Below are 115,343 nucleotides of genomic sequence, written 5' to 3' on the forward strand. Positions count from 1 at the left end.
TTTATTCCTCTTAGAATCGCTCCTTAAGGTTTTCCTTCCCGTTTGACCGGGGTGCAAAGATGTAACTTATTTTTGTTACTTCCTAATCTTTTTTTGCTTTTTATTTCAAGTCGAAAATTATCTTTTTTCCTATCCTTATTAAGCTTCTCTCTCTTTTCAATCCCCCGCCTTCCTTGCGATTGCGGAGTGCAAAGGTGTAACTTTTTTATTTATCTCGCAACTATTATTATCTCCTTTTTATTACTCCTTACATAACTCCCTGTCAATCTGATTGAAAAAGTTTACTTTTCCTGATTTTTGTGCTAAAAAGTACATAGAAACTGATGGTTAATGTGTGATTTATGCAATCGCTCTAATTATTGATAACTATTGATTTACTGTTTTATTATTGTTCTACTTTATAAGAAAGCTAATTTTTACACCTAATTGGCTATATAATTTAGTATTACGTTATATAGGGGAGACATTAATAGTAGTACAGGCCTTGAAGATTAAACTGGATAGCAGTGAAAAACCCGCATACCGCTTTTGGGCGGGAGAGGATTTGTAACGAATAGCCAGACTGTACTTATATATGTACTGTATTTGCTTTCTAAAAAATCTTCTCTCAATATTGATTGGTCGATAATAAAACTAAAGTACAAGCTTCTTGAACTTCAATTCCATTTTGTACTGCAAGGGATTCAAGCTCGGCATTTTCTGTACCTGGATTGAATATGATTCTTTTGGGATTGGTTTGTAAAATGTAATTGTAGTATTCTTTTTGATTTTGAGGGCCGAGATATAATGTAATTGTATCTATATGCTTATATATATGTATAGGCTTTTCTATAGGTTGACCTGCGACCTCTCCGGATTTTATGCCTACATTTATAATTTGATGACCATAAGTTACTAAACGGTTTGCTGCCAAATAGGCATATCTTGTTGGATTTGTGGTTGCGCCTAAGATTAATGTCTTTTTCATTCTGTTAATTTTTGAATTGAAACTTATACGATTAGTTTGTAAACAGCATTTGCACAGGACTGACCATCTATGGCAGCCGATATGATGCCTCCGGCGTAGCCTGCCCCTTCTGCACATGGAAATAGCCCTTTTACTTGTGGATGTTGCAATGTTTCTTTATCACGAGGGATTCTGATTGGGGATGAAGTCCTAGATTCTACACCAACCAAAACAGCTTCGTTTGTGTAATAACCATTATTACCAAATCTTGAAGGCATTTTCTTCCCAAAATTAGGTAAAGCGAGTTGCAATCTTTTTGAAATGAAAGGAGGTAATACCTCATAAAGGTTTGTTGAGGTTAAGCCTGGTAAGTAAGAATTCTCAGGCAAATCAAATGATATCTTTTGATTTACAAAATCGACCATTCTTTGTGCCGGAGCTTTTAATGCTCCTCCACCTGCTAGATAAGCTTTCTTTTCTATCTCGGCCTGAAAGTTTAATAATGCAAATGGATCAGCATTATAATTACCTGAAACATCATTTAAATTGACTTGGACCACTGTACCCGAATTAGCATAAGGATTATTCCTCTTAGAAGGACTCCATCCGTTAACAACAATTTCTTCTTGATTTGTTGAACATGGCGCAATTATCCCGCCTGGACACATACAAAATGAAAAAACGCCACGATCTTGAACTTGTTCTACCAAGCTATAATATGATGGTGGTAAATTTGGATGTCGAGTTGGACAATGGTATTGGGCTTGGTCTATAATATATTGTGGGTGTTCTATTCTTACGCCCAAAGCAAATGGCTTGGCTTCTAATAAAATATTTTTTTTATTTAAAAGCTCATAAATATCTCGGGCAGAATGACCAGTTGCTAAAATTAATGCTGATGCTTCTAAAACGCCGCTGTTTGTTACTATTGATTGAAATTTTTGATCGTTGATATTTATATCAATAAGTTTGGTATTGAAATGAACTTCGCCACCGGCATTTAAAATAGTTTCTCTTATTGAGGTAATAATTTGAGGTAATTTATTGGTGCCAATATGAGGGCGGGCATCAACTAAAATATCTTGAGTTGCTCCATGATCAACAAATATTTGAAGCATTTTATTGACATCGCCTCTTTTATCTGACCGAGTATAAAGCTTTCCATCAGAGTAAGTTCCTGCACCGCCTTCGCCAAAGCAATAATTAGATTCGGTATTAAGTATCCCTTCTTTATTTATAGCCGCTAAATCTCTTCTTCTTTCCTTTACTGCTTTACCACGTTCTATAATAATCGGCTTTAAGCCTAATTCTATTAATCTTAATGCAGCAAATAACCCAGCTGGACCAGCTCCCACTATTATTACTGGCTTTGCTTTGCTAACATCAGGATATTTTATGCTGTGAATTTCTATCAATGGATTTTCTCCTATATATAGGACTGCCTTTAAACGATAAACCGGGTTTTTCCCTCTGGCGTCAATAGATCTTTTTCTGATGATGAAATGATTTAGTTGAACTGACGTTATTTTTTCTGCTAAAAGAATTGTGGTTCTGATCTTTTCCAGATCTGTAATATCATCAGGACTGATGACAATTTCTATTTCTTTGACCATGCTAATTTGTCGGGTATTTATCCCAAATTGTAACAAAGGTATGAAAATTGAACTCTAAGTCTTATATTCAAAAAAAATAGAAAATGAAAATGAAAAAATTATTATTTGGCATGATTGCCTTTTTTGCGGTAGCTTCTTTAAGCTCATGTGGATACAATAGTTCAATCAAATTAGATGAAAAAGTAAAAGCCCAGTGGGGAGAAGTAGAAAATCAATATCAAAGAAGAGCAGATTTGATTGATAATTTAGTTGCAACTGTAAAAGGTGCTGCAAATTTTGAAAAAGAAACTTTAACTCAGGTTATTGAAGCCAGAGCAAAAGCAACATCCATACAGGTTGACCCTAATAAACTTACGCCAGAAACTCTTCAAAAATTTCAGTCTTCACAAGGTGAGTTAAGTCAGGCTTTAGGTAGATTAATGATTGTTTCTGAAAGATACCCTGAATTAAAGGCCAACCAAAACTTTTTAGAATTACAAGCGCAAATAGAAGGAACTGAAAACAGAATTGCTGTTGCCAGAAGAGATTTTAACATGGCAGTGCAAGAATATAACACCAATATTAGAACTTTCCCTAATAATTTATTTGCTGGAATGTTTGGATTTGCTCAAAAAGGAAGCTTTGCTGCTGAAGCTGGAGCTAACAAGGCGCCTAAGGTAGAATTCTAAGCATTGATTTTCAGTGGATTATTTTTGACACGGATTACACAGATTAAGAGGATTTCACAGATTGATTTAGATTGAGGTTTGAATGCTGATTTTTTGGATTTGACAGGGATTTCACGAATAGCCTTAATGTGTTTATAATAAAATGGTTAATAAATTCCTTGAGCTTTAAATAGTTCAAGGAATTAACATTAATAAAATATGAGTTTATTAAGCGATAAAGAACAAGAAAAGATTAAGCATTCTATTGAATGGGCAGAAAAAGCTACTTCTGGTGAGGTGCGGGTTTGCATAGAAAAAAAATGCAGTAAAGATGCTTACGAAAGAGCTATTGAATGTTTTTTTGATTTAAAAATGCAAGAAACCAAGCAAAGAAACGGAGTGCTTGTTTATGTGGCTTTAGAAGATCATAAGTTTGCTATTATTGGAGACAGCGGAATTAATGAAGTAATACCTGATGGATTTTGGGATACCACTAAAAATTTGATGTTAGAAAAGTTTAAACACCAAGAAGTTGCTGAAGGAATTAGTTTAGGAATTATTGAAGCTGGAAAACAGCTTAAAAAATATTTCCCTTATAACAGCGATGACATCAATGAATTACCAGATGATATCACTTTTTTACACTGATGCTAGCTAAATAAATACATGAAGAATACTTTTTTAATTATAGTAATAAGCCTTTTTAGTTTTTTTGGCTATTCCCAAAACTTTCCAGCAAAACCCAATCAATTAGTAAACGATTATACCAAAACTTTAAGTGCCGATCAAGTTGCTAGTTTAGAACAAAAATTGGTTGCTTTTAGCGACTCTACTTCTATACAGGTTGCTGTTGTAATGATCCAATCTTTAGATGGATATGATATTAATGATTACGGATACCAATTAGGTAGAGCTTGGGGAATTGGCGGCAAAGAAAAAAACACAGGCGTTTTAGTGCTTGCTTCTATTGGTGATAGAAAAGTAACCATTCAAACTGGTTACGGAATGGAAGGCGTTTTACCGGATGCCATTACCAAAAGAATTATAGAAAACGAAATTAAGCCAAATTTTAAAGCCGGTGATTATTACGCCGGAATGGATGCCGCAACTAATGCCATTATTAGTTACACAAAAGGCGAATATAAAAACGACAGTCCGCGAAAAAGTGGCAAAAAAGGTTTCCCAGCAGGTTTAATTGTTTTAATTGTTGTTGGTGTTTTATTATTGATTAGCCGAGGTGGTAAAGGTGGCGGTGGTAGAAGTGTGATTGGTAGCCGAGGCGGTGCTGATATTGTTTGGTGGTCTTTACTATCCGGACTGGGCGGAAGAGGATCTGGCGGTGGCGGAGGTTTTGGAGGCGGCTCATCTGGTGGTGGAGGTTTTGGCGGCTTTGGCGGCGGAAGCTTTGGCGGTGGCGGATCTAGCGGAAGTTGGTAACCCCTAAATCCCCTGAAAGGGGACTTGCATTATTACCTATATAAATTAAAGAATTTTATTAAAAAATCCTGCTTCTAATTGAGGTAGGATTTTTTACTTTTAAGGCATGAGCATTTTAAAATGGAGAACCGTTTCTTCTGAATACCTTGTTAAAAAACCTTGGGCTACCTTACGTGTAGACGAATGTGAATTACCTGATGGCCGCTTAGCCAAAGAATATTATGTTTTAGAATACCCAAATTGGGTAAACGTGGTAGCCATCACCAAGGATGAAAAAGTGATTATGGTAAAACAGTATCGCCATAGCGGAGGTTTTGTTTCTATTGAAATTCCGGGTGGCGTAATTGATGGGGACGAATACCCAATTGATGCCGCTAAAAGAGAATTACTAGAAGAAACCGGTTATTTGTTTGAAGATTTTGAACTGGTTTCTACCATTTACCCCAATCCTGCCACTTCAAATAATGTTACTTATTGCTATTTGGCAAAAGGTGGCATTAAAGTTCAAGAGCAAAATTTAGATGAACATGAAGATATTGATGTAGAGTTTTATTCTATTGAAGAGGTAAAACACATGCTGCTAAAAAACGAAATTCCGCAAGCTTTACATGTAACGGGTTTGCTTTATGCTTTTTTAAAAATGGGAGTTTTGAGGTAAGCTAAAAGAGTCTGAAGACCGCGGACCGCAGTTTGGGTGGAAAGCTTAGAGTGGGTAAAAGCTTAGCGTTAAATATTTGTAAAGCAAGTTTCTGTTTTCATAGCTTCCGATAGTCTGGTTTTACGCTGTATTTTTTTGGGCTCTAACCCTTTCGACTCCGCTCAGGATGACCAAAAAAGATGCCGCTTCAACCCAGTTTATTTTACGTGGGCTTTTGCAAAGAATTTAAAGCTCTACTGAAAGACATGTAGGGATAATCCTCGGATTATCCGTTTGTGAAAAGATGATGATAAAGGACAACCCGAGGGTTATCCCTACGTATCTCAAAAAAATTGTAGGTCTTAAGATTGAATTAAATATGAAAGAGGTTGAGATACCCTCTTAACTACAGACAAAAATGTAGGGATAATCCTCGGATTATCCGTTTGTGAAAAGGTTAATTTATGATTATACAGGATAACCCGAGGGTTATCCCTACGTATTCCAAAAATAAATTAACGAACATGTTTAGTTGGGAAATAGCAGCACAAGCCCAAGTAAAATAAACGGGATGGCAGCAAATACCGTAGCGCAGCGGAGTATTGCGAACAGCCCGACTGGCTTTGCCGAAGAACTACTACAGTACCTTTTCAAAAAATCATCACACAAAAAAATCCCGTTAAGTTAGACCTAACGGGATTTTTGCTCAGAAAATTTATGTTAGCTCATTTTAAGCTTTTTCTGAATATCGTGAACGTAAGCCTTAAACTTTTTGTCGGTGTCAATTAAATCTTCTACGGTTTGGCAAGCGTAAATAACGGTGGAGTGATCTCTGCCGCCAAAGAAAGCGCCAATTGATTTAAGAGACGTTTTAGTATGGCTTTTTGCCAAGTACATAGAAATTTGACGAGCTTGAACAATTTCTCTTTTACGAGTTTTAGATTTTACCATTTCTACTGGCACTTCAAAATACTCGCAAACTAATTTCTGGATGTATTCCATAGAAATCTCTTTGCTTGTGTTTTTGATAAAGTTCTTTAACATTTGCTTAGCTAACGCTAAATCTATCTCTTTCTTATTTAAAGTAGATTGTGCCAATAAAGAAACCATTGCACCTTCTAACTCTCTTACGTTATTATCAATATTGTTGGCAACGTATTCTATTACATCATTTGGTAATTCTATACCGTCTTGATACATTTTCTTTTTCAAAATTGCCATTCTGGTTTCAATATCCGGAACAGAAAGATCAGCAGAAAGTCCCCATTTAAATCTAGACAACAATCTTTCTTCTAAACCGGCCAAATCTTTTGGTGGTTTATCTGAAGTGATGATTAATTGCTTACCTGATTGGTGCAGGTGATTAAAAATATGGAAGAAAATATCTTGAGTTTTGTCTTTTCCGGCAAAGTTGTGTACATCATCCATAATGATGATATCCATGGCTTGGTAGAAATTCACAAAATCATTAATGGTATTGTTTTTTAAAGAATCTACAAACTGTTGGCAAAACTTTTCGCAAGAAACATAGATGACCAATTTATCTGGCATGTTTCTTTTTACTTCGTTTCCAATGGCTTGTGCCAAGTGGGTTTTACCTAAACCAACACCTCCGTAAATCATCAATGGATTAAAAGAAGTTCCACCTGGTTTTGCGGCAACGGCATAACCTGCAGAGCGAGCTAAACGGTTACAATCTCCTTCAATGAAGTTTTCGAAAGTGTAATTTGGATTGAGCTGTGGATCTACTTGTAATTTTTTAAGACCTGGTATTACAAACGGATTTTTGATGTCCTTATTGAGTGCAACTGGCATTGGGATAGACTGTGTCTTTCCTTCGGCACCGTTACCGCTTGATGGTAAATTTGTAGTGTAAGGCTTTTGAGAGGAAGATTTTTCTACAACAATATTGTATTCTAACCTTGCCGAATCTCCTAATTGTTTCTTGATGGTTTTTCTTAAAAGACCGACGTAATGTTCTTCAAGCCACTCATAAAAGAATAAACTTGGCACTTGTATGGTTAAAATGCTTTCCTCAAGCCTTAGTGGAATAATAGGTTCAAACCAAGTTTTAAAACTTTGGGTTGGTATATTATCCTTTATGATTTGAAGACAGTTCTCCCAAACATTGTTGCAAGTTTTTTCCATATAATTTTCTAATCTGTTGTATTCTAATGCGATGGAAGATGTCTAGGGGCGACTACTTCCGAGCATCGAAGATTCAAAAAAAAAACGGTTAAAAAAACTAAAATTTGAAATTATTTTCAATCACCTCTATTGAAGAGTTATAGGTTATTTTTTTACTGCTATTTCTTGAAAAAGCAAAGTCGATGCGGCCTAAATTTAATCCCGCAAAACCTACCTGATTGACTAAAGTTTCCCTTCCTGCCTTATTTTTTACAATTTCTGGTGAATTTAAGAAGGTATGTGTATGCCCGCCAATAATTAAATCTGTATGATAAGTGCTTTGCGCCAGAACCAAATCAGAAACTTTATCCTCTTTGTATTTGAAGCCTAAATGCGAAAGACAAATTACTAAATCACACTTCTGATCTAGCTTTAAAAATTTCTCCATTTCTAAAGCTTTTTTAATAGGATCGAGATATTTTGTGTTGCCATATTGTTGAGGATTTACTAAACCTGTTAACTCTATTCCTAAACCATAAACTCCAATTTTGAGTCCCTCCTTTTTAAAAATTTGGTACGATTTAGATTTCCCTTCCATAGCAGTATCGGTAAAATCATAATTGGCATTTAAAATTGGAAACTTTGCATGTGGCAATTGCTTTACAAAACCTTCTACTCCGTTATCAAAATCATGATTTCCCATAATTGAGGCATCATAACCCATCATACTCATCATCTTAATTTCTAATTCGCCGCCATAGAAGTTAAAATATGGTGTTCCTTGAAAAATATCTCCAGCATCTAAAAGCAAAACATTTCTTTCTTCGGCTCTTATTTTACTAATTAAGGCCGCTCTTGATGCTATGCCGCCTTTACCAGCATTTCTAGATCCATCCATCGGGAAAGGATCAATTCTGCTGTGCACATCATTGGTATGCAAAATGGTAAGGTTAACAAAATCATCTTTTGCAAAAACACTATCGGCTTTAAAGCCTAAACCTAATAATGCGGCACCGGTAAGGGTGTTTCTTAAGAAGTTTCTTCTACTATTTGATTTTAATTCTTCCATCGTTCACAGGGTTTAAGGTTTTTCCAGCTTTTTTTAATTTCTCTAAGTATTGAAGAATGGCATCTCGCAATTTAAAATCTAAATTTTCTCGCTCAATTAATCGGGTAAAAATGGCGCCACCGTCTCCTCCGTTCGCCATATAATCTGATGTAAGTACGGTATATGTTTTACTAGCATCAAAGGGAATTCCGTTTATAGTAATATCAATAGCTTTTTTATTGCTGATGGTAAATCTTGCTCCCGAAATTGGATCTCCTCCACCTTCGGCGATATAATCAAAGAAACGTTGAATGTCTTCTCCTTTAAATTTTACAGTTACCAAAGCATTCTCAAAAGGCATTAATTCAAAAATTTTATACCTGTAGATTTCTCCTTTTGGCAAGGGAATTCTTAAACCGCCGTAATTGGTGTAAGCAAAATCAAAAGCTATTCCTTTGTCTTTGGCGCTATCATACATGGCATCGGCAAAGAAATTATTTAAAGGCCCTTCTGGCTGTGCTTTTTGAATTTCCATTTCAGAAATGGCCACTACATCATTCATTAAAGAATCTAATTTGATTCTGTAAGGCTTGTAGAAGGCTAACATTGCCGAATCTTTTGGCAAGTTTTCTGTAATTGGAATGAGTTTTTTCTCGGTTTTTACGAGTTGTAGTTTGGGGCTACAAGCACCTAAAGCAACTAGGCCTAAAAAGGCTAAATTGCGTAAACTATTTTTTATCATATTGTTTGAATGAATTCCACTTATTATAACGTTATTTTTTTTTCACGAATGAACACGAATCTTAAATATCAGCTTAATCGCTTTTAAATACAAACGCAATTGAAACTAATACTCTGCAAAACGCTTTTTACTGTAACTCTATTTTTTTGCCACGAATACACGAATTAACACGAATGCTTATTTGGCTTTGAACATTTTTAATATTCTCCAAAAACACTTCTAAGTGTATCGGCAATTTCTCCTAAAGTTGCGTATTCTTCAACAGCTGCTAAAATAAAAGGCATTAAGTTTTCATTACCTTTTGCGGCTTCTTTAAGCTGGGCTAACTTTAAACTTACTGCATCGTTATTTCTCTCGGCTTTAAGCTGATTAATTTTATCTATTTGAGTTTGTCTGATGCTATCATCTACTCTAAATACATCAGGATTTACTTTTTCTTCTGATTGATATTTATTTACACCCACAATAATTTGTCGGCCCGCTTCAATATCCATTTGATATTGATAAGCAGCATCGGCAATTTCTTGCTGAATATATCCTTGCTCAATTGCATTTACAGAGCCTCCCATCAAATCTATTTTATCAATGTATTGGTATGCTGCGGCTTCCATTTCGTCTGTTAAAGACTCTACAAAAAATGAACCTGCCAAAGGATCTACCGTTTGGGTCACACCGCTTTCAAAAGCAATGAGTTGTTGCGTTCTTAAAGCAATTGATGCCGCTTCTTCTGTTGGTAAAGAAAGTGCTTCGTCAAAACCATTGGTGTGCAAAGATTGCGTTCCGCCTAGTACAGCAGCCATTGCCTGGTTGGTTACTCTTACAATATTATTAATAGGCTGCTGAGCTGTTAAAGTAGAACCACCTGTTTGCGTATGAAACCTTAATTGTTGTGCTCTTTCATCTGTTGCACCCAAATCTTTAGTGATGTTTGCCCACATTCTTCGGGCTGCTCTAAACTTGGCAATCTCTTCAAAGAAATTGTTATGGCAGTTGAAGAAAAAAGATAATCGCTTTGCAAAAACATTAATATCTAAGCCTTTCTCTAAAGCGGCTTTTAAATAAGTTTTTCCGTTGGCTAGTGTAAAAGCTAATTCTTGTACCGCTGTTGAGCCGGCTTCTCTAATATGATAACCAGAAATAGAAATGGTATTCCATTTTGGAACTTCTTTACTACAATATTCAAAAACATCGGTAATTAACCGCATGGATGGTTTTGGAGGGTAAATATAGGTTCCTCTTGCTGCGTATTCTTTTAAAATATCATTTTGGATAGTTCCTGAAATCTTTTTTAAATCTGCTCCTTGCTTTTTTGCTAACGCAATGTACATGGCCAAAAGCGTTGATGCGGTGGCGTTAATAGTCATAGAAGTTGTGATTTTTTCTAATTCTATTCCGCTAAAAAGCATTTCCATGTCTTTTAAAGAATCTATGGCCACACCTACTTTTCCTACTTCCCCTTCAGACATGGCATGAGTACTATCATAGCCAATTTGTGTAGGTAAATCAAAAGCTACTGATAGCCCGGTTGTACCTTGTTGTAATAAATAATGGTAACGTTTGTTAGATTCTTGGGCAGTTGAAAAACCTGCGTACTGGCGCATTGTCCACAATCTCCCTCTATACATGTCCTTTTGAATTCCACGAGTGAACGGAAATTCGGCAGGCAACTCTTGCATAGGATTACAAGTGCTGTAAACTTCTTTAATTTCTATACCCGATGAGGTGAATACTTTTTGTGTTGACATGTATAATTTTATAATTCCTGAATATCTCTTTTTAGGACCAACAACGCTAAATCGAAAGGGTTTTCTTCTACCTCACTCAATCGGTTAAAAATAACTTTACTCAAATCAACCGCCGAAGCTTCGGGATGTAAATTGGCAATAGATTGATTTACTAAATTAATGGTATCTTCTTTTACTCTTTTAATGATGTTCCAAGCATCATTACTGATGTACAATTGCTGAGAAATATTGTGCTGATATTCGGCTCTTATTTCTGTTAAAATCAGATTTTGCATTTCTCTTGCATCCATACCAGATACATGCAGCCTTACCAATAAATTAGCAGGGTTAATACGTTCTACAAAAAGGGTCATCCTTTCATAAGCCTGTAATTTTAATGGCAATATATCTTTTACCACTATGGTTTTATATTCTAACTCTTTAAGGTTGTAATAAGTATCAAACTGATTCTTTATTAAAAAGTAAGCGGCAAAGAAAACGAACAAACCTGATAGTGTGTATTTTAAAACATCAAAAAAGAAAATACTAATGTCCATGTTGCTATTGTAAGTTATTGGTAAAAAAGGTGAATAAAAAACAAAAATCTACATTTTGCCTTATATTTGTGTAATTAATTTATTGATTTATGAGCACAGCAGTAGAAACAGCAGCACCCGTAAGTTTAACCGAAGGTGCAAAAAAAGAAGTTAAAAAATTAATGTCGCAGCAAGAACTGGGAAGTGAGTTTGGTTTACGTTTAGGTGTAGAAGGAGGTGGTTGCTCTGGAATGAGTTATGTTTTAGGTTTTGACCAGATCAAAGAAGGCGACAGCGAGTATGAAATTGAGGGCATTCGTGTTTTTATGAACAAAGCACATGGATTATATTTGGTGGGAATGCAAGTAGATTACCAACAAGGTTTAAACGCTAGAGGTTTTATTTTTAATAACCCTAATGCCGAAAAAACTTGTGGTTGCGGAACCAGTTTTTCAGTTTAATTCTTTTTAGTTTTTTATTAATATAAATGCCAGCTTTGAGAGAAGGCTGGCATTTTTTATTTATAAGCTTATTTCCAGAAATATTCTACGTAACCCTTGCTCCCACATAAAGAAAATCAATACCATTTATTTAATTAATGTTTTGGGCGTTCCCCTGAAAAAGGGTCGGGCTTTTTCGCTAAATCTTTTGGCAAAAAGGCCAAAAGGATGCCGCTTCAATCCCTTACGCAGAACTTATATGAGTTTGTAACTCATTTAGTTTTGGATTAATTGCAATGACCAAAATTAAATAAACCCAATTGAAGCGGAAGCTCCCCGCTCTTTTTGCTGGGACTACAACGGAAAGTGGATAAGCGAAACCTAAGAACACAGGAATTTGCTTTTCAAATTATTTTCATCTGTAACAATGCTTATGAATGTGCTGTCTAAACACTAATAATTTGTATTTTTAGCTAAAGCTGTTAAATAAATGGATAACATAGAAAATGTAAAAGTTGCGCTTCAATCTATTAAAAGTAATAAGTTGAGGACTTTTTTAACAGCCCTAATTATTGCTATTGGCTTGATGGCTTTGGTGGGGATTTTAACTTCTATTGATGCCATTAAAGGATCGTTAAACAACACTTTTGCGAGTATGGGCGCCAATTCTTTTACCATTAGAAACCGGGGTACCGGAATTAGAATTGGTGGAAATGGCAGCAGACCTAAGCGCTGGCCTGTAATTACTTACCGTGAGGCGATGGATTTTAAAGAACGTTTTACGGTTCCTTCCACCATTTCTGTAAATACTTTTGCCTCATTTGCAGCAACTGTAAAATTTAAAAATGAAAAAACTAACCCAAATATTTCTGTTTTAGGTGCTGATGCTGGTTATGTTTTTACCGGAGGATATAAAATTACTGAGGGCAGGAATTTCTCGGCTAGTGAAGAGGAGTTTGGGGCAAGCGTAGTTATTATTGGCGATGAACTTAAACAGAAGTTTTTTAAAAATGAAAGTGCTTTAGATAAAACGATTACCATTGGAAGTAATAAATTTAGAGTAATTGGGGTGTTTGCTCCCAAAGGATCGAGTGTTGGTTTTGGAGGTGATAAAGTATGCGTGATTCCGGTTTTTAAAGGCCGACAAATTATGACGAATCCGAACCCAACTTATACCATTTCTGTAATGGTGAATGACCCTACAAAAATGGATTATGCTGTAGGTGAGGCAACTGCCTTGATGAGAAATATCAGAACATTAAGCATTCAGCAAGAAAGTAACTTTGAAACTACAAAAAGTGATGCCATTGCCGAAACACTAATTAGCAATTTAAAATTTGTACAAATTGCGGGTATTGCTATTGGTTTAATTACTTTAATTGGAGCTGCCATTGCGTTAATGAATATCATGATGGTTTCTGTAACGGAAAGAACCAGAGAAATTGGCATCAGAAAAGCGATTGGCGCCAACCCAACTTTAATTAGAAAACAGTTTTTATATGAGGCCATTGTAATTTGCTTAATTGGCGGTGGTTTTGGAATATTTTTAGGCATTGTAATGGGTAATTTATTAGCCATTGCTATGGGCGCTTCATTCTTAATTCCGTGGGGTTGGATATTGCTAGGCTTGTTGGCTTGTGTAACTACAGGTTTAGCTTCGGGAATTATACCGGCTTCTAAAGCTTCAAAATTAGACCCTGTTGAAGCTTTGAGGTATGAGTAGAAGCCTCATCCTAAGTCCTTCTCCAAAGGAGAAGGACTTTGACTTGCGTATTTTTTTTTTCAAACTGGCAACTTATAAACTGACACATCAGAGCTGATCAAAACTGGTAAAGAAAATACTCATTTCATGACTGGCAACTGATAACTGGTAACCGAGAAACTACTTCAACATTTCGTTTTGCAAACTCGATTCTTCTAACAAAATTTTGGTGTGGGGTAAAAATAAAGATTGGTGCAAAGCATCAGCATGTTTGGGGTGATGCATATCTGAGCCTATAAAATCAACCATCATATTATCTACCAATTCTTCTGCTACTTTTTGTGTTTGTTTACCGTAGTAGCCACTTAAAGAAATAGTGTTGAGTTGAAAAAAGCATCCATACTCTCTTATTTTGTAGAAATTTTCTATTGAACCGTATAAATAGGGATAGCGTTCTGGGTGGGCTAAAATTGGTTTGTATCCTTTATCATTTAGTTTTTGAATAACTTCTTTAAGATTATTAGGAAAGTTGATGTACGAAAGCTCAAAAAGCAAATAGTTATTCCCCATGGTAAGGAGATTTCCTTTTTCGATTTTACTTTCAAAAGTTTCATCAAAATAATATTCGGCGGCAGCTTCAATAGGAATTTCAATTCCCTGCTTTTGCAACTCTAGCTGTAATTCTCCTAATGCTTTGTTAATAGTTTCTGGCGTATTGCGGTAATAATCTGCCATGATATGAGGTGTGGCAATTAATTTATTAAACCCTAAATCAATTAATCTTTTCACCAACATTACAGATTCTCTAACCGTTGGTGCGCCATCATCAATACCGGGAAGGATATGCGAGTGCATATCTATCCCAATACTTTTAAAATCAAATTCTGGTTTTTTACTCTTCTTTTTGAATAGATTAAACATTACCTGTTTTGATATTGCTCTTCATAATAATGCTGATAATTACCAGAAGTTACATTATTTAGCCATTTTTCGTTTTCTAAATACCAATCAACTGTTTTTTCTAAGCCTTCTTCAAATTGCAAGCTTGGCTCCCAACCTAAATCGGTTTTTAATTTAGTAGCGTCTATGGCGTAACGTAAATCATGTCCGGCTCTATCAGTTACGTAGGTAATTAATTTTTCAGATTCTCCTTCTGCCCTACCTAATTTTTTATCCATTACCTTACATAACGTTCTAATGAGATCAATATTAGTCCATTCATTATGGCCGCCAATATTATAAGTTGTACCGGTTTTAGCTTTATGAAAAATTACATCAATTGCTCTGGCATGATCTTCTACCCAAAGCCAATCTCTAATATTTTCGCCTTTACCATAAATTGGGATGGCTTTATTTTGCTTGATGTTATGGATAGAAAGCGGAATCAATTTTTCGGGAAAGTGATATGATCCATAATTGTTTGAGCAATTAGAAATCACACAGTCCATTCCGTAAGTATCAAAATAAGCTCTAACAAAATGATCTGAACTTGCTTTTGAAGCCGAATATGGCGAGTGAGGATCGTAAGCTGTGGTTTCGGTAAACATTTCTGATCCTTCACCTAAACTTCCGTAAACTTCATCAGTAGAAACATGATAAAAGCGTTTTTTATCATAACTGCCTTTCCAAGAAGTTTTAGCAGCATTCAATAAATTCACAGTCCCAACAACGTTGGTCATCACAAATTCTATAGGATTAGAAATTGATCTGTCTACATGAGATTCTGCTGCCAAATGTATCACTGCTTCAAATTGTTCTGCTTCAAATAAATCATGTATAAAAGCAGCATCAACTATATCTCCTTTTACAAACTTGTAATTAGGTGCTTGCTCAACATCTAATAAATTTTCTAAGTTACCTGCATAAGTCAACTTGTCTAAATTTACAATTTGGTAGTTTGGATAAGTAGATACAAATCTTCTTACCACATGTGACCCTATAAATCCGGCTCCACCGGTGATGAGTATTTTCATTGTTTTGAGTATCGAGTAGAAAGTATCAAGAATCAAGATTGCATATCTCTTGATTCTTGATACTCAAATCTTGTATCTTTCTAAAAAGGATTATTTTTAATGTATTTTTCCCACTCCCAAGCAGATTTCATCATGTCATCTACATTTAACTCGGCTTTCCAACCTAATTCTTCTGTTGATTTGGTTACATCGCCATAAACTTTCTCCACGTCGCCTCCTCTCCTTGGGCCAATGCTATAATTTAGTTTTTCGCCGGTTGATTTTTCAAAAGCATTAATTACTTCTAAAACTGTTGTTCCTTTACCGGTACCAATATTAAAAACTTCAAAATTAGCTTTAGATTTCCCTTGCTCCATTCTTTTGATTGCAGCAACGTGGGCTTTAGCTAAATCTACCACATGAATGTAATCTCTTACACAGCTTCCGTCTGTGGTATCATAATCATCACCAAAAACAGTGATTTTTTCTCTTTTACCTATAGCCGTTTGTGTAATAAATGGTACTAAGTTTTGAGGAACTCCAATTGGTAATTCGCCAATTAAAGCAGTTTCATGTGCGCCAACTGGATTAAAATATCTTAGAGCAACTATGTTATAATTTTTATTTATAGCTGCAGTTTCACTCAAAATCTCTTCGGCAATTTGCTTGGTATTTCCGTAAGGAGATTCTGCTTTTTTGATTGGAGCTTGCTCTGTGACAGGCAAAACATCTGGCTGACCATAAACTGTACAACTTGAAGAAAAAACAAAATTTATAGGCTTCTCTTTGTATGCAAATAATAGATTTATTAGAGAATAAAAGTTGTTTCTATAATATTCTAAGGGTTTTTGTACCGATTCGCCAACAGCTTTAAATGCTGCAAAATGAATAATTCCTGATATATCTGGTTGAGATTGAATGAAAGCCTTAGTTTTAGCTTCATCGCATAAATCAAACTCATAAAATTCTGGTCGGTAATTGATTATTTTTTCAATTTGATCTAGAATTTTTACTGATGAATTAGAAAGATCATCAACAATTACAGGAATATAACCTGCTTTATATAATTCAACAACTGTATGTGAACCTATAAAACCGGTACCACCCGTAACTAAAATTTTGTTTGCCATTATTTATCTATTGTAGTTGGTAAAGTCTTTGTGATCTATTTTTTCTAATGCTTCTTTAGATAAAGTTTTAAAATAATCATAAGTGATTTTTAAACCTTCGGCTCTATTTACTTTAGGCTCCCATTTTAAAATCTCTCTTGCTTTAGTAATTTCCGGACGTCTTTGTTTTGGATCATCCTGAGGAAGTGGCTTGTAAATCACTTTTTGATTAGTGCCCGTTAATTTGATAATTTCTTCTGCAAACTGACTGATAGTGATTTCATCTGGATTACCCACATTTACTGGTGATGAATAATCAGACAATAATAATCTGTAAATTCCTTCTACTAAATCATCTACATAGCAAAAAGAACGAGTTTGAGAACCATCACCAAAAACAGTTAAATCTTCTCCACGTAATGCCTGACCAATAAATGCTGGCAAAACTCTACCATCATTTAATCTCATTCTTGGACCATAAGTATTAAAAATTCTTACAATTCTTGTTTCTACTCCGTGGAAAGTATGATAAGCCATGGTGATGGCTTCTTGGAAACGTTTGGCTTCATCATAAACACCTCTTGGACCAACCGGATTTACATTTCCCCAGTATTCTTCTGGTTGAGGATTAACTGCTGGATCGCCATAAACTTCTGAAGTAGATGCGATGATAATTCTAGCGCTTTTCACTCGGGCTAAACCCAAAAGATTATGAATACCCAATGACCCTACTTTTAAAGTTTGGATGGGAATTTTTAAATAATCTATAGGGCTTGCTGGTGAAGCAAAATGTAATATATAATCTAATTTACCGGGTACATGAACAAATTTAGATACATCATGATGATAAAATTCGAAATTTTCTAGCTTAAAAAGATGTTCTATGTTGGTAAGATCTCCGGTAATCAAGTTGTCCATACCAATTACATGGTATCCTTCTTTAATAAATCTATCACAAAGATGTGAACCTAAAAATCCTGCAGCTCCTGTAATTAATACTCTTTTCTTCATTATTTATTTTCTCTTTTAAGATTCAACTGTAGCTCTACCAATACTGTTGTAATAGTAACCCAAATCAATCATTTTATGTAAATCGTATAGATTTCTACCATCAAAAATCACTTTAGATTTTAGGTTTTTCTCCATCAAATCAAAATCTGGATTTCTGAATAATTGCCATTCTGTAGCAATAATTAATGCGTCAGCATCTTTTAAAGCATCATAAGGATTTTCAACAAAAGATAATACATCACCTTTCATTTTCTTCACATTCTCCATAGCCTCTGGGTCATAAGCAACAACCTCAGCTCCTGCTTTAGTTAACTCATCAATAATATACAAAGCTGGCGCTTCTCTAATATCATCAGTTTCTGGTTTAAATGCTAAACCCCATAAAGCAAATTTCTTTCCAGATAGATCACCATTATAATATTTGATCATCTTCTCTACGATTTTTAATTTTTGGGTTTGATTTACATCCATTACGGCATCCAAAATCTTAAAGCTATAATCATATTCTTTTGATGACATAGCTAAAGCCTGCACATCTTTAGGAAAACAACTTCCGCCGTAACCAATACCTGGGAATAAAAATCTTTTTCCGATACGGGCATCAGAACCAATTCCTTTTCTTACCATATCAACATCTGCACCCACCAATTCGCAAAGGTTAGCTACTTCATTCATAAAGGTTATTTTTGTTGCTAAAAAAGAATTTGCGGCATATTTGGTTAACTCTGAAGAACGCTCATCCATAAAAATAACAGGATTTCCTGATCTTACATAAGGACCGTATAATTCTTCCATCAATTTCCTTGCTTTTTCACTGCTTGACCCTACCACCACTCTATCTGGCTTCATAAAATCTTCTACGGCAACGCCTTCTCTTAAAAACTCTGGATTAGAAACAACATCCACATCTATAAGCGTGTTTTCTTTAAAAACGGCTTTTACTTTATCAGCAGTACCAACAGGAACTGTAGATTTAGTAACAATCACTTTGTAATCTGTAATAAGATTCGCAATATCTTTTGCGGCACCTAAAACATAGCTTAAATCTGCTTTTCCATCGCCTCCGGGAGGAGTTGGCAAAGCTAAAAATATAATAACAGCATCTTTTATGGCATCAGCAAGGTTTGTTGTAAAATTTAACCTTCCTTGCTCTATATTTCTATGAAATAAAATATCTAAACCTGGTTCATAAATGGGTAAAATCCCACTTTTCATTTTATTAATCTTATCTTCAACAATATCCACACAGATGACATTGTTTCCAGTTTCTGCTAAACATGTGCCGGTTACTAAGCCTACGTAACCAGTTCCTATAACTGCTATCTTCATATTTTTTATTAGTCGATGTTATCTATTTTATTTAAACTTGACGAAGTTAATCATTCAATTTTTTAAATGTGTTTACAATTTACTTCTTTGGAATAAAATTTTATAACTTTTTAGTGTGGATTTTTTCTTTTTTCAACAAAAAAGCTGAAAAATGGATTTCTGGGCGTAAAAATTGGAAAAATAAATTTAATCCCGACCTCACTAAAAAAAGAATTTGGTTTCATTTTGCTTCTTTGGGAGAGTTTGAACAAGGCAAACCATTATTGCAAGCTATTAAAAATCAATTCCCTGAGAAAGAAGTTTTGATTACTTTCTTTTCTCCTTCTGGTTATGAAGTGAGAAAGAATTCTCCTTTAGGGGATATGATTTTGTACCTACCATTAGACACTCCAAAAAATGCGAAAGATTTTATAGAAATATTTAGACCTGAAATGGCCATTTTTAATAAATATGAATACTGGTATTGTTTCTTTAAAGCTTTAAATCATCATCAAATTCCGCTTTACATTACCTCGTCAATATTTAGACCCCATCAAATTTTCTTTAAATGGTATGGAGGCTTTAATAGAAAGATACTAAGCTATGTCACTTATTTTTATGTTCAAAATGAAGAATCAGGAAAATTATTAGAAGGCATTGGATTAAAAAATTATACCCTTAGCGGAGACACCAGATTTGATAGCGTTCTAGATCTAGCAAAAAACAGAAAAGATTTTCCTTTGATCGAGAAATTTAAAGGCTCAAACAAATTATTAATAGCTGGAAGCACTTGGCCTCAGGATGAAGAATTATTGGTTAAATACATTAAAGCATCTCATCACAATTGGAAATTTGTATTTGCACCACATGAAATTTCTGAAGCAAAATTAATAGACCTAGAAAAAATGATAGGAGGAGATTCTATTCGTTATTCGGTACTTAAAGAAAGAGATCCTTTAATCAAAATATCAGAAAAAGTTTTAATTATTAATAATATAGGAATGCTTTCTTCTTTATACCATTATGGTGAAATAGCTTATATAGGGGGTGGATTTGGGTCAGGAATTCACAACACTTTAGAAGCAGCAGCTTGGGGTTTACCTATAATATTTGGCCCTAAATACCATAAATTTCAAGAAGCGAAAGATTTGATAAAAAAAAATGCCGGCTTTAGTATTACTGATTTTGAACAGTTAAGTTCTGTTTTAGAGCAATTAGTTAATGATACAGTTTACTTAACCCAATGTGGAAATAGTGCTAAAAATTATGTAGAGAGAAATACTGGAGCCACAGCAACTATTATGAACTCCATTTTTAATCCCTAAATTTTAATCCGCTCATCAAATACAAAGGGATCAATACTGTTGATACTTATTTTATTAAAATCTTTGTGAGCAGGATTAATGAGGTAATTGTATTCTTGCTGAATAATAGACGAAGGAACTTTTAATACCGCAGATTTTTCTGATTGAATCCATTTATCTCCTAAACTTTGTGTTAAAGGCATTTGATGAAATAATTTCCAATCAAAAGGTAATTCATCTAAATTAAATTCACTTATAGAAACCTCCTTTGGAATTTGAATGGTCAATACTCGAAAAGATTGATTTAAGCCTAATAAATTACGGTGAACCACATTCTCTAAACAAGCTAAAGATTGAGAAGAAGAAGTATAAATCATCTCTACTTCATTAGAATTCCACCTAGATGCTCTTCCTGATGCCCTTAAACTGTCTGCGTATTTTGCGATGGTAATTCTAAAAACAAACATTTTTTAGGCTAAATCACCGTATTCTATTCGAATGAGTTCTTCTTCAATGAGTGAAATACCCGTAATGGTATCCATTAAAGAAAAAGGGATTTGATTACCCAAACCATACGCAGAAGTATTTAACCAAGCATGAAAAGCTTGAGCTGAACCAAAAATTTCCATCCCTTTCTCATATAAAGCAAAAGATTTTAGCAATTTTTCACTTAGAGAAGCATCTAGGGTTAAATCTTGAGTAAAATAATTTTGTATTGTTTTTACAGTTGTTTTAAATGTGTCTTGAAACTCTTGGTAGGAAAAACCTGAAACATTAATAAAATCTAAAGCAGCCTTTGCATTTAAACCAGTTTTAGAGCTTGATAATAGCGCTATTGGATTAGCATACATTTTGTGATATGGCGCAATAATATCTGAAACTATTTGACTAGTAGATTCATTTATTGGATAAGCTTTATTTTTCATAGCTTAAAATTTATCAGATTAATTAATAATCAAATATAGAAAATTTTCTCTTATACAAAGAAAATTTTCTTAAATTAATTTTACGCTTATTTATTTAAAATAATATCTTCTAAAGCGTCTATCCAAGCAGGGTCATCATTTAAGCTCTCTACTAATTGCACTCTTTCTCCTCCAAGCGCCTCAAATTCTTCTGCATATTCTTCAGAAACTTCAATGGTGGTTTCTAAACAATCAGAAACAAAAGCTGGGCAAAAAACTAATAACTTCTTCACACCTTTTGCAGCTAAGTCTTTTAAAACCTCACTGGTATAGGGCTGCACCCAAGGATCGTTTCCTAATCTAGATTGATAGCAAATGGTATATTTATCTTCTGTAAGTTGAAGCTCTTCTGCAATCAATTGTGCTGTGCGGTTACATTGGGCGGTGTAACAAAATTTATTATTTTCTGTAATGGTTTTACAGCAATCTTTCACCTGCAAACAATGAACACCAGAAACATCTACTTTTCTCATTTGTCTTTGTGGCAAACCATGAAAACTAAAAAGAATATGATCCCAACCTTCGTTTAAATATTTTTGTCCGTGAGCTGCAAAAACTTTAATCATCCCAGGATGATCGTAAAAACTATTGATGAAACTAATATCAGGAATAGCCTGCCAAGTTCTTACAATTTCCATCACTCTATCATGAACAGAACCTGTTGATGCTGAAGCATATTGAGGAAACAATGGAACTACTTTAATGCTATCAACTTTAGCCTGTTTTAATCTTTCTAAAGCATCAGGAATTGATGGCGATTGATAACGCATAGCCAGCTCCACATGATAATCATCACCTAATTTTTCTTTAATTAATTGATGTACTCGTTTACCGTAGATTAATAACGGAGAGCCTTCTGGTGTCCATAATTTTTTATAGATTTTAGCTGATTTTGGACCACGAAAAGGAACAATTATTCCTTTTACTAAAATAGTACGGAGAATAGGGTTGATATCTATCACCCTACCATCCATTAAAAATTCATCTAAATATTTTCTTACATCGGCAGTTGAAGGACTGTCTGGTGTGCCTAAGTTTACTATTAAAATACCTTTTTTACCCATTTTATATTTCTAAATTCTTTTCTTTTTGTTGCCAAAGTTTCCACCAAGGAGTAACAGGAGAGTCATGATGCTCATAGTGATAACCAAAAAAATAACAACTAAAGAATGCCCAAATATGATTTTTTGATTGTGATTTTGATTGATGCTTATTCTGGTGTTCGCCTTTATGAGGCAAATAAGTCCCAAAATAAAACAACTGTAATGTGCTTAATAGTGAGGGAATCACCCAAAACATCAGTAAATTTTGTTCGATAATCCAAATCTTTAACACGTTATAAATAATGGCCATTGCAACAATTTGCCACCAAGTAATATATTGCTTGATAAAGCTAAAATACCATATAAAAAAGTTCCCTTGATGATAATCTGGATCTTCTTTAGTATGTACAAATTGATGGTGCTTGTGATGTTTTGTATTCAAATTACCAAATGGAAACAAGGCATATAAAGCGGTGGAAACTTGTCCAATTAATGAATTTAATTTTTGATTATGAGGCGCTACTGTTCCATGCATCGCATCATGAGCTGTGATAAACAACCCTGTATATAGGTGCATTTGAATCAGCGTAAGCAAATAAATTAATGGATTTGAAAAACTAAGATGAGTTGACATAAACAAGACAATGCATCCTAACCATAAAAAAATGATTATAAAAGCCATGTATATGCCTGTAGCTGATTTCAATTTAAAGAATTAATAAGTTTCTAATACTCCTTTTACTTGCTCCATCAACCACATTGGTGTTGAAGTAGCGCCACAAATTCCTATCTTATCTTCTGGATTAAACATTATTTTCTCTAAATCATCTGGCTTACTGATGAAATAGGTGGCTGGATTATTTTTGCGACAAACTTCGTAAAGTACTTTTCCGTTGGAAGATTTTTTACCTGAAACAAATACAATTTTATCAAAATGCTTCACAAAAGCTGGCAAATCTTTATCTCTGTTGGAGACTTGGCGACAAATGGTATCATTTGCTTTCACATCATATCCTCTTTCAATCAATTGATTTTTGATCTCGTAAAATTTATCAGTTGATTTTGTGGTTTGGCTATATAAAGTGAATGAAGAAGGTAAATCTACATTATCTAACTCGGCAATGTCTTGAAAAACCAAAGCCTCATTATTGGTTTGCCCTTGTAAACCTATCACCTCTGCATGCCCATGTTTACCAAAAATAAGCACCTTTTCTTTGGCATCATGCGTTGTCTTAATTCTGTTTTGAAGCTTTAAAACCACAGGACATGAAGCGTCTATCAACATGATGTTGTTTTCTAAAGCTGTTCTATAGGTTTCAGGAGCTTCCCCATGAGCTCTGATTAAGACTTTTTCATTGTGAAGATTTTTTAAATCCTCGTTTTCAATAATTCTTAGTCCTTTAAGTTTTAAGCGTTCTACTTCTTCATCATTATGAACAATATCTCCTAGACAATATAAATAACCATCTTCGGCTAAAATCTCTTCGGCCATATCGATTGCGTAAACAACTCCAAAACAAAAGCCGGAATCCGAATCAATGGTTACTTTGAGATTGTATTTCATGTGTTTATTTTTCATGCAAAAATATGAAAAGTTAAGTCAGACAACGGTAAGATTCAAAATTATAAAAAACAGTGTTTGACTGATTAACAACACACCAGCTACTTTGTTAGTTTTTCTGAAATCAATTTCATAATACGCTCTTAAAAAGAAGAAAGACACAATATACCATGCTACAAAATTTTGTAAAGGTATGATACTGTCTTGCCAGCTCCAGTAATCAAATTTTATGGCTACTGGCTCAATTAAAACATCCATCATCACTAAAATAAAAGCTCCAATTAATGATTTTAGATTACGCTGATGTTTAAAGTATTTTTTTAATACTGCTCCTACACAAAACACGATGATAAACCAATTTACACCAATTAATAATGGCACATCTGCCACTTTGAAACCTAAAGTTTGACCATAAGTATAGTTCCCAAAAATTGCCCCAGTAGCAACTCCAATAATTTCTACGGTAATACCAGCCAAAATAATAGCCACAGTACACATCCAAAAATTCTTATTATATTCTTTTTGATTTGCAATTAAGATTCCCGCCATTAAAAGCAAATGAAATGGCACAAACGATAAAAAGAAATCATGGTAGTTTGGCAATAAAAAACCAATAAGCCCAACCAAATGAAATATGATAATAAATATTTTAGAAAGACCAGATTTGTCTAAATATCTCATGTATGAATAGTTCTGCCTTTCCAAATTAACGACTTATTTAAAGATTTTTTGATGGATAACACCGCAATGATTAATAAGTTTATCATTTGAAAGACGTGAAAAAATAGATTTGTAAGTACATTTTGGCCCGAAAGATAAGAAATCATAATTCGGCTAAAGATAATTAAGGTGACTGCAAAATAGAAAAGCTCAAAATTTAAAAAAATCAATATCATAATGGGACCAAACACAACCATCAATAAATAGATCATCAATCCAATAATGTTTCCGCCAAAGCCCGCTAACAAGTTTTTACTAAACCCATCTAAACCTTCTTTGTATCCTTTATACATTCGGCAATAAATAAAACCATTAGCCAATAAAGCTTCTCCGTTAAGCTTATTTTGCTTTACCTTTTTCATGATCTCCACATCTTCTACCACCATATTTTTAACCAATTGATGCCATTGAAATTTAAGATAATTCACCTTATCAAATAACATAAACTGCCCACTTGCAGCCGAAAATGAGGGCATTTTACTCAGTTTCACCAACCTTAAAGGCAATAAATTAAGTAGTAAATAATGCATTAAAGGTATAATTGCTTTTTCGCCGGCTGTTTCAGTAATTTGATTGGTAAACAAACTGAGTAAAGAAAGCTTACCAATTTGCATTCTGTAAATGGCGTTGTTAATCAATCCATCTTTCACTTGCTCATCAGCATCTAAAAACAATAAATACTTTCCTTTTGCCTGGTTTGCTAATTGATAGCAAGCGTAATTTTTACCCAACCATCCCTTTTTTAAAGGTTGCCCTTTAATTACTTTAAAACGCGTATCACTTTTTGAAAATTCTTCGCAAACAGTAAAAGTATGGTCTTCAGATTGATCATCTAAAACTATCACTTCAATATTTTGATAATCTTGAACTTTTAAAGAATCTAATAAAGTTAAAATATCCTCTGCCTCGTTTCTGGCGGGGATAAGAACAGACACCAAATCATTATAAAATTTAGGAGAACGGGTAAGTTTAGGATTAGATATAAAATTAAATAAGGTGACTGTAAACCTTAAAATCAAAAAAGAAAATATGATGTAAAAAAAATAAATCATCATTATACTTTGGTATCAGTTTGTTGCTTTAAAGAACCTTCATAATGCTTATTGTAAGCACTTTTTATCACCTGTAAACTGGTATATTCTTGTGCTTCCCAATTTTCTAAATAAATAGTTATTGATGGTTTTCTATGGTCAAAATAATCTGTAACCATGGCAGCAAAAATGTATTGAAATTGTTTTTTAGAAGCTGCTACAATTTTACTCAATCCTTTTTCAAAATTAACGGCAGAAACATGAGAAGAGTGCAATTCGCCTTGAGGAAAAATTAAAACTAAATTTTTAGGATCGTCTAATAGCTCTCCTGCATATTCTAATGATTGAATTAAACTCTTGGCATTTCTTTGAATTCCAAATGCACCTAAATATTTTAGGAATTTTACTTTTTGGGCGGTTTCTTCTAAAACCATCACATGAAATTTCTTTTTAAAATAGATTTTATTAAGGTGAAAAATTAAAAAACCGTCCCACCAGCTAAAATGATTTGCCAATAATAAAATCGCTTTATCATCTGAAAAAGGTTCTTCATTAAACTTAAATGAATGAAAATCTTTCCTGATAATTTTAGAAATATACCATGAAAAAAAACTGAAAATGATTTTATTAGATTTTGGTTTAATCATGCTTTTTATTCCAAAGGCTAATTTACAGTTTTGATGGTATCATTTCCGAAACAATTTTAGCCGATAATAAAGCCAATGGAATTCCACCACCGGGATGCACACTCCCTCCAACAAAATATAAGTTCCCAATTTTTTTAGAGAAATTTGCATGCCTCAAAAATGCTGAAAATTGATCATTAGAGCTTGTTCCATATAAAGAACCCTGATAGGAAGAAGTTTTTGATTCTATTAAAACCGGGTCTAAAACGGTTTCATTTTCTATTAAACTTTCTAAGTCTATTTTTAATCTTTGATTGATTTTTTTTATAATATTTTGCCTCGCTTCTAACTTAAAAGCTTCCCAGTTTTGCCCTACATTATTGGGTACATTTATCATGGTAAACCAATTTTCACATCCTTTTGGTGCATCATCTTCTTTATGCTTTGAGCTAATGTTGATATAAACCGTTGGATCGTCAAAAAGGGTTTTGGTTTTAAAAATATGATTAAATTCCTTTTGATAATTTTGAGTGAAAAAAATATTGTGTAAGCCTAATTCTGAAAATTCTTTTTTGATTCCCCAATAAAATATCAATGCCGAACTTGACCTTTCTTGCTTTAAAATCTTTTGAGGTTGAGTTTCATCTTTCAACAATTTCTTATAGGTAAAATAAACATCCATATTTGAAATTACCAAATCACTTTCTTGTAGTTCTCCATTAACTCTTATACCTACTGCCTTTTTATTTTTGACAACAATTTCATCTACCAAATTTTGATATTGAAATTTCACCCCTAAATCTTCGGCTAACTTTACCAACGATTGTGTAATATCAAACATTCCTTTATCCGGAAAATAAGCGCCAAAATGCTGTTCTAAATGCGGAATTACATTTAAAGTTGCTGGTGCTTGATAAGGGTTGGAGCCATTATAAGTGGCAAATCGGTTAGCGTATTGAACCATCTTTTCATCGGTAAAAAAAGACTCATTTGCTTTTGCCATAGTTCTAAAAGCATCAATTTCAAAAAACCTTAAAAAAGATTTAAAAGTTTGACGATTAAAAAATGTAGCCAAACGATGTAAAGATTTTTCTAAAAAAACCCGATGGGTGATATCGTAAATACGCTCACTCTTGTTTAAAAAGCTTTTAATTTCTTGTGAAGAAGATTTAGTTTTTTTTGCAATCTCTGCTCCAAACTGGTTAACATCTGAAGATGCTTTAAGCATAGTTCCATCATCCCAAAAATAACGGCAAACTTCTTCTAGCTTTTGATATTTAAAGAACTCTGTTGGATTTTTACCTGCTAATTCAAAAAGTTCATCAACATATTGGGGCATGGTAAATAAGCTAGGTCCTGCATCAAACCTATAATTTCCTTGTTCAAATTCAGATAATTTTCCTCCGGGATAACTATTAGCTTCAAAAACCTGCACCTCATAACCTTTAACGGCTAATCTAATTGCTGAACCTATTCCAGCTATTCCGGCTCCTATTATTATGGCTTTTGGCATTCATACAATAATACAAGAAACCGCCCTATTTTGTTCACTAATTAATCTGTTGTTTGCGTTTAAACTTTTTATACTTTAGTTTCGTAAAAGTTAAAAATTAGAATTAATAAATTCCTATGAATTTTATATACTACAATTTAAATAAAATCCGATTTTTACAAAAAAGCTATAGCCTTAAATTTTTATTTATTGCCTTTTTAGGAATTCACATTCCCCTTATTGGAGTTATCATTTTTATTTTAAATAGCCCCAATCAATCCTTTTCTAAAGGAACTATTATTAGTTTAACCCTTATTCTTACCCTTATAGCGGCATTAGCCACTTTAGCTATTTTAAAAAATTTACTCGCCCCTTTAATCATCTCAAAAAAATCTTTAGAAGATTATCTTACTAAAAAGCAATTACCAAATCTTCCTTTAAATTATTTAGACGAGGCTGGGATATTAATGAGTTTAATTCAAAAAACAGTAAATTCTTTAGATTTACACATCAAAGAAAAACAAGAAATCACCACTTTGGTATCTCACAATTTAAGAACCCCTTTAAATCAAATTAAAGGATTGTGTGAATTAACTAAAATTGATGCCGCAAACTCAACTGAATATATTAATCAAATAAACTCAATAGCCAATTTACAACTTCAAGGACTCACTGAACTATTAGACCAATTGATGCATAATAATTTAGAAGCTTCCACAAGGGTTGAAGCCTATGAAATTGGCAATTTAATTGACATAGAATTAAACAATGCTCAGCTCCAATTCAAGAAAAAGAATCTTACACTTGTTTATAAAAAATCAAACCGGTCACTATTAACCACCGCAAATGAGAAAAAAATTAGTCTGGTGTTTCAAAATTTAATTTCTAATGCCATAAAATTCTCTTTTAATGGTGGCAAAATTTATGTCGAAACAAAGAGTAAAGATCAAAAATTAGAAATATTGGTAAGGGATGAGGGAATGGGTTTTTCTGAAAATTATAAACCAAATCTATTTAAAGATGCCAGAAACTTAGGACGATTAGGGACAGAAAACGAGCCTTCAGTTGGCTTAGGCTTACATCTTTCTAAAAGAACTGTTGAACAATTGGGAGGCCTGTTGGTGGGCCATAGTGATGGTGAAAATAAAGGCGCTACCTTTTCTATCATCATTTAAACCATCATTTTAACTGATTTAATAAATTGAATATTTTTTGTCTCATGGCTGTTGTACTTCCTTTGTAATTGTTGATAATAATTGAAAAACAAACTGGAGATTGCCCATCTACTTTTGAATATCCAGCGTAAGCTAAAACATCGGCTATGGTTCCGCTTTTCATTTTTAGGTTATTATTTAAAGGTAAACTCTCTAAATAAGTAGGGTACCAAGGTTGTTTTTGAGCAAAAGAAAGCACTTTTGCCATGGTTAAAGTAGTTACTCTATCCGCCGGAGATAAACCGCTTCCATCTCCAATATTTAAGGTCTCCTGGTCAATTCCTTTATCTTCCCAAAACTTCCGCAGCACTTTAATACCATCTACAGTAGAAGCACTTTTGCCAAACTTGCTCCCCAAAGTTCTAAGCAATTGTTCTCCATATAAATTGATACTTTTTTGGTTAAACCAATAAATAATTTCTTTTAAAGGAGGAGAGATAATAGTGGTTAACAGCGACTTTTTATCTCCATTTTTTTGACCTAAAATTCTTGAAGTGGTAAAATCTAACACCTTAATATTACTTTTTTGCAGAAACGCTAGAACATCGTAAGCCATTGCCAAAGCCGGATCTGGTAGAGAAAGGCCAATCTTTTTCTTCAAATCTATTCCGTAAGTTCCTCTTAAGTAAATGGTAGAAGTATAAGGTGCCGAATAAGCATATACATCATCTCCCGAACCTATTCCGCCTGCTGTAAGCTCATTTTTAATATCTAAAAAAGGATAAACTTCTCCGTTTGAGATTTTTACTGCCGAGCCAATAGTTTTACCCGGAGAAAAAATAAGCTCAAGCTGATTTTCTCCCCAGCTTAAAGCGGATGTACCAGCGCCGTAATAATTTCCAATATCTTGCCAAATCCAACCAATGGGTAATGATTGTGTATCCCAAGCGCTATCATCGGCAATAATTTTTCCGTTAACAGATTGTATTCCGGCTTTTTGCAAAGCAAACAAAACTTGGTTAAGTACAGATTCTTTGGTGCTTGTTTTCCACCTCGCACTCCCTAATGTAGGGTCGCCGCTTCCGCTGATGATGATATCTCCGTTTAAAATTCCATTTTCTATGGCTCCCGAATAAAAAATCTCTGTTTTGTAAGTAAAATCTTCTCCTAATAAGGCTAAGGCTGTTGCCGATGTAATTGTTTTAAGCGTAGATGCTGGTGCTAATCCAGTATTTTGATTTCCGCCAAAAATTAGCTCTCCATTGCCTGAATTTAAAACGGTGAAAGATGCAGAGCCATATTTTAACTGCTCATCTGCAGAGAATTTATTAAAAGCTACTTGTAATTTTGAAGAAAGTGTTTGGGCTTGCGCCGATGCAAAAGTGAAGAATATAAATAGAGATATGAGTAGTGTTAATTTTTTCATTGCTGCAAAATAAGGATAAGAGACAATAGAACGAATTTTAGAGCGCAAAAATTGGATAGATAATAAAGGATAACCCGAGGGTCATGCCTACGTATGCTGAAAATTAATTCCAAATTCGAAGACAGGATAGGTTTTGTAGGGATAATCCTCGGATTATCCGTTTAGAACAAGAAGGACAACCCGAGGGTTATCCTTACGTATTTCAAAAATAAAAACAAACTTTGGGGCTTTTAAAGATAAATTCGATATCTGCTGGATGATTAGTTTCAATACCCAAGCATTATCTAATTAAAATCTCTGAATTTATCACATCATAAATGTGTGATAATGGTTGATGAAAAAATAATATAAAACACTTAGTGTAATGGAAAATTTCATTACACTAAGTAAAAATCTATGTTAAAGGAGCTCCAACAGGAAGCTCGCATTTATGTCCTGGTTGGCCATGTGCCGGGTTTAACTTTACAGATCCAGCAGCAGCAGATGGTTGCTGCATTTCTACTTTTGGCTGCGGTAATTCTACCGATTTAGGCTGTGAAGCGCCTCCATTTGCTGGAAATGGAGCACCTTCTGGTAAAGCACAATCATGAAACGGTTGTCCGTGTGGAGGATTATTTGTAGGTTTTTGTCCAGCCTGAGTTCCCTCTATAATATTTGTTGGTAAAGGATTTTTTGTAGGATCGCTAACTGTTTCAGTTTTGTTAGCATTAGATTGGCAAGCCGTTATTGCAAATGCTAAAGAGAAGATAACCAATAATTTTTTCATTAGAATATTTATTTCGTTGATGAATTAAACACGTTTATATTTTAATAGTAAATTACACTATAATTATTTAAAGTATGGGTGTTTAAAATGTAATATTAATGATTGGTATTCACAACCTGATCAAAAGAGCAGGATGGGTTTTGTAGGGATAATCCTCGGATTATCCGTTTATGAAAAGTTAATCAATTTATAATTATACAGGATAACCCGAGGGTTATCCCTACATATTGCGTAGAAACGCTATACTAAACGTTACCAACAGAATTAAAACATTAAACTATGCTTTTAACCAACACTTTTTCATAAGCTTTTCTAGCACTTCCTCTAAAATATACATCGCCACAATAAGTATAACCCGCTTTTTCAAAGCTTTTCATCATCGCTAAATTATCGAAATTAGTATCAGCTTTTACACTATAAATGTTATGACCGAGAGCAAAATCTTCAATAAATCTCATCATTTCTTTGGCCAAACCTTTGCCCAAATAATCCTCGGCAATAGCTACCCGATGAAACACCACAAAATCATCATTTGTTAGCCATTTACCCTCAATATTTGCATAAGCGGGTTCATCATTTATAAAAACTGCACAATAACCTATCACTTTTTCATTACCGGTTAATACAAAACCAGCCTCTTTCTCCATATCGTTTTTTATCACTTCTGGGTTGGGATAACCATCTTGCCATTGATTACTGCCGTCTTCTTTTCTGCGTTGTATGGCCTTTTGTAATATCTCCCAAATTTGAGGGATTTCATTTAGAGTTGCTTTTCTAAATTTAATATTCATGATAATATATTGTAGGGATAATCCTCGGATTATCCGTTTGTGAAAAGGTTTAATTCTTAAAATTTGAAGGATAACCCGAGGGTTATCTCTACATTTTTTGCAATAGCCAACAACTCGGTTAAGTGTTCCTTTTTCAGGATCACTTAAATGTTTCTGGACTTCGTCCGTTATAAATTACCTTATCGCTTCGAATGCCGGATACAGTCCTCAGTTTTCATGTTTAGGTTTAAGTGATCCTTCGGAACACTTAAATCAGAATGGGGAAAATTAGACAATTTACTTGTTTTTTAAAGCTATTACTATTAATGAATTGATATCACTATGACCTGCCCAGGCCTTATAACAAGTATCTCTTTCTTGTGTAGAAAAATATTGAGCTGCAAATAAAATTGCTGATTGAACATATTCAGAATTCTCAGATTGATAATGAGTTTTTAATATTCTTCTAAAAGCAGAATTCCCATGTTTTCCTAATATAATAGCACAAATACCCCTTAATGTATTGTTCACATTCGATTTCAAGTCTTTTATTGCAAGGTTTAAAATCTCTGGACTGGCGTCATTAAGGTATAATATTAATGAATAGACCCATTTCTTTTGATAGTCAAATATCAAATTAGGTTTACTCAATAATCCTTCAATATCTATAACTGATACTTTATCATTAACTATCATTTTTCTTAAATAACCAAAATAAGTTTGAGCTAAACTTGGCTCATCAGCAAAGTTTTTCAGAACAGATGATAAGGCGTAATCTGAATTGAAAGTTGCAAAGACAGACAAACAATATTTTTCGATTTTAAATCTGCTTGAGGGTTCTTTATTTGAGTCATAAAGCTTTTTAGTTGCCTCTAATTTTAAGTCTTCTTGATCGTATTCGTCATCATATTCAAAACCGGTCTCTAAATCCCAAAGTATACTAGCTGAACCATATTCTACATCAAATTCTATTGTTCTCTCTAAAATTTCTTTCTTAGCTTCTTCAAACAATTTATCTAATTCAGATTCCTCGTTTAGTAATTCATTTACTTCAAAAATTTTTGTTTTACTTTCATTGAGAGTTAGTCCATCAATTCGCAGCCAATTACCTAATCTAACTTTATGAATTCTTGCATCATTTAAATTTTCAAAGAAAATATACATATCATCAACATATCTAGCGAATTCTAATCCCTCAACCGAATGAAGAGCATCAATACCACAAAGAGAAAAATTACCAAGTAAGTCCGAAGGGAATACTCCTTGTATAATACCATGGGAATCATTTTCACTTAACATTAACATAAATCTTTCTAAGAAACTAACTGCATTTCTATCTGCACCAGATGAATATAAAAGATTTCCTATGTTATGTTGATAAATTTTATCAAAATATGAGGCAATGTCCGCTTTAAGCACATATGAATATTTCCCGCAAATACATAATTCCTGTATTCTATTTTTAAAATTATCAAAACTTTCACTGGATTTTTCAAACATATACCCATCTTCATCATTTTCCAGTAGAACATTACTAAAAACTTGAGTTCTATCTATCTGCGTCTCTGCATAAGTTGAAATAGTATCAACAATTAATTGGTAAGCTAATCTATCAATCGGTTCTAAAATCGAACCTTTTCTACTAAATCCATTAGGCTTAATTACATTCATAGAAATCGGTAATCTGGCAGAATAATTTCCGCTTAACAGCTTGGTTTTAAGTTGTTCAAATAGCTCTTGAGATGCTTTCTCAAATATTATAGAATAATGTGGCGCAAAAATAAAATCACTTGAAATATCTTTCTTTATCCGTTTTATACTTAAATCAAGATTGAAAATATCTAATATTTCTTTGTTAATTCCTATTCCTTTCATAATTGTATCATATTAAAAATTAGTCTTATTATATCACATTATTTTAATTTAAACGATATAAAACTAGTTAAAAACCAATCAAATAGTAGCAAAAGCCTAAATTAAATAAACGGGATGGAAGCATTTGTTTGAGCTCTTTTTTATGCTTTTTTGGAAGCATAAAAAAAGCGAGTGCGTACAGCCCGACTAGCGGAACCTATAAATGACGAACCTTGCTTTTCTAAAAAAATCTAAATAAATTCGGAATAATAAGGCTTCGACTCCGCTCAGCCTGACAATTGGCAAAACAAAAAAGCCTCCCGAAAAATCAGGAGGCTTTACATTGTATTTAGGGGTTTGAATTATCCAATTAATTTTTGACTCAGCAAATATTCGGCAATTTGCACTGCATTGGTAGCTGCGCCTTTACGTAAATTATCTGCCACACACCACATATTTAAAGTATTTGCCTGAGACTCGTCTCTGCGGATACGGCCTACAAAAACTTCGTCTTTTTCATGAGCATCTTTTGGCATGGGGTAAATTGCATTTGCAGGATCGTCTAATACAATTACGCCGCTGGTTGCTGCTAAAAGTTCACGTACTTTGGTTAAATCAAAATCGTTTTCAAATTGGATGTTTAATGCCTCAGAGTGGCCGCCCATTACAGGAATTCTAACGGTAGTTGCGGTTACTGCAATGCTATCGTCGCCCATAATTTTTTTGGTCTCTAAAATCATTTTCATCTCTTCTTTGGTGTATCCATTATCTAAGAAAATATCAATTTGAGGAATCACGTTTAAATCTATTGGGTAAGCATAGGCCATTGGGCCGTCTGTAATGCCTTTACGCTCGTTCATTAACTGGTCAACCGCTTTTACGCCAGTTCCAGTTACAGATTGATAGGTAGAAACCACTACTCTTTTAATTTTATAAGCATCATGCAAAGGTTTTAAAGCCACTACCATTTGTATGGTAGAGCAATTTGGGTTTGCAATAATTTTATCATCGGCGGTTAAAACGTTGGCATTCACCTCTGGTACTACTAATTTTTTGCTTGGGTCCATTCTCCATGCCGAAGAATTATCTATTACGGTTGTACCCACGGCAGCAAATTTTGGAGCTTGTTCTTTAGAGGTGTCTCCACCCGCAGAAAACAAAGCTACATCTGGTTTCATGGCTATGGCCTCATCAACAGTTACCACCTTGTACTTTTTTCCCTTGAATTCAATTTCCTTACCCTTGCTCTTTTCAGATGCGACTGGAATTAATTCTGTAACCGGGAAATTGCGCTCTGCTAATACCTTTAACATTACCGTACCTACTAGGCCGGTTGCGCCTACAACTGCAACTTTCATGTTTAAAATTTAATTTTTAAATAATTAATTATTAATATATTGGGTATAATTTTGTTGCGCAAATATGGGAAAGTTTTTACTGTTTTTAAGTCTATTTATAACTAAAATAGCGTTTTCACAAGTTAATGACACTTTTAACGATGGTGATTTTTCTCAAAACCCAGTTTGGACAGCCGATTTAAGCACCAACTACACTGTTATTAACCAACAATTACGTTCAAATTCTACCACAGCTAGTAGTAATTTTTATTTATCTACGCCTAATACCAAAGCTTTAAATTGTACTTGGGAGTTTGATGTTAACCTTCAATTTTCAACCTCTGGTGCTAACTATGTTGATGTTTATTTAATAAGTAATACCGCAGATTTAAAAAGCACTAATATTAACGGATATTTTTTAAGAATGGGAAATACGGCCGACGAGGTGGCTTTGTATAAAAGATCAGGAGCTGTTGCCACTAGTGTAAAAATTATTGATGGGATAGATGGTGCGGTTGGTTCAGCAAACAACAACTTTAAATTTAGAATTACTAGAACCAGCGCTGCGGTTTTTAATTTAGAAAGAGACGATACAGGAACTGGTACTTCATTTATCTCAGAAGGCACAGTTACCGATAATACTTTTACTACTACCGTATCTTTTGGCTTTTTGGTACAGCAATCTACCACTACTTTTCATCAAAAGCATTTCTTTGATAATGTACTTATTAAAGATATTATAGTAGATACCACGCCCCCAACATTAAATACTTTGGTAGTAAACAGCGGTACTCAAATTACTTTAAATTTTAATGAGGCTGTTGATGCTGCAGATGCTGCTATTTTAAATCATTACGTATTAAATTCAGGAAATATTCAGCCATCAAACGTTACTGTAAATGGCGCAAATGTGGTTTTAACTTTTGCAAACGAGTTTAACACCGGCAGTTTAAATTTAACTGTTAACACCATTAAAGATTTAACCGGAAATGCAATTACAGCTCCAATTATTAGAAATTTCAATTACCGAAGACCTTATACAGCCCAGTTTAATGATATTGTGATTAATGAAATTTTTGCCGATCCTAGTCCGCAAATAGATTTGCCTACCGTAGAATTTGTAGAAATTTGGAATAAAAGCACCGAGGATATTTCTTTAGCTGGTTTTAAATTTAGCGACCCAACGGCTACTTATACTTTTGGTAACGATAGCATAAAAGCAAACCAGTATTTAATTTTATGTGCCCGGGCAGATACCGCAGAATATAAAAGATTTGGAAAAGTGATTGGTTTATCACCGTGGCCTTCATTAAATAATTCCAGTGACCAACTCTCCCTAGTGAATCAAAATGGCACACTAATTTACAGCATCAATTACAGCGATACCTTTTATAAAGATGCTACAAAAAAAACAGGTGGTTATACCTTAGAATTGATAGATCCCTTATCAGGATGTAAGCCTTCGCAAAATTATGCGGCCAGTAATGATGTTTCTGGCGGAACACCCGGCAGGCAAAATTCTATTTATTTAAGCAATAGAACTACCGTTCCTTTACAATTATTAAGCGTGGTTTTAAAGGATAGTTTAACCGTTAGCTTAACTTTTAACAGAGGTTTAGATAGCTTACAGGCAGCTTTACCCTCACATTACAGCATTAACAACGGTGTGGGCGTTCCTCAATTTTCAAATCCAATTGCACCCTCTTTTGCTACGGTAGAATTAAAATATAATCAGGCTTTAAGCCGAAATCAAACCTACACCGTTACCGTAAGCGGAGTAACAGATTGTGGCGCTAATACTTTAAACAACCAAACTTTAAGCTTTATTTACCCGGGTTTAATTTTAAATAACGATGTGTTAATAAACGAGATTTTATTTAACCCCAAAACAGGTGGGGTAGATTTTGTAGAAGTTTATAACAATTCTAACAAAACGCTAGATTTTAAAGATTTATTTATAGCTACTGCTGATGATCAAAATATAGTAAATAGTGTGAGGCCTGTAAGTGCAACTACCCTATTGTTTCAACCGCAAAGTTATTGGGTTATTACCGCCAATCCGGATACGGTAAAGTCTCAATATTCAACCACAAATCCTACAAATTTCATCAAAATAGCAAGTATGCCTTCTTATAATGATGATAGTGGAAGAGCAGTGATTTTAAATAAAGACAATGCCCGCATAGATCAACTAAATTATACCAGTGAAATGCAATTTGGCTTATTAAGAGATTTAAATGGCGTTTCTTTAGAACGCAGCAGCTTTTCAAAACCCACCAATGAAACGGGTAATTTTAGATCGGCAGCGGCAAGTGTGGGTTACGCTACTCCGGCATATAAAAACTCTCAATTTTTAGAAGACCTTACCGCCAACGAAGAAATTTCTTTGGCATCGGCAACTTTTTCGCCAGATAATGATGGCTTTGAAGATGTATTGCGCATACTTTATAAATTTAATATGGCGGATAGAGCTGCCAATGTTACCATTTATAATGACCAAGGCCGATTGATTAGAAAACTTATTAAAAACGAAACTACAGCTGCACAAGGCGAATGGATTTGGGACGGCTTAGACGACAACAACTCAAAAGTAAAAATAGGTATTTACGTTATATACGCAGAACTTTTTGACCTTAACGGAAACGTTAAAAAGTATAAAAAAACTGCTGTAGCTGCATCAAGGTTTAATTAAGGATTGGGCGCTTTTACAGGCTTTACGCTATATCTTTTTATTTTCATCCTTCGACTCCGCTAAGGATGAAAATAAAAAGGATGCCGCTTCAATCCTTAGCGCAAAGCTCATCAAATACATCAAAATCCTTACACCTAAAACCTTTTACCTTTAGCCTTTTAAAACTACCTTTACCTTTTATAAATTTTTTAAATCATGGCAGAAACGATATTAGTAATTGGTTCTAACGGCCAAATTGGAACCGAATTAGTTACTGAACTCAGAAGAATTCATAATGTAAATCAAGTTGTGGCTTGTGATATCAGAAGACCAGATTATGACACTAAAAATGCCGGACCATTTGAGTTTGTAAACGTTTTAGATAAGGACAACCTTAAAGTCATTTTCAAAAAATATAAGCCTACACAAGTATATTTATTAGCGGCATTATTATCAGCCACTGGCGAGCAAAATCCAAAATTAGCTTGGGATTTAAACATGAACGGTTTGTTAAATGTACTAGATTTTGCTATTGATTTTGGGACTAAAAAAGTTTACTGGCCAAGTTCTATCGCTGTTTTTGGGCCAAATTCGCCAAAGCAACAAACCCCGCAATTTTGCACTATGGACCCCAACACCGTTTATGGCATTAGTAAATTAGCCGGCGAACGATGGTGCGAATATTATTTTCAAAAATATGGTTTAGATGTGAGGAGCATCAGATATCCAGGGTTAATTAGCTGGAAAGCAATGCCAGGCGGCGGAACTACAGATTATGCCATTCATATTTTTCATGAAGCCTTAAAAAAAGCGAGCTACTCGTCTTTTCTTTCGGCAGAAACAGAATTGCCTATGATGTACATTACGGATGCTATTCGTGGAACCATTCAGTTAATGGATGCTCCGGCTGAACAGATTCAAATTCGCTCGAGCTATAATTTTGCAGGTGTTAGCTTTAATCCCGAAGATTTAGCATCTGAAATAAGAAAACACATTCCTGATTTTAAATTGGGCTATACTCAAAACGACCCTCGACAAAAAATTGCAGATAGCTGGCCAAAATCTATCAATGATGATTATGCTAAAAAAGACTGGAATTGGAACCCAGAATTTAACTTGGAAAAATTAACTTTGGAGATGCTTACTAATTTGAAGAAAAGTTAGAAAGACACAAGATTTGAGTATCAAGTATCAAGACCTAAAAACCGACTTCAATGATTGTTATTTTGATTCTACATACTTGTTACTCGATACCAAACTTAAAAACTCACATAATATAATAGGTATCAAGATTAAAACGTAAACGCATCTTGATACTAAATACTTGATACTATAAAAATAAATAATGGGAAGAGCATTTGAATTCCGTAAAGAGAGAAAATTTAAGCGTTGGACCAAAATGGCGGTTCAATTTACCCGTATAGGTAAAGATATTGTGATGGCGGTTAAAGAAAACGGTCCACATCCAGAAACAAATTCTAAATTAAAAACTGCCATTTTAAATGCAAAGGCAGTAAATATGCCAAAAGACCGAGTAGAAGCTGCTATAAAAAGAGCATCTGACAAAGACATGGCTGGTTATGAGGAATTTGTTTACGAAGGTTATGCCCCACACGGAGTAGCAATTTTAGTGGAAACCACCACAGATAATACCAACCGTACCGTTGCAAATGTGAGAAGTTATTTCACAAAAACTAATGGCTCTTTAGGCAAAACCGGATCTTTAGATTTCATCTTTAAAAGAGTTTCTACTTTTAGATTTGCCCCAGGTGAGCATGATTTAGACGAACTAGAATTTGAATTAATTGATGCTGGTTTAGAAGAAATTTTTGTAGAAGAAAATGAAGAAGGCGAAGAAGTTGCGGTAATTCATGCAAGGTTCGAGGATTTTGGAAACATGCAAAAAGCATTGGAAGAAAAAGGAATTGAGTTAAAACAAGCAAAATTAGAGCGTATTCCTTTATCTTATGCTACAGTAACAGAAGAACAAGCTGCTGACGTAACTAAATTATTAGATAAACTGGAAGATGATGAAGATGTGCAGGCGGTTTATCATAATATGGCGGAATAGAAAGTTTTATGGTTTGATTATTTTAATATAATGCCTAAATTGTTTATAAATTCAAAACAATGAGCGATAAAGATCTATTAGTTGTGATTTCTGAAATGTTGAGGAAGCAAGACCAACATTCTGAATTGTTAAATAAACAATCAGAAATATTAGTTAAGCAAACAGAAATGATTAATCTTCAAACCCAATCATTAGAGAAAATTGGTTCTTCTTTAAATAACTTTATTGATATTTCGGTGAATCAGTTTGAGCAGCAGCAAAAATTTAACGAAAAATTTTTAGAGAAAATTGATGTATTTGGAAAAGCAATAGACAAAACAGCTGATTTAGAAGAACGATTAAAAAAATTAGAAACGGCTGTTTTTAAATCATAACAAATGGGAATAGTAAGCACTAGAAGGAAAGATCAGGAATTAAAAGTTGTTTTTAACGATGATAGTTTAGTTTTAGATATGGATGGAAAAGAAACCGCTATTCCCCTGCTTTGGTACCAAACATTATTAAACGCATCTGAGGAAGACAAAGCCAATTGGCATTTAAGTGATGATGGCACAAAACTGATTTGGAAAAATCTGAATGTAGAGATTTTGATATGATGAGTTTTGAAGAGTTTTTTTTCAAGAAAAAAATTGATTTAATTGCCTTAGCGGCTACCAAACCTGATTTGTTTTTAGAGTTTAAAGAGCATTATGCCTTAATGGGCGAAAAAAGCTTTGATCACACTAAAAAATATTGGTTTAATCAGTTGAGGTTGAGTCATAAACTTTCTGAGGAAGATGAGGTTCAATTAAAAGCAGCACTTTTTCCTGCAAAAGAAGTCATTGCTAACAAACAAGAGCAAACTGAAATTACTACGGTAACTAAAGCTCCAGGTTTTAAACCAAGATTTAAAGCTCCAACTACCTCCTCTCATCCTCCTGTAGAAAAAGCGTTAGAAGAACCATTTGAAACTACAGAAATACCGGTTACCGTTACCGGTTTTAAACCTCGTTTTAAAGCAACATCTACTCTGGTTAAACAAGAAGAACCTGAAACTTTAAAGGCAGAAGAGGAAATTAAAGATCAACCTAAAATACCAGTTACTGGCTTTAAACCTCGTTTTAAAGCAGCTTATGCTCCAGTTAAACAAGAAGAACCTGAGCTAACAATTTCTGTGGAAGAAATAAAAGAGGAAACAGTTAAGCCAATTGGTTTTAAGCCGCGTTTTAAAGCCGGAAGTACGCCTTCCAAACAGGAAGACAAAGAAAATTAAATTATTCGGGTAATATAATCTTATAAACTGTGGCTGATTTAAATTCTTGATTTGCTGCTAAAAATGTGGAAGGAAATTGAGGCTGATTTGGAGAATCTGGATGGTGCTGAGTTTCAAAACAAAAACCTGTTCTGGCTTTATAAATTTTACCCATTTTCCCTTTATCTAAGTCATTCAAAAAATTACCAGTATAAAACTGCATAGCAGGTTCAGTAGTATACACTTCTAAGGTAATTGCTGTTAAATCGCCTTTTGCTGTAGCTGCAAAAGTAAAGTCGTTTTCGTTTTTATTGAGTACAAAAGAATGATCATAACCGTTACCCATCAAAAGTTGATCGTTTTCAATATTTATATCTTGCCCTATTGGCTTTGGCTTTCTAAAATCAAAAGCACCATCTGCAACTTTTAATAATTTACCAGTTGGGATACAAGTTTCATCAATTTCAACAAATTCATCTGCATCAATTTTTACTTGATGATTCAATATATCACCATTCCCTGCACCGTTTAAATTAAAATAAGCATGGTTGGTTAAATTAATGACTGTATTTTGATCAGAAATGGCCGAATAATCCATCCTTAACTCATTTTCATTAGTTAAAGTAAAAGTAATTTGGCAAGCCAAGTTACCAGGAAAGCCACCTTCTCTATCGCTATTGGTCACTTTTAAGGTGATGGTATTTCTTTCTACTTCAAGGATGTCCCAAATTTTATTGTGAAAACCAGAACTTCCTCCATGTAAAGAATTCTTCCCATTATTAGCTTCTAATTGATGGGTAATGCCGTCTAAAATAAACTGAGCATCATTAATTCTATTGGCAAAAGGACCAACAGTAACGCCATGATAGCGCTCAGTAGCGTTTAAATAACCTTCTAAATTATCAAAGCCTAAAACGATATCGGTATTGCCTTTATCAGGAACGAAAAAATGAGTAATTCTTGCTCCATAGTTACATATACCCACTTTTAAACCATTGTTATTCTCTAAAAAATGTAATTGAACAGATTGGGATTGAATAATTTTAGAAAATCCTTCCTTTAATTTTTGGAGCGCTAGCATGATTAATAATTTTAGATAGGTCTAAAATAGAAATAAGATTTAAACCGAGTATAAATTCTCTTTAAAAAGGGAGTCTATTGAGTATCATAATTCATGCTTTTAACATTTACAAAAGGTCTTTATACAGCCTCAGAAGCCAATCTTAATAAATCATAAAAATTATTTTCATTTCAATGTTAATTTAATATTAAATTTTAATTACATTTATATTAACCAAATATAATCATCATGAAAAGACTATATACCACCCTCGCCCTTTGTGTTTGTTTTACCTTCGCGGTAAATGCACAAGAAGTAACTCGCTATTACTTAAATAACAACGTACCCACTCAATCTAAAGATAGCGCAACCTACTACATCAAATTTAACGCTGCCGAAAACGGTCTGCTAAATTTTGAACGTTTTTGTATGGATAACCAACTTAAAGAAAAAGGAACTGTACAAAGTATGCTTACTTTAATTAGAGAAGGAGAAATTACCACATTTTACACCAATGGCAATAAAAAAGATGTAATTAGCTACTCAGAAGGTTTGCCAAATGGCATGCAAACTCACTATTTTTCTAATGGAAAAGTGAACTATAAAATTTTAAATCACTCAGCAGGTTACGGTTATACTCTTCAAAAAGAAAGCACTTCTAAATATTTATTTTGCGCTAATGAAAATGATGAAATCACCTTACAAGACGGAAATGGCTATTTTAAAGCTTATGATGATCATTTAAAAATAACACAAGAAGGAAATGTAAAAAACACAGTTGCCGATGGCATTTGGCAAGGTTATGAAGCCAATAAGCTTGTATTTACTGAAGTTTACAAAAACGGTATCTTAATTAAAGGTGAAAATTACGCTGCTGAAGGCAAAATTTATGCTTATCAACAACGCAGTAAAAGACCAGAACCAAAAGGAGGTATCAATAACTTTTACAACCATATATCTGCATCAATGCAGGATATGAATTTTAATAATGAAAAATTAACCATGAAATTTATTGTTGATGTTACTGGCAACCTACAAAACATAGTAGTAGTAAATTCATCAAACAAAAAAGTGAATGATTTTGCTGTTAATGCACTTAAAAATGCACCAAAATGGAATCCTGCTTTAGAGCAAGGAAAACCCGTTGAAAGAGCTTATTTTATGCCTATCAGCATCAAATATTAAATAGATTATCTTTTTTATTTATAGCCTTCATCAAACTTATTTGATGAAGGCTATTTTTTTAAATCCTTTTTAAAAGAAAAAAACCCGCTGCAATTTGCAAACGGGTTTTACAATCAACCTAAACCTATTTTTAATTTTTTGATTTCGAGAATATCCAGGGGAGTAACTCTGGCTCTGCAAAAGCAGCATCCCAACTGTTATGATTTGCATTTGGATATAAATTAAGCTTATAATCAGCACCTAATCTTTTAAGTTCATTGGCTATATTAATGGTAAAATCTGGCTTTACCACATCGTCTTTTAAACCATGAAACAACCATAAAGGAAGTTTATTGGCGTATTTTTTCACGTTTGATACATTACTTCCACCACAAATTGCAAATGCGGCAGCAAAGGTATTTCTTTCTCTTCTTAACAACTCATAGGTTCCCATTCCGCCCATGGAAAGGCCTCCAACATAAAAACGATTGTGATCTAAATAGGATAAATCTTCCAGCTCCTTTAAATAAGACCGCAAAAGTCTCATGGCTTGGGTAGGCTTTCCTCCTTTAAGAAATTCGAAATTTCTTTTTCCTTTTTCGTCTGTAGTAATTTTCACATTAGCCCAGTAACTATCATCACTACATTGAGGAAAAACGACAACCGCTGGATATTTAGCTCTAAAAGCTGGATCTAAAAACATCTTAGAACCATGTATCAGTTGCTTTTCATTATCATTACCAGACTCGCCTCTGCCATGCAAAAAAAGCATTAATGGATATTTTTTTGTATGATCAAAATTCTCTGGATACAAAATTCTGACCGGCAAAGTATCTCCTTTTGAAACAAATATGGTTTTCACAAAAGCACTTTTATCTTGCGCTTTAATGCTGATAAAACATAAACAAAAGGCAATTAATACACTAAATCTTTTCATTTTTATTACTTAACTAATTTGAACGATGCTTCTTTAACGTTTGCGACACTATTTCCCACAAAAACCTTAAAATCACCTGGTTCTGAAACAAATTCTAAATTTGAATTATAAAACTTCAAGTGTTCCTCCGTCAGTTTAAAAGTTACCTCTTTGGTTTCTCCTGCTTTTAAAGCTATTTTTTGAAAACCTTTTAATTCTTTTACTGGTCTGGTGATAGAGCCTACTAAATCTCTAATGTAAAGTTGCACCACTTCTTCACCATCTCTATTTCCTGCATTCTTCACTTTTACCGTAACGCTGATGCTTCCGTTTGCGCCTAAAGTCGTCTGATTTAAAACTGGAGCAGAAATTTCAAATGTGGTATAACTTAACCCAAAACCAAATGGATAAAGGGGATCGTTACTTACATCTAAATAATTGGATTTAAATTTAGTGAACCATTTACCTTCTTCTAACGGGCGGCCTGTGTTTTTATGGTTATAATATAAAGGTACTTGACCTACGTTTTGAGGGAAAGTTGCACTCAGTTTTCCAGATGGATTAACATCGCCAAACAAAACATCAGCAATAGCATGACCGGTTTCTGTTCCGCCAAACCAAACATTTAAAATAGCAGGCACATTTTTGCTTTCATAAGTAAGATCTAATGGGCGACCATTAAACACCAAAAGAACCACTGGTTTACCCGTTTTCAATAAAGCTGCTAATAATCTTTTTTGAATAGCTGGAATTTGAATATCAGATCTGCTTGAGCTCTCACCACTCATTTCAGAGCTTTCTCCTAAAGCTGCAACAACTATATCGGCTTTTAATGCGGCATCAACAGCTTCTTGAATGATGGTTTCCTCGGCTCTATTATCCCTTATCATATCTCTACCAAACATGGTGGCTCGTTTCTGATATTCAATATCTTCTAATAAATTAGAACCTAAGGCATAAATTATTTGAGCTTTATTACCTACAGCTTCTTCCAAACCTTGCTTTACTGAAATGGCTTTACTTAGGTCTGTAGAAACACTCCACGTACCGGGCATATTCACTTTACTATCTGCTAGAGGCCCTACTAAAGCTATTTTTGCCGTCTTTTTTAATGGCAATAAATTATTTTCATTTCTAAGAAGCACAAAGCTTTTGGTTGCCGCTTCTCTAGATGCTGCTATATTTTCTTTGGTAAATATTTTAGTTCTGGCTCTTTCATCATTGCAATATTTAAAAGGATCTTCAAATAGACCCAACTTATATTTTGCTTCTAATACATATCTGCAAGCTCTATCAATTTCTTCTTTACTTACCTTGTTTTCATTCAACGATTTTTTTAGCGTAGTCAAAAAACCTTCGCCCACCATGTCCATATCTACTCCGGCATTTAATGATAATGCAGAAACCTGTTGTAAATTTCCAAAACCATGATCCACCATTTCGTTAATTCCAGTATAATCTGTGACTACAAAGCCTTTAAATTGCCATTGATTTCTTAGTAAATCTGTTACCAACCACTTATTAGCAGTAGCTGGTACCCCATCAATTTCGTTAAAAGAAGTCATTACACTGCCTGCTCCGGCGTCAATTGCAGCTTTATATGGCGCTAAATACTCGTTATACATTCTCACCTTACTCATATCTACCGTATTATAATCTCTGCCACCTTCGCCAGCACCATACAAAGCAAAATGCTTTACACAGGCCATAATGGTATTTATTTTAGTTAAATCATCACCTTGATAACCTTTAACCATTGCTCTTGCAATTTCAGATCCTAAGAAAGGATCTTCTCCGCTACCTTCAGAAAAACGTCCCCATCTTGGGTCACGAGAGATATCTACCATGGGAGAAAATGTCCAATTAATTCCATCAGCGGCAGCTTCTTCTGCTGCTATTTGCGCCGTTTTCTTGATTAATTCCATATCCCAAGTTGCTGACATGGCAAGCGGGATTGGAAAGGTTGTTTTATAACCATGAATAACATCTAGACCAAAAATTAGAGGAATTTTTAAACGAGAATAGTTTACCGCTAAATCTTGTGCTTTTCTTACTCGCTCTGGTGTAGTTAAACTAAAAAAACCGCCAACTTCGCCTCTTTTTACCTTATTTTCCAAATCTGAATTTCCGGTAGAACCCGTAATGGCTTCTCCGCCAGTGAGTAAATTAAGCTGACCAATTTTTTCTTCAACTGTCATTTTAGACATTAAGTCTGCAATGAAAATATCCATTTTTGAAGTAGATGCTATAGCTGTTTTACTAGCTATCTGTTTTTGTTGCACACATGCTGTAACAGCGGTTAATACACCAAAAGTTAAAATATATTTAAGTAGTTTCATAATCTCTGTAATTATTTATTGTTGAATAAGATAAGGAGTAATGGTTTTTGTCCATATATCATATCCTTTTTGATTCATGTGTAAATTATCTTTGATAAAAATATCACTCATAGGCTTCCCATTTTCTTGCAACATCAAGTGGTAAACATCTATAAAAGACACGTTGGTTTGTGTCTGTAAATATGTTTTGATGAGCTCGTTTGCATAAAGCATTTGAGGCATAAACTTTTCTCTACTCAAACTTGGTTTAATAGAAATAAAACTGATGGCCACATTTGGCATTTTCTTACGAATGAGGCTGAATAGTAGCTTAAACCTATCAAAAGTAACATCAGGCGTAGCACCTTCTGCAATATCATTTTCGCCACTATAAATTACAATTTGGCGAGGCTGATAAGGGAAAATAATATCATCAGCATAATAAATGGCATTTGCTAAATTAGAACCTCCAAAACCCCTGTTAATTGCCTGATACTTTTGGTAAGTCTTTTCCAAATCTTTCCACATGGTAAAAGAAGAACTGCCAACAAATAAAATTCCGTTTTTTACAGGCATTCGTACACTATCGGCTTTTTTAAAAGCTTCAATTTCTTGATAAAAAGGTGGCCTTTGCTGTGCAAAAGCTAGGGTTGAGCACAAAAAAGCAATTAAAAACAATAAGTTTTTCAATCTCATATTATTCTACTTTTAAAGGTCTTGTGATGGCAGAAATTCCGTTTTCATTAAATGCTTCAATACTAAAATAATAGCCTTGCCCTTTGGTTAGACTTTTCATCATCAACTCGTTGGTATCATAGACCAACCAAGAACTATATAACTTATCAGGCGCAATACCCCATTTAATATTATAACCCTGGGCGTTGAGTTGTTTATCCCAAGTGAGTTTGGCATCCCTTTGATCATCCTGACGATCTACTTTAAAGTTTTTAACTGTTGAAACTGTTTTGCCATGCCCTTTTCCAAAAACTCTAAACCCAGAAATAGCCAAATTTGTGGTAGGTACTTTTTGATTGAGGTATCTGATATATCTTAACTCTACCGGATTTTCTAATTCTAAATAATCATTTGGAGTATCTTTAAAACTATTTTTCTTATTGGCCACTACAAACCAATTTTTACCATCTAATGAGCCTTCTATGCTATAGCGATGATATAAATTTGGCATTCGGCCATATAAGTTTGATTTATAATCATGATAATTAATTTGAATGGCATAAACAGCAGATGGTTTCTCTAAATCTATTTGCAACAATTGTTTATCATCATTCTTTTGGGCTAACCAAAAAGATTTTACGTTCTCGTCATTTACATGATTGGCAGTAAACTCTCCTACTGTTGATGATGCAGTAACTGGTTTTTTATAAGATAGCAGCATCCAACCTGCAAAATCACCTTTTTTATTAGGTAAAGAAGCAGCATAATGCGGATAATCTCCAAAAGAGGTATTGGTATACATTAAACCATCTTTATCAAAACCAGCGGGAAACATGGCTATTCTTCTTTCCCAATTTACATTTACAGAAACTGCCATAGAGGCGAAATGCCAAAACTCATTTCCAGGACCTAAAACCGTACTTCCATGTCCTGCTCCATTCATAAAACCACCTGGTTTATAAGAAACAGGGTTATTTGGTGCATAAGTGTAAGGTCCAAGCGGATGGTCACTGGTGTAAACGCCATCGCCATAAACATTAAACTCTGTACCGGGAGCGGCATATTGCAAATAATATTTCCCGTTATGCTTAGTTAGCCAGGGACCTTCCATATAACCTTCCATGGTTGACGTATGATTTTCGCCAAAACGTTCCCAACCGTGGTTTGCTTCGTCTAAATTAAATAGCTCTTTAGTTTGCTCTGATGGCGTAAATCTTTTGTTCTTATTTAACTCTTTTGCCCTTATAGGATATAAATTAGACGAGCCCCAAAAAATATAAGCTTTATCATCATCATCAATAAAAAGCGCTGGATCTTGTATATCACTAATGATGGATGGAGTAGCTTTCCAATCTCCTTTTTTAGGATTATCGGTATATAAAATACTCATAGAACCAGATGGATCTCCGGTTACATACAAAACAGAATCTTTATAATTATGAGCTGCCGGTGCATTAGAGCCTTGGAAATACCATTTTTCTGGCGTAATAAAATCCCAATTGGTTAAATCTGTTGAATGCCAATAACCCATAGAACGGGTCACAAACATATAATATTCTCCTCTAAATTGAACCACCGCAGGATCTGCTCCAGAACGATAGGATATATCATTATTAGAGTTATAAATCATGTAGGTATAATCTAAATTAATTGGATTACAATACGTTTGTTGCGCTACTGATAAGCTGCTATTTAAAAACAACAGACTTATAAAAAGAAGTTTAATTTTTTTACCCTTCATCTTTATTTTTTTAAATAAGGGCTCTCAAAATCTAACTTCTTTAATCCCTTTTGCACATCTTCATCACTCATAAAAAGTTTCCATAATAAGCCAGATCGGTAGTTTTCCATCATCACCACAATTGGGCCTTGGTCTATGCCTAAATATCTTTTAGGATACCAGTTATCTGTTTCGCTAAAAGCATCATAAAAACCATATTTACCCCACATTTTGTCTTTTTTATTTTCGTACCAATAACGCATGGCGGCAATAGATTCTTTAGGAGTATAAACGATAGATGAAAGTGCAGCAGTTGGTGCAATTACCCCTAAATCATTTTTCTCACTTGGTGCATGCCCAGCATAACCTTTTACAGAATAACTAGCCGTTAAACCCCAACTATTAGCGCCATAACCTTTAAAATTATTGGGATTATCAACACACCATTGATAATTAATTAATGCCTGATTTTTAGTTTCCATACCAAAATCACCATAATTATCTTTTAAACCATTAGGATCTAAACCTAAAAAAGAGTAATGCGACCAAAACATGGGGCCACCATGTTTAGCATCTCCCTGATGGAAGAATTGCAGATTAATGTTTTTATAATTTCTTGGTGATTTAATTTTCCCATTCATTGCCCAACCTTCATCATAAACTTGTTTAGAAATGCCGTGAGTAGGCGAAGAAGCACCCAAAACGTACATAATTAAACACTCATTAAAACCCTTTACAGGGAAATTCATTTGCCATTGATTTTTTGGGCTCCAATGCCAATACAAAACATTTTGACCGTTTCTATACCAATTAAAATCAATTCCTTTCCATAAATTATCGGCTAAAGCCGATAATTGCTTTTCTTGTTGATTACCGTTTTTAAAGTATTGCTTCACGCAGATTAAACCCTGAGCAATAAATGAAGTTTCTACCAAATCGCCACCATCATCTTTGGCTGAAAAAGGTTTTACTTTGCCTGTTTCGCCAATCATCCAATGCGGCCAAGCGCCATGAAAACGTTCGGCAGTTTTTAAATAATTAAGAATTTTATTTAGTCGGGCAACGCCTTCTTTTTTAGAAACGTAACCACGATCTATAGCACTTATAATGGCCATAATACCAAAACCTGTGGCTCCGGTGGCTACGGTATTTTTATCGTTTTGTGGATAGATATTGTCTTCATGAAAACGTTCTCTTCCAGCACCAGAAACGGGTTCGGCACCATCCCAAAAATATTGAAAAGTATGGTATTGTACGGTATCTAAGAGTTGTTCATCAGTTAGTTTTGTTGATTTTTCATTCAGTTTTTGTGTACTTCCGCAAGCAGAAATAAATAATACACAAAGAATATATAGGTTACGGCTTATCATTTTCTAAATTTTTGGGCTTTGAAAGCCAAGTTTTGTTAATCCGGTTTTTACTTCAGGACAACTCATAAATAAATTCCAAATTAAACCCGTTCTGTAGTTTTCTATCATTACAATTTGCGGACCTTGATCTATAGCTAAATAAGAGCTTGCAAACCACGGATCATTTAAAGAAAAAGCATCTTTAAAACCATACTCGCCCCACATTTTATCGCCAAGCTTATAATAAAAAAACCTGATGGCCCTTAGAGATTCTTCTGGAGTAAAAGGAATGGAAGAAATAGCTGCCGTTGGCGCTATATAACCTCTATCATTATTTGGAGAACTAGCCGTATACCCACCGTTTATATCGCTAGCCGTAAGCCCCCAACTTTCAGTTGAATAGCCAGAATAGCCTTGCGGATTTGCTACGCAATAATTATAATTGATTTTGCTGTGTGCTTTAGCTTGAGTTTCATAATTAGCATAAGCATCAGTTAAACCAGTTGGGTTTAAAGCCATTAAAGAATAATGCTCAAAGAAAAGTGGGCCACCATTTGCCGGACCAAGCGGTAAGTTTACGCCATAAAAGCTGTTGCCATTTTTTATAGATCCATTACCTGCCCAACCGTTATCATAAACAGATTTTGGAATGCTGTAATTAGTTGAAGAAGCTGCTAAAACATAAACCATTAAAGATTCGTTCCATCCTTTTACTTGAAGATTAATATCCCAAGTAAACTCTGGACTCCAATGCCAAAGCAATCTTTCCTCATTATTCTTCCTAAACCAACTCCATTCTACATTTTGGTAAAGTTGATTGATATCATTTCTTAAAGTTACCTCGGCAGCATCAGTACCATTAAAATACTGGCGGGCAACTAATAAACCTTCCATTAAAAAGGAAGTTTCCACCAAATCTGCACCGTTATCTTTTGCGCTAAATGGTTGTACTTTCCCTGTGTTTCCGTTTATCCAGTGAGGAAAAGCACCATGAAATTTATCGGCAGTTTTTAAGAACGAAACTATTTTTTGTGTTCGAAGCAGTCCATCAGCTTTACTTATAAAATTTCTACTTACGGCAGTAACTATGCTCATGATCCCAAAACCTGTTCCTCCGGTAGTCACAATATCTGCAGAGGTGTTTCTTTCTCTAGCCATTCCACTGTTTGGATGCCCAAAATCCCAAAAATATTTAAAGGTTTGTTTTTGTATCAGCGTAAGCAAATCTTCATCTGAAATTCTTGGAAACTTATCTGCATCATCAAACCCTGTTTGCAAATTGATGGTTAAAGGATTGATAATTCTCCCTCCTGATTCTGTAGCAAGTGTTGTAGGAATAATAAGCTGATAATTTGTAAAAGAAGTTAATGGATTTGATGGGCTTATCTCTACAGCTTTATTTTGATTTGATAAGCTGGAAGTAACCGTCAAATTTATCCCGTTTTCAATTTTGAGAATGATATTATTTACTTCACTCGCTTTAATAGCTTCTGAAAAAGTAATGATGATTTTAGGATTTAAATTTAATCCTTTATAAGAAAGTGTGCCATTATAAGCGCCATTTACGGTAAAAGAAATGGTGGCATCTTTTGGGCTTTGTTGTTCTGACTCATCTTTCTTACATCCTAATAGGGATAGCAAAAAAATTATAGCAAAAAAAACAGTTCTAAGATAAGTGCTTAACATACCAAAAGGGAGATTTTAATTAAAAAAAAGCTCTGGCTATAAAGCCAGAGCTTTGTAATTATTTACCTGCTTTACCTAAGTTAAATAAAGCTTTGATATGTGCATCTGGCAATACCTTATTGAATATTCTGATTTCATCTATGTTTCCTGTCATAGCGGCATAAGAAACATCGGCATTCACAGTCTTGCCTGGTATAGTATTGTAATTTCCTCCAATAATTACCTCGCTTGGCTCATAAGATTTAAACAAGTTATTTCCTGTTCCACGCCCTGGATAATTACCAATTCTTACCCCATCGCCATAGATGTGAAAAAACCCAGTTGTTCCATCATAAGTTAGCACCAAGTTTACCCATACATTACTACCTATTGCAGGAGAAACATTAACTGCACCAAATGCATTTACATTATCTTGTCTCCCTCCTCCTACTGTAGCAAAAGTTGGGTTTATTCTTAAATAATTGGTTACCGATGCTGGATTGTTATTGGTATTTAAATTAAAATCTAGATTTCCGTTTAACATCCCTGGTCTGGCTAACTGCATTAACATGGTTCTTTTAGATCCATTATTTAAGATTTGCACCCAGGTACTTACTGTAAAACTTTTGAAAGCATCAGTTTTAAAAGCGTTAAGTTGAGTTGCGTAATACAAGAACCCAGCGTTTAAGCTTAAAGCTTGTCCTTTTACCCCACCGGGGATAAAAGATGCTCCTGAAGTGGTAGTTGGCGCAGTACCAGTTTTAGTTTCATTATTTGTACCATCAAAAGACCAATAAGCGACCAAGTTATCTGGATAAATTTCGTCTGAACTGCTATAGCCATCAATTTTACCTTCGTATTGTGCCGAAGAAACAGCGGGTAAATTATTTGGATTACCATCTTTTTTACATGATGATAGGGCTGCTAATGTAACAACTGCGATCATCAAACTACTGATGTTAAATATTTTCTTTTTCATCATGATATTAATTATAACCAAAATTTTGAGTTAATACACCTTTACTTAAATCTATTTGAGTTTGAGGAATAGGCAATATTTCATGTTTACCTACAACAAATGTTTTTCCTTGTGCTTGCAAAACATCGGCAGCAATTCCCCATCTTACAATATCAAAGAAACGCTCATGCTCCATACCTAGTTCTACTCTTCTCTCCTGTCTGATTGCGTTACTCAATACTAATTGATCTGTAGTTACTACATTAGGTAAGATTGCATTGTTACCCCCTCTTGCTCTTGCTCTCACACTGTTTAAAGCCGATAAAGCACTGGTTGTATTTGCTACACCACCTAATTCATTAGCAGCTTCTGCGTACATTAAAACTACATCAGCATAACGTAATAATCTAACGTTCATCCACCAGGCAGAGCGGCTATTGATAGCTGTTTGTTTGGCTCTTGGAGTACTCACTTTGTTGTTATACCTTGGATTTGGTAAACCAGCTGGTACAGCCTCTCCATATAAAGAAGTGCCACCAGAGTATAAAATGGTACGGGCTTTTCTTGGGTCGCCAGTTTCATACGCCGCTTCTAAAGCTGTACTAGGCACATTAAATCCCCATCCTAAATTCCAATCGCCAGAGCCTCTTACACCTTGAACTTGTGCATATTGAGAACCAAACTGTTCTGGCACTGCTGCTGTAGCTGTAGCTTGAACTTCAAAAATAGATTCTTTTGAATTTTCTCCTGCTTCGTCAAAAACTTTAGAATAAGGCACTGATAAATCATACTGACCAGAAGTCATCACGAGATTAGCGGTTGCCATTGCCTGCGCCCATTTTCTTTGTGTCAAATAAACTTTAGCTAATAAGCCGTTAGCTGCACCAACTGTGATTCTTCCAATAAATTTAGGATCATAACTTGGTGCCAAATTAGCCGCCGCAAATTGTAGATCTTTCTCTATAAAAGCATAAACTTGGGCAGGTGTACTTTGTGGGATATTTGCTGCGCCTGCTGAAGAAGTGGTAATAGAATCAATAATTGGAACACGACCATATAAACGCACCATCATAAAATAGGCATAGCCTCTTAAAAACTTAGCTTGTGCTTCTGCATCAATCTTCAGATTTGCAGCAGTATTAGGATTTGGGTCGTTTTTTATCCTATCTAAAATATAATTACAATCTGCTATTAAAGAAATGTGCCCGCTCCATAACGCATTTACTAAACCGTTCGCTGGTGTAATGTTAAAATTGTCTAATTGTAAGGCATCTGCACCATCAGAAGGAGTACTTCCTTTATCAGCATCATCACTTCTAATACTTACCGCAGCTATAAAAGGCATTACAGTAGCGTTATAGTTTCTTAAACTAGAATATGCTGCATTTATAAATTGATCATACGGACCAGAACCTCCTGGATAAGGATAATTATCTTGGTTGTACTCTCCTTGTGCCTGGCGATCTAAAAAATCTTTATCACAGGCCACAAAAGTTGTCGCAATCATTAATATGAGCAACGCAAAATGCCTTTTTTTGAATTTTAAAATATTTTTCATTTTCTATTCTGTTAATGATTAAAAAGTTACGTTAACGCCTACAGTATAAATTGCTGGTATTGGATAAATTCCGTTATCAGCACCTGCACCTAAAATATTGCTGATTGGTGCTTCTGGAGTATAACCAGTGGTTTTGCTCCAAGTTTTAATATTTTGGCCACTCATGTAAAGTCTAAAAGTCTTAAGACCTAGCGCCGTAAGTGGCTGTTTACCAAAAGTGTAACCTAATTGTGCGGTTCTTAAACGGAAGTAATCACCTGGCTCTAGAAAATAATTACTAAAGAAATAATTGTTCCCTCTGGAGTTATCTAAAATTGGCTCTATATTACTACTACCTGGTGTGGTATAAGCATTTAAACGATTGCTTTCATAGTTTAAAACTGCAAAGTTTGAAGTTCTTCTTTGCGTATAAACCAAATTACCAGCTACTCCTTGTCCTTCAAGTAAAACGTCAAATTGCTTGTATCCAAAAGAGACGTTAATACCATAATTGAAGTTAGGAAAAGGAGAACCTAAGTTTGTTCTATCTGCTGTAGTAATTACACCGTCTCCATTCACATCTTCGTAAGCAATGTCTCCGGGTAGTGAATTACTAAACGCTGGCATTTTGTCTAAATCTGCTGTAGATTGATAAATTCCCACTTGCTTATATCCATAAAAATAACCTATAGATTCACCAGATCTGGTTCTGTTAGCCCCATTATTACCTAACAATTCAAAATTGAAGTTATTACCTATAGATTCTACTTTGTTTTTGTTGTAACTCATATTTGGGCTTATGTTGTACGTAAAATCGCTTCCAATTTTATCATTCCAACTTAAGGCAATTTCAATTCCTTTATTGCTAATGGTTCCTAAATTAGTTCTGTAAGGTAAAGGTTGATTTGGCAAAATAACTGATGTAATAATATCTTTGGTTGTTCTATCATATAACGCAATATCAGCACTCAATCTGTAATCAAAAGCTTTAGCTTCTAAACCAATATCAAAACCTCTTATCACTTCCCAACGCAAATTAGGATCGGGAAAATATGCTGGAGAAACTGATGGATAAACGTTATCCCCAAAAACTCCTACATCTGATATTTGTAAACCTGGTAAATAAAGATTTTCTCCAAAACCATTGGCATTTCCTAATGTACCCCAAGAAGTTCTAAGCTTTAAGAAATCAATTTTTTTAACATTTTTGAAAAAAGATTCTTCACTCACAACCCAACCTAAGCCTATACTCCCAAAAGTTCCCCATCTGTTGGCTGGAGCAAATTTGGAAATACCATCTCGTCTGACAGATGCATTAGCTAAATATTTGTTGTTAAATGCATAATTAACCCTTCCAAAGTAAGAAAGTTGAGCAGATTCTGATCCATTGCCTCCTACAGCTGCCGCTGGATTTGAATTATTAATGATGTTTAAATACCAATAATCAGGATTATTTGGAATGTTTAATGTAGTATCTCTTCTAGATCCTTCTAAGTTTGAGCTACCCGTGTATATAGAACTAAATCCTGCTAAAGCAGTTATTTTATGTTTTTTATTAAAGGTAGAATCATAAGTAATGGTATGATCTTGTTGATATTTTCTAAATTCTGCTTGATTTTGATTTACAGAAGTTTTAACATTTCTATCAAAAGTTGTTTCGGTTGGGTTTGTACCTTCTCCTAAATTTATGAATGAGAAAGGTAAAGCGTTGTAACCTCTTGAGCCATTAAAACTTAAATCGGTATAGAATGACGATCTGGCTTTAAACTGTTTTAAGAAAGTTACTTCGGCAAATATATTTCCAACTGCTCGGTAACCTTTATTAACAGAAGTTTTATCATTTCTATTTAATGTTGCTATTGGGTTTCCAACTTGTGCTCTTTGAAAAGACGGCATACTGTAATAAGTATTAGCATCTAACTGTACTGGAACAATTGGAGCTGCCCATAAGGCATTGTTTAGCGAAACATCCGCAGGATCACTGATGTAATGTGACCCTACTATATCCGCACCTACTCTAATCTTACTGTTTACTCTAATTTCTTGGTTTAAACGAAGATTATAGCGCTGGAAATTACTATTCTTAACCACACCTTCTTGGTTATTATACCCTAAACTTACTAAAGTGGTTGTTTTTTCGGTACTATTAGAAATACTTAAGCTACTGTTGGTAATGGCCGCAGTTTTTAAAACTAAATCTTGCCAATCTGTATTTGCAGTATAATTTGTAAAATCAAAGGGTGCCGCATTTAAATTGGATAGCTGTGCCGCATATAATCTTTTAAATCCCGAAGCATCTACTACATCAATTTGATTAGGGACCGTTTGAATACCTGCTGAACTTTGAAAAGAAACCCTAGTCTCTCCCTTTACTGCTCTTTTGGTAGTCACAACAATTACACCGTTACCTCCTTGCACACCAAAAATTGCGGTAGAAGATGGATCTTTCAAAACCTCAATACTTTCAATATCATTTTGGTTTACATAATCTATATTGGTTTGGATAACTCCATCTACCACATAAATTGGATTAGAAGAACCGGTACTATTTACCCCTCTGATACGAACAGTTGGGGCGGCGCCTGGTGTTCCACTATTTACAATAGTTAAACCTGCTACTTTACCTTGTAAAGAAGAAATTGGGTTAATATTTGGAGATTTCTCAATATCTCCTCCTTTAACAGAGGTGATAGAGCCCGTTAAATCTCTTTTCCTTTGCGTTCCGTAACCTATAACTACCACTTGTTCTAATTGCTGGGCAGAAGCAGATAGTTTAACATCAATACTTTCTCGTCCGTTAACAGGAATTTCTTGGGTAACAAATCCTAGGTAGGTAAATACCAATAAACCATTTGCTGGTACATTAATAACATAATTACCATTCACATCTGTTTGTGTGGCAACTGTAGAACCTTTAAGGCTTACGCTTACTCCTATTAGTGTTTCACTGCTCACAGCATCAGAAACCTTACCAGTCACTTTGATGTTCTGCGCAAAAACTGTAAAATAAGAGAAAAGACATAGTAATACTAGTAGAGCTTTTCGTTTCATATTTAATTGATTTTTTAAAATTGGTACGGTAAAGATGGATGGTTTTTACATCGAATAAAAAAAAAAACGCCTCTACATCACTACATCATCATCAAAAAAGATGATCATCAACTCTTGTTAAAATGTTTAATTACGAATCAAAAAGACAGTTTTAAGTAATTCAAATGCAATTTAGCACTACATCAAACTGAAATAAAACCAGTTAATAAATTATGATGAAATTATACACTATGTGTAGTAATGAAGTAGTGCTACAACTCTATTAAAAACTCCACAAGATTTTTATCATGAGAAATATCTAATTTCTTTCTTAGCCTATACCTTCTTATTTCTACACCTCTAAGGCTGATGTTAAGAAGTGAGGCCATTTCTTTACTGCTCATATTCATTCTTAAGTAGGCACAAAGTTTTAAATCATTAGGAACCAAATCTGGATGACCGGCTTTTAATTTCTTAAAGAAGTTTTCGTGAGTTTCGTTAAAACTGCTTTCAAACAAATTCCAATCACGCTCATCATTCATGCCTTCGTCTATAATTTTTTGAATGCGCTTGAGCTGATCTTCTGTTAATTTTTTACCTTGAGCATCTTTAAGGTTAACAATCTCGTCTTTAATTTTTTGCAACAACTCGTTTTTGTAAACAATATTCATGGCTGAGTTAGTGACTTCTCTACTTTTACTCTCTAACTCGGCTTGTAATTTCTCGGTCTTTAGCTTAATCAGTTTTTGCTCATTAATGGCTGATTCTTCTTTTAAATGATCATCTCTTTCTTGTTGTAATTGATATTGTATTTTTTCTTGATGTTTCTGTAATTTCTTGAAATACCATTCTCTAATGATGTAAACAGCAATTGAGAACAACATCAAATACACCATAATTGCCCAAACCGTAGCATAAAATGGCGGTGAAACCTCAAAACTAAAGGTGCTTATTTCAGAAACTTCGGTATCATTTACTTTTGCTCTTACCTTAAATTCATAATCTCCGTAAGGCAAATTGGTAAAATCTTTTTGTGGAATAGTTGACCATGACGACCAACTTTTTGAATAGCCTTTTAAATAATATTGATAAACAATTTTACCTTGCCTGTAATAAGGCAAACCATAGTTAATTCTTAAACTGTTTTGGTTATAATCTATCTTAACATCTTTGCTTAACAAACCGCTTTCTGTTATTGTAAAATTATTAGCGGCAATGTTTTCAATTTTACCTATAAATACGGCAGGTATTTTTTGCTTCACTAGCTTTAGTTTTTTGTTAAAAAGCACAAAACCATCATCAACACTAATAAGGTATAAATCTTCGCTTATTTTAGAGATGTTTTCATAATCCTGAACCATTCTGCCGTTTAAAATGCTGAATAAATTGGCATTCACTTTTATTTTACCTGCTAGTGTAAAATCAACCAAAGAAACTTTTCCATGCTCTATAAACCAATAATTTTTTTCATCAGCTTTTATTACCTTATTAGAAGTATTAAATGACCCTAAACCCTTGTTTAGTTCTTCGTACTTTTTAAATCTATCGCTAATATCATCGTAAACATAAAATCCAGAATCGGATGAGAATATAATTTTCCCGTCTAAATTAAAAACGTTAATGCCATAGTTAGATGGCAATCCGGCTTTATCATCATAACTTTTAATTGGCCCTTTTATAGCTGTTAGATCTTTATTAAGGTTGATTTTAAATAAGCCTTTATATGCATGACTTACCCAAATATTACCTTTTGCGTCTTGCTCCACATATCTGGATGGCGCTGTAAAACCATTAATTTTATGGGAAAAAGTAAAGGCTCCGTTAGCTAATTTATTATAAATAACCAAGCCATTATAAGTTCCTTGGATTAACTTGTTGGGCTGTAAATTCATTTTTTTGAGAATCCAGCCTCCGTTTACAGAAGATATTTTCTCAATAGTTGCACCTTTTACTTTAAAAGTTCCATTGTTATGACCGCAAAAAAGCACTCCATCAATCACAGATAAATCCCACACCTGCCCTTGCGAACCCGGAATCAATTTAAAATCAAAAAATTGTGTTTTATTAGTTGCATCCCAGCCACTATAAAATAAACCCTGATTAGTGCCTAAATAAATTTTATCTCCATAAATAATACTGGAATATACCGTACCAAAAGCACCTGTTTTATCAAAAAAGAAAGACAAAGGCGAATTTAACTCAATTCGGTCTATTCCATTATCTAAACCAGCCCATAAATTTTGGGCATTATCTGCAAATAAACTTAAAACGGTATTGTTTTGTAATCCGCTAGACTTATTAATTCTTTGGATGATATTACCCGCTTTATCAATAATAATTACTCCGTTTAAGATGGTTCCAAAAGCAAAGTATTTATCATATAACGCTACGCCATTGTTTAATTGATAGGTTTTTAAAAACTGGTTAGCTGGTATTTCCCAAGGTATGATCTTATTATCTTTAAATAAGTACAAGCCATTATTAGAAGTCCCTATTACAAAGCTGTTTAGATCAAATGGTAGTATGCTTAGTACGCTGGTATTGCTAATAATTTCACTTCCTTTTATAAATTGAAGCTGATTCCCCTTTAACTCAAACAAGCCTTTTCTAATTACTTCTACAAAGAACCTATTGTTAGCTTTCATTAAAAAAAGATACGGCCCTTGCTCTATTATCTTTATTTTACCATTTTGATAGATAAATATGGCACCAAAAGATTGAAAAATTATTCGGTCTCCGTCTGCATATATCTTCCATATTTCATCATTTAGTTTATAGTTTTTAGGAATTAGGTGCGTAAGCGAATGGTATTTTAAAACTGCTCTAGCATCATAAGACCAATAACCCATTTCGCCAAAGCCGCCAGTGTATATTTTACCTTTTAAATCTGCAGCTACAGATCGCACAATTAAATGATGTGGTATTTTATGCAATTGCCAAGCATTTCCGTTAAAAGAAAGTAACCCTTCTGAATTACCAAAATACATGATTTGGTTTTCATCTACCGTAACCGACCAGTTTTGGTTGCCTGCTAAATGAGAAGATTTGGTATAATTTTGAACGTAAGGCACTCCAATACTTTGAAAATAATCCCCAAAAGCAGAGGAATTGAATATTAAAAATCCAAAAACAAACAATGTTATTGATTTACGCATTTATTAAGCCTAGTTACCAAAAGCAACAAATTAACAATTTATTAGCCTAATTAAAATTAACAAAGCTTAATTTTGAAATACATTAACAAACGCCCCGTTTTAAAGGTGTGTTTTTAAAATATTTTAATTTATGGGTAATTTTCAGTTTAAAGCTTTTACAATAAAAACTATACTGTTCTTTAATTTTTTACTCCTTACTAGTATACAAATACAAGCTCAAAGTTTGGTAATGGGCTCTTACAATTTAAGATTTGATGATCTTAACGATAAAAAAAATGCATGGAGAGATAGATCTGTAGCCATAAAAGCGCTTATTCGTTTTCATAATTTTGATATCATTGGTACACAAGAAGCTTTTGATTCCCAATTGCAAGATTTAGTAACTGCATTGCCACAATACAGCGTTTACGGAAAAGGCCGAGATGATGGAACAAAAAAAGGAGAACACTCTGCCATTCTTTATAAAAAAGATCGTTTTACACTTTTAAATCAAGGTGATTTTTGGTTATCAGCTACTCCAAACCAACCCTCTTTAGGCTGGGATGCTACTTGTTGCAACAGACTTTGTACTTGGGTTTATTTAAAAGATAAGAAAACGAAAAAATCATTCTATGTATTTAATGCTCACTATGATCATATTGGAAAGCAAGCCCGCATTGAAAGCAGTAAACTAATATTAACAAAAGTGACAGAAATTGCAGGAAATAAACCTGTTATTTTTACCGGAGATTTAAATGGCGACCATAACAGCGAGCCTTATCAAATTATTAAGAACAGCTCTGTTTTTGAAGATAGCTTTAAGCTGGTTGATTATCCTTATGCTACCACTAATTCTTATAACGGTTTTGGGGCAAACTTAATTGGGAATGCCATTATAGATCATGTTTTTGTAAGTAAACACTTTGAGGTAAAAAGATGGGGAGTTTTAACCGATAGCTATAACGGGAGATATCCATCAGATCATTTTCCTATTTTATCTGAAGTTCTTTTGAAGAAGTAAGTTGGAGTTGAAATTTTATAACCACAGAGCATACAGAGAGTTTCGCATAGAAAGCATAGAAATTAAAAATTCTAAATCTGTGAAATCCTTATAATCCGTGTTAAAAATTCATGGCATTAGTGAAATTCATAGCAAAAAAATTATAACCACAGAGAGCACAAAGTACACAGAGAAAACACAAAGCTTGAGAAAGAGTAACAATAAAAATCTGTGAAATCCCTTTTAATCTGTGTTAGAAATTCGTGACAAAAAATTATAATTCTATCTTTTTAAAGTTCGTTTTCTAAAACCACCCAAACATTTTTAGCTAATATTTGATGTCCTTCTGCGGTTGGGTGTATGCCATCATTTTGATTCAATTTTGGTACACCGCCCACGCCTTCCAGTAAAAAATCAACGTAAACCATTTTGTTCTTATTCGCTAATTTTTTAAACATTGCTTTAAAGTCTGTAGCATACTTTTCACCCATGTTTGGAGGCAATTGCATGCCTTCCATTACCAGTTTTGCATCAGGGTATTTCTCTTTTACTTTATCTATAATAGCTTGTAAATTGGCGGTAGTTTCTTCAATTGCAATTCCTCTTAAGCCATCATTTGCACCCAATTCTAAAACAAAAATGCTTACTGGCTGCTTTAAAAGCCAATCTATTCTACTTTTTCCTGCGGCAGATGTTTCGCCACTTAAGCCGCCATTAATTACTTTATAAGGAAGTTTTAAAGAATCTATTTTTTGCTGAATTAAAGCAGGATAAGCTTCTGTTGGGTCTAAACCATAACCTGCGGTAAGGCTAGTTCCAAAAAAAAGGATGTTCTTTTTGGTTGCCACCGATGCGGTTTCATTTGATTTTGCTTCTGCTTGTTTTTCCTCATTTTTTGGAGAAGTTTGGTTGGTACAAGCGGCAATTAAAACCATTAAAAATAAAAAGCTTACAAAAATAGGACGTAACATATACAGGAGTTATAAATCTAAAATAGCGATATCTTGTTAAACATATCAATAACGTTAAACAATGCGTTATTTTATCAGCAAATTGCATTAATATTTTAATAAAAATCACCTTCATGCATAAAAATCCTATTCTCGATATTCAAAACATTAACAAAATATACAAAAGTGCTGGCAAATCGCTTACCGTTTTACATCAAATAAATTTCTCTATTTCAAAAGGTTCAACCGTAGCCATTACAGGTCCATCCGGAAGTGGGAAAACTACTTTATTAGGTTTGTGTGCTGGTTTAGATCAACCAACATCTGGCGAAATTATACTCAACAGCCATCCATTAAGTGGTCGATCTGAGGATGAATTAGCTGCTATTCGTAACCAAAATATAGGCTTTATCTTTCAAAATTTTCAGTTAATGCCCACGCTTACTGCTTTAGAAAATGTAATGGTCCCCATGGAATTAAGAGGCGAAAAAAATATCAGAAATTACGCCTTAGATTTATTAGACAAAGTAGGATTAGCAGATAGAGCAGATCATTATCCTGTGCAACTATCTGGTGGCGAGCAGCAAAGAGTTTCTTTAGCCCGAGCTTTTTCTAATAAACCCGCCATTTTATTTGCCGATGAGCCTACCGGAAATTTAGATGGCGAAACCAGTGATAAAATTGAAAAATTACTTTTTGAACTCAACACCCAAGCTGGCACTACCTTAGTTATAGTGACTCACGATATGGAATTGGCGGCCAAGACAGGCAGAATCATCAGGTTAAAAAGCGGAGAAATTTTATCTGATGAAGTTCAATCATCTGCAAAAGCAAGTCTATTAAATTCTTAGCCCATACTTTGTTTATGCCCCAAGAAAATCAATTGTTAAAGCAAAGTTCTGTATCATTTGGCTGGTTAGTAAAAATGGCTTGGCGAGATAGCCGAAAAAACCGTTCTCGCTTATTTCTCTTTATTTCTTCTATCATTTTAGGAATTGCGGCTTTGGTTGCGGTGTATTCTTTTAGAGATAATTTAACCCGAGATATTGATGACCAGGCTAAGATTTTGGCTGGTGCCGATTTAACTTTAGAGAGCAGAAAACCTGCCGATCAGAAAATGATTGACACCATGGGGATAGAACAATCTGCCGAAAGGAATTTTGCTTCTATGCTTTATTTTGTAAAAAGCGAAGCCAGCAGATTGGTTCAAATTAGAGCTTTAGAAGGCAATTATCCCTATTATGGAAACATAGAAACTACACCAACACAAGCAGCTAAAGATTTTAAAAAAGGCAGAAAAGCTTTAGTAGATAAAACCTTAATGCTTCAATTTAATGCTAAAGTTGGAGATTCTATAAAAGTAGGCGCACTCAAATTTAAGATTGAAGGCATCTTAGATAAAGCCCCAAATCAAACTGGAATTTCGGCTTCTGTGGCTCCCATCGTTTACATTCCGCTACAATATTTACCACAAACAGGTTTAACTAAAATTGGCAGTCGTATTCAGTATAAATACTATATCAAATACAGTGATAAAACCAATGTAGATAAATTGGTAAAAGATTTGCAGCCGGTTTTTGAGAAACAAAACCTCGACTATGAGACCGTTTCCTCTAAAAAAGAAAATACTGGTCGTTCTTTTAGAGATGTAAACCGCTTTTTAGCTTTAGCAGGTTTTATTGCTTTGCTATTGGGTTGCATTGGCGTAGGTAGCGCCATTCATGTTTACATTGGCGAAAAATTAAGTGCCATTGCAACGTTGCGGTGCTTGGGTTTAAAAGCCAAACAAGCTTTCTTTATTTATCTCATTCAAATTGTTTTTATAGGATTGATAGGTGCCATTGCCGGTTCGGCTTTGGGTACCTTAATACAATTTGCATTGCCCGCCGTATTAAAAGATTTTATTCCGGTACAAATTACCATGCAAATATCATGGATGGCCATATTACAGGGAGTAACACTCGGCATTATTATTTCTGTACTTTTTGCTTTACCCTCCTTATTGTCAGTTCGCCGAATTTCGCCGTTAAACGCCTTAAGAGCTTCTTTTGAAAGCCATAAAGAGACCGCAGACCCATTAAAATGGTTGGTTTATTTCTTCATTTTACTATTTGTTTTTGTATTTACCTACTTGCAAATGAGCGGCTGGTTAGAAGCTTTGGTTTTTACCGGAAGTGTGGTTTTTGCTTTCTTATTACTCTTTGGAGTATCCAAATTATTGATGTGGTTGGTAAAAAAAATCATTCCAAATTCTTTAAGTTATTTATGGCGACAAGGTTTTGCTAATTTATATCGCCCTAATAATCAAACCTTAATGCTTACGGTTTCCATTGGTTTATCAACGGCTTTTATTTGTACCCTATTTTTTGTTCAGGGAATTTTAATCAATCGGGTCACTTTATCATCGGGTGAAAACCAACCCAATATGGTTTTATTTGATATCCAAAACAGTCAAAAAGACGCCATTGCAAATTTAGCCCGAAGCTATTCTTTACCGGTAATGAATCAAGTGCCTATTGTAACGGTTAGAATTGAAGAAATTAACGGAAAAACTGCGGCCGATTTGGCTAAAGCTGATAGTTTATCATCGGCTAAGCCAAATAATAGAGAAACCAAAAGAGAAAATCAAAATGAGCCTTCTCAAAGAGCTTTTAGTGGCGAGTTGAGGGTAACTTTTCAAGATAGCTTAACCGATGCCGAAACGTTGGTAAAAGGTAAATGGATTGGAGAAGTAAAAGCCCCAGAAAATATTGTTTACGTTTCTTTAGAGGAGAATTACGCCAATAGAATTAAAGTAGATGTTGGCGATAAAATCACTTTTAACGTACAGGGAATGATGATTCCTACCATAGTTGGGAGTTTAAGAGAAGTAAACTGGAGCCGTATGCAAACCAACTTTAGGGTAGTTTTTCCAAAAGGAGTTTTAGAAGATGCCCCGCAGTTTAATGTATTGATGACAAAAGTCCCAAACAGCCAAATCTCGGCTAAATTTCAAGGCGCAGTGGTAAGAAGTTTCCCTAACGTATCTGTTATAGATTTAGACCTGATTCTTAAAGTTTTAGACGAATTACTCACCAAAATAGGATTTGTAATAAGATTTATGGCCGCTTTTAGCATGGCAACCGGTTGGATAGTTTTAATATCTGCCGTAATTACCAGTAAAAGTCAGCGATTAAGAGAAAGCGTTTTATTACGCACACTGGGCGCCAGCAGAAAACAAATATTAACCATTACCGCTTTAGAATACCTGTTTTTAGGTGCTTTAGCAGCCGGAGCCGGAATGATTTTAGCCCTTGGTGGAAGTTGGGCTTTAGCAGTATTTAGTTTCGAAAGCTCTTTTGCACCTCCGATTTTACCCATATTTATTTTGTTTATTTCTGTAGTGGCTTTGGTAGTATTTACCGGTGTTTTTAGTAGCCGCAAAGTATTAAATCAACCACCATTGGAGGTTTTAAGAAGAGACAGCTAACAGTATCAGGACACAAGTATCAAGTAGCAAGATTACTGCCGTCAGCGGACTGTCGGACTGTCTAGACTAGAAAAAAGAAAAAGTATCGAGACTCAAGTAGCGAGTAGCAAGATTACTGCCGATTGCGGACAGCGGACTCCCGACTTCAAACTACGAACTCAAAACTTTAGGCTTAACTGGCTGCGGTATTTTTACATAATAACCCGTTCCATCATAAGGGCGAATTCTTGGGTGGGTTTTACAAGCCGCACAGCAAGCACCATTCAATTCCCAACCGCAAGCATCGCATTGCGTAAAATGCTTATTGCATTCGGGATTGGCACAATTAATCATTTTAGTGGTGGTAGTACCGCAATTGCCACAGGCAGAAATTACAACAGGGTTTACCGTATTTACATCAACCGACAGTCGGTTATCAAAAACATAACATTTGCCTTCAAAATCCTTTCCTCCGGCTTCTTTTCCGTATTTAATAATGCCTCCATGTAGCTGGTAAACATCTTTAAACCCTTCTTTTAACAACAAGGCCGAAGCTTTTTCGCATTTAATGCCACCAGTACAATAAGTCAGCACTTTTTTGTCTTTGTATTGCGCCAAATCATTAATCATTGACGGAAAATCTCTAAAATTATCAATGTCTAAAGTCACCGCATTTTTAAATTTCCCCATGTTATGCTCATAATTAGACCGTACATCTAAAATAATCACATCATCACGGTCAATCATTTCGGCAAACTCCGCAGGCTCTAAATGCTTACCAGTTTCTTTGGTAGGGTCTATATATGAAGGGTCTTTTAAGCCCGAATAAACAATTTCTGACTTATAACGACAATGAATTTTAATAAACGAAGGCTTATCCACCTCATCAATTTTAAACTCAGTGGCGTTAAATCTGCCATCCGCATAAATATAATCCATGTAAGCCTTGCAAGCTTCGGTAGTACCAGAAACGGTTCCGTTTATTCCCTCATCGGCAATAATAATCCGGCCGGTTAAACCTAAAGATTTACAAAATTTTAAATGTGCTGCGGTGTACTGCTCCCCATCCTTGATGTGGCTATAGCAGTAATATAGAAGTGTTTGAAAAGTTCTCATATTTCATTGATACTGCTGTAAACAGTGTTAAATGAGCTGCAAATATAGAAAAATTTATTTTTTGAAAAGCAAGGCTTGTGGTTCTTGGGTTAAGGTAGTCTGGCTGTCCTTACAAGTCCTCATTCGTACCTCATTCCGGGCTTTTCATCCCATCCAGTTTATTTTACTTGGGCTTTTGCAAGTAATTTGGGGTTCGCTTTATGGGAATGCAAACCGAGGAAAAAGAATACGTAGGGATAATCCTCGGGTTATCCTTTAAAACATTGATTTTGCCTTTCATAAACGGATAATCCGAGGATTATCCCTACAACCGAAATCCTAAAAATCAATAAATCAAGTATTTTTAATCTTAAATTTGATCTAAAATTATACAAACTTAGATTTAAGAGTTGTTAATTTCCAATTCTATATTTTATTTTAAAAAAATGAAGAAAAACCTATTCCTATTGATCAGCTTATCCATTTTACTGGGCTCTTGGGCAGTTCCTCAAAAAGAAAAATATGATTTACTCATTCTAAACGCCAAAATAATTGACGTTGAAAAGGGAACGGTTTCAACCAGTAGTTTCATTGCTATTACAAAAGATACCATTCGTTTAGTTGGCGATATGACTAAACTAAAAGGAATAAAAGCCATAGAAACCTTAGATGCTAAAAACAAGTTTGTGATGCCTGCTTTATGGGATAATCATGTCCATTTTAGAGGCGGTGAAGCTTTAATACAAGAGAATAAAAACTTGCTTCCTTTATTTTTAGCTTTTGGTATAACAACTGTAAGAGAAGCCGGTGGAGACATCACTCCGCAGGTAATGCAATGGCGTAATCAAATAAAAGCTGGAGAATTAGTTGGACCAACTATTTTTACATCAGGACCAAAATTAGATGGAAGCAAACCATCTTGGGCGGGTTCTATTAAAGTAGAAAACGAAAAAGATATAGAAAAAGCACTCGACTCGCTACAATCTATAGGAGTAGATTTTGTAAAAATGTATGATGGAAATTTAAGCAAAGAAGCATTTTATGGCATTATCAAAGCGGCAGAAAAACGAGGATTAAAAACTACTGGCCACATGCCTTTATCAGCTGATATTTTAGAGGGAATAAATTATGGTTTAGACGGTACAGAGCATTTATACTACATTTTAAAAGCAAGTTCTCCAAAAGCAGATAGTTTAACAAAATTAAATTTAGGTTATGGTATGATGGGGACTTTGGTAGAAACTTTTGACGCTGAACTGGCGCAAAAAGTTTATCAAAAAATGGCGCAAAAAAACGTATTTGTTACTCCTACTATTTACATTGGGCAGGTTTTAGCCAATATTTTAAAAACAGATCACAGCAAAGATGCCTTATTGCCTTACATAGGCAATGGAATTATTAAAAGTTACCAAGGCAGAATTGATGGAGCAAAAAGAGCCAGCGCTAATGGCGGATTCTTACAAACTAAAACAGAAAAGATTTTCTCAGAAATGGTAAAACCCATGTATAAAGCTGGCGTAAATATTTTGGCCGGCTCTGATTGTGGCTCAAATAACTCTTTCGTTTATCCTGGAGAATCTTTGCATCAAGAATTAATACATTTAGTACGAGTAGGTTTAACTCCACAAGAAGCGTTAAAAACATCTATTATTAATGGCCCTAAATTTTTTAACAAAGGAAAAATTTATGGTAGTGTGAGCAAAGGAAAAATTAGCGATCTACTTATTTTAGATCAAAATCCCTTAGTTGCGATTCAAAATATTAAAACTATAAATGGGGTAGTTTTAAGAGGAAAAGTATATCCTAAAAGTGTATTAAATAAAATGATGGAAGCAGTAAAAAAATAAATACTAAGCCAAAATAAAAAGTTTTGTTATAATCTGTCCGCTCAGCGTCACAAAGAATTCAATAATAAAAAGTGTTTCTAATTCGCTTAGCATTTCAAATTCGCAATTATATTACTGTTTTTAGAATATGGAAGCGTTAGAAAACAAGAAGAATGAAGTACTAGCGTCTCTACGGATCCATAATTTATTTTCAAAATACGTAGGGATAATCCTCGAGTTATCCTGTAAAATCATCATTAATTGAACTTTTCAAAAACGGATAATCTATAACCTCGGTCTGTGTCCCCACAGACCGAAATCAATAAAACAATAAAAATCCAGTATTTTTAAATATGGATATTTTTAAACAACAACGAAACTCTACCATATTGCTTAATGAAGTATATTTTTGGACGGACACTATAAAAGACTGGAAAAATATTTTAATAGATGATGACATCAAATTAATCATCATCAACTCTTTAAAAGAGTTAGTTAATAGGGATAAAATGTAGTCTATGCTTTTGTAATCATGCCAAATCATATCCATTTAATTTGGGAGATGAAATCTTTAAATGGAAAGGAAATGCCTCATGCTAGTTTCAATAAATTTACAGCACATCAATTCCAGAAAAAACTTAGGTTAAACAATATGGAAATGTTGGAGCAATTTAAAGTTGATGATTTAGAGAGAAAATATAGATTTTGGCAGAGAGATCCATTGGCCGTATTAATTGATTCCCCCGAAAAAGCATTCCAAAAAATAGATTATATTCATTACAATCCTTTACAAGAAAAATGGAAATTAGTAGAAGAAGCAGAAAATTATCATTGGTCGTCAGCCAAATTTCATGAAACTGGGGAAGATAACTTTGGTTTTTTAACCCCTATTTCAAATGTATTTTAGTTTCGGTCTGTGAGGACACAGACCGAGGATATACTTTTTTACTCCCCAGAACATATCATCAATTTATTTGATAGAAATCATCAAACCACCAAGCCAAATTTTGTAATTTTAGTGAAGAATCAATGACTCCCTAATCGTAAAAATAAAATGGAAGTAAAAGAAAGAGAATGGATTACTGTTGATACGACTATCAACTCACCAATTGAAAAGGTTTGGGACTTATGGACAAGTCCAGAACATATTATTCACTGGAACAATGCCTCTGATGATTGGCATACCCCAAAAGCAGAAAATGATTTAAAGGTGGGTGGAAAATTTGTTTTTAAGATGGAAGCTAAAAACGGCTCTTTTGGTTTTGAATTTGAAGGCGTTTACACAGAAGTAAAACCCAACGAACTGATAGCCTACAAAATGGGTGATGGCAGAAATGCAAAAATCAAGTTCACAAGCGATGCCGATAAAACCAAAATAATAGAAACATTTGAAGCCGAAGACATCAACACCATTGATTTACAGCGTAACGGCTGGCAAGCTATTTTAAATAATTTTAAAAAATATGTAGAAGCCAATTAGCTCACTATTTAGATTAATCCAGATGACCAATCATAAAATAACACCCTGTTTATGGTTTGACGGCCAAGCCGAAGAAGCTGCAAATTTTTACACTTCTATTTTCAAAGATTCAAAAATAGGAACCATCAGTCGTTACGGAAAAGAAGGCTTTGAAATTCATGGGCAAAAAGAAGGGACAGTACTTACTGTAGAATTTCAAATTAACGGACAACCTTTTACAGCTTTAAACGGTGGACCAGTTTTTAAATTTAATGAAGCTGTTTCTTTTCAAGTGTTTTGTGATACGCAAGAAGAAATTGATTCATATTGGAGTAAACTCACCGCCGATGGAGGAGAAGAAAGTCAATGTGGCTGGCTTAAAGATAAGTTTGGTGTTTCTTGGCAAGTATCGCCTAACATTATTTCAGAATTAATGAGCGACCCCTCAAAATCAGAAAGAGTGATGAAGGTACTTCTTCTAATGAAAAAAATCGACATAGAAATACTAATACTGGCGTAATCACATTCATAAATTTAATTTATTTAAACCTATAAGAACAAAGAACATGACAAACAAAGAAAATTCACTCAACTGGTTTGAAATCTCGGTAACAGATATTAATAGGGCAAAAACATTTTACGAAGCAGTTTTTGGAATTAAAATGGACCAAATGGAAATGATGGATGCTCAAATGGCTTTCTTTCCTATGGAAGAAGGAAACGGAAAAGCATCTGGAGCATTAGTACAAAGTACAATGCATAAACCCAGTGCCGAAGGTGCAATTATCTATTTAAACGCAAACCCCGATTTGTCTGACGCACTTTCTAAAATTGAGCCCGCAGGCGGAAAAATTACCATGCCTAAAACTCCAATTGGCGAGTTTGGCTTCATGGCTTTTTTTATGGATACCGAAGGGAATTCTGTAGCACTTCATTCAAACAATTAAACCATTAATCTCCGCTAAACATCATTTACAAGCAGATTCAAGATTTTAACAAATTCTTGAATCTGCATTTTTTAAACAGCTATTTGAAATGATTTCGACATTTTTAACCCCGCCCTTTTAAAACAAAAAAAAGGCACCCTTTCGAGCGCCTTCTTCCCTATTTTCTAATTAAAGAAAATTACATTTTGAGACCTATTTCTCTCAATCGCTCGTCTAAATAGTCGCCAGCGGTAATATCAGTATATCCTTTTGGATGCTCGGCATCAACACAAGAAGGTAAACAAGTTAAATCCATATTAGATTTTGGGTGTAGAAAAAATGGAACCGAAAAACGGGAATTTTTCATCATCTCTCTTGGCGGATTTACCACTCTATGTGTGGTAGAACGCAATTTATTATTGGTTAAACGTTGCAACATATCGCCTACATTTACCACAATATCTTCCCCTTGTGCTTTAATAGCAAACCATTCGCCTTCGCGGGTGAGCACTTCTAAACCATCGGCACTTGCACCAATTAACAAAGTAATCAAATTAATATCTTCATGTGCACCGGCTCTAACTGCATCTGCAGGTAAAGCATCTGGGTTTTCTATCGGGAAATAATGAATACCTCTTAAAATTGAGTTTCCATTATGTACTTTATCTTCAAAATAGTTTGCCGGTAAGCCTAAATAAACAGAAATAGCATTTAAAATATGCTTTCCTGCTGATTCTAGTTTCTGGTAAGTTTCTTTAGTAACTTCGTTAAAACCAGGATATTCTTCTATTAAAACATTGTCTGGGTATTCTTCTTTAATTGAATCTCCATCTTCTACGTATTGGCCAGTTTGCCAAAACTCTTTTAAATCTGGTGTTTTAGAGTCTTTTGCCTTTTCGCGACCTTTAGAAGTGTAACCTCTTTGACCAGCCAATTCCACCTTTTCATATTTTAATTTAGCCGCTTCTGGCAAAGTGAAAAAGTTTTGAACTTCTTGATATAGTTTTTTAATCAAATCTTGACTTAAACCATGATTGGTGATGGTTACAAAACCCGTATCATTAAATGCTGAACCAATATCATCAGAAAATTTCTTTTTTTGTTCTGAAGAACCGTTTAAGTAATCGTTTAAATCTAAGCGAGGAATATTTACATGACCCATCTTTATCTCAATTTTATTAAGTTCAAAAATATGTGGATTATGTGGAAAACTGAAATTTTTAGAACTTTTATTTTAATTTATTAATGATTACCAATAAGTTACGTTATCCACATTTTATAAAAATAAAAATCACTACCGCTTTTACTAAAGTGAAATTTTAAATTTTATTAAAATCAAATTTTTAAAAAACAGATTAACAAGGGATTACGATTAATAAAAGGATTTGTCTCAAATAATTTTACATTTTTTTTGGTAATTTAATTTTAAAGTCTACTTTTGCAATCCCAATCAGAAACAAAATTTATTTTTGAAGAACCAAAAAAAAGGGAGATTAGCTCAGCTGGTTCAGAGCACCTGCCTTACAAGCAGGGGGTCACTGGTTCGAACCCAGTATCTCCCACATTGAAAATCAAGCACTTACAATAAAATGTAAGTGCTTTTTTTATGCAGTTTACACATTGGTTTACACAAAACTAAAACTGTGTAAACCATCAAAAAGCAGATACCATACCCAATAAGCCATTTTTAGCAACTTTAGCATTATTAAACAAAAGTTGATACTCGTATTGCATAAAACAATTATAACGGCTGTACGGCTTTGCAAATCCTTCAGAAAGCATCATTTCATTTATACATGAGCCATCATCTAAAAATGCATAAGCCAATGTTCTGCCATAAGTATCAAATTGATTTTTAGCTTGTAGAATTAGGCTAATGTTTGCACCTACTGGAGCCAGTTCTTTTAACTTGTTAAAAGATAATAGACCTAACTCAATTAATAACTGCCCTGCTAAATGGGTTTCCCTTTCATCTTGAATTAGCTTTCTACATCTTTTTATTTCTGGAGCATCTATACCTATTAGTCTTATTTCTTCTTCTTCTTTATTGAAGAGATTAGAGACTATAAAGCCATCACCGTCTACAACTTTGACTACATTAAGATGTGTTCTTAAAATAGTATTTCCTTTTGCATGATATTGCATCATTTTACATCATTTAACTAATTGAATAATAATTACTTATGATTTATTTTTAAATATAAAAAAATAAAGGCATTTATTATGGCAAGACAAACAGGCCCGTTAAAATATTCGGGCACATTAGGAGACATCAGACACTTTAAAATTAAAGGACTGAAAGGTGATTTTGCAGGTTTAAGAGGCGGACCCTCTGGTGACCAAGTAAAAACAGGACCAGAGTTTAAAAGAACTCGTGAAAACATGAATGAATTTGGAGGATGCGCAGCAGCCGGAAAATCAGTTCGTATTGGTTTATCACAATTGATGAAACAAATGAGCGACCCACAATTAACCGGTAGGTTAACTGGCATCATGAAAAAAATAAATCTGGAAGATCAATCCGAAGCTAGGGGTTACAGAGCAATTTTGATTTCAACACAAAGCCAATATTTAAAAGGTATAGGTTTTAATAGAAACGTCAATTTTGATAGCATTTTCTTTGCACCCTTTACACTTACTTCGACACCAGGAAGAGATGGTTCAACTTTAGAGGTTGAAGCTTTTAATCCATTAAGTTTTGTGAATGCGCCAGCTGGAGCAACACATTTTAGATTGATCAATGCTATTTCTGTGGTTTCTGATTTTGCTTATAATTCACAATCTGGAGCTTATGAGCCAATTGATTCAACATTAAACGAAATTTCTAATATTTCTTATTCTAGTTATATGGATTTATCTACAGATGTTGCAACTACTACTTCTGTTATAAGTGCGTTGCCAGGATCACCTACCCTTTCGGCAGATGTGAGTGTTTTAGGCTCAATTGGTATTGAGTTTTATCAAAAAGTAGGAGTAAATTATTACCTCTTCAATTCTGGTAATGCTTTAAAAATTCAGGATATATTTTAATACTGATAGATTTAGAATGCTGAAAGCCTCGCAATTGCGGGGCTTTTCTTTTGCATTCAAATTTATATAGAGGTGCCTTAGGTGTTACTATTGATGCAATTGAGTATTAAATGAGGTGCTAACCTCATCATTTTTATTTTTTTATATACCAATAGAAAACCGCCCTTTTAGCTTCTTGGATTAATTTTAAATTATTTAAGTAGCGTTCTTCAATATCCTCTAATTTTTTAAGCGTGTTTACAGATTCTTCAAACATTGGAGAATTTGACATGGTGGTTATTTTAGCTTTTGTTACCACTGCTTTTAAGTCATTTATTGTAATGAAATAAATAACCGAACCTTTGAGATATGGATGAAAGGATTTTGCCCTCCATAAGCCGTAAACAAGCCAATAATTTAAATCCATTTCTGTTTCATCGTTTGAAATTAAAACAAAGCAATTTGGGCAGCTTGTTTTTAAGGGTTTACCACTATTTAAGCCTTTATTAAGGATAAAAAAATGAGGTTTAGCATAGGTTTTCCCTATCTGGTGCGTTAAAATCTGTAGTTGTTGCATATCATCAGCGATTAAGTTTTGCTCGCTGCGCTGCGCACATTTTTAAAAGAAAGAAGAAAAAAAACCGAAAAAAAAAAGAAAAAAGAAAGCCGATTTTAAGGTGGCGAAGGGTTAAAAAATAAAAGGAAACGGAATAAATGAAGGGAAGAGGGTCATGGCTTGTGTTTATGCCGTAGTCTTTTGTTTTTTAAATAGCGTGGGGTTGTGTAAGCCACCTATATTTGCTTATTTTTTTATTTTTAGTGTAGTAATAAAAAAATAAATAATTATGGAAAATCCATTTGAAACTATACTAATTAGGTTAGACCGAATTGAAAATTTGATTAGGGAATTAATAGGAGAGCGAACAGATATTGATATAAATGTAGATAATGATATTGTATTGGATGTAAAACAAGCATCTAAATACATTCATTTATCTGTATCAAGGGTTTATAAGTTTACTTCTGAAAAAGAGATACCACATTATAAAAAAGGTAAACGCTTATATTTTAAGAAAACAGAATTGAGGGATTGGCTGATGACAACTAAAATTAAAACAAGGGCTGACATAGAAAAAGAAGCTATCAATTATATCATTAGAAATCCGAGGCGTTATTAATGCACAAATACCCGGGGGAATACACACAAAATTTATGAGTATGCCTTTAAAAAGACGAGGTATGGATAAAGCAAATTTGCGATGCTTTGATTGAAGCAAATGAAATGGAAAGTTAAAAAATCAGATTGCTTTTTGCAGCGTTGGCAAGGTTGCAAAGTTTGCAATGTGCAAAGGTAAAAGCAATTATTTTTTAAGTGTATAGGGTTTTGCGTAGTGAGAAGTTGAGCTATTTTGCTGAGGGTTGCTGTTGTGTTTGAAATAAATGGAAGCGTAATGTATTGGAGGATGGCGGAATTTATGTAGCGCCGGAAAGGAATGTAGCTGAAATGTTTGATAATACAAAAGGCAAAAGGGCATAACATCTAAATACTTATAAATTTTGTAGCCTATAAAAGGGTGGGTGGGGGATTTGTGGCATGAGTGGCTATTTAACATAATGTTATTATAAGACAAGGCATCGCCCGTAGCTTTAGCGTAGCCTTTAGGTTGTATTATAATGCCACATTATGTTATATAGCTTTGGTTTGTTGTTTTTGGCATAAGTTGCGAAGCGGGGTAAAGGGCAACGGCTTTTTGTAATGTGCATTTGGATGGCTTTAAGCAACCGCAAGTATGAGGATTGATTAGTGCCATAGTGTTGTTGGCTTTACAAAAAGTATGACAAAAACAGCAAAAGAAGGATTGGATTTATAAAGGTTAATAAAGACCTTAAGGAACATCGAACGGTAGATTTTTTAAGTTGATGGAGGGGTTTTTTAAGATAAAAAAAACTCGTGGAACATGCCGTTATTAAAGACATGGCTTTACCACACAGCTTATCTTTTGCTGTATAAGTTATGATTAGCTGTTAATATCATAATACTATGAGAATCAAAGTCCCCATCATCAGTAACAACGGCAAATTGGTTTTTCTCCATAAGTTTCATAAAGTATAAATCATTAAAATCAACTTCTCTGTTTAAGTGATTTAATAAACTCATTGGCTCTAATTCAATAAAATCATCATTTACATATTCATACATAAATGAGTATGCCTTTATATCGTCAAGAAGAATTTTTAGTTGTTTGTTATAGTCTGAGAATTTATTATTTCTATAATCCTTTTTAAAATTACCTTGACCTGGCTGACAATTTAGAAAGGATGGCATGGCAACAACCCGTAAATAAGTATTTATTATCTCGGATAATAACATACTTGTCATTACTATCTTAGGAATATTTTTTACCCTCTTTATGGCTTTTGAATCAGAAATAGAGTTTAGTTGTACAACACCTTCAAAAAAATCTATATAAGGAATAAATCTTTTTTCCTTATCATTTTTATGATTGTATTTTAAAAATGCAATCCAAACATTTGAATCAAAAAAATAATGAGAGAATGATTCAGGATAATTATCCGAAAGCTTTACTATTTGAGCCATAGATTAATCAAATAATGCAAGTATTGCATTATCTATAATAACAGCTTTTTCTGGGTTTTGAGCTAAAACTATTGAATCTTGTATTTTCTCATACCAAACAGATGATTGGTCAATATTTTCGATAACGATATTCGCTGAAGCTATTGAAGGATATTTAGTATATAACTGCCCAATTGATGCATTACAAAAACCAGAAGTTAGATTTGAAATACTGTGAAAGTCTAAAACAATTGAAGATCCGGCGTTTAAGTAAGAAGAAGCTACTTCAAATATTTGATTACCAAACTTTTGAATTATAGCATTGGAAGTACCAATTATGTCAACAATATTTATTCTGACTTGGCTCATAGTTTAAAGATACAAAAAGGGTTGCAAATGTACAACATTTAGTTTAAATAACGAAAAGTTAAGTGAATTGTTGCACCTGTACGAAAGTTATTGAGATTATGAAAATTAATAGATTTGTTTTGTAAAGACCAAAAACAGCCATCTGAAACAATGCTTAACTCCCCAGCATTTTTAAAGCAATACAGCATAATTTTTTTTAGACCATTACCGCCTTTTATTGCATCAGGTTTGGTACTACCACCTTTTACAGCCCAACTTATTGCATCTGCCCCCGATTTAATTTCATTCAAGGTATGTTGAGCAATTTTTTTAAGAAAACCGTCACCATAATCTGTTAAAGTGAATTTAAGTACACCAGAAGCGGGAAAATGTTGACCACAACAAATTATTGGGGATTTAGTATTAGCGTGAATACCTACATTGTCAAAAATTTCAAAGTAGCTTGACTTAATCCTGTCTTTTGAATCTTTATCGATTTTATCAAGCCCCCTTTGCTTTAAGAAAATATTTTCAATATAATCTGCAAAACTATCTACATTGTCAGGGTTGAACGCTTTTATTGGAATGACAGTCTCTCTATCATCTACAGGTTTAAAATGTTCTTTATTGTGTACGACATGATATGCAAATCCATTCCGAGATAAGACATTCAAATCGCCTTTAAGAATAGAATAATCAATGAAAAATTTAAGGTTGTTTTTTTTTTTAAGATTGTGACAATATAATAGTAACTCTGATGATAAATTAGCATCAAACCATTCTAATTGTGCAAAATCAATGGTAAACCAACAGTTAGAAAATTGTTTTGCAAATTGATAGAAATCAAATAACTGCTGAACGCCTTTTGGGTCAGTTTGAATCCTGCCTTTAAATGAAAATTTTGACATTTAACTTAATTTGATACAGAAACCATATACCCCATAAAACCAATTAGTCCTAAAATCCCAATTATAGCCCACCAACTGAACGGTCTTGTGTGATTGGGTGAAAACATTAAAGACAGCATACAGCTAAACGAATACCGAAGGTTTCGTTCAATTCTTTGAAAAGGTGTATGTCTGCTCTCTTTTTGCATTACTACAAAACCTGTTTTATTAAACTCATAATGTATTCTAAGTTTTTATTATCAGATAATGAAAGCTCATAATCGCCATTACCCCAGTGACCTTTATCATTAACATCTCTTGTTAATTTTTTTGGATCATCTAAATTACCTTTCTTTTGGTTAATCCAAATTTTAATACCCTTTTTTAATAAAGTAATATCAGCAATGTTATTTCTGCCTTTTTTAAAAGCTATGTATTCCTTTTTAGGGATTAATTCTAAGTCGTTGTCTAAATTGATAATTGCAGTTTTAAATTCTTCATATAGTTCAATACTTTCATCACTACCTCTAGCAAGCAAATCTTCTTCTTGATATACTTTGATTTCTCTAGATACTTTAGCAATCTCTGATGAAGGATTTGTAGTTTGTAACGGTTTTATGCTGGGTGCTGACAATGATTTTTTTAATGGATTAATATAAATCAAATCATTTTCAAATTGTTTTATTTCCCAAAGTTCAATAGAAAGGTCTTTAAAATTGGTTGACTGCTTTTGAAAATCTGTAAACGATGGAGAAACAAATATCACTCTTGTTTGGCTCCAATCTACTTCTTCTCTCTTTAAATGTTGGTTTAAGTTCTCATTATACTCTACAATAAAATCTGCCTTATATTCAAGCATTAAGTTAAGATAAGAAACACCTTGGTCAACTACACTATAGTTTCTATCTCTTTTATACTCTATAATAGTAAATGATTTAGAATCTGTATCAAATGCTAAAGTATCAATACGATTACTTTTGATAGTAAATTCCGATTTTACAAAAGTTAAACCAGTCAAACTATCCAGATTTTTTTCAAATAAACTTTGAATATCTTTTTCAAGTCTGAAAGGAATTTCTTTTAATACGGTAATATGACTACTGCTTCTTTTGTATAAAATCATTTTTAATATCTACTAATTAACCATTAAAATTCTCCATTTGTAATATCATAATATTTTACAAAATATGCATATAACTTTTACCAGCAATAAAGACTATGCACTGCTGCAAAAAGACACAAGGATTGAAAGAAATGGCATTAACTAAAATAACAGATGTAAAACTGTTGTAGATATGCGGTTTTCCAAAAATTATTTAAATGGTTTACTTTAGACACGAATGTACTTTTAACTTTTCAAAATGGCTATTAAATCTTTTATTGGTTTTAAATCATTGTATAAAATAGTGTAATCAAGAATAGGATTTACTTTATCCCATTTACCAACTGAAGCGTTTTTTATATCTTCTTTTGTAGCATAACCATAAATTATAGCAACATTACCTTTTTCATAAAAATTCAAACCAACATAATAATCGGACTGATGCCCATTGTCAAAATATTGTTTAACAACTAAGAGCCTTTTATGAAAATCTTTAGTGCCAACCTTTAAGTCTATTGTAATATCATTTATAACAAAATCTGTGTTGTCAATATTTTCAGTGCCTGGATAAATATTGTAATCTACCACCACTTTGATGCCGTTATTGTTTAAAAAATATTTAAAAACTTCTTCGCCTAATTTACCCCAAGCAATTTTTTCTAATCTCGCTTTTCTATTATAATTAAACCTATCATATGTTTCATCAACGACCTTTATAGCAAAATCTCTTGCTTTTAATTTGAGTGATTCATCTACAACTAATTCAACTGAAGCTGACATATAACTATTTTACATTTTGATAGTGATTTTGCCATTATTAAGCCCTTCAACAATAGTTTTAGCACAGGTATTGTATGTTGCTAATGCATCCCCTTTTGACGGTAAATCTTTTATCTTAATTAAACTTTTTTTTACTTCCTCTGAGACTCCACTTAGGTTATCAATAGGCACAATTATGACATTTGGTTCATTCCTCAATAGATACCACTCTTTATCATTTCCTTTATTTTTATCCAAATAATCAATATCAGCTTGAGTCATTTTAGGAAAAAGGTAATAGAATGTTTTATTTGGAAAAAAATACTTAGTTAAATACATTTCACCTACTGCGATATGACCAGCACGTTGAGAACCATCTGTGAAATTTCTTTTCATGCGAGCAGCATATTTTATTATATAATTGGATTTTATTATTGTAGAACGCTTTATCGCAAATGTGCCCCAACTACCCTTATATTTTTGTTTAAAAGAAACATCATAAATCTGTTTCATTTTTAATAAATAAGCGTCAATATATTTTTTTAATTCATTAGGCTTTAGCCTTAAATCAAGAAGATCTTTTATAACTTGCAAATCATCAACAATAAGATAAATCCCTTTTTCAGTTATACTTGCATTATATGCCATACCATATAAATCGGGTTGAATTATAGATAAGCCTTTTCTTAAATAATAAACACCTATATATCCTTCCTTAACTGCACCTAATGCATGATGAAATCTTTGATATTGTGCATTGCCCGAAGAACCTCTGTTTAAAGCATCAGTACCTTCTAAACCAATAAAAGGAATCCATTTATCATCTTCTTTATAAAACCAACCTGCATCACAAGATCCATATGAAACAGAATTCGATTTAAATGTTAGACCTCCATCTGTTACTAACTTTTGGTCATCATTACTACCTTCAGGGAAAATTCTTATCCTGCAACCATTTCTTACATAACCAACTGCTTGAATTATTTCTCGCTTTATTAGTTCATCACTCGATTGTGCCATATTATATAATATTTAGTACTTTGAGTTTATCTAAAATCATCTCAAATGACAAATAACCAACAAAATTTGAAATGTCAGAATTTGTAGAAATTGAATTACCTACAACCTCTTTATAGAAGGATTGAAATTCATCATTTGAAAGATTAGCAATTAGATAAAGTTTAACATACGTCTTTAACCAGTCTTTATATAAAGACTGATGTTTAACATCAATTAAATCGCTTTTTAATTTAGGATTTGTGTATTTTAAATAACATTTGTTATCAATATTTAATAAACCGAATGAATTGTTTGAGGCATTGAGTTTTGAAGGATGTATTTCAATACCCCAATTAAATAGTTTTGATGCTAAATACTTATTTAATTGTTTCTCCATAATAGTTGTGCTCGTTTTAGCTTCGCCAACAATCAAATCATCAGAAAAAATATTATTAGCTATAGTTTTATTTTTGTTGAATCTCAGCATTGCTAACTCAATAATATTTAAACCATTAAAATGAACACCATAGCTAGACAACACCTTTAGAACTGCTGGAATACCATAACCACCAAAATCTGGAGAGCCCAAGGTATGAGATAGTGGTATTTGGTTTTCACAAATAAAACCTTTATTGACAAAATAACTGTTAGCCAAATATTCCATAAATGGTTCTAATCCATTACCTTTCTTAGATATTTCAACTCGCATCACTATGTATTGAGTTGGATTTGAAATAGTACTAATCTTTTCAAAGAGAAATTCTTGTAATTCAATATCAGAATTGAACTCTATAGGAATTATTACTTTATAATCATCACTAAATAAAAAAGGGAATGCCTGATTTAAACTATATGGTGTATGTTTTAAGTTGGTATTATCAAAAAGTCCTGTAACAAAATTATAATGCATTGCATTATAAAACACTTTTAGTAAACCTTTAGGTGTAAATGGCATTAAAGGATTGTCTAAATAACCTGAGCCAGTAATTGAACAAAAAATAAATGCCTGATAAGGGCTTAACTTGCACCCTTTGCCTAATTCAGTGTCTATTACTTCGCTTTTGAAATTATTTTTAAAAATATTAATGATATTTTCTTTACTTAGTTCCATACTTTACACTTCTTCGAATTTTTCAACAAGTTTTTTTAAGGTTAAACCTTTAAGGCCTGTAAAATTATAGCCATTGAAGAGCTTATCAATAACGGTACAAACGAAAACATCAAATATTACAGCTGTAGAGTCTTTTTTTAATTCTTTTAGATTCATTTTTACTTCACTAATTAGTGATAAATAGTCAATTGGTAAATCATTTTGATTTATAGCAATGTTTGACTTAATGAATGTTACATAAAGGTCGTTTTTAGGTGAGAATTTGGCCCAGTTTTGGTTATAAGTACTACCAACAGTTTCATATATCTTAATGTCAAAAAGACAAAAGCCAGCTTCTTTAATTAACTCTAAAATCGAATACCAAATATCAATATTTTTGTTTTGGAAGCATAAAGTGAATTTGCTTTCACTTTTAAGAACTCTATAACTGTTTTCTATAAATATCTTTATAGAAGCAAGAAAGTCTGAAGAATCCTTTTCTTGTTTAGGATTTATAATCACCTCGTTTTTATTCTCATAAACCAAATCCAACCAACTATTCCATATAAAAGATAACTCTGAATATTGTATAACATCACCATAAGGCGGGTCGGTTATTATGTAATCGACTGTATTATCTCTAAACTCATTTAGACTTAAAGAAGATTTATTTAAAATTTCAGGTTTAAGGATTACGGGTTTATTTTTTTCTTTCCATCTTTCTTTAATAGTGGTTTTAGCGATAGCTACATTTTTAGCTCTATCCAAATACCTCCAAACAACGTTTTCTTGAATATTATCGTCTGGAATCCAATAATTGTTAACACCTAATGGCCTTACATTAGTGCCTTTTAAAACGCTCACGTGTAAAACAGTGTTGGTAAAAGCTATTAGAAATAAATTTTTGTAATTATATTTTGATTCTTTAAGGTGGTTATGTAAAGCAGATAGAGCTGATAGATTACGTGATGAATAAAAATCACTTACTTTTGAATAACCTTTGTAGCTAAACCTATCTTTATAAAACTCTTTTGGAAATTCATTTAAGGGTACATTCCCTTTTAAACCAAACTTTTTGGTTAAAATTGCAGTGTCAATTTTGCTTTTAATTCTTTCTTTAAAGCTTACATCTGTTAAAATACAATTATGATCTTCTGGATATTTTGTACCTGAGTACCAGTATAGTATATAATGATTTTCGTTAAATAGTAAATCGTTGCTTTTACCAACTGCATATAATGGTAAAACATTTTCCCTCAGAAATTGCTCAACACAAAGTAGTTCTTTGTTGTATAATTTAATATTAAAATCAATATTGCTAACTAATTCATTTGATAAAAAACAAGCAAATGGATTTAAATCGTATCCTACAGCCTTACGATTATTAAGTAATGATTCTAAAGCCACTGTCCCCGAGCCAATAAAAGGGTCTAATACTAAATCACCTTGTTTACTGTAATCAAGTATAGATTTTTCTATAAGATACCAAGGTTTACGAGACCAATACTTATGCAATTTAGAAACTCTGTCATATTTTTTATTTCTTTTGATAGAATCGACAAAAACTATGTCATCTATAAAATTTGTGAGTTTTTTTGTTTCCATCTAATTACACTTTTTTGAGTATTAAACAATAGTGGTGTAAAATATTGCTTGTCCAAGAAAAAGGGTAACCATATGGTGCTAATCCTATCTTATCTTGAATCCATATCTTTTCGTCTCTTAATTCATATAAAGAGCTTAGTTCTTTTGCCAAATCCCAAGCTAAAGGATAAAATTTACCATCTTTTTTAACATTTTTAATAATTATTACTATGTGAGCACCCTTGCGTAAAATATTATACAATTTAACATAAACCTCTGCACAAGATTTTATAAACTCGTCATAATCATCAATATTACCTAAATCAAGATTATGTTCAGAATACTTTGTATCTAACTGCTTTTTATCTCTAACTTTTTTAAATTCTCCTGTACTCCTATTCAAAATATCCCAGTATGGAGGAGAGCTGATTGAAAAGTCTATCATAGGGAAACCAAAAGTGTCTATTAATTTTGCATCTCCATTAACTATATTCTTTTCAAACCTTTCTTCTCTTCTAATTGCTATACTATGATATTTCGGATTTAATTCTGTACCATATGCTACTCTGCCTGTTCGTTTACAAGCCTCTGCTGTACTTCCTATCCCCATAAATGGATCTAAAACATTATCTCCTTTTTTTGTGAAAAAAGAAATGAAATCTGAAATCATTGTTGGAGAATATGTTGCAGGATGCGTTTCTGAATTAGGGTCGAGTGCTTTCTCTTGTTTTATATCTTCTTTTAAAGCATTAAAAATAAACCAACTACAAGTAAATTTTATCCATTCTTTCCCAGTTAGGTCATTAATATTATTTTTTAGATTATAAGCACCATTCTCAGGCTCTATCAATATTGAATTAGCTTTATCTAAATCACCTTTTGGATGATATAATGCAACTTTTCCCCAATTTTCAATAAACTTTGATGGAATTTTTAGCTTTACTCTATTTTGATAGAAATCATCTAAAATATCTTTAGCCTTTTTATTAGCTGATTTGTCTGTTACTGGTTCTACTAACCTATTAGGTTTATGGTAAAAAAATATTTGCATTAATTAGATCGATTTACTTTTATTATTTATTAATTCTTTTTCCGCAATTTTTAAAGCTTGTAATGCCTGTTCTTCATTTTCTACCAATTCACTTACTTGGTCTGCTAACCATAAGGCAATCAATTTTTCTGGGTTGATATTGAATAAATGAGCAAGAGCCAAAACGTGTTCACGTTTTGCGGTTTTTTCTCCTCTTTCAATTTTACTTACAAGAGCTGTATCAACATCTAATTCAGCCGCAATGTGCCGCAGTAACATTTCTTTTTGTTCTCTTGTACTTCTAATTAAATCACCGAATTTATTCATTACTGACGTTTGTTTAAAATTGATTTGTTAATTATTGACGAATGTATAACAAACAAAATATAAACGAACAAAAACATGTGAAGACTTTTCAACATTAAATAAATTTCTGATAATATCCAGTTTTTACCAATGTTAAAATACTAGGTACTGAGGCTCTTAAAAAGCAATCTACAGTACGAGCTGATAAATCAAATGATTTCCCTATTTCTACCGCCTCTTTTCTTTGGAAAATAGTTGTTGGGAGGGCGTCAAAAAATCTCTGTTTATTATCTGGAATTTTGTAATCGGTTTTCTTTTCGTCACCTGAAAGGTTGTTAAAAATTAATAAGCTGTGTTGTAGGTAAACATCTGAAAGAACTAAAGCATTTTCAAAATCTTGTTCTTCGCATTGCAAATTGTTTGATGTATCCGCATTTTCAAATCTACGTAACGCAGTAAATATCATACAAAAGCGGAATGCGATTAATCCTAATCTAAAAACTACACTTATAGCATCTTCTCCAGTAAATAATGCGACATTATTTAATTTTCCTTCAAATGATTGGTTTAGTTTACTCCATTGTGTTTGGCTTAATGTCATTTGAATTGGGTACTGAATAAGTACGTCATGGATTTGAAGAATTGTTGTGGATGCTTCGTCAAATAGTTGGTTCAAAGTTTTTTTATGTGAAACTGGTGCTGGATTTCTCCATACAATTTCTGACTTAAAAGCATAGAATATGAATCTGCTAAATAAGCCATCTTCTGCTGATGCTATTAAACGACCTACTTGATTAGGTGTGCCAGATAAAGCAACTGCTATACATGGACTTGGGATTTCTATTAATAGGTTATCTGTTTTGCGAGACACTGATATTTTTTCATGATGGAAACCTCCACGAAGGATAGGTGAGTAATTACCCCAATCTTGTTTGTTTGCACCACTAACAGTGTCGGCTTCAGTTTCACAAATGATACCTTTACCATCATTATCTCTTAAGAGTTCTAAAATTTTAGCTTGACTTGAATCGCCAGGGATGAAAAGCAATTTAAAAGGCGGTATTTCTGGTTTTTCTGGTGCTTCGCCTTCTCCTTTGTAATTTCGTTTTAAGAGTTCATAATGTGTTTTTTGTTTATCGTACTCTTTTAAAGCATACTTGCTTTCTTCTAATAGTCTTTCATGAATTTTATCTCCTAATCTTTTAGCATTTTTTAATACTCCCTTGCCGCTTGCGGCAGGCGCAACCACAAAAGAGAATAGATGTGTAAAGACTGTTTCTTGATGATAAATTCCTGTAACATTTGGTAAGCATCCGCTTAAAACCACTAAGGCACTGGTTAAAAAAACATCTCTCTTACGTTCATCGTCATTGAAATTATCAGATGTAATTTTAAGAATATCAGGTAGTGTTTCGTAAACTGATTGTGGGATAATTGGGGTGTCTTTTAAATAGTCTTTAGTTAATGTATTATCGTCATCACTTTGCAGATTTGCAGACTTTGCAGACTTTGTATCAGATGCAAACTCTTGAGCGTTATTTTGATAAACGTTTTTAATGGATGCTTCTATTTCTGAAATTGGTAAATCGTAACGTGATTTAATTAATTCAAAAGTATCATTTACAGGAATGCCTTTACGGTTGCAGTTGCAAGTTAACAGATGTATAAAGTTGTTGCGATTGCCTTCTGTATAAGTACTTTTTCTTTCCGTAAATACTATCGCTTCATTGAATGTTTTAGACCAATCTGTTGGAACTGGTTCTTCCCTTTTGGAGAAAGGTATTTCTTCTTCTTGGGAAAGATTTATTTCATAAACTGATGCACTTGAATTAATAAAAATTTCAGGGTCGTGAGAGAAAAAGCAAAGGCGTGAAACGTCTTTACCGGATTGGTCTATAGTTGTTTCAAGAGCTATTTCGTAATAATTGCAAAGCTGTATGTAAGCATCGTGATGTTGCTCTAAATTGGCATTGGTTTTTGCAATTACTTTAATACCTAAACCACTTGGACTAATGAAAGCGCAATAGGTGTATGGTGCTAATGCTGCTTTATTTTTTACAGTTTCCACGTTTATAGCCATTAAATCATCAATATCTAAAATGATGTATTGACTGTAAGTTGTTATGAGTTTTGCTTTTCGCCCATTTAAAAATGAACCTGAGGTGGTAAAAGCTGGAAGGCTTTTCTTTAATTTATCTGCCTCTACGGTTTTTCCTTTTTTAAGTTTTAAACGGATATTTTCTATTTGGTTTTTGAAGGTGTCGTTTTGTATTTGATTGAATATATGTTCGAAGCTTTCCTCTGTCTGATGGTCTACTAAGTTTTTAAAAATTGATATATTTTCCATATTAGCAGATTTTAAAAGTTAATTACTGAATGATAATTTTTAGCTAAAAGAGTTCTTACATCTTTCATTTGGTAGTAGATTTTATTGCCTACCATAGAAAAAGGAATGATGTTTTGATCTCTCCAGGTTTGCGCTGTTCTTTTACTGATGTTCATCATTTGGATAAACTGCTGGTTATCTAAAAAGACGTCTTCAATTCCTTGGCTCATTTTCAATTGAAGTTCGATATTGTTTAACTTGCCTATAATTTCCTGATAGGCGTTTTCGGTTAAAAAGTAATTCTTATCCATTATTTATGCCCCCCCACTTTACGTTTAGCTATAAAAGCTTCTGCTTCTTCATTGATTTCCTGGGCTGTTTTTTTACGGCCTAGTTTAATCCAGTTTATTAGTTCGTCTTTAGAGAAGTACAAACGTTTGCCTTGTTTGGAAACTGGTATAGCGGAACGCTGTACCAAACCGTAAATGGTGGGCACCGATAACTTAATGAGTTCGGCTGCTTGTTGGATGTTTAAGATTTGGTCTTCTTGTGGTGTAGACTTTTCTTGATTAAGCAAAATTTGCTCGATGTTGTTTAGCTTTTCGTGAAGCTGAAGGACCGCTTGTGGAAGCTGGTCGAATGATGGTTTTTCCATTGTCTGAATATTTTTTAATGTTTATTCAGCAATGGTCGTTGTTTGTTAATACCAATAACTACCTGCTATTACCAAAGGTAATTAAGGTAATAAGCCTGCTAGTTTTAGCAGTTTGTTTTCCCAGTTATTTAAGTAATCTTTATTGAATTTTGAGAAGGTGCTACCATCTTTTCCGAGGTTTAAACCGCTAATTTCATTATTTAATACTTCACTGAGAATTTGTCTTTTTATAGAAGGTTTTATTTTACCTTTTTTTTGAAGTGTTAAAATCCAATTACAAATTATCCCTTTACCACCTCTTATAGGTCCGATATAATTTAAACTTTCATCTATTAAAGGTGTGTCTAATTTTGATAAAGCCAAAATGTAAAATAACCAATCTTGGGTTATGAATAAATCGGAGAAAGATGGAGGTGACGACGATTCACTTGATGATACTTCGTTAGTTTTTGAGACACCTAGATTATTTTTTAATTTTTGACAATAATCAATAGCCCATTTAAATGCAGGATTGTTGGTATATTGAAATTCGTTATCGCATAACGTAATTATAGAATTAATCCAATTGTTTATTGTCTGTTTTTCATCAAGAGGTACTTCCTTATTATTACGATTAGTAAACTTGATTGTTTTCTTAAGATCAAAAAGAGAATCTTCTAAATCATTCTCTAATTCTTTTTGCGTTAAGTTTATTTTTATATGGTTCGAAATACTATTAAAAGAAATATAATAACGTTTATTGAAAGTTATAATATCAAATTTTGAATATTCCCTATCTGTTTGGGATATTTTTGATATTTCATCTTTTATTAATGCTAAGAACTTGTAACAAGGAATAAATTCTTGATGATAAATCATCCTTTCTAAATCAGGAACTTTTCCATCTGGATAATTATCACAACGAAAAACAATGTCTTTTTCATATTGAAAGATTGGTTCTTTTAATGGGATATCAATTTCAAGTCTCTCATAAAAATCAAAACAGTCTTTAATTTTTTCATCTCTAATTGATTTATCAAAAATCTCCTTCTCCTTAAATAGATAACTCTCAAAATCTTCCTGAAGAAGCTGTAATTTCTTTAAAGAAAAATTAGATGTTATTTTTTCAGTAATAGTATAAATTTCTAATGCTGTCAAAACTGAGTGACGGATTTCATTGAAAAAATCAATTTGTGACAAAGATTCTTTCTTCTTATTTGTTTTTTGCTTTTTAAAAGGCTTATCTATATCATTAGAGGGACTAATATTATCCTTAAAATCTAAATTAATTGTATTCACCTGGTTAACATTTTGTTTTCTAGATACTAGAAATTCCAATTTTCTTTTTGTAGAATAGTAAAATCTGTCAGCACCGGAATTTTCAATGATAGAAATTAGAACTGAGAAATCACTATCATTTAAATTAGTATATCTGTCATATAATGAATCAACGTTTTGATAATCATGAACACAATTATTAAAAAATAATATTTCATCTTCTAGATATTCTATTTCATTTCCCTCTATATTTTCTATAAAATATTCTAATCTTGATTGATAAAAGAAAATATAATCTTTGGAAGATTCAGTTAGGTAAGCTTTTAGGTCTGTTTTTCTTAGATTTGATTTACTATTCATTAGATTATTTAATGCAAACCACCAAAATAAACAATAAACAGATAAAAACAATTACAACAAATTTTCCATCGCTTCATCTATTATACTATTCTCAAAGCTTTTTAAATAGGTTTGAGTAATAGCTTCTGTTTGATGACCCATAGATTCTGATATAATTGCGGTAGATACGCCGCTTTTCTTTAATACAGTTGCAAAGGTGTGACGGGCAACGTAACTAGTAAGAGGGATTCCAATTTCTGCCATTTTACCAATTTCTTTTAAATCTTGATTTACCCTGGTTAATACTTTGTGTATTCTATTGTGTTGCTGTGTAGGCGTAATATGAGTTTGCTTATTTAGTATTGAAAAGATATAATCATCCTTTGGAGGATTATTGGAAATACGCCAAAATTCAATGATTTTTAAAGCTGGTGCCGGTAGTTTAAAATTTAGTTCTGTACCTGTTTTTGCTCTTTTATAATAGATGCGCCCATCAATTAAATTAACCCATTTTAAGTGCGCTACATCAACGAAGTTGATACCTTGACCATAGTAACTAAATAAGAAATATTGTTGCGCCTCGAACTCGCTAGAGCCTTGTTTAAATACTAAAGCTTCTATTTTTTTTAGTTCTTCTTTGGTGATTGCTCTCTTTTGAGTTTTGGTATTGTAGCGTTCTGTTATTTTAAATTTATGAAATGGATAATTGTCTCTCTTTGCGTAGTTCTCTTCAATTGCAGCATTAAATAAAGCTCTAAGAGTTCGCATTCTTACTGATATTCCAGTATCACTTAATCCATCAGCTTTTAGAGATGTTTCGAATTTTAATAGAAAATTATAATCAATTTGAGAGAAAGTAATATCCTTATTATCTAAGAATTTTTTAAGCTTATTTCGGGTATCGTTGTAAACCTTAGAATTGCCAATTTGCTTTGCATCTTTTAGCTGCTGTATTTTTTGCTCAAAGAAATTAAAAACTGTTATTTTACTAATTGGCTTACTTGCTTTGTTTATAAGGACATCAGGCGTAAAATCTTTATCCTCACTTTTTAAGTTCATCAAAGCATCATTATACTCAGCTACTTTTTTAGAAATGATCTTATCAATAATGCTTTTGTGCGGATGACTTTTCTTTGGTAGGTTGTCTTTTTCATTCCAGTCTTTCGAATGACAAGAAATGCCTAATGAAATATATTTGCGAACTCTGTTTTTAGTTACCCTTAACATGATGGGATGTTCTCCATTTGAAAGGGTTTTAGACTTAAAAAGTATAGCCTTAATTGTTGTATATTCTGTTGCCATAGTTAGAGTGGTTTACACATTGGTTTACACAAACCTTACTTAACAAAGATAAGAAAACAGATAACATTACACAATAAAACAACATAAATAACTGATATTTAGTTAATTATATTAATAAAAAGAGATAACAAAAAGTAACGATTTAGCACAAAACAGTGCCTTACAAGCAGGGGGTCACTGGTTCGAACCCAGTATCTCCCACAAAAAGCCGACAATAGTCGGCTTTTTTATTGCTTATGTTTTTTGTCTACATTCTATTTTCTCAATCCTTAAACAAGTATTATATCGGCTCTACTTCTGATTTAGAAGATAGATTAAGAAAACATAATTCTAATCATAAAGGTTTTACGGGAACACACTCTGATTGGATAATAAAATATAGCGAAACCTTTGAAACAAAAATTCAAGCGCTCAAAAGAGAAAAACAAATCAAAAACTGGAAAAGTAGGATTATGATTGAAAAGCTATTTGATTAGCTCAACAGCTTCATAGCATCCCGATTTTTCAATCGGGAGGGTCACTGGTTCGACCCCAGTATCTCCCACAAAAAGCCGACATTAGTCGGCTTTTTTTATTACCTATGTTTTTCGTCTACATTTTATTTTCTTCATCTTTAAATAAGTATTACATCGGATCTACTTCTAACTTAGAGGAAAGATTAAGAAAACATAATTCTAATCATAAAGGATTTACTGGAGCAAACTCTGATTGGGTATTAAGATACAGCGAAACCTTTGAAACAAAAATTCAAGCACTGAAAAGAGAAAAACAAATCAAAAACTGGAAAAGTAGGATTATGATTGAGAAACTGTTTAATTAGATCAGCTGGTTTAGGGCATCCCGATTTTTCAATCGGGAGGGGTCACTGGTTCGAACCCAGTATCTCCCACCAAAAGCCGACATTAGTCGGCTTTTTTTATTACCTATGTTTTTCGTCTACATTTTATTTTCTTCATCTTTAAATAAGTATTACATCGGATCTACTTCTAACTTAGAGGAAAGATTAAGAAAACATAATTCTAATCATAAAGGATTTACTGGAGCAAACTCTGATTGGGTATTAAGATACAGCGAAACCTTTGAAACAAAAATTCAAGCACTGAAAAGAGAAAAAAAAATCAAAAACTGGAAAAGTAGGATTATGATTGAGAAACTGTTTAATTAGATCAGCTGGTTTAGGGCATCCCGATTTTTCAATCGGGAGGGTCACTGGTTCGAACCCAGTATCTCCCACAAAAAGCCGACAATAGTCGGCTTTTTTATTACCTATGTTTTTTGTCTACATCTTAATTCTCCACTCTTTAAGCATGGGTCTTCCTAATAAAGCATTGGCTTCATCATCATTTTTAAACTGCTCTTTTTTAGGATTCCATTGCAAAGGTCTTTTTAGCTCATATGCTATGTTGCCAATATTACAAACCGAAGCCGTACGATGACCAACTTCAACATCACAAATAGGTTGAGTACGTTTGCGCATCGCATTTAAGAAATCCTTATAGTGATTTTCGCTTTTGTAAACATGCTTTTCAGCTTCTCCAATTTTTCTATCCTTAACAGAAACCGGAGTAGTTTCTAATTTACCTCTGGCAATTCGTAACTCGCCTTCTGTACCTGTAAATAAAACCGCATTATTCCACTCCCAATTTTCGTGAGTCATGGTAATACCGTTCTCATATTTATAAGTTAAAAACGGATGTTCTTTGCCGTCAGGAGCAAATATTTCTACAGGTCCGCTGTTATCCATATCTAAAGCCCATTGCGCAATATCAAACATGTGAGCGCCCCAATCTGTCACCAAACCACCACCAAATTCTTTGTATAAACGCCATCTGGGGTAAATATCCTGAGTAATTGGCGGTGCTAAAATAGCATTAAATGGCACTGCTTCATTCGGGCCCAACCATGCTTTCCAATCTAAGCCTTGCGGAACGGGTTCTTCGGGTAGGTTATACGCTATTGGCGGTGGCCCCACATTTACTTTGATGCTTTTAATTTCACCGATGTAGCCATTTCTTATCAGTTCTACTGCCTGTCGAAACTCTGGCCAAGAGCGTTGCATATTTCCAGTCTGAAAAACACGATTATGTTTTCTAGTTGCGTTTACCATCGCTCTACCTTCTTTTACAGTAAGTGATAAAGGTTTTTCGCAAAAAATATCTTTTCCGGCTTCAGCCGCTCTCACTGCCATAGCTGCATGCCAATGATCTGGTGATGCAATTACTACTGCATCTACATCTTTTCTGGCTAATAATTCTCTAAAATCATTATAAACAGGAATATCAGCGTAAGCACCTAATTGTGGGTTTTTAGTATGCGCTTCTTTAATTCTATTGAGCAATAACTGCGCTTTATCTTTATAAACTTCACTTATTGCATTAATTCTAACCTCGTTGGTGCTTAAAAAAGAATTACTTAAACCGCGGGCTTGCTTCCCACAACCTATAAATCCTAATGAAATAATATCACTTGGTGCGGTATAAAAAGAACCATCGGGCCTTTTGCCTCCTAAAACAAATCGTGGAACAATCATTATTCCTGCTAATGCAGTAGCCGTATTTTTAATAAAATCTCTACGACTGTTAGGTATGGAGTTTTCTTCTTTCATTAAGTTTGGTATTAAAACTGGTTAGGTTTGATGCTGTAATTTATAAAAACATCGCTCATTTTTAAAATAAATTAAGGATTCTTTAAAAACAGAATCCACTACGCTTTTAACATCAATAAACATTTTTTAAAAATATTTCACTTTAATTATGGAATTGGTACAATAATTTCATCTTGATTAAAACAAAAGATAAAAAATTATGAAACGTATTATATTAACTACCCTAATTGCCTTAACCACCTTAGCTGGTTTTACTCAAAACATAGATACCCGTAAAAAAATTGAAGTCAACGGAAATGCCGAAATTGAAGTTACTCCAGATGAAATTTACGTTGGTATATCTTTAAAAGAGTACCTTAAAGACACCAGAAAGAAAATTACCATTGAAGAATTAGAAAGACAATTACAAACTGCAACTATTAAAGCAGGCATTGCATCAGAAGATTTTATGATTAACAATGTAAGTGGCTATACCAATTATTGGGAAAAGAAAAAAGACCCCCAGTTTTTGGCCTCAAAACAATACACTATCAAAGTAAAAGACCTCAACAAGCTGAATGATATTTTTGCATCAGTAGATCCAAAAGGCGTTGCTTATACTAATATTGAGCGTTATGCTTATTCTAAACAAGAAGAATTAAAAAAGGATTTAAAAATTAAAGCTTTAAAAGACGCAAAAACTAAGGCCACTTACCTTACCGAAGCTATTGGCGAAAAACTAGGTGGAGCTTTAGAAATATCTGAAACAGGAAGCGAAAGCTACCCACAACCTTATTACCGCAATACCATGGCCATGAAAACAGAAATGGCAGATGCGGCAATGCCCGAAATTGATTTCAAAAAAATAAAATTGACTGCATTAGTAAGAGCAGTTTTTGAGATTAAATAATTAGAATTTTAAAATCCCTAAAAAGCTTCCATAAGGAGGCTTTTTTTATGCCCTTTAAACCTTAGATTTGAATATGGCAAGCATCCCCGAAAGAAATGATGTTCCTTCTAAAAAAAAGATCTTCTATCCAATACAAGATCCGTTAAAACAATACTTATTAAAGTATGATAGGGAAATGAAAATCCCGGTTCAATATTCAGACATGCTACGGTTTAATCTTTCTACTCCCCTTTTAGATAAAAATGGGAAAGACACGCTTTGGCAAACTGTTTATTATGACGAGTCGGAGATGACTGAACTTTACTCGGGTTTAAAGTTTATTTACGCTTTAATGCAGGCTTCTGGAAGGTTAGAAGTAATGGACCATCTTTCGGTTTCCCGAATAGATTATTGCTCTTTTGGTAATTCTAAACCATTTAGGGTACGTATCATCAACCGCCTAAACGATAATTACGATCATTTTTATGTGAAACGAGCAGATGCTTCTCGGGTTTACGGTTTAGAACTGGAGCATATTTTATCGCCTAACCGAATCAATTATTTAACCGATGATGATACTTTAATAGAAGAGCATATTCCGGGTTTGCCAGGCGATGTTTTTGTAAATGAGTATACCAATGATAATGTAAAATTTAATCAAACCCGTATCAGCAAAGAGTTTGTAAAATTTAATGAGCGTTGTTTTGTACGCCTTTTGGGCGATATGCGCTCTTACAATTTTGTGGTAGATATTACGCCTGATATTGAAGGCAACCAGTACCGCATTAGAGCCATAGATTTTGACCAACAATCTTATGAAGGCAAGCTGCGTTTATACATGCCTCAGTATTTTAAAGAAAACAATAAATTGGTTTTATTAGGAATAGAAACCATTAATGAAAAATCTGCTAAACAATACCAGCAAGAAGAAAGAAGTATTATTAGTCACCGCATTAAATTGGGGCGCTACCGCTTAAAAGATTTGTTTCATGCTTCTTTAACAGATGAGCTAGCACCAATAGAAAAAACGCTGGCTTTAGGCAAAGAACTTGCAGCTTACCATAAAAACAGTCATTTCCTTAACATTACCCACATGGGAAAAATGGTAAACGCCCATATTTATGCCTGCATGGACAAAAAAGGGTAATCAATTTTATGCTTTTGGGAAGAGGTTTTAGGTTCCATTGTAGCATAATACTTAAAACTTAAAAACCTAATACTTACCACTCCGCTACTGATTAGGTACGCAAATTGTAGTGCTAAAATTATGGAAAGCACTCAAACAGATACCCGTTTAAAATACGTTGCAAAAATCAGCAAATTGTTAGATAGTCAATTTGAAATTGGCGGTTTCAAATTTGGGATTGATCCTATTTTAAACTTTATTCCTTTTGCCGGGGATGGCGCTACTACTTTGGTTTCTCTTGCTTTGGTTTACACCATGAATAAGCATGGAGCCAGCAACAAAATTGTGGTAAAAATGTTGGGTAATGTTTTGATAGATTTCATTTTAGGTGCTATTCCTTTATTAGGATGGATTTTCGATTTCTACTTTAAAGCCAACGATAGAAACTTAAAACTATTAAATGAGCATTATTCAGAAGGTAAACATACCGGCAGTGCCAAAGGATTATTAACCGGAATTCTTATTGCTTTTATTGTGGTGATGATAATTGCTTTTTGGGCCATTTGGAGTATTAGTTCTTGGTTGTTTGGATTGGTGTTTTAAAACCAAAATAAATAAAATTTTAACCACGGAGGACGCGGAGATCACAGAGCTAATTGATTGAAATCTATAAAAAGCGCTATTTTGAGGATTTGAAGCCTATGAATTCCTTTATTGATTGATCTGGATTAAAACTTTAAAAATTGACCTAAAACAAGTGAAATTTTACTTTTACTATCATTTAATATGATAAAAAATAAAATTTCACTATCATTGAACATAAAACCTAAATCTTGAGTTTGCCGCCAAAAGCAACTAAAAATAGTTAGAAATTAAGATCGCTTAATGTTATGAATAAAAAGAAAGTTTGTTTAATCCTATTTTTTGGTCTTTTATCGTGTACGTTAACGGTAGTTAAAGGGCAGCATTTAAGTTTAAATACAGCGGAACTAAAAAAATTAACTAGCTTAATTAAATCTGATAAAAGCGCCCAAAAAGAATTCCTTTTATTAGAAAAACAAGCAAAAATTGCGCTTCAACAAAAACCTTTACCCATAGAAATCATCATATCTGAAGGGCATTTAGCAAATGATCCTAAAAAAATTAAAACCTTAAAATCTCTTGCCGATTTAAAGAAAATTTACGCTTTAGCTTACACTTATAAGTTAACCAATAGTGAAGAATATTTAACCAAATGCATTCAATACATTTTGGCATGGGCTAAAACAAATAAAGCAATAGCCAACCCCATAAACAACTCCAAATTAGACCCATTATTTGAGGCTTATGATTTAATTAAGGAAGAAATTAAACCATCAGACAAAAAAATAATTGACCATTGGTTTACACAAATTGCAGCTATTGAAATTGCAACAGAACGACTAACACCTTTCAATAAAATATCTTACAATAACTGGAATTCACATAAGATTAAAATTGTGGCAAATATTGCTTACCTACTAAACGATAAAAAATACCAGCTATTTGTAGATACCAGTTTAAAAAAACAAATAGCTATGAATTTGTATGCAGACGGTTCTGGTGCTGATTTTAAAGAACGTGATGCCCTGCATTATCACTATTATACTTTAGAGCCTCTATTAACAACTGCTATTACAATTAAGAGGGCCACAGGCTTTAATTATTATTCTTTCATTTCAACTTCTGGTTCTTCTATTGAAAAATCTGTCGCTTTTTTAGCTCCTTATGCTACTGGCGAAAAAACACATGCTGAGTTTGTAAATAGCCAAGTTCCGTTTGATAGAAAAAGAGCTCAAAGTAAAGAATCTGATTATATTATAGGAGCTAACTTTAATCCTAAAAAGGCAATGGATGTTTTTATATCCGCAGCATATTTTAACCCCAAATACTTAAGTATTGTAAATAAGTTAGCCGAAAAACCTGGCTCCTACGCTAATTGGCAATGTGTTTTAAATGCGGTTAAAAACTAATTCTTATCTCTAATACAAAAACCCAATAAATAAAATGATTGTTATGAAATTAAAAAAAGTACTCTTTACCCTATTTTTGGCGGCTTTTGCTTTCACTACGCAGGCACAAAGTTTTAGAGTAGAAAACAGTTTACCCATTACCCAATTAACAGATACTACAAATTTCTCGCTCTTAAATTCTCGTTTAGGAAGCCGCTTTACTTTTTCATTATTAAATGAGAAACAAAGTATCCAAACTGGGAGCTTAGGTTTTGATATGGATGAGCAAACTGGCTTATTAATTAGTTTAGAAGTTCAGAAAAAAACATATTGTTTTAGAACCACTCCCCTTCCAAGAAACACGAAATATTTTAACAACCAACAATTAAGGTTTGGGCCCTCTTCTATGGAATTAAGTGGTCAAACTGATGAAGGCATGGATGTCCGCTTTACTTTAATTTCTTCTTTCACCAAATCAAAAACATTAGAAGACAGTTCGGCAATTAAGGTTCAAATTTTTCCGGGATATTATTTTTTAGTAAACATTAGCAATAACAGCAATGTAAAACAAGAAGGTAAACTTAAAATAGCATTGGCTAAAACTCCTGTAAAAAGTTTCAATTTTATGAGTTTAGAACCTATGAAACCTGATAATAATGAACAACAGGTTTACTTTAGGGATAATGCAAATTTAAATGGGAAAACGATATTAGCCGCTGCTAAAACCAAAGCCAACGGAACATTTAATGACCATGGTTTTGGTGGCTTGGTTTATAACTTTAATATCAACCCAAAGGATAAAAAAGAGTTTTCTCAAATTTACACCACTTATAACGACAGTACGGTTATTCCAGATAAGCGGGTGAATCAATCTCTTAGATTTTATTATACAAAATACTGGAAAAACGTAGAGGAAGTATTAAAATATGCACAAGAAAATTTTGATAAAAACATAGCTTTAACTCAAGATTTTGAAGATACTTTAATGAAAAGTGGCCTTACGCCAAAAGAAAAGTGGGTGTTGGCCTTAGCCTTTCATACCGATTTAGCAAACACCTATTTTTTGTTGGATGAAAATAACCAACCAAGGTTTTATGTTTCTGAAGGTCGGTTTAAACATTTAAGTACAGTTGATGTAGCTCATGAAACCGAAGTAAATGCAATTTTTTCTCCATGGCGATTGAAACTTCAATTGGCACAGTGGACAAATTATATTGCCCGAGCGGAAGTTACCGTACCTGCAAACGCAATTCAAAACAAGCCTGCTTACCAGCAAGGAATGACTTCTGCTGAATATGGCCCTTATCTTTATCATGATGTTGGCGATTTACCTTTTGTAAGCGAAACTGCAAATTATAACTACGGTCCTCATATGGCGGTGGAAGAAAACACCTCTTTTGTATTGTTGCTTTACTGGTACTGGAAAATAAGCAACGATGATGAATTTGTAAAATCGATGTTAGGAACGGTAGATGAATTATTACAATCTGTAATTAATAGAGATACAAATGAAAATGGCATTGCTGATATGGCTTATGGATGGACCACTTATGATGCCAACGAAGCCCTTAAATTATCTCCTGATAATACCTTTTTAGGTGCAAAGCAATTTGGCGCTTATGTTGTAGCTGCCGAAATGTTAAGAGCATTAGCAAATAAAGATAAAACTAAAGTAATTGATGCCACCAAAGCAGGTGTGGTAGATGGTGAAGGCGCTGGATTCAAAAAATTAGGCACCGAGGTAAACAATGAGAAATTAAGAAACAAACAAGCCGATAAATATGAAACCGAGGCTAAAACTATTCTTGCAACTTTAGAAAAAGCGCAACTTAAATATGGTTTTATCCCTGTGAGTTTAGATGAAAAATTCCCTAAATGGAATCAGCGTTCGGTAGTGATTGGCGAAGGTTTATTTTTACCCGGCTTAGCAGGATCAAAAGCCCCTTTATTGAAACAACTAGCAACAGTGTTAAAGAAAGATTATGCCGCTACTTATGCTAAAAGCATGACAGATTATGGCATAAAACTAACTACTGATGAAGGCACCACTTGGTTTAGCAAAACCATTGTTGCTGATGTGGTGGCTTCTCAGTGGTATGGAATTAATCATACTTCTGCAGGATATATTTATGAGTGGAATAAGAACAGTCCGTATGCTTATAATGATGGTTTACTGAAAGAAAATGACGTTTGGATTGGCTATTGGTACCCAAGAGGAATTTCGGCACTTGGATATTGGATGTTAAAAAATGCTGAGAAAAAATAAGCTTCGGCTGATTACTGATTTCAAAAAAGCTGAGTAGAATTGAAAAATCATTCTGTTTGTTATCACTAGAGTTTGATTGGTTTAGCAGCGTTAACGATTGAAGCGGCATCCTTTATCCCCTTTTCGGGGATAAAGATATAGCGGAAAGCGTGTTAAAACGCACAAATTATTATCTAAAGATGATTTGACACCTTCCTATTTAACCATCATCATCTGATACCTCTTTTTTAAAAGGTTTTTCATAAAAAGATTAACATCCCATAAGGAACTGACTGGCTCTTGTGTAAATGGCAACTGCTGCATGTATGGAAAAGGGCCAAATTCACAAGTGATGGTTACTGCATCAGATTTTTTCTCCATATGATTTTGGATAATTGCATCCCACCAAACTAAATGAAAATCTAAAGCTTCTTTCCATTCTGGTGCTTCGGGATTATTTACTTGTGGGCCACCCGGGTAGCCTACTCGGCAATGAAAATGATCTGTCCGTTGGATTGCTTTATTTATAATTTCTTGCTGATCTTGTAAGTAAGATTCGGCCACACAACACCAATGAGAAAAATCGGCAGTGAGCCTTAAATTTGGAAATTTATCTATATAAATCTCTGTAGAGGAAGTGCAAAAACTGAATTTCCCGCGGTGTGTTTCATGCACAATGGCTACTCCTGTTTCCTTACTAATTCGCTCTGCAACTTCAATAAGCTGGCTGTTTTGAGCTTTAGTAAAAAAATCTTTACCGGTTTGCGCATTAATAAATATAGGTTCTGCGGCTGCTAAAGCATATAATCTGGTTTCATATTGCTGTAAATGATCTATAAAATTGGCTGTTGTGGTCTCAAAATGTTGCCCAATCCATTCTAATTCATAAGTTTTTAACAGCGTGAACATTTCTTCTCTTTCATCAGCATCTGCAGATAAATTAGCTTCAATTCCGTTATAACCGGCTGCCTTCACTTGCCGTAAAAAATCAGTCCAGGTTAAATGTCTGTTTCCCCATCTTGGTGCATAAAATTTAATTTCCATTTTTGTTTAATTAGGGTTTATATATTGCATTTGATAATGTTTTGGGGTGAGCCCTGTCATTCTTTTAAACATACGGTTAAAATAAGAAGGGTTATTAAACCCAGATGCAAAAGCAATTTCAGAAATATTCAAATCGCCTTTAAGCAATAATTTAGCAGCATTTCCTAATCGAATATCATTCATAAAATCTTTAAATGTTTTACCTGTTTTCTTCTTAAAATACCTGCAAAACGCAGCTGTATTCATGTTGCAACGGGCTGCAATATCCTTTACACTTAAATCATTCATGTAATTATCTAATACATAATCATAAACGGCATCAATCTTTTCAATATCATTACTTTTATATTGATGCGCATAACCAATACTACATAAAAAGCTATACTGTTTTTGCGCTGCAATGGTGAGCAAAATATCGGTTAAACCTATAATTTTCTGACTTTCATCCATCATCAAAAAATTCGTCAATTTCTTTTGCAGTGATACATTGGTTTGTCCGGTGATGAAAATTCCTCGGGTAGCATCCTGAATTAAATCTAAAACCGGTTTCATTGGTGGGATTTTTAAAAATTCATTTCCGGCAAAATCCTGATTAAATCTAATGATGATGGCCTCGGCACCATTACTTTCTAAACTTTGGTAATAGGTACTACTATTTCTCCAGTAATGAGGTAATCTAGAGCCTAAAAGGATAATCTCGCCGGGTTTAAACTCAGAAATATGATCTCCTATAAATTTTGTGCCCTCGCTTTTCAAAATGAAGGTTAATTCTAACTCTTCATGAAAATGCCATGGATTAGAGAAATATTTAACCGCCTCTCTTCTTGCATCTATATGAAATTTGCTGTAAGCAGGTACTTTAAGGTGAAGCGGTTTCATAGCACAATAATTAGAAAATATATTCTAAATATAACCATTAAGGCAAAATTTGTACTATAAATAGCCAATTAGGAGTTAAAACCTCGCTCATTTTTGCTTTAGCTTCGTTAAACCCAATAACCTAAGCGAATGGGAATGATGATTTCATTCTCTGGAATAAAATTATGAAGATATCTTACGGATGGAAAATTTGCATCCTACTTTTTTTTAGTACCACCATCAATTATTTAGACAGGCATGTGCTGAGTATTCTAGCGCCTGAGTTACAAAACTTATACAACTGGAGCGAGGTAGAGTACAGTTATATTGTTACTGCATTTCAAGTATCTTATGGTTTGGGCGTGGTATTTACTGGGAAACTGTTAGATAAATTTGGGACTAAATGGATATTTGCCATTGCTGTTACTTTATGGAGTGCGGCTGGTATGGCTCATGCTTTTGGCCGAAGTGCCTTAAGTTTTAGTGTAGCCAGGTTTGGTTTAGGAGTAGGCGAATCTGTGAATTTTCCGGCTAGTGTAAAAACAGTGGCCGAATTATTTCCTGCCTCGCAACGGGCATTTGCTACTGGTTTTTTCAATTCGGGTTCTAATATTGGGGCAATTATCGCTCCGCTGCTTATCCCTTTTATCGCTTTCAATTATGGCTGGCAATGGGCTTTTATTTTAACTGGAGCTTTAGGTTTTATTTGGGTGATATTTTGGCTACTTATTTACAAAAAACCTACGCCAGAAGTGGCCATTTCTACCCCTGCCATTACTTTAAAAAAGAGTTGGAAACAGGTGGTTTTTAAAAAAGAAACACTTACCATTTGTTTGGTAAGATTTATATCTGACCCAACTTGGTGGTTTTTACTTTACTGGCTTCCAAAATTTTTAAATGAAACTAAAGCAGTAAGTACATCATCATTAGGCTGGCCTTTAATTGTGGTGTATTTAATGGCTGATGCCGGAAGTATTGCCGGTGGCACTTACTCGTCTTACCTTATTAAAAAAGGAAAAGGGATTTATCCATCAAGAAAATTAGCATTGTTGGTTTGCGCTATTCTTGCCCTTCTTCTTTCCGCGGTTGGTTTTACAGATCAACTTTGGACTGCCGTTATTCTTATTGGTTTGGGTGCGGCGGCCCATTGCGGTTGGACAGCTAATATTTTTGCCCTAATTACAGACATCTTCCCTAAAGAAGAAGTAGGCACCGTAATGGGTGTAGCCACTTTATCAGCGGTAAGCGGAGGAATAGTTTTATCACTCCTCACCGGAAGAATATTAGAATTTACCGGCGGCTACAGTAGCATTTTTATAATGGTTGGCTGTACTTACATCATCGGTTACTTTATACTCACTCGCTTAATTCCAGAAATAAAAACAACTCAAGCATAAAAAACATGGATTACAAAAAATTAAACCTTTTAGACAAAATCAAATTTGATAGGGATGGCTATTTGCTTGTAAAAGCAATGTTGAATAAAGATGAAGTGAGCAAGCTGCATGAAATTGCAATAAATGACAAAGTAATTAGCGATAAATCTTATGATCGTGGGGATGCAAATGGCTTAAGAACTAAATTGGCTTTATGGTATTCTTTAGGTGATGATGCTTATAGTTTATTAGCCAGAAGCGAGCGAATTGTAAATGGAGTGAATTTATTATTAGAGGGAGAATCGGCTCATTTTCATTCTAAATTGATGCAAAAAGAACCCAAAGTTGGTGGTGCTTGGGAATGGCACCAAGATTATGGTTATTGGTATAGAGACGGATTTTTGTTTCCTCAAATGCTAAGCGTACTTACGGCCTTAACTCCTTCTACTAAAGAAAACGGCTGTTTACAAGTCATTAAAGGTTCTCATTTAATGGGCCGAATAGACCACGGATTTAGTGGCGAACAGGTTGGCGCTAGTCAAGAAAGAGTGGATGAAGCTATTAAAAGATCTGAATTATTGTATGTAGAAATGGAAGCTGGCGACACCTTGTTTTTTCATAGCAATACCCTACACCGTTCTGATGCTAATAACAGCGATGCTCCTAGATGGTCTTTAATATCAGCATATAACTTAATTACTAATAAGCCTTATAAAGGCGATAATACCTCTTCTACCACGCCTATTGAAGTAGTTAAAGATGATGTCTTGCTACAATCATCAAGCGAAGGCATTAAAGAAGATGCTAATTTCTTATTAAAAAAACCAGATAAAATAATTATTTGAAATGAAAGGCTAAGAAGTTCTGTTACAGTATTTACTAAATTTTAAGATTTTTTTTATCAGTTAGTTTAATACTTTTACACCGTTAATATTACGATACTGATGAAGAAAAATATTCTAACAGGTGTAAAAGAAATAGCTAGAAGAGCAAACGTTTCTATAGGCACTGTTGACAGAGTAATTCATAACAGAACTGGCGTTTCTGAAACCACTAAAAGCAACATTTTAGCGATTATGAAAGAACTGGATTACCAGCCTAACATACTAGCAAGAAGACTTGCATCAAAAAAGTTGCTCAAATTTGCGACTTTGATTCCCTCCATGTCTAAAGAAACTGAATTTTGGAAAGCGCCATTAAAAGGAATTGAACAAGCAGAATCGGAGATTAAACAATACGGCATTGAAATTGAAAAATACTTTTATGATCAAAATGATAAAAATTCTTTTGTAACGCAAAGTAAAAAGATATTGGAAACCGAAATTGATGGTTTATTGGTAGCGCCTATTTTTATTGAAGAATCTTTAGAGTTTGCTAAGTCTTGTAATCAATTAAAAATACCTCAAGTTTTTATTAACTCAGATATTCCTAATGAATCTAGGCTTTCTTACATCGGGCCTGATTTGTTTCAAAGTGGTTATTTAAGTGCCCGATTAACAAATTATGCGCTTCCAGAAAGCAGTAAAATTCTCATTATTAATATCTCTAAAGGAATTGACGCTTATCATCACCTTTTAGAAAAGGAAGAAGGATTTAGAGCTTATTTTAAAAATAATAAGAAAAATAACGAGATTATAAAAATAGACATCAAACAAACTGATTATGATTCTATTGCCATTAGAATTAGCGAAACACTTGCATTAAACCCTGATATAAAGGCGCTTTTTGTAACCAATTCCAGGGTGTTTTCTGTCGCACAATATTTAGAAAAATCTGGAATAAAAGATATTCTGTTGGTTGGTTATGACTTTTTAGAAAACAGTATCGAATATTTAGAAAAGGATATCATCGCTTTTCTTATTTGTCAGAAACCACAAGAGCAGGCTTATAAAGGCATCATGTCGCTTTATCAAAAACTGGTATTAAATACTGAGGTAGAAAACACCTATTATATGCCAATTGACATTATTACCAAAGAGAACTATAAATTTTATCGCAATTAACAATAGGTCATTGCTATTATAAAATCAAAAAACGGGATGACCTAAATATTAAGTCATCCCGTTTTTTATACCTAAAAATTTATTGGTTAGTCAATTTCTTGTACCTCAATAGTGCTTCTAAATAGTAATAATCTGCATAAACAATAGGCGTATTTACTTCAGAGTTTGCAGGTTTGTGCCCTACAGAATGCTTTAAAATAAAATTGTTATTCTCTTTTAATTTAGCAGTATATGCTGATGAAGATAAGCTTGCTAACATTTGCTCGGCAGTAGCAAAATAGGTGTCTTTATTTTTTTTGCTGTAAGTACTCATTTCTAAAAATGCCGAAGCAAATATGGCTGCCGCCGAAGCATCACGCTCTTCATTTGGAAGATTTGGTGCATCAAAATCCCAATAAGGAATTTTATCTTTTGGAAGATTTGGATGATTAATAATAAATTTCGCTATCCCTTCGGCTTGTTTTAAGTATTTTTTCTTTTTGGTTTCTCGGTACATTACGGTGTAACCGTACATGGCCCATGCTTGCCCTCTAGCCCAAGCTGATGAATCTGCCGCACCTTGATGGGTTTTCTTTCTAAAAACCTTTGTGCCCGGCTGGTAACAAACCACATGATAACTACTAAAATCATCCCTAAAATGATGCTTTAAAGTATTATCTGCATGGGTGATGGCAATTTTTCTTAAAGATTTATCTTTAGATTCTTTTGCAGCCCAAAATAAGAACTCTAGGTTCATCATGTTATCTATAATCACCGGATATTCGCAATCTTCATGTTTATCCCAAGATTTTATTAAACCATATTGAGGATTAAAACGGGTGGCTAAAGATTTTGCTCCGGTAAGCATAGGCTCTATATAATCTTTATTTTGCGTGAGGCGATAACCGTTTCCAAAAGGACAGTAAAGCATAAAACCCAAATCATGTGTGGTTTTATTAAACTTTTCCTTTTCTACCGCTTTTGTCCATTTATCAGCCGCTGTTTTCCATTTAGCCTCACCCGTAAATTCATAAATGTACCAAAGCGACCCGCCAAAAAAACCGCTGCACCACCATGCCGAATTTCTATTATCAGGATCTCCATTTTTTTTAGTGGATTGAGGAAACTTAGTAATATCAGGATGTGAGGCTAACATTCCTTCATATTGTTGTGCTGCAAATGTGAATTCCTTTTTCACATCTATCAAAGGTTTATTTTGACTAAAAACGCTCTGAAATAGAAACATGAGTAGAAATGGAATAATAATAATTTTCTTCATGATATGCTTTTGTTTTTTGGGTTTATTGATTTTTAATTATTTTAAATTCTTTCGGTATTTCGTTTAAAAATTTGTTCTTTTCGGTTTTTGAACTATAATTGAAAATTGTGTAAAACCGTCTTTTTTTTGAGTTCTCGTAGCTCAAAAGAATACTTAGATTTTCGAATTCTGATGGTCTATTTTCTCCTATTCTAGTTCTTTTATCACCCGTTGTCTCTTCAAACTCTTTATATTCAGCTTTTAATGTTAAAGTTTCAGCGGATTTAATGGGTTGAAGTCTATTTATTTTTTCAATTTTCATAAAATCCTGTCCGATCGAATAAAAATCCAATTCGGGATAAAAAGCTGTTAGATCCGAGTTGTTTCTTAATACAATTTTGAATTTCCATTTCAATTCAAAAATTCTAATAGCAGTTCGATCATCAACAAAACCGTCAGAAAAATCATTATTATTGCTTAACCACATTGGACTACTTATTCCTCCATCTGAAATAACTTCTATCGTTATTTCTGGTCTACTAAAATATTTTGATTTAAAATATGGTACTAGAGCTATTATAACAGTTACTATAATTCCAATAATCCACTCCATATGATTCCGTTTTGTCAATTCAGAATTAGCTAAATCTTTTTTGGCTTTTGCTAATACTGCGACACTAAAATGCAAATTTTATTGCTCACTTAATTTATAATATAACTCATTGTTGAGCCAGCAAAATTATCTTTAGGCAATACTAACAACCTCTTATCTTCTCGCTTCATTATTTTTGAAGAAATACTAATGTTTACTTCTTTTAATTTTTGAGTTGGATCTGCCAAGTGAATTTCGGGATTTTTAGTGTCTATATTTTTTACCATCACCATACAAGGTTGATCTACCTTAATAGTAATATCTTCATCACTTAAAACACCAGCTTCATAAAACACCACCTGCAAAATATTTAAAGCCTCATTTTTTACGGCTTGTAGGGTTTTAGAATTCGCTAAAATTTTTATCTCCTGCTGCTTGTCAATCTGCATCTCTTGTTGGCTAATTCCTGGCCTAACAATGTAAGCATAAGTTGCATCAGCAGGATCTACCCCATGGTTAAACCACATTTTAAATACCTTTCCTTCTATTGCTTCTTTAGAACGATTAGCATTTATCTTCGCCCAACTTCCTTTTTGTTTTTGATTGGTGATTTGCAGCTGAGCCGAATCTGGAAAATAATAACCTATGCTATCATGCCATATCCAGCTGGGGTTGTTCATACTTTTTTTTGATTTCACCCTGCTGAGTTTTTCATCGGCGTAAGCCAAAACTTTACCTTTTAGCCAACTTTGATTAATAGTGGTTACTATATTTTGTGTAGCAAAACTGTTAATGCCTGCGCCTAAACACACTACTTGTTTATCAAAGAAAAACCAAGCTTTTTTAGCCGTTACTTCATTATAATTAAAATCGTAAACCGAAGCGCCATATAAGCTATCTGATACTCCGCCTGTGAAATAACCTACTCCTCTTTCTCCCCATTCAATGGTAAAAGGCTGATCTTCCTGATAATCTCGACTGGTGATTCCTGGTATTTTATCCCATTCCCAAATGGGCATGATATTAAAATATTCGGCTCCACTACGTTGAATATTGGTAGATCCATCAGGTAAAAATTTACCTAAAAGGTTTTCATTGTTCCCTACTTCGGCCCTTACCGTACGTTTTGAAACCGAACGAACATTGAATGAATATGTTGGCCGAGTGTGTAAGGTATAATCGGCTTTCCAAAAGTGGGTATGGCTGGGTAATATTTTGTAAGAAGGCGCTTTTATTTGGTTGATACGATCTTGAGCCTCATTAATTAGCCCTGTGTTTTCTGGACTCGCCTTTTTAGCCAATCCCAATAAGGAGTTATTTACTGATGATTCGGTTATGCTTTTTTTGTCTAAAATATCATTTCTGGATATTCCTCTGCCCTCGGTATTAAAATCAATATATCTCCCTCTAATTGTTTTTAAATAAGAATTGATTAAGTAGTTATTCAGGATTTTTAATTTATCAGCGGAAAGCGCAAAAATAGTTCCTTGCACCCACGAAGCTACTTTATACTCGCCTTTTAAAAACACCTCGCCATAGCTGGCTATTTGCAATTGCGGACCATGTTGTAAGTAAGAATAATCATACTGTAACCCTTGTTTGCTAGTAAAGGAAATAGGATAAAAAGCCTGCTCTAGCGCTGTAGCCATTAATGTTTTATCTTTTGTGATACATGCCCGGTACAGCATGTGGGTTGCAATATCTACTTTATTGGCTCCAATAGATTTATAAACATTGCCCTGTTGCATTCTTTGCAGTAAAGAATCTTGTAAAAAAACGGGGAAATTAATTTTGTTGTGATTCAATAAAATCAATATTTCGCCCAAGGCGGTGGGGACGGCAATATCATTTTGAAACCAATTACTACTGCTTGGGTTTTGGGCATACCAATACCTTAATCCACTAATAATCCCTGCTAAAACTTCTTGCTGGTTAAAGTATTTATTCTCCTTAATTACATAAGCTAAAGTGAGATAATTAAGGCGCTTTAAATGCAAAAGTGGTGGCCAGGCGGTCTCAATTGTTGACGAATAATTAATATCTGCATAACTTCCTTCTTTTTGTAGCCGAGGCCAATCCGCAGCTATTGAGCTGGTTAAAAGATCATTTTTAACCTCGGCTTTTAAATGATCATCAATTTTAGATTGGATAATTTGGAACTCATCTTGCCCATATAATTTGCAAAAAGCAATCATAAAAACCCCTATTAGGGTGAAGATCTTGATTATCGCTTTTCTCATCAAATTCAAACTTATTTCTTAACTAATTTTGGGGCAGCAGACATTTGAAAAGTTAAAGTACCACCATCCATCATTTCTTTATGAGTAATGTATAAACGATTTAAGATTTTGCCATTTAGGGCTACACTTTTAACATATACATTTTTTTGGGACTGATTTTTCACATCAATAACAAATTGCTTTCCGTTTTCTAAATTGATTTTCGCGTTCATCACAGAAGGACTTCCAATATCGTATCTGTCTGAAGATGGCGCTACAGGATAAAACCCTAATGAACTCATGATGTACCAAGCACTCATTTGTCCACAATCATCATTACCTCCTAATCCGTCGGGACCATTATGATATTGTTTTTCCATAATCATTCTTACTGTTTTTTGCGTTTTCCAAGGTTGAGATGTCCAGTTATAAAGATAGGCTACATGGTGTGCAGGTTCATTTCCATGCACATAATTGCCAATAATTCCTTCTCTGGTGATGTCTTCTGTGTGTGCAAAAAACTCGTCGGGTAAATCCATAGTAAAAAGAGAATCTAAATGAGGAATAAATTTCTTTTCGCCTCCCATAGTTTTAATCAGTTCAGCCGGATTGTGCGGAACATAAAGACTGTAATTCCAAGTATTACCTTCTATAAATCCCTGACCTTCGGTTTCTAAAACATCAAAGTTTTTTCTAAAAGTGCCATCTGCTAAACGTGGTCTCATAAAACCAATAGAAGCATCATAAACATTTTTCCAATGTGTGGAGCGTTTTAAAAACTCATTATAAACACTGGTTCGCCCAAGTTTTTGTGCCAGCTGAGCAATACACCAATCATCATAAGCATACTCCAAAGTATTAGAAACTGAGGTTCTGTTATTTTCTGATGGGATATAACCTTTGTCTATATAATCGCCAATTCCTTCGTAATTACGTTGGTTGGCGGTAATAATACAGGCATCTAAAGCTTTGTTTGCATCGCCAGTAAAAACACCTTTGATAATGGCATCTGTAACCACAGATACGCTATGGTAACCACTCATGCACCAATTATCATTGGCAGAATTAGACCAAACAGGCAACATAGGCAATGGGCTTTGATCAAAATGAGCCAGCATTGATTTTACCATGTCATCATTTCGCTTGGGCTGAATAATATTGAATAATGGATGTAAAGCCCTATAGGTATCCCACAAAGAAAAGGTGGTATAATTGATAAAATCTTTTGCAGTATGGGTGTTTTGATCTAGTCCTCGGTATTCTTTATTAACGTCCATATAAATGGTTGGACTTAAAAAAGCATGATACATAGCGGTGTAAAAATTAACTGCATCTTCTCTTTTTTCTGTTTTTACAACCACTTTATTTAGCTCATTATTCCATTGCTCCTGACCTTGTTTTTTAACTTCCTCAAAATCCCATCCCGGTATTTCTGCTTTCAAATTCATTAAAGCATTGGTGGTACTTACCGGCGAAATGGCAAATTTTATCTTGATTTTTTCATCATCCTGTGTGTCAAAATCAAAATGCATTCTGAGTTGCTTACCAGCTAATTGAGGGAAGTTTTTGGTTTGATCAAACTTGCTCCAAAAACCTTTGTACACTTCTTTTTTAGTAAAATCTTTGGCTCCGTATGATTTAAACGATTTAGAAAAAGACATAGCGAAATAAACCGTACGGGTTTTAGCCCATCCGGTAGTTTGCCTGTAGCCGGTAATGAGCGAATCATTTTCTACCCTTATAAATGTCCATACATTCTTGTTATCATAGTTATAAATTCCATGCATTAAATCAAGTATAATGTGCGAATCTTTTGATTTTTGAAAAGTGTATTGATGAAAACCTACACGAGTGGTGGTGGTTAATTCGGCCAGAATATTATGATCTTCTAGCTTTACTTTGTAATAATTAGCTTCGGCAACTTCTGTTTGATGTGAGTACTTAGAGCGATAACCATCTTCGGGATTTTTTGCCGTACCCGGATTAAGTTGCACTTTCCCAACCGTAGGCATGATTAAAAAATCACCTAAATCTGAATGCCCTGTGCCGCTGTAATGGGTATGACTAAAACCTACAATGGTGGGATCATCATATTGATAACCTGCGCAATATTTATAAGCATCCTTATTATACTTTCCATCTACTTCGTAAGATAAAGTATCGGTATCTGGACTTAATTGAACTGAACCGAATGGAACAGTAGCACCCGGAAAGGTATGTCCCATTTTTTGGGTCCCAATCATGGGATTTACAAATTGCACTAAATTATCTTTTTGTTGAGCAGCACAATTTATTGTGGCGCCTACCAGCATGGTACTGATTAAAAAATATTTTTTAAACATATAGCTCATTGAATTTATATACTGAAAATCTTTATCCTTACCTTTTTTAGGCGCCACTTTTAAGTGCTTAATTAACGGTAATACCTGTTGATTTATAATCATAAAGTAGTTTAGTTTGCCCCACTTGGTCAAATGTAACTTTCTTTAATTGTGCTCCATGTACATCATCCATTACAATAGGCAGCCTGTAATCCTTTTTCTCTACTTTTAATTTGATATTAGAAAAATTGATGTCTTTTGCATGTCTTACATAAATACCCCAAGCTGGTATTTCTTTAAACATAGAAAACTCGGGGTAGTTAGCTGGCAATTCTGGTATGCTATCTAATTTATCTAAGGCAACGTAAGCAAACATTTTATTTCCACCACCGGGATAAGTCACTTCAAAATTGGAAAAAGTAACGTCTTTAATGTATTGCCCTGGTAAACCAGCAATTACAATTGGCGAAACATTTCGCGGCATATCTTCAATTGGGCCTTCATAATCATAACCAGCATCGGCTTTGCCAAAAGGAACATCGGCAATTACATTTTTAATAGAAATTCTTTGCATGCTAGATTTTTTTCCAACTACTCTTTCTCCTAATCTTAAGAAAATAACGTTTCCTGTGTTTGTACTTTTTAAACCGTCAACTAAAATATCTTCTAAAAAACCGCCATCAACACTTTGTAAAGCAATAGCAGAACGATATGTATTGTAAACAGTGTTGTTAATGATTTTGATATTTCTGAAACCACCTTTACCGGCTGTTCCTAATTTTATACCGTTTGCACTGGTACGCACAATGTTGTTTTCTATAAGGATGTTGTTGCAATAAAATTTCTCATCATGAGATTTAAGACAAATTCCATCATCAGCCGCGTCAATATTATTGTTGGTGATGACTACATTATCACAATCAACAATATCAATCCCGTCGCTATTCCAAAAAGCAACATTATCAACCGTAATGCCATCAATTACCATGTTTTTACAACGATCATAAGTTTGCATCCAACAAGCAGAATTTTTTAGAATAATATCTTTGATAGTGATATTGGTAACCGTATGAAAATAAATAATCATTGGCCTGATAGATTCTCTGGTACGGTCATATTTCAAGCCATCTTCTATCATTCCGGTATGCACATATTGGATACTATTATTAGCCAATGCTCTTCCTTGTCCATCAATCATTCCTTTACCGGTAATACCCACGCTATCTACATTTCTTGCATGTATTAAGGCGGTATTGCCAATTCTATCGTAATCAAAAGGATTAGTAGAACCTAAAAGAACGGCACCTTCTTCTAACTGAAGCGTAACATTAGATTTAAGATGAATAGATCCGGTTAAATATCTTCCCACATAAAAAACCAAGCGACCGCCACCATTTTTACTAATATAATCTATACCAAATTGAATGGATCTGGTGTTCATGGTAGATCCGTCTGACTTAATATTAAACATAGAAGCCTTATAATCTTTTGCAAATACAGCTACCGACTGTAAAAAGATGACCATAATTAATACTACTTTTTTGAGGTGTATCATATTGTTGTTTTTAATAATTTATAAAATTGTTACGGGACCTACCAGCCCCATTGATTGAATTGGTTGTGCTTTTCTGACGTTATTTGTCCAGTATTGTGCGGTTTGATTGTCTTTTAAAGTTTTCATGTAATTCCCCATTACCGTAACCACTTTAATTTCTAAAGCATTGGCTCCCTTTTGCAGGAAACCTTCTACTTCATAAGCCCTGCGACCATACCACTTTGTCCCTATATTTTTTCCGTTAATGATGAGTTCAGTAATGCCGTAAACTTTGCCTAAATCAAGGTATTTTATTGCTTTAATATTATCAATTTGTAGGCTGCTACGATAAATGACAGTACCCGAAAAATCTACATAAACCGGATGATCTTTTAAATCTGCCAATACATCCATTTCTACATTTTTAACAGAACCGTCACTGTGTTTAAACTCTACCTTCCAATTAGGCTTTATAATTTTTGAAGTAGAATTTGGCTCAGGAATTGATTTCCATGCTTCGCCTCGCCTATCATTATTAAAGACGATAATTTTTGAGTCTGCAGGCCCTAAATCAATTTTTAGATTGTTGTTCTTCAGTTCTAATTTAGTACGCTTTCCGGTAACGGCATCCCAAAGCCAAGCTTGTTTTCTTCCTATTATTTTAATAGCAAAAGTGGCATCTAAATTATAGTTATGCTTGTTGCTAGCATTATTAAACATAAATATTTCTACATCCTTTGTTTGATAGCGCACCTGCGTAATAAAGGTTTCTGGCGATTTAATGCTTATGTAAGGCGTAATATTGTATTTAACCTGAACGCTTTTATACCATTCCTTAAAATTGCTTTCTGGTTTGTTTAAAAAGATAAAACGATCTGGGAATTGCTTCATTTTCGAAACCCATTCTCTTACTTCTTCATCTTTACTTTGATGATTATTCCATCCTAATGACTTTTCTGGATAAGCTTCTAAACAGAAAATACGTCCACCATTTTGTACAAAATCATATAATTTTTTTGCCGAAGCTGGATTAATACTTCTCACCTCTATTAAAAATAGGGTGTGGTATTTTCTTGAACCGTAACTTAAAAATCCATTTTTCATTTCAGATTCCATTATGACTGGCTCCGAAATGTAATCACAAGCATTTCCATTTTGATGGATAGATTCCCAAACTAAATTTTGATAAGCGGGCGTCACTCTTGAAGGGAAAGGTTCCATTTGAGCACCAAAATCTCCCCACATATCACCAATTGGCGCTAGTAAAGCAATATCTGCAAACATGCTGGCCTGTTGCAATAAAGCAGATTGTCTGGCTCTATAATCGGTATAATGATTAAAGTAAGGCCACATATTATTCTGCTCATTAAAATACCCTCCATAGGTAATCCAACCTGGGAAAGCGGCATTTTTTGGAGAATAATTAAAGCCATGAAAAATAGGATGCGTAATTCCAGAAATAGTACTTTGATCGCCTGCAATTTTAAAAATTTCAAGCGACTCGTTAAAAACCATATCTGTATTGGTTAATTCCTCAGAACTGATCAGTTTTTTATCTTTTAAATGCGCCGCCGAAGAAACATATTTGTTAATCATGGTGTTTCCTCTGCCTAAATGCCAAGGATACTTGGTGAAATCTGCCTCACTAATATCTTCGCCAACGCCATATTTTAACCAAGTTTCTCCTTCAGGAATATCTATATCAAAACTTCCTTCTAGTAAAAAATGACCTCTGCCATAAGCTTGCGCTCTAGATTTAATTTTATTTTCTTTACACCATTGCACATAATTTTGGGTGAACCTTTCTTCAAATAACTCTGCTTTGGTAAATTCAAAATCATACCTTATTCTCACCAAACTCTCCTGCATTTGAGGGTTCATTTTTACGTGATAATTAAGATCTACCGTATTGCCCATCCTACCTGTTTTGAAAAGAATAAATGGCAAATAAGGATAAAGATCATAGCCTCTCCTCTTTTTAAATTCGGCCATCATATCACTCGTCCAATTTGCGCCTTCCATTTCTAAACTATCTACAAAAAAAGAACGAATAGATGGAGCAAGTGGGCCAATTTTTTCTTGTATAGAATTGGTAATTCTATTTAAATATTTTTTAACCGCAGCACCATTAAAATGATTTAAAACAGGACCTCTGCCACCTGGAGCGCCTTGTATCACTTTCATAAAACCATCAATTTTAACTAGTGCATAAACCGCATATTTACCTTTCGGGATGGTTAGTTTAATAACGTCATTTTTAACTTGACCGGTAAGGTTAATGGCTTCTTCTATATTGTTTAAGGGATCTGGAACCAATTTTACTTCCAAAATCTCCATTGTTCGTCCACTGTACGGACTTAAAGTCGCCGGGTCTGCCTCTTTAAACAAGTCAAATAATGAAATTTCTGTATTCATTGGGCCTTCAAATTTTTTCACCCCAATTACCACCACCTGAGCTCGTTCTTCGCCTTCCAAAAATTCGGCACCAAAAGGGAAACCTGTTCCGGCCAAAAGGTCACAAGTCATTCCTAAAGATTTCGCTT

At 33.8% G+C, this 115,343-nt stretch carries 102 protein-coding genes and 1 tRNA gene; 37 read left to right on the forward strand and 66 right to left on the reverse strand.

The genetic code is table 11. From position 1 onward, the window contains the following. Positions 1-607: 607 nt before the first annotated feature. Positions 608-967: a CoA-binding protein gene (locus FA046_RS00005; RefSeq protein ID WP_136824285.1), complete on the reverse strand. Its 360-nt coding sequence runs from the start codon at positions 965-967 to the stop codon at positions 608-610. A 23-nt stretch (positions 968-990) separates the two neighbouring features. Beyond that, positions 991-2,559 carry an NAD(P)/FAD-dependent oxidoreductase gene (locus FA046_RS00010; RefSeq protein WP_136824287.1) on the reverse strand — a complete coding sequence of 523 codons (1,569 nt, stop codon included), beginning with the start codon at positions 2,557-2,559 and terminating at the stop codon, positions 991-993. A gap of 89 nt (positions 2,560-2,648) precedes the next feature. Here FA046_RS00010 and FA046_RS00015 point away from each other — a divergent pair, with 89 nt between their 5' ends. The 4 genes from FA046_RS00015 to FA046_RS00030 all read left to right on the forward strand — a co-directional run bounded on the left by FA046_RS00015 (position 2,649) and on the right by FA046_RS00030 (position 5,301). Further along, positions 2,649-3,227 carry a LemA family protein gene (locus FA046_RS00015; RefSeq protein ID WP_136824289.1) on the forward strand — a complete coding sequence of 193 codons (579 nt, stop codon included), beginning with the start codon at positions 2,649-2,651 and terminating at the stop codon, positions 3,225-3,227. Between the two features lie 198 nt (positions 3,228-3,425). Next, positions 3,426-3,854 carry a TPM domain-containing protein gene (locus FA046_RS00020; RefSeq protein ID WP_136824291.1) on the forward strand — a complete coding sequence of 143 codons (429 nt, stop codon included), beginning with the start codon at positions 3,426-3,428 and terminating at the stop codon, positions 3,852-3,854. Between the two features lie 18 nt (positions 3,855-3,872). Further along, positions 3,873-4,643: a TPM domain-containing protein gene (locus FA046_RS00025; RefSeq protein WP_136824293.1), complete on the forward strand. Its 771-nt coding sequence runs from the start codon at positions 3,873-3,875 to the stop codon at positions 4,641-4,643. 106 nt (positions 4,644-4,749) lie between these two features. Then, positions 4,750-5,301 carry an NUDIX hydrolase gene (locus FA046_RS00030; protein WP_205943579.1) on the forward strand — a complete coding sequence of 184 codons (552 nt, stop codon included), beginning with the start codon at positions 4,750-4,752 and terminating at the stop codon, positions 5,299-5,301. A 699-nt stretch (positions 5,302-6,000) separates the two neighbouring features. Here the strand turns inward: FA046_RS00030 and dnaA are convergent. The 5 genes from dnaA to FA046_RS00055 all read right to left on the reverse strand — a co-directional run bounded on the left by dnaA (position 6,001) and on the right by FA046_RS00055 (position 11,478). Then, the gene (dnaA, locus tag FA046_RS00035; RefSeq protein WP_136824295.1) at positions 6,001-7,428 is read right to left on the reverse strand and encodes a chromosomal replication initiator protein DnaA; all 1,428 of its coding nucleotides are present in this window, start codon (positions 7,426-7,428) and stop codon (positions 6,001-6,003) included. A gap of 97 nt (positions 7,429-7,525) precedes the next feature. Further along, positions 7,526-8,476 (reverse strand): bifunctional metallophosphatase/5'-nucleotidase, encoded by a 951-nt coding sequence (locus tag FA046_RS00040; protein ID WP_136824297.1) that lies wholly within the window; start codon positions 8,474-8,476, stop codon positions 7,526-7,528. Continuing rightward, complete coding sequence (locus tag FA046_RS00045; protein ID WP_225870846.1) at positions 8,454-9,197, reverse strand: 5'-nucleotidase C-terminal domain-containing protein; 744 nt, start codon at positions 9,195-9,197, stop codon at positions 8,454-8,456. Before FA046_RS00045 ends, FA046_RS00040 begins: the two co-directional genes overlap by 23 nt. 197 nt (positions 9,198-9,394) lie before the next feature. Next, positions 9,395-10,942: an acyl-CoA mutase large subunit family protein gene (locus FA046_RS00050; protein ID WP_136824298.1), complete on the reverse strand. Its 1,548-nt coding sequence runs from the start codon at positions 10,940-10,942 to the stop codon at positions 9,395-9,397. Between the two features lie 8 nt (positions 10,943-10,950). After that, positions 10,951-11,478 (reverse strand): DUF7935 family protein, encoded by a 528-nt coding sequence (locus tag FA046_RS00055; RefSeq protein WP_136824300.1) that lies wholly within the window; start codon positions 11,476-11,478, stop codon positions 10,951-10,953. 89 nt (positions 11,479-11,567) lie between these two features. On the opposite strand from FA046_RS00055, the gene FA046_RS00060 reads away from it, so the two are divergent. Both FA046_RS00060 and FA046_RS00065 read left to right on the forward strand, forming a co-directional pair. After that, positions 11,568-11,918 carry a HesB/IscA family protein gene (locus tag FA046_RS00060; RefSeq protein WP_136824302.1) on the forward strand — a complete coding sequence of 117 codons (351 nt, stop codon included), beginning with the start codon at positions 11,568-11,570 and terminating at the stop codon, positions 11,916-11,918. Positions 11,919-12,387: 469 nt separating this feature from the next. Continuing rightward, positions 12,388-13,620: an ABC transporter permease gene (locus FA046_RS00065; protein WP_136824304.1), complete on the forward strand. Its 1,233-nt coding sequence runs from the start codon at positions 12,388-12,390 to the stop codon at positions 13,618-13,620. Positions 13,621-13,779: 159 nt separating this feature from the next. On the opposite strand, the gene FA046_RS00070 is transcribed toward FA046_RS00065, so the two are convergent. From FA046_RS00070 to FA046_RS00090, 5 genes are all read right to left on the reverse strand, one after another. Beyond that, on the reverse strand, positions 13,780-14,520 hold the full coding sequence (locus FA046_RS00070) for a tyrosine-protein phosphatase (RefSeq protein WP_136824306.1): 741 nt from the start codon (positions 14,518-14,520) through the stop codon (positions 13,780-13,782). After that, entirely contained in the window at positions 14,520-15,572 is a 1,053-nt protein-coding gene (gene rfbB / locus FA046_RS00075; RefSeq protein ID WP_136824308.1) for a dTDP-glucose 4,6-dehydratase, read from the reverse strand. Before rfbB ends, FA046_RS00070 begins: the two co-directional genes overlap by 1 nt. Before the next feature lie 80 nt (positions 15,573-15,652). Beyond that, positions 15,653-16,681, reverse strand: coding sequence for a UDP-glucose 4-epimerase GalE (galE, locus tag FA046_RS00080; RefSeq protein ID WP_136824310.1), 1,029 nt, complete (start codon positions 16,679-16,681; stop codon positions 15,653-15,655). 3 nt (positions 16,682-16,684) lie between these two features. Further along, entirely contained in the window at positions 16,685-17,674 is a 990-nt protein-coding gene (locus FA046_RS00085; protein ID WP_136824312.1) for a UDP-glucuronic acid decarboxylase family protein, read from the reverse strand. 12 nt (positions 17,675-17,686) lie between these two features. Beyond that, positions 17,687-19,000 carry a UDP-glucose dehydrogenase family protein gene (locus FA046_RS00090; protein WP_136824314.1) on the reverse strand — a complete coding sequence of 438 codons (1,314 nt, stop codon included), beginning with the start codon at positions 18,998-19,000 and terminating at the stop codon, positions 17,687-17,689. Between the two features lie 68 nt (positions 19,001-19,068). On the opposite strand from FA046_RS00090, the gene FA046_RS00095 reads away from it, so the two are divergent. Then, positions 19,069-20,304: a 3-deoxy-D-manno-octulosonic acid transferase gene (locus FA046_RS00095; protein ID WP_136824316.1), complete on the forward strand. Its 1,236-nt coding sequence runs from the start codon at positions 19,069-19,071 to the stop codon at positions 20,302-20,304. Here the strand turns inward: FA046_RS00095 and FA046_RS00100 are convergent. The 9 genes from FA046_RS00100 to crtD form a co-directional block, all read right to left on the reverse strand. Next, positions 20,301-20,750: an RES family NAD+ phosphorylase gene (locus tag FA046_RS00100; RefSeq protein WP_136824318.1), complete on the reverse strand. Its 450-nt coding sequence runs from the start codon at positions 20,748-20,750 to the stop codon at positions 20,301-20,303. The two genes, FA046_RS00095 and FA046_RS00100, sit on opposite strands and share 4 nt — an antisense overlap. Before the next feature lie 3 nt (positions 20,751-20,753). Continuing rightward, positions 20,754-21,209, reverse strand: coding sequence for a type II RES/Xre toxin-antitoxin system antitoxin (gene parS, locus FA046_RS00105; protein WP_136824320.1), 456 nt, complete (start codon positions 21,207-21,209; stop codon positions 20,754-20,756). Positions 21,210-21,295: 86 nt separating this feature from the next. Continuing rightward, entirely contained in the window at positions 21,296-22,312 is a 1,017-nt protein-coding gene (gene hemH / locus FA046_RS00110) for a ferrochelatase (protein WP_136824322.1), read from the reverse strand. 1 nt (position 22,313) lies between these two features. After that, positions 22,314-22,997 carry a fatty acid desaturase gene (locus tag FA046_RS00115; RefSeq protein WP_225870847.1) on the reverse strand — a complete coding sequence of 228 codons (684 nt, stop codon included), beginning with the start codon at positions 22,995-22,997 and terminating at the stop codon, positions 22,314-22,316. 9 nt (positions 22,998-23,006) lie between these two features. Next, positions 23,007-23,855 (reverse strand): 4-hydroxy-3-methylbut-2-enyl diphosphate reductase, encoded by an 849-nt coding sequence (locus tag FA046_RS00120; protein ID WP_136824324.1) that lies wholly within the window; start codon positions 23,853-23,855, stop codon positions 23,007-23,009. Positions 23,856-23,891: 36 nt separating this feature from the next. Continuing rightward, positions 23,892-24,533: a carotenoid biosynthesis protein gene (locus tag FA046_RS00125; protein ID WP_136824326.1), complete on the reverse strand. Its 642-nt coding sequence runs from the start codon at positions 24,531-24,533 to the stop codon at positions 23,892-23,894. After that, entirely contained in the window at positions 24,530-25,627 is a 1,098-nt protein-coding gene (locus tag FA046_RS00130; protein WP_225870848.1) for a glycosyltransferase, read from the reverse strand. Before FA046_RS00130 ends, FA046_RS00125 begins: the two co-directional genes overlap by 4 nt. Next, the gene (locus FA046_RS00135; protein WP_136824328.1) at positions 25,627-26,250 is read right to left on the reverse strand and encodes a lysophospholipid acyltransferase family protein; all 624 of its coding nucleotides are present in this window, start codon (positions 26,248-26,250) and stop codon (positions 25,627-25,629) included. Before FA046_RS00135 ends, FA046_RS00130 begins: the two co-directional genes overlap by 1 nt. Positions 26,251-26,272: 22 nt before the next feature. Continuing rightward, entirely contained in the window at positions 26,273-27,742 is a 1,470-nt protein-coding gene (gene crtD, locus FA046_RS00140) for a 1-hydroxycarotenoid 3,4-desaturase CrtD (RefSeq protein ID WP_136824330.1), read from the reverse strand. A 116-nt stretch (positions 27,743-27,858) separates the two neighbouring features. Between crtD and FA046_RS00145 the strand changes: the two genes are divergently transcribed. Beyond that, positions 27,859-28,896 carry a sensor histidine kinase gene (locus FA046_RS00145; protein ID WP_136824332.1) on the forward strand — a complete coding sequence of 346 codons (1,038 nt, stop codon included), beginning with the start codon at positions 27,859-27,861 and terminating at the stop codon, positions 28,894-28,896. A gap of 4 nt (positions 28,897-28,900) precedes the next feature. Here FA046_RS00145 and dacB read toward each other — a convergent pair whose 3' ends face one another. The 5 genes from dacB to FA046_RS00170 all read right to left on the reverse strand — a co-directional run bounded on the left by dacB (position 28,901) and on the right by FA046_RS00170 (position 35,049). After that, positions 28,901-30,301: a D-alanyl-D-alanine carboxypeptidase/D-alanyl-D-alanine endopeptidase gene (dacB, locus tag FA046_RS00150; protein ID WP_136824334.1), complete on the reverse strand. Its 1,401-nt coding sequence runs from the start codon at positions 30,299-30,301 to the stop codon at positions 28,901-28,903. A 394-nt stretch (positions 30,302-30,695) separates the two neighbouring features. Next, positions 30,696-31,067 carry a hypothetical protein gene (locus FA046_RS00155; protein WP_136824336.1) on the reverse strand — a complete coding sequence of 124 codons (372 nt, stop codon included), beginning with the start codon at positions 31,065-31,067 and terminating at the stop codon, positions 30,696-30,698. A 272-nt stretch (positions 31,068-31,339) separates the two neighbouring features. Further along, complete coding sequence (locus tag FA046_RS00160) at positions 31,340-31,858, reverse strand: GNAT family N-acetyltransferase (RefSeq protein ID WP_136824338.1); 519 nt, start codon at positions 31,856-31,858, stop codon at positions 31,340-31,342. 276 nt (positions 31,859-32,134) lie between these two features. Beyond that, entirely contained in the window at positions 32,135-33,712 is a 1,578-nt protein-coding gene (locus tag FA046_RS00165) for an RNA-directed DNA polymerase (protein ID WP_136824340.1), read from the reverse strand. Between the two features lie 341 nt (positions 33,713-34,053). Beyond that, on the reverse strand, positions 34,054-35,049 hold the full coding sequence (locus FA046_RS00170) for an aspartate-semialdehyde dehydrogenase (RefSeq protein WP_136824342.1): 996 nt from the start codon (positions 35,047-35,049) through the stop codon (positions 34,054-34,056). Positions 35,050-35,113: 64 nt separating this feature from the next. Here FA046_RS00170 and FA046_RS00175 point away from each other — a divergent pair, with 64 nt between their 5' ends. The 6 genes from FA046_RS00175 to FA046_RS00200 all read left to right on the forward strand — a co-directional run bounded on the left by FA046_RS00175 (position 35,114) and on the right by FA046_RS00200 (position 41,022). Then, on the forward strand, positions 35,114-37,720 hold the full coding sequence (locus FA046_RS00175) for a lamin tail domain-containing protein (RefSeq protein ID WP_136824344.1): 2,607 nt from the start codon (positions 35,114-35,116) through the stop codon (positions 37,718-37,720). A 195-nt stretch (positions 37,721-37,915) separates the two neighbouring features. Then, positions 37,916-38,863 (forward strand): NAD-dependent epimerase/dehydratase family protein, encoded by a 948-nt coding sequence (locus FA046_RS00180; RefSeq protein ID WP_136824345.1) that lies wholly within the window; start codon positions 37,916-37,918, stop codon positions 38,861-38,863. Between the two features lie 181 nt (positions 38,864-39,044). Continuing rightward, on the forward strand, positions 39,045-39,770 hold the full coding sequence (locus FA046_RS00185; RefSeq protein WP_136824346.1) for a YebC/PmpR family DNA-binding transcriptional regulator: 726 nt from the start codon (positions 39,045-39,047) through the stop codon (positions 39,768-39,770). Positions 39,771-39,829: 59 nt separating this feature from the next. Further along, entirely contained in the window at positions 39,830-40,144 is a 315-nt protein-coding gene (locus FA046_RS00190; protein ID WP_136824347.1) for a restriction endonuclease subunit S domain-containing protein, read from the forward strand. Positions 40,145-40,147: 3 nt separating this feature from the next. Further along, on the forward strand, positions 40,148-40,366 hold the full coding sequence (locus FA046_RS00195) for a DUF2442 domain-containing protein (protein ID WP_136824348.1): 219 nt from the start codon (positions 40,148-40,150) through the stop codon (positions 40,364-40,366). Then, the gene (locus FA046_RS00200) at positions 40,333-41,022 is read left to right on the forward strand and encodes a hypothetical protein (protein WP_136824349.1); all 690 of its coding nucleotides are present in this window, start codon (positions 40,333-40,335) and stop codon (positions 41,020-41,022) included. The genes FA046_RS00195 and FA046_RS00200 overlap by 34 nt, the downstream gene beginning before the upstream one ends. Before the next feature lies 1 nt (position 41,023). On the opposite strand, the gene FA046_RS00205 is transcribed toward FA046_RS00200, so the two are convergent. After that, a complete protein-coding gene (locus FA046_RS00205) occupies positions 41,024-42,082 on the reverse strand; it encodes an aldose epimerase family protein (protein ID WP_136824350.1) in 1,059 nt (352 codons plus the stop codon). A 228-nt stretch (positions 42,083-42,310) separates the two neighbouring features. Here FA046_RS00205 and FA046_RS00210 point away from each other — a divergent pair, with 228 nt between their 5' ends. Continuing rightward, complete coding sequence (locus FA046_RS00210; RefSeq protein WP_136824351.1) at positions 42,311-43,246, forward strand: energy transducer TonB; 936 nt, start codon at positions 42,311-42,313, stop codon at positions 43,244-43,246. A 130-nt stretch (positions 43,247-43,376) separates the two neighbouring features. Here FA046_RS00210 and FA046_RS00215 read toward each other — a convergent pair whose 3' ends face one another. The 10 genes from FA046_RS00215 to FA046_RS00260 all read right to left on the reverse strand — a co-directional run bounded on the left by FA046_RS00215 (position 43,377) and on the right by FA046_RS00260 (position 60,548). Beyond that, positions 43,377-44,162 (reverse strand): carboxylesterase family protein, encoded by a 786-nt coding sequence (locus tag FA046_RS00215; protein WP_136824352.1) that lies wholly within the window; start codon positions 44,160-44,162, stop codon positions 43,377-43,379. Between the two features lie 5 nt (positions 44,163-44,167). Then, complete coding sequence (bglX, locus tag FA046_RS00220) at positions 44,168-46,480, reverse strand: beta-glucosidase BglX (RefSeq protein WP_136824353.1); 2,313 nt, start codon at positions 46,478-46,480, stop codon at positions 44,168-44,170. Between the two features lie 15 nt (positions 46,481-46,495). Next, entirely contained in the window at positions 46,496-47,155 is a 660-nt protein-coding gene (locus FA046_RS00225) for a GDSL-type esterase/lipase family protein (RefSeq protein ID WP_136824354.1), read from the reverse strand. Position 47,156: 1 nt separating this feature from the next. Further along, positions 47,157-48,875 (reverse strand): family 43 glycosylhydrolase, encoded by a 1,719-nt coding sequence (locus FA046_RS00230; protein WP_136824355.1) that lies wholly within the window; start codon positions 48,873-48,875, stop codon positions 47,157-47,159. 2 nt (positions 48,876-48,877) lie between these two features. Then, a complete protein-coding gene (locus FA046_RS00235) occupies positions 48,878-50,224 on the reverse strand; it encodes a glucoamylase family protein (RefSeq protein WP_136824356.1) in 1,347 nt (448 codons plus the stop codon). Positions 50,225-50,227: 3 nt separating this feature from the next. After that, entirely contained in the window at positions 50,228-51,889 is a 1,662-nt protein-coding gene (locus FA046_RS00240; protein ID WP_136824357.1) for a glucoamylase family protein, read from the reverse strand. Between the two features lie 58 nt (positions 51,890-51,947). Next, positions 51,948-52,850: a LamG domain-containing protein gene (locus FA046_RS00245; RefSeq protein WP_225870849.1), complete on the reverse strand. Its 903-nt coding sequence runs from the start codon at positions 52,848-52,850 to the stop codon at positions 51,948-51,950. A gap of 4 nt (positions 52,851-52,854) precedes the next feature. Continuing rightward, positions 52,855-54,384 (reverse strand): RagB/SusD family nutrient uptake outer membrane protein, encoded by a 1,530-nt coding sequence (locus tag FA046_RS00250; protein WP_136824358.1) that lies wholly within the window; start codon positions 54,382-54,384, stop codon positions 52,855-52,857. An 18-nt stretch (positions 54,385-54,402) separates the two neighbouring features. Next, the gene (locus FA046_RS00255; RefSeq protein ID WP_136824359.1) at positions 54,403-57,414 is read right to left on the reverse strand and encodes a SusC/RagA family TonB-linked outer membrane protein; all 3,012 of its coding nucleotides are present in this window, start codon (positions 57,412-57,414) and stop codon (positions 54,403-54,405) included. Positions 57,415-57,665: 251 nt separating this feature from the next. Beyond that, positions 57,666-60,548 carry a triple tyrosine motif-containing protein gene (locus FA046_RS00260; RefSeq protein ID WP_136824360.1) on the reverse strand — a complete coding sequence of 961 codons (2,883 nt, stop codon included), beginning with the start codon at positions 60,546-60,548 and terminating at the stop codon, positions 57,666-57,668. Between the two features lie 130 nt (positions 60,549-60,678). Here FA046_RS00260 and FA046_RS00265 point away from each other — a divergent pair, with 130 nt between their 5' ends. Further along, positions 60,679-61,548 carry an endonuclease/exonuclease/phosphatase family protein gene (locus FA046_RS00265; protein ID WP_136824361.1) on the forward strand — a complete coding sequence of 290 codons (870 nt, stop codon included), beginning with the start codon at positions 60,679-60,681 and terminating at the stop codon, positions 61,546-61,548. 269 nt (positions 61,549-61,817) lie between these two features. Here the strand turns inward: FA046_RS00265 and FA046_RS00270 are convergent, their stop codons facing one another. Next, positions 61,818-62,498 carry an arylesterase gene (locus FA046_RS00270; RefSeq protein WP_136824362.1) on the reverse strand — a complete coding sequence of 227 codons (681 nt, stop codon included), beginning with the start codon at positions 62,496-62,498 and terminating at the stop codon, positions 61,818-61,820. 113 nt (positions 62,499-62,611) lie between these two features. Between FA046_RS00270 and FA046_RS00275 the strand changes: the two genes are divergently transcribed. Beyond that, a complete protein-coding gene (locus FA046_RS00275) occupies positions 62,612-63,328 on the forward strand; it encodes an ABC transporter ATP-binding protein (RefSeq protein WP_136824363.1) in 717 nt (238 codons plus the stop codon). A 14-nt stretch (positions 63,329-63,342) separates the two neighbouring features. Beyond that, complete coding sequence (locus FA046_RS00280; RefSeq protein WP_136824364.1) at positions 63,343-65,946, forward strand: ABC transporter permease; 2,604 nt, start codon at positions 63,343-63,345, stop codon at positions 65,944-65,946. Between the two features lie 150 nt (positions 65,947-66,096). On the opposite strand, the gene trhO is transcribed toward FA046_RS00280, so the two are convergent. Beyond that, positions 66,097-67,041: an oxygen-dependent tRNA uridine(34) hydroxylase TrhO gene (trhO, locus tag FA046_RS00285; protein ID WP_136824365.1), complete on the reverse strand. Its 945-nt coding sequence runs from the start codon at positions 67,039-67,041 to the stop codon at positions 66,097-66,099. 425 nt (positions 67,042-67,466) lie between these two features. Here trhO and FA046_RS00290 point away from each other — a divergent pair, with 425 nt between their 5' ends. From FA046_RS00290 to FA046_RS00310, 5 genes are all read left to right on the forward strand, one after another. Then, positions 67,467-68,867, forward strand: coding sequence for an amidohydrolase family protein (locus FA046_RS00290; protein WP_136824366.1), 1,401 nt, complete (start codon positions 67,467-67,469; stop codon positions 68,865-68,867). Between the two features lie 541 nt (positions 68,868-69,408). Further along, the gene (locus FA046_RS00295) at positions 69,409-69,753 is read left to right on the forward strand and encodes a hypothetical protein (protein ID WP_205943580.1); all 345 of its coding nucleotides are present in this window, start codon (positions 69,409-69,411) and stop codon (positions 69,751-69,753) included. Positions 69,754-69,900: 147 nt separating this feature from the next. Continuing rightward, complete coding sequence (locus FA046_RS00300) at positions 69,901-70,326, forward strand: SRPBCC family protein (protein WP_136824367.1); 426 nt, start codon at positions 69,901-69,903, stop codon at positions 70,324-70,326. Positions 70,327-70,348: 22 nt separating this feature from the next. After that, positions 70,349-70,825, forward strand: a complete 477-nt coding sequence (locus tag FA046_RS00305) for a VOC family protein (protein WP_136824368.1) — start codon at positions 70,349-70,351, stop codon at positions 70,823-70,825. Between the two features lie 46 nt (positions 70,826-70,871). Beyond that, a complete protein-coding gene (locus FA046_RS00310; protein WP_136824369.1) occupies positions 70,872-71,252 on the forward strand; it encodes a VOC family protein in 381 nt (126 codons plus the stop codon). 178 nt (positions 71,253-71,430) lie between these two features. Here FA046_RS00310 and FA046_RS00315 read toward each other — a convergent pair whose 3' ends face one another. Next, positions 71,431-72,393 (reverse strand): isopenicillin N synthase family dioxygenase, encoded by a 963-nt coding sequence (locus FA046_RS00315; protein WP_136824370.1) that lies wholly within the window; start codon positions 72,391-72,393, stop codon positions 71,431-71,433. Between the two features lie 325 nt (positions 72,394-72,718). Between FA046_RS00315 and FA046_RS00320 the strand changes: the two genes are divergently transcribed. Beyond that, positions 72,719-72,793: transfer RNA gene (locus tag FA046_RS00320), tRNA-Val, on the forward strand. 91 nt (positions 72,794-72,884) lie between these two features. Here FA046_RS00320 and FA046_RS00325 read toward each other — a convergent pair. Then, positions 72,885-73,379 (reverse strand): thermonuclease family protein, encoded by a 495-nt coding sequence (locus tag FA046_RS00325; protein ID WP_136824371.1) that lies wholly within the window; start codon positions 73,377-73,379, stop codon positions 72,885-72,887. A 75-nt stretch (positions 73,380-73,454) separates the two neighbouring features. Here FA046_RS00325 and FA046_RS00330 point away from each other — a divergent pair, with 75 nt between their 5' ends. Further along, positions 73,455-74,261: a hypothetical protein gene (locus FA046_RS00330; protein WP_136824372.1), complete on the forward strand. Its 807-nt coding sequence runs from the start codon at positions 73,455-73,457 to the stop codon at positions 74,259-74,261. 133 nt (positions 74,262-74,394) lie between these two features. Here the strand turns inward: FA046_RS00330 and FA046_RS00335 are convergent, their stop codons facing one another. After that, the gene (locus FA046_RS00335; RefSeq protein WP_136824373.1) at positions 74,395-74,817 is read right to left on the reverse strand and encodes a DUF6943 family protein; all 423 of its coding nucleotides are present in this window, start codon (positions 74,815-74,817) and stop codon (positions 74,395-74,397) included. 268 nt (positions 74,818-75,085) lie between these two features. On the opposite strand from FA046_RS00335, the gene FA046_RS00340 reads away from it, so the two are divergent. Beyond that, the gene (locus FA046_RS00340) at positions 75,086-75,418 is read left to right on the forward strand and encodes a helix-turn-helix domain-containing protein (RefSeq protein WP_136824374.1); all 333 of its coding nucleotides are present in this window, start codon (positions 75,086-75,088) and stop codon (positions 75,416-75,418) included. A gap of 815 nt (positions 75,419-76,233) precedes the next feature. Here the strand turns inward: FA046_RS00340 and FA046_RS00345 are convergent. From FA046_RS00345 to FA046_RS00415, 15 genes are all read right to left on the reverse strand, one after another. After that, the gene (locus tag FA046_RS00345; RefSeq protein WP_136824375.1) at positions 76,234-76,839 is read right to left on the reverse strand and encodes a hypothetical protein; all 606 of its coding nucleotides are present in this window, start codon (positions 76,837-76,839) and stop codon (positions 76,234-76,236) included. A gap of 3 nt (positions 76,840-76,842) precedes the next feature. Continuing rightward, positions 76,843-77,187, reverse strand: coding sequence for an STAS-like domain-containing protein (locus FA046_RS00350; protein WP_136824376.1), 345 nt, complete (start codon positions 77,185-77,187; stop codon positions 76,843-76,845). Positions 77,188-77,225: 38 nt separating this feature from the next. After that, entirely contained in the window at positions 77,226-78,074 is an 849-nt protein-coding gene (locus FA046_RS00355) for a hypothetical protein (RefSeq protein ID WP_136824377.1), read from the reverse strand. A gap of 190 nt (positions 78,075-78,264) precedes the next feature. After that, a complete protein-coding gene (locus FA046_RS00360) occupies positions 78,265-79,176 on the reverse strand; it encodes a DUF5655 domain-containing protein (RefSeq protein WP_136824378.1) in 912 nt (303 codons plus the stop codon). A 225-nt stretch (positions 79,177-79,401) separates the two neighbouring features. Next, the gene (locus tag FA046_RS00365; RefSeq protein ID WP_136824379.1) at positions 79,402-79,935 is read right to left on the reverse strand and encodes a hypothetical protein; all 534 of its coding nucleotides are present in this window, start codon (positions 79,933-79,935) and stop codon (positions 79,402-79,404) included. Positions 79,936-79,944: 9 nt separating this feature from the next. Then, positions 79,945-80,934: a hypothetical protein gene (locus tag FA046_RS00370; protein ID WP_136824380.1), complete on the reverse strand. Its 990-nt coding sequence runs from the start codon at positions 80,932-80,934 to the stop codon at positions 79,945-79,947. 1 nt (position 80,935) lies between these two features. Next, positions 80,936-82,024, reverse strand: a complete 1,089-nt coding sequence (locus FA046_RS00375) for a hypothetical protein (protein ID WP_136824381.1) — start codon at positions 82,022-82,024, stop codon at positions 80,936-80,938. Positions 82,025-82,027: 3 nt separating this feature from the next. After that, positions 82,028-83,608: a DNA methyltransferase gene (locus FA046_RS00380; RefSeq protein ID WP_136824382.1), complete on the reverse strand. Its 1,581-nt coding sequence runs from the start codon at positions 83,606-83,608 to the stop codon at positions 82,028-82,030. 4 nt (positions 83,609-83,612) lie between these two features. Further along, positions 83,613-84,638 (reverse strand): DNA methyltransferase, encoded by a 1,026-nt coding sequence (locus tag FA046_RS00385; RefSeq protein WP_136824383.1) that lies wholly within the window; start codon positions 84,636-84,638, stop codon positions 83,613-83,615. A gap of 3 nt (positions 84,639-84,641) precedes the next feature. Further along, positions 84,642-84,944 carry a helix-turn-helix domain-containing protein gene (locus FA046_RS00390; protein WP_136824384.1) on the reverse strand — a complete coding sequence of 101 codons (303 nt, stop codon included), beginning with the start codon at positions 84,942-84,944 and terminating at the stop codon, positions 84,642-84,644. A gap of 94 nt (positions 84,945-85,038) precedes the next feature. Beyond that, positions 85,039-87,270, reverse strand: coding sequence for a DUF3987 domain-containing protein (locus FA046_RS00395; protein ID WP_136824385.1), 2,232 nt, complete (start codon positions 87,268-87,270; stop codon positions 85,039-85,041). 11 nt (positions 87,271-87,281) lie between these two features. Further along, positions 87,282-87,560, reverse strand: a complete 279-nt coding sequence (locus FA046_RS00400; protein ID WP_136824386.1) for a helix-turn-helix domain-containing protein — start codon at positions 87,558-87,560, stop codon at positions 87,282-87,284. Then, entirely contained in the window at positions 87,560-87,904 is a 345-nt protein-coding gene (locus FA046_RS00405; RefSeq protein ID WP_136824387.1) for a helix-turn-helix domain-containing protein, read from the reverse strand. The genes FA046_RS00400 and FA046_RS00405 overlap by 1 nt, the downstream gene beginning before the upstream one ends. Before the next feature lie 81 nt (positions 87,905-87,985). Next, positions 87,986-89,521 carry a hypothetical protein gene (locus FA046_RS00410; protein WP_136824388.1) on the reverse strand — a complete coding sequence of 512 codons (1,536 nt, stop codon included), beginning with the start codon at positions 89,519-89,521 and terminating at the stop codon, positions 87,986-87,988. Between the two features lie 51 nt (positions 89,522-89,572). Further along, complete coding sequence (locus tag FA046_RS00415; protein WP_136824389.1) at positions 89,573-90,802, reverse strand: site-specific integrase; 1,230 nt, start codon at positions 90,800-90,802, stop codon at positions 89,573-89,575. 236 nt (positions 90,803-91,038) lie between these two features. Here FA046_RS00415 and FA046_RS00420 point away from each other — a divergent pair, with 236 nt between their 5' ends. The 3 genes from FA046_RS00420 to FA046_RS00435 all read left to right on the forward strand — a co-directional run bounded on the left by FA046_RS00420 (position 91,039) and on the right by FA046_RS00435 (position 91,967). After that, complete coding sequence (locus tag FA046_RS00420; RefSeq protein WP_136824390.1) at positions 91,039-91,278, forward strand: GIY-YIG nuclease family protein; 240 nt, start codon at positions 91,039-91,041, stop codon at positions 91,276-91,278. A 104-nt stretch (positions 91,279-91,382) separates the two neighbouring features. Further along, the gene (locus FA046_RS00430) at positions 91,383-91,622 is read left to right on the forward strand and encodes a GIY-YIG nuclease family protein (RefSeq protein WP_136824391.1); all 240 of its coding nucleotides are present in this window, start codon (positions 91,383-91,385) and stop codon (positions 91,620-91,622) included. 105 nt (positions 91,623-91,727) lie between these two features. Continuing rightward, positions 91,728-91,967 carry a GIY-YIG nuclease family protein gene (locus tag FA046_RS00435; protein WP_136824392.1) on the forward strand — a complete coding sequence of 80 codons (240 nt, stop codon included), beginning with the start codon at positions 91,728-91,730 and terminating at the stop codon, positions 91,965-91,967. 114 nt (positions 91,968-92,081) lie between these two features. Here FA046_RS00435 and FA046_RS00440 read toward each other — a convergent pair whose 3' ends face one another. Further along, positions 92,082-93,407 (reverse strand): Gfo/Idh/MocA family protein, encoded by a 1,326-nt coding sequence (locus FA046_RS00440; protein ID WP_136824393.1) that lies wholly within the window; start codon positions 93,405-93,407, stop codon positions 92,082-92,084. A 199-nt stretch (positions 93,408-93,606) separates the two neighbouring features. On the opposite strand from FA046_RS00440, the gene FA046_RS00445 reads away from it, so the two are divergent. The 5 genes from FA046_RS00445 to FA046_RS00465 all read left to right on the forward strand — a co-directional run bounded on the left by FA046_RS00445 (position 93,607) and on the right by FA046_RS00465 (position 99,637). After that, positions 93,607-94,296, forward strand: coding sequence for an SIMPL domain-containing protein (locus FA046_RS00445; RefSeq protein ID WP_136824394.1), 690 nt, complete (start codon positions 93,607-93,609; stop codon positions 94,294-94,296). Positions 94,297-94,369: 73 nt separating this feature from the next. Next, on the forward strand, positions 94,370-95,422 hold the full coding sequence (locus FA046_RS00450; RefSeq protein ID WP_136824395.1) for a hypothetical protein: 1,053 nt from the start codon (positions 94,370-94,372) through the stop codon (positions 95,420-95,422). A 120-nt stretch (positions 95,423-95,542) separates the two neighbouring features. Beyond that, positions 95,543-96,004 (forward strand): DUF4112 domain-containing protein, encoded by a 462-nt coding sequence (locus FA046_RS00455; protein WP_136824396.1) that lies wholly within the window; start codon positions 95,543-95,545, stop codon positions 96,002-96,004. A gap of 287 nt (positions 96,005-96,291) precedes the next feature. Continuing rightward, positions 96,292-97,392 carry an alginate lyase family protein gene (locus FA046_RS00460; RefSeq protein WP_136824397.1) on the forward strand — a complete coding sequence of 367 codons (1,101 nt, stop codon included), beginning with the start codon at positions 96,292-96,294 and terminating at the stop codon, positions 97,390-97,392. Positions 97,393-97,435: 43 nt separating this feature from the next. Beyond that, entirely contained in the window at positions 97,436-99,637 is a 2,202-nt protein-coding gene (locus FA046_RS00465) for a glycoside hydrolase family 52 protein (protein WP_169303273.1), read from the forward strand. 195 nt (positions 99,638-99,832) lie between these two features. On the opposite strand, the gene FA046_RS00470 is transcribed toward FA046_RS00465, so the two are convergent. After that, positions 99,833-100,660 (reverse strand): sugar phosphate isomerase/epimerase family protein, encoded by an 828-nt coding sequence (locus FA046_RS00470; protein ID WP_136824399.1) that lies wholly within the window; start codon positions 100,658-100,660, stop codon positions 99,833-99,835. 6 nt (positions 100,661-100,666) lie between these two features. After that, a complete protein-coding gene (locus tag FA046_RS00475) occupies positions 100,667-101,539 on the reverse strand; it encodes an AraC family transcriptional regulator (RefSeq protein WP_136824400.1) in 873 nt (290 codons plus the stop codon). A 164-nt stretch (positions 101,540-101,703) separates the two neighbouring features. Between FA046_RS00475 and FA046_RS00480 the strand changes: the two genes are divergently transcribed. From FA046_RS00480 to FA046_RS00490, 3 genes are all read left to right on the forward strand, one after another. Then, on the forward strand, positions 101,704-102,915 hold the full coding sequence (locus FA046_RS00480; protein WP_136824401.1) for an MFS transporter: 1,212 nt from the start codon (positions 101,704-101,706) through the stop codon (positions 102,913-102,915). Between the two features lie 5 nt (positions 102,916-102,920). Beyond that, positions 102,921-103,739: a phytanoyl-CoA dioxygenase family protein gene (locus tag FA046_RS00485; RefSeq protein ID WP_136824402.1), complete on the forward strand. Its 819-nt coding sequence runs from the start codon at positions 102,921-102,923 to the stop codon at positions 103,737-103,739. Between the two features lie 99 nt (positions 103,740-103,838). After that, positions 103,839-104,897, forward strand: a complete 1,059-nt coding sequence (locus FA046_RS00490) for a LacI family DNA-binding transcriptional regulator (RefSeq protein ID WP_205943582.1) — start codon at positions 103,839-103,841, stop codon at positions 104,895-104,897. Positions 104,898-104,976: 79 nt separating this feature from the next. Here the strand turns inward: FA046_RS00490 and FA046_RS00495 are convergent, their stop codons facing one another. Genes FA046_RS00495 through FA046_RS00520 form a run of 6 tightly spaced genes read right to left on the reverse strand, consistent with a single transcriptional unit; the run spans position 104,977 to position 115,215 of the window. Further along, on the reverse strand, positions 104,977-106,155 hold the full coding sequence (locus FA046_RS00495; RefSeq protein ID WP_136824404.1) for a glycoside hydrolase family 88 protein: 1,179 nt from the start codon (positions 106,153-106,155) through the stop codon (positions 104,977-104,979). A 22-nt stretch (positions 106,156-106,177) separates the two neighbouring features. Continuing rightward, positions 106,178-106,822 carry a hypothetical protein gene (locus FA046_RS00500; RefSeq protein ID WP_205943583.1) on the reverse strand — a complete coding sequence of 215 codons (645 nt, stop codon included), beginning with the start codon at positions 106,820-106,822 and terminating at the stop codon, positions 106,178-106,180. A 14-nt stretch (positions 106,823-106,836) separates the two neighbouring features. Beyond that, positions 106,837-108,966, reverse strand: a complete 2,130-nt coding sequence (locus FA046_RS00505) for a polysaccharide lyase 8 family protein (protein ID WP_136824406.1) — start codon at positions 108,964-108,966, stop codon at positions 106,837-106,839. Between the two features lie 11 nt (positions 108,967-108,977). Then, the gene (locus tag FA046_RS00510) at positions 108,978-111,389 is read right to left on the reverse strand and encodes a GH92 family glycosyl hydrolase (RefSeq protein ID WP_394347360.1); all 2,412 of its coding nucleotides are present in this window, start codon (positions 111,387-111,389) and stop codon (positions 108,978-108,980) included. Beyond that, on the reverse strand, positions 111,355-112,821 hold the full coding sequence (locus FA046_RS00515; RefSeq protein ID WP_136824408.1) for a glycoside hydrolase family 28 protein: 1,467 nt from the start codon (positions 112,819-112,821) through the stop codon (positions 111,355-111,357). Before FA046_RS00515 ends, FA046_RS00510 begins: the two co-directional genes overlap by 35 nt. An 18-nt stretch (positions 112,822-112,839) precedes the next feature. After that, on the reverse strand, positions 112,840-115,215 hold the full coding sequence (locus tag FA046_RS00520; protein ID WP_394347364.1) for a glycosyl hydrolase: 2,376 nt from the start codon (positions 115,213-115,215) through the stop codon (positions 112,840-112,842). Positions 115,216-115,343 lie beyond the last annotated feature (128 nt).

The organism is Pedobacter cryophilus (assembly GCF_005116455.1).
In the GTDB taxonomy this organism is placed as follows: domain Bacteria; phylum Bacteroidota; class Bacteroidia; order Sphingobacteriales; family Sphingobacteriaceae; genus Pseudopedobacter; species Pseudopedobacter cryophilum.

Coding starts and splice junctions, on each gene's coding strand:
- FA046_RS00005 (WP_136824285.1), bottom strand. CDS start 967: ATGAAAAAGACATTAATCTTAGGCGCAACCACAAATCCAACAAGATAT.
- FA046_RS00010 (WP_136824287.1), bottom strand. CDS start 2,559: ATGGTCAAAGAAATAGAAATTGTCATCAGTCCTGATGATATTACAGAT.
- FA046_RS00015 (WP_136824289.1), top strand. CDS start 2,649: ATGAAAAAATTATTATTTGGCATGATTGCCTTTTTTGCGGTAGCTTCT.
- FA046_RS00020 (WP_136824291.1), top strand. CDS start 3,426: ATGAGTTTATTAAGCGATAAAGAACAAGAAAAGATTAAGCATTCTATT.
- FA046_RS00025 (WP_136824293.1), top strand. CDS start 3,873: ATGAAGAATACTTTTTTAATTATAGTAATAAGCCTTTTTAGTTTTTTT.
- FA046_RS00030 (WP_205943579.1), top strand. CDS start 4,750: ATGAGCATTTTAAAATGGAGAACCGTTTCTTCTGAATACCTTGTTAAA.
- dnaA (WP_136824295.1), bottom strand. CDS start 7,428: ATGGAAAAAACTTGCAACAATGTTTGGGAGAACTGTCTTCAAATCATA.
- FA046_RS00040 (WP_136824297.1), bottom strand. CDS start 8,476: ATGGAAGAATTAAAATCAAATAGTAGAAGAAACTTCTTAAGAAACACC.
- FA046_RS00045 (WP_225870846.1), bottom strand. CDS start 9,197: ATGATAAAAAATAGTTTACGCAATTTAGCCTTTTTAGGCCTAGTTGCT.
- FA046_RS00050 (WP_136824298.1), bottom strand. CDS start 10,942: ATGTCAACACAAAAAGTATTCACCTCATCGGGTATAGAAATTAAAGAA.
- FA046_RS00055 (WP_136824300.1), bottom strand. CDS start 11,478: ATGGACATTAGTATTTTCTTTTTTGATGTTTTAAAATACACACTATCA.
- FA046_RS00060 (WP_136824302.1), top strand. CDS start 11,568: ATGAGCACAGCAGTAGAAACAGCAGCACCCGTAAGTTTAACCGAAGGT.
- FA046_RS00065 (WP_136824304.1), top strand. CDS start 12,388: ATGGATAACATAGAAAATGTAAAAGTTGCGCTTCAATCTATTAAAAGT.
- FA046_RS00070 (WP_136824306.1), bottom strand. CDS start 14,520: ATGTTTAATCTATTCAAAAAGAAGAGTAAAAAACCAGAATTTGATTTT.
- rfbB (WP_136824308.1), bottom strand. CDS start 15,572: ATGAAAATACTCATCACCGGTGGAGCCGGATTTATAGGGTCACATGTG.
- galE (WP_136824310.1), bottom strand. CDS start 16,681: ATGGCAAACAAAATTTTAGTTACGGGTGGTACCGGTTTTATAGGTTCA.
- FA046_RS00090 (WP_136824314.1), bottom strand. CDS start 19,000: ATGAAGATAGCAGTTATAGGAACTGGTTACGTAGGCTTAGTAACCGGC.
- FA046_RS00100 (WP_136824318.1), bottom strand. CDS start 20,750: ATGTTTGTTTTTAGAATTACCATCGCAAAATACGCAGACAGTTTAAGG.
- parS (WP_136824320.1), bottom strand. CDS start 21,209: ATGAAAAATAAAGCTTATCCAATAAATGAATCTACTAGTCAAATAGTT.
- hemH (WP_136824322.1), bottom strand. CDS start 22,312: ATGGGTAAAAAAGGTATTTTAATAGTAAACTTAGGCACACCAGACAGT.
- FA046_RS00120 (WP_136824324.1), bottom strand. CDS start 23,855: ATGAAATACAATCTCAAAGTAACCATTGATTCGGATTCCGGCTTTTGT.
- FA046_RS00125 (WP_136824326.1), bottom strand. CDS start 24,533: ATGAGATATTTAGACAAATCTGGTCTTTCTAAAATATTTATTATCATA.
- FA046_RS00130 (WP_225870848.1), bottom strand. CDS start 25,627: ATGATGATTTATTTTTTTTACATCATATTTTCTTTTTTGATTTTAAGG.
- FA046_RS00135 (WP_136824328.1), bottom strand. CDS start 26,250: ATGATTAAACCAAAATCTAATAAAATCATTTTCAGTTTTTTTTCATGG.
- crtD (WP_136824330.1), bottom strand. CDS start 27,742: ATGCCAAAAGCCATAATAATAGGAGCCGGAATAGCTGGAATAGGTTCA.
- FA046_RS00145 (WP_136824332.1), top strand. CDS start 27,859: ATGAATTTTATATACTACAATTTAAATAAAATCCGATTTTTACAAAAA.
- dacB (WP_136824334.1), bottom strand. CDS start 30,301: ATGAAAAAATTAACACTACTCATATCTCTATTTATATTCTTCACTTTT.
- FA046_RS00155 (WP_136824336.1), bottom strand. CDS start 31,067: ATGAAAAAATTATTGGTTATCTTCTCTTTAGCATTTGCAATAACGGCT.
- FA046_RS00160 (WP_136824338.1), bottom strand. CDS start 31,858: ATGAATATTAAATTTAGAAAAGCAACTCTAAATGAAATCCCTCAAATT.
- FA046_RS00165 (WP_136824340.1), bottom strand. CDS start 33,712: ATGAAAGGAATAGGAATTAACAAAGAAATATTAGATATTTTCAATCTT.
- FA046_RS00170 (WP_136824342.1), bottom strand. CDS start 35,049: ATGAAAGTTGCAGTTGTAGGCGCAACCGGCCTAGTAGGTACGGTAATG.
- FA046_RS00175 (WP_136824344.1), top strand. CDS start 35,114: ATGGGAAAGTTTTTACTGTTTTTAAGTCTATTTATAACTAAAATAGCG.
- FA046_RS00180 (WP_136824345.1), top strand. CDS start 37,916: ATGGCAGAAACGATATTAGTAATTGGTTCTAACGGCCAAATTGGAACC.
- FA046_RS00185 (WP_136824346.1), top strand. CDS start 39,045: ATGGGAAGAGCATTTGAATTCCGTAAAGAGAGAAAATTTAAGCGTTGG.
- FA046_RS00190 (WP_136824347.1), top strand. CDS start 39,830: ATGAGCGATAAAGATCTATTAGTTGTGATTTCTGAAATGTTGAGGAAG.
- FA046_RS00195 (WP_136824348.1), top strand. CDS start 40,148: ATGGGAATAGTAAGCACTAGAAGGAAAGATCAGGAATTAAAAGTTGTT.
- FA046_RS00205 (WP_136824350.1), bottom strand. CDS start 42,082: ATGCTAGCGCTCCAAAAATTAAAGGAAGGATTTTCTAAAATTATTCAA.
- FA046_RS00210 (WP_136824351.1), top strand. CDS start 42,311: ATGAAAAGACTATATACCACCCTCGCCCTTTGTGTTTGTTTTACCTTC.
- FA046_RS00215 (WP_136824352.1), bottom strand. CDS start 44,162: ATGAAAAGATTTAGTGTATTAATTGCCTTTTGTTTATGTTTTATCAGC.
- bglX (WP_136824353.1), bottom strand. CDS start 46,480: ATGAAACTACTTAAATATATTTTAACTTTTGGTGTATTAACCGCTGTT.
- FA046_RS00225 (WP_136824354.1), bottom strand. CDS start 47,155: ATGAGATTGAAAAACTTATTGTTTTTAATTGCTTTTTTGTGCTCAACC.
- FA046_RS00230 (WP_136824355.1), bottom strand. CDS start 48,875: ATGAAGGGTAAAAAAATTAAACTTCTTTTTATAAGTCTGTTGTTTTTA.
- FA046_RS00235 (WP_136824356.1), bottom strand. CDS start 50,224: ATGATAAGCCGTAACCTATATATTCTTTGTGTATTATTTATTTCTGCT.
- FA046_RS00240 (WP_136824357.1), bottom strand. CDS start 51,889: ATGTTAAGCACTTATCTTAGAACTGTTTTTTTTGCTATAATTTTTTTG.
- FA046_RS00245 (WP_225870849.1), bottom strand. CDS start 52,850: ATGATGAAAAAGAAAATATTTAACATCAGTAGTTTGATGATCGCAGTT.
- FA046_RS00250 (WP_136824358.1), bottom strand. CDS start 54,384: ATGAAAAATATTTTAAAATTCAAAAAAAGGCATTTTGCGTTGCTCATA.
- FA046_RS00255 (WP_136824359.1), bottom strand. CDS start 57,414: ATGAAACGAAAAGCTCTACTAGTATTACTATGTCTTTTCTCTTATTTT.
- FA046_RS00260 (WP_136824360.1), bottom strand. CDS start 60,548: ATGCGTAAATCAATAACATTGTTTGTTTTTGGATTTTTAATATTCAAT.
- FA046_RS00265 (WP_136824361.1), top strand. CDS start 60,679: ATGGGTAATTTTCAGTTTAAAGCTTTTACAATAAAAACTATACTGTTC.
- FA046_RS00270 (WP_136824362.1), bottom strand. CDS start 62,498: ATGTTACGTCCTATTTTTGTAAGCTTTTTATTTTTAATGGTTTTAATT.
- FA046_RS00275 (WP_136824363.1), top strand. CDS start 62,612: ATGCATAAAAATCCTATTCTCGATATTCAAAACATTAACAAAATATAC.
- FA046_RS00280 (WP_136824364.1), top strand. CDS start 63,343: ATGCCCCAAGAAAATCAATTGTTAAAGCAAAGTTCTGTATCATTTGGC.
- trhO (WP_136824365.1), bottom strand. CDS start 67,041: ATGAGAACTTTTCAAACACTTCTATATTACTGCTATAGCCACATCAAG.
- FA046_RS00290 (WP_136824366.1), top strand. CDS start 67,467: ATGAAGAAAAACCTATTCCTATTGATCAGCTTATCCATTTTACTGGGC.
- FA046_RS00295 (WP_205943580.1), top strand. CDS start 69,409: ATGAAATCTTTAAATGGAAAGGAAATGCCTCATGCTAGTTTCAATAAA.
- FA046_RS00300 (WP_136824367.1), top strand. CDS start 69,901: ATGGAAGTAAAAGAAAGAGAATGGATTACTGTTGATACGACTATCAAC.
- FA046_RS00305 (WP_136824368.1), top strand. CDS start 70,349: ATGACCAATCATAAAATAACACCCTGTTTATGGTTTGACGGCCAAGCC.
- FA046_RS00310 (WP_136824369.1), top strand. CDS start 70,872: ATGACAAACAAAGAAAATTCACTCAACTGGTTTGAAATCTCGGTAACA.
- FA046_RS00315 (WP_136824370.1), bottom strand. CDS start 72,393: ATGGGTCATGTAAATATTCCTCGCTTAGATTTAAACGATTACTTAAAC.
- FA046_RS00325 (WP_136824371.1), bottom strand. CDS start 73,379: ATGATGCAATATCATGCAAAAGGAAATACTATTTTAAGAACACATCTT.
- FA046_RS00330 (WP_136824372.1), top strand. CDS start 73,455: ATGGCAAGACAAACAGGCCCGTTAAAATATTCGGGCACATTAGGAGAC.
- FA046_RS00335 (WP_136824373.1), bottom strand. CDS start 74,817: ATGCAACAACTACAGATTTTAACGCACCAGATAGGGAAAACCTATGCT.
- FA046_RS00340 (WP_136824374.1), top strand. CDS start 75,086: ATGGAAAATCCATTTGAAACTATACTAATTAGGTTAGACCGAATTGAA.
- FA046_RS00345 (WP_136824375.1), bottom strand. CDS start 76,839: ATGGCTCAAATAGTAAAGCTTTCGGATAATTATCCTGAATCATTCTCT.
- FA046_RS00350 (WP_136824376.1), bottom strand. CDS start 77,187: ATGAGCCAAGTCAGAATAAATATTGTTGACATAATTGGTACTTCCAAT.
- FA046_RS00355 (WP_136824377.1), bottom strand. CDS start 78,074: ATGTCAAAATTTTCATTTAAAGGCAGGATTCAAACTGACCCAAAAGGC.
- FA046_RS00360 (WP_136824378.1), bottom strand. CDS start 79,176: ATGATTTTATACAAAAGAAGCAGTAGTCATATTACCGTATTAAAAGAA.
- FA046_RS00365 (WP_136824379.1), bottom strand. CDS start 79,935: ATGTCAGCTTCAGTTGAATTAGTTGTAGATGAATCACTCAAATTAAAA.
- FA046_RS00370 (WP_136824380.1), bottom strand. CDS start 80,934: ATGGCACAATCGAGTGATGAACTAATAAAGCGAGAAATAATTCAAGCA.
- FA046_RS00375 (WP_136824381.1), bottom strand. CDS start 82,024: ATGGAACTAAGTAAAGAAAATATCATTAATATTTTTAAAAATAATTTC.
- FA046_RS00380 (WP_136824382.1), bottom strand. CDS start 83,608: ATGGAAACAAAAAAACTCACAAATTTTATAGATGACATAGTTTTTGTC.
- FA046_RS00385 (WP_136824383.1), bottom strand. CDS start 84,638: ATGCAAATATTTTTTTACCATAAACCTAATAGGTTAGTAGAACCAGTA.
- FA046_RS00390 (WP_136824384.1), bottom strand. CDS start 84,944: ATGAATAAATTCGGTGATTTAATTAGAAGTACAAGAGAACAAAAAGAA.
- FA046_RS00395 (WP_136824385.1), bottom strand. CDS start 87,270: ATGGAAAATATATCAATTTTTAAAAACTTAGTAGACCATCAGACAGAG.
- FA046_RS00400 (WP_136824386.1), bottom strand. CDS start 87,560: ATGGATAAGAATTACTTTTTAACCGAAAACGCCTATCAGGAAATTATA.
- FA046_RS00405 (WP_136824387.1), bottom strand. CDS start 87,904: ATGGAAAAACCATCATTCGACCAGCTTCCACAAGCGGTCCTTCAGCTT.
- FA046_RS00410 (WP_136824388.1), bottom strand. CDS start 89,521: ATGAATAGTAAATCAAATCTAAGAAAAACAGACCTAAAAGCTTACCTA.
- FA046_RS00415 (WP_136824389.1), bottom strand. CDS start 90,802: ATGGCAACAGAATATACAACAATTAAGGCTATACTTTTTAAGTCTAAA.
- FA046_RS00420 (WP_136824390.1), top strand. CDS start 91,039: ATGTTTTTTGTCTACATTCTATTTTCTCAATCCTTAAACAAGTATTAT.
- FA046_RS00430 (WP_136824391.1), top strand. CDS start 91,383: ATGTTTTTCGTCTACATTTTATTTTCTTCATCTTTAAATAAGTATTAC.
- FA046_RS00435 (WP_136824392.1), top strand. CDS start 91,728: ATGTTTTTCGTCTACATTTTATTTTCTTCATCTTTAAATAAGTATTAC.
- FA046_RS00440 (WP_136824393.1), bottom strand. CDS start 93,407: ATGAAAGAAGAAAACTCCATACCTAACAGTCGTAGAGATTTTATTAAA.
- FA046_RS00445 (WP_136824394.1), top strand. CDS start 93,607: ATGAAACGTATTATATTAACTACCCTAATTGCCTTAACCACCTTAGCT.
- FA046_RS00450 (WP_136824395.1), top strand. CDS start 94,370: ATGGCAAGCATCCCCGAAAGAAATGATGTTCCTTCTAAAAAAAAGATC.
- FA046_RS00455 (WP_136824396.1), top strand. CDS start 95,543: ATGGAAAGCACTCAAACAGATACCCGTTTAAAATACGTTGCAAAAATC.
- FA046_RS00460 (WP_136824397.1), top strand. CDS start 96,292: ATGAATAAAAAGAAAGTTTGTTTAATCCTATTTTTTGGTCTTTTATCG.
- FA046_RS00465 (WP_169303273.1), top strand. CDS start 97,436: ATGAAATTAAAAAAAGTACTCTTTACCCTATTTTTGGCGGCTTTTGCT.
- FA046_RS00470 (WP_136824399.1), bottom strand. CDS start 100,660: ATGGAAATTAAATTTTATGCACCAAGATGGGGAAACAGACATTTAACC.
- FA046_RS00475 (WP_136824400.1), bottom strand. CDS start 101,539: ATGAAACCGCTTCACCTTAAAGTACCTGCTTACAGCAAATTTCATATA.
- FA046_RS00480 (WP_136824401.1), top strand. CDS start 101,704: ATGAAGATATCTTACGGATGGAAAATTTGCATCCTACTTTTTTTTAGT.
- FA046_RS00485 (WP_136824402.1), top strand. CDS start 102,921: ATGGATTACAAAAAATTAAACCTTTTAGACAAAATCAAATTTGATAGG.
- FA046_RS00490 (WP_205943582.1), top strand. CDS start 103,839: ATGAAGAAAAATATTCTAACAGGTGTAAAAGAAATAGCTAGAAGAGCA.
- FA046_RS00495 (WP_136824404.1), bottom strand. CDS start 106,155: ATGAAGAAAATTATTATTATTCCATTTCTACTCATGTTTCTATTTCAG.
- FA046_RS00505 (WP_136824406.1), bottom strand. CDS start 108,966: ATGAGAAAAGCGATAATCAAGATCTTCACCCTAATAGGGGTTTTTATG.
- FA046_RS00510 (WP_394347360.1), bottom strand. CDS start 111,389: ATGATTATAAATCAACAGGTATTACCGTTAATTAAGCACTTAAAAGTG.
- FA046_RS00515 (WP_136824408.1), bottom strand. CDS start 112,821: ATGATACACCTCAAAAAAGTAGTATTAATTATGGTCATCTTTTTACAG.
- FA046_RS00520 (WP_394347364.1), bottom strand. CDS start 115,215: ATGAATACAGAAATTTCATTATTTGACTTGTTTAAAGAGGCAGACCCG.